We start from the raw sequence: 115343 nt of genomic DNA, 5'->3' as shown, positions 1-115343 counted from the left end.
CCGAGTACCGAGCAGCCCGCGCGCCGATGGACGCTAAGAAGTGGGCAGCGCTGGCTGTGCTGCTGAAGCCCGACCGACGCAAACCCAAAGCCTAAAGCATTAATCAAAAATTTCGGCGGAGTTTTGCCCTCGCCGGCTTTGAAGCCTGGTTAGCTCCGCCTGGATCTCCTCGGCACTCATTTCGTAGGGTTCCTTAGGACGGTCGTCGCCCGCATCGATGAAGAGCCCGCCAGCCCGAAAAATGTCGCTGATAAGCTTTGCACGCGCGGACGGCGGTACGCGACTGTCTTTAACAAGGTCGAGCGCAATACGGTAGACCATCGGTAATTCCTGCTGCAGGAGATCCTTGACCTGCCGCTTCGTATCAATACCTCGTCGGTTCGCCATATCACTGTCTCCTATTCGAAAATATCGCATTCGCTGCGCGCCGTAGCCAAGGCCTCCAGACGGTTGATTTCCGCTTGGATACGTTCGACTTCAGGATTGTCTGCTGTGGGAGTTGCTAGTACCGCGGCGATTTCCTTCGCGGCGATACGTTGCTGGCGCGCCGCTGCTCGCGCCCTTTTAGAGCCGGGCTGGTGAGAGCGCTGCCACGCCTCGTGCCGGGCGCGCTCATTAGCGCTCATCACGCTCAGTTGCTGTTCCCGTTTCTGCTGTGCCTTTCGTGACGCTCTCAGCTTGCTCTGCAGCTTTTCCTCGGCCTTCGGGTCGTTTGGTTCGGGCCATTGGATCTTATGCCAGCCGGCGCCCTTTGGTGTCCTACCACCGTGGTAACAGCATCTGCCGTTCGACATAGCGACTTGTCGGCATGCCTCGCCGGTCGTCTTCGCCTTGGCTCCGCATCGCGGCAGCAAAGCCGATGTGGCGTTGTAGTTGCGGAGCGCGCGCGTCCCGGCCGCGATGGTGATAGCCGACGGGCGGCGACCCTTCTTGCCGGGAGCGTCTGTTTTCTTCTTCATCAGCTAGTTCTCCTCGGCAAAACAAGCGATGCGCGCTTGAGGTATGAATGCTGGCCTTTGGTTCTTGATTGAATGAGACAGTTTGTCTTGATGTCGAAAGACTGTGTTTTCTTCTTTCTGTGTAGCTCCTTGTCGGGTGCACCGACGGGAGGCGTCCGCTTGCGGGTGGAAAAGCCTGCCCGTAGGGCCGCAAGCACCCGCAAGCCGCAAGCATTGATTTCATTGATCTTTTTTTCTCGTTGCGGCTTGCGGCTGACCCGCAAGACCCGCAAGGCACCAGAAACAACAGCCACAGTATTGTTTTCGTTGATAAAAACTGTTGCGGGCCGCAAGAAACCCGCAAGACCCGCAAGCGTCATTTTGAACCCTCCGAAACGACCATTTTTCGCAGGATCATCCACGGGGCTTTGGGCCCGGACGACATCTTCCGCATCATCACACAGACAGATCGTCCCGCTTGCTCAACCGTCACACCTCCGCCCCCAAGTGCCGAGACAATCTTGCCGTCGATGTCCTGCCTGCTTGTTGCCCGTGTCAGGCCTTCGGCCCTCAGCCTCTCGCCGACTGCGGCTGCAACATCACGCAACGATATCTGATCCTGGTCGCCCATGATGTCGGTCACGATTTGCGCGATACGCTGAGCTTCGCCGCTATCTGCCTGCTTCGTCTTTTCTCTGTCTGCGAATTGCCGAAGATCGACCAGCAGAAGCACCGGCGCGCGGTCGCCTTGCTGCTGGAGAGCCGCGAAAGGGTCCGCTTCAAACAGGATCGCGGGCTTCGCACTGCCAATGCCCGTGCCATTGCCCACCGGGACACTTTCCCGTCTGAAGATCTGCGGGACGGCCGGCTTTCGATCGTGGCTGATCTTGGAGTAATCAAGCCGTATAAGCTCGTCTTCGCGGGTTACGCCCCAGGACCGCTCGTCTTCGGCGCCACCTGTAACGTGGACGATCGTATAGGCGCTGCGAACCTTCCCAACAGCCGCGAAGCCGCCGCGACCTGCCCCCATATCCCCCGCGGCTTGTCGGCTTTGCTTAGACGTGTGGTGCACCACCGCGATCGCGCAATGAAGGTTGGATGCCATGCGGGCCAGCTCCTGCAAAAGCGCGTCGGCATCGTCGTTTGAATTTTCAACGCTACCCGCCGTAAGGGAGATTTGCGGGTCGAGGACGACGAGCGCTGCCTGGAATTGCCTTATCGTGGCCATGAGCAGGTCGGCGCCCGGCGCGCGCTTTAAGGGGCTGCGATTGTCTGGTCGATGCATGATCTTAAGTGAGGCCTGATCGACGCCCGACCATAAGACGATCGGGTGCTTCATGTCAGCTGCAGCGACACCGTAGTGCCGTTGAGCCGCGGCCAATCGACGGCGCATTTCTTCCAATCGGTCTTCGGCATTGTAGACGATCACCGCACCGGCAGAATGTAATCGCTCTTGTCCGATTGGCGCGCCGGTTTGATCGCGGCCACGCAGAATATCCTCTCGGCCCGTGGCTACGATGAGGGCGTCACGAAGCGCGAAGGTCGATTTGGAAATGCCTGGTTCGCCGACACATTGCGCCACGTCGCCGATCGGCAGGCGCGGGGCAATAAGCCATTTCCGGACGGGAAGCGCGGCAGGATCAACCAGACCCCTGACGATATCCAAGCCGTGAAAGCTCTCCGGCGTCACCGTCTCCGTTGTGGCATGAGCCTCGTGCTCGGGCTCGTCTGGCAGCTCGTCAAAATATTGCTCTGCCAGACTGAGCGTGTAATCGATGCCTCCGTGCGCGAAGCTTTGAATGGCGAACGGCTTGTGACGACCGAGCACCATGGCGAGCGCACGCCCGCCATTATAGTCGGGTTCGAATGGGTCAGCGCAGGTCTTTCTGTCGAAGCTAGACGGATTTTCCAGGATTTCGGCGACGGTCGCCGTGCTGTTGTCGTCGAAGTGGATGTCCCAGTCCCGTGGAAGGTCATGTCTATCGAGAGCGCCGATCACCGAGCGACGAGCGCTTTCAGGATCCCGGCCCCTCGAAATCAGCTCGGCAACTCGTTTGTCTTCGTAGGCTCTGCGAACAGCGTCAGCCTCGGCGGACAAGCTGCGCTTTAGGTCAGCGATCCTAGCTGCTAGCTCCCGCTTCTCGTCCTCCGTCAGAGGAGGCAACAGGCTGGTGTCGAGCATACCGCCTTGTATGATTTTCGGAGGCCTCGCGACCGGAGCGAGGCGCCTGTCGCTGATGATTGGGTCAGCTTCAAAGAAGAGCCGGCCGCTGTCGGATGAGGCGTTGAGATCGAACAGCGTGCGTTCGAGAACCGTGCCGGTTTTCGTGATCTTGCCCCACAGAAACCCCGCCAGCATCAGCCGATCGGCCAGCCGACTGGCAAAGTCTGCGATGTCCGCACCATTGGCGACGATGAAATAGCGATGCTGGCCAGTTTGGTTTGGCTTCCGACCTTGAAAGGCAACGCCTGCGGAAACGGAATTCCGAATGAGCGCCGCGGCGTTCTTAAGTTCGCTGAAGACAGATGCGAGGGCCGCGGAGATTGACCCAACCTCACAGATTTTTGCGAGCAGGGCACCGGGAAATTCACCAGTATCGAAATCCATCGCGAACAGCGCAGGGCCGCTGACAGGAGGAAAATTGTCTTGTGTCCGGGCTATGCTTCCATTGCTCGGCGACTGGCTGTCGGATCGGGCGATGTCCCATTCATCGCGACCCGCTGGCGGTGGCGCACATATAAGAGCCTGGCGCGGCGTCAACTGCTCCAGCACCCTGCCAAGCTGACGGAGCGCTTCCGGGGCATCGCCAGCCAACGTTACCCTTTCGAAGGTCCCGGCATAGAGCGGCCGCGACATCTTCTTTACGAGTTGACCCGCCGCATCGACGCTGCAGTCCTTGGTAAGAGGTTCAACGCTTGTGACCAGCGTGCATGCAACGGAAACGTCCGCTTTTTCGCGCTCATCCGATGCAACTGGTGCAGCCCGATGGTGCACGAAGCGACCGAACTTTGCGGGTGTTGGAGTCCGCGCAACTTGCGGAGCCGGCGCCATTTCGCTATGATCTGCGTGCATAAAGACACCTTCCAGCCGGTCGCACATGGCAATGTGCGCCGGCTTTCTATTTTAGGTTATTTACGACTATGCGGAGCCTTGGACCTGGGTGCGACCGCAGCGCCCATGCCAGCAGACTTGCCGTTGTAACCGCCTGCCTGCCGTTGATCTGCGCAGGCTCAAGAGAGCCAAGCTCTCTTTGTTGCCGTACCCAAGTGGGCGAGCGGCCGATGACGCCGGCAGCCTCCGCAATTGTCAGGGCCTCCGGCTCAAGGGGCCGATGATCTGCAATGGGCATTTCAGTCTCCTGCATCTAGCCAGTGGAGATTGCTCAACTGCGCGTGGCGAAAACAGTGCCTTTGGATGCTAGATTTTCGCGGAGCGCTGCACTCCTATGTCGCTCGCGCAACTCGCGGATTACGACCTCGATCAAGCCTTTTGGAAGGTTGGGCAAAGTCGGCTCGAACGGAGGGTCGGCTTCCAACTCGCGTTGCCAGTCGAATAGACTGCCATCAACAGCCAGCTTATCCGCAGTCTCGGCATCTGGTGACCTCGGAGAGATCTGCCCTGGCCTTATCGTCGAGCTGAGCCGAGATTTCGCTTTTGCCCACAATGCGTCTAAGAACCGCACTTCATTAGCGAAACATGCGCACTGAATTTCCAATGGTGAAAGGGCCAATTGGCCTCTGGACACCGTCTGTGGTCGCCGCGCGGATTGCGCAGCGAACGTGCGCAATGCACGCCTCACATGGTCATCGGTGAACTTGTTTTTGGCCTGATCATTCGGCACTCCTCGACTGAGGAAACGCGCTGTATTTATGTATGGTCGCGGGGATTGAGCCGAAATTATATATGAGCCAACGACGATTTCGAGCAGCGAGCTCCTCGCTGGCCGCCAGTCGGCAATTTTCGGGACAGCACAGAAATCGATCGGCGTTCGATGCCCGTAGACGATCATTCCGGCTGCGTAACTGATCGCCTGTTCTATACCCTCCTGTGAGGCTATACGCCTTATGACCTCTTGCTCAAGTGAGAACGCTGCTTGCAATCGCTGTCTGGCGAGGTCCACGTTGGGCAGCTGGAGCCACTCCTTGGCACGACAGGCAAACGCCAGGAAGCTCTTAGGATTAGGATTGGTCAGGCGCGTCTGGAGCATCAGCCAAAGATCCCCGCAACTTCTGCGCCCTCAGAGGCACTATGGGACTTGCGCGGATCTGAGACGGCGCCCTCAAGGAATGCATCGGCATCGACGCGACGGATTAGCGTTCGGCCGCCGACTTTAGCGGGGACAAGCGCACCAGTCTTGATAAGACGGTAAAGGCTTGCTCGCGAAATGCCGAGATACCGTGAAGCGGCAGGGACTGACAGTGCGGCGGGTATGGCATCCATCTTCGACCTCCTGTGAAAAGCTCAGGAGTGATAACATGGCACGAGGAGGTAGAAAATGAAATTTATTCAGAAATATCAATTACTTAGTAGCATACTCATGGCATACAAATGACATACAAAATGTCTTAGTCATTGAAAAACCTCAGTAACCGGCAGTTGATTAGCCACCGCAGACTCTCTTCACCTCTTCGTGATTGCATCAGGCCGTCTCAAGAGCAGCGAGTGCCGAGTCGAGTTAGGGCGCAGATTAGGGCAAAGGCGAAGAAAGACGAAATTTACCAGCAAAAACAATAGGAAGTGGCGGAGAGGGGGGGATTCGAACCCCCGATGGGCTTGCACCCATGCCGCATTTCGAGTGCGGTGCATTCAACCACTCTGCCACCTCTCCGCGGGGCTGGTCGGCGCTGTGAGCGCGGGCGGTTCATAGCGGCAGTTGGCGTGTGTGACAAGAGTGTTTCGAAAGAAGTTTTCAGCAGTAGGGCGCGGCAAGGTCGCCAAGAGGCGGGCAGGGTGGCTTCGGCCAAGCGCTTGTCCACGACTTCGGCCGCTCGATGGCTTGACATATTCGCGCGGCATCACCTTGACAGAATTGCGACCATCCCGTAAACCGCGCGGGTCAGAGCTGCGTCCGTTAGGACTTGCGGATCTTTCCAGGCTTTTTGAGCCTGTTCACCGGTGGATGATTGCCTCGTCCGCCTCCCTCCGACTGGAAAAAGACGGCCGCGCCTTTGCCTGGGGCTTGCCCGGGTCTGTCGCGTAGAGCCGGTCCGAACATAAGGAAAGAACGATGTTCGCAGTCATCAAGACCGGCGGTAAGCAGTACCGCGTGGCCGCCAACGACGTCATCACCATCGAGAAGCTCGACGGTGTCGAAGGCGACAAGATCGAATTCACGGAAATCCTGATGGTCGGCGTCGGCGCCGATGCCAAGATCGGCGCCCCCTTCGTGGAAGGTGCCCTGGTCAGCGCCGAAGTCGTCTCGCAGAGCCGCGCCAAGAAGGTTCTCTCCTTCAAGAAGCGTCGCCGCCAGAATTCCAAGCGCATCCGTGGCCATCGCCAGCACCAGACGACCGTCCGTATCCTGGACATCGCCGGCGCCGGCTCCAAGGCCGCGCAGTAAGCGCTCGGGTTCAGTCAATCAGGATCTAAAGGAGAACACCCATGGCACATAAAAAAGCAGGCGGCTCCTCGCGCAACGGTCGCGATTCCGAGTCCAAGCGTCTTGGCGTGAAGAAGTTCGGTGGCGAAACCGTCATTCCGGGCAACATCATTTTGCGCCAGCGCGGCACCAAGTGGCATCCGGGCGCCAATGTCGGCCTCGGCAAGGACCACACGATTTTTGCGCTGACGGCAGGCAATGTGAATTTCCGTACGAAGGCCAATGGCCGCGTGTACGTGTCTGTCATGCCGAAAGCCGAAGCAGCGGAATAAGCCGGTAGCGCTCTAAAACAGCCGGCGTCTCATCGACCCGGCTGGTGCTCTCAAGGTTCAGAGTCCAGGCATCCAAAAGGGAAGATGGGGCAAGACCCACCTTCCCTTTTTTCTTGCCTCGAAGGAGAACCGAGATGCAGACCGAATTATTGCGGGACGATCCGATAAGGTCGCCCGAGGAGAGGCCCAGGCCCTCCACCAGGCCCGGGCGCGATTGCCCCGTCTTATTGTCTTCCCGGCTGGTGCTACGCGCCCCGCATGAAGATGACATCGACGCCCTTGCCCATCTTGCCAATAATCCCAACATTGCCACGATGGTGTCGCGCATGCCGCATCCCTACACCGTGGCCGACGCCGCCGATTTCGTGCGACGTTCGCAGGCGGGCACGATGGGCAAGTGCGTCTATGCCATTACGAAAGCGGACAACGGCGCCTTCGTCGGCTGCTGCGGGATCGAGCCGCATAGCGATTCGCAGACGGTCGAGCTCGGTTATTGGCTGGGCGAGCCCTATTGGAACAGGGGTTACGGAACGGAAGCCGCGCAGACGCTGATCGACATGGCCTTCCGCACGCGCGATATCGACCGGATCGATGCGCGCTGCCGGGTCATGAACATCGCCTCGCGCCGGGTTATCCAGAAGTGCGGCTTCCAGTTCCAGGGCTCGGGGCTTGCCCAGTCTCTGGCGCTCGGCACCATGGTGCCGGTGGAATGGTATCGACTGGACCGCAAGATCTGGATGTCGCTGAAGAGCTGGGGGACCGGACGATGAGCGCTGCCCCTGCTCTCACCCGGCCGCTCGCGCGCGATCCCGGCATGGCGCCGCTGGTCGCGGGCGAACGTGTGATCCTGCGGCCTTTGCGCCTCGCCGATGCCGATGCCATCGGCCTGTCGCTCGCCGATGCACAGGTTGCGCGCATGCTGGCGCATGTGCCTGTCCCCTATTTTCGCCAGGATGCGCTGGACTGGCTGGTCTGCGCCACGTCGGGCATGCTGCCCGGCTGGCTGTTCGCCGTCACCATGGCCGATGATGTGCTGATCGGCGTGGTCTCGATCGTGCCGCGAGACGGCGCCTGGACCATCGAATACTGGGTGAACCGCTTTTATTGGCGGAAAGGATTTGGCCGGATGGCGGTGTCCGCCGCGCTCGACCGGTTCTTCCAGCGCATGCCCGATGCCCGGGTTCTGAGCAGGGTGCCGGCCGACGATGCCCCGGCGCTCAAACTCCAGGCAGGGCTCGGCTTCACCGTTTCCGGCTGCGACGAGCGCTTTCTCGAAGCCCGCGGCCGCATGGTGATGATGATCGAAAGCCGGATTGACGCCGCCAGCCTGCGGCGGGCCTAGCGATCCAGGGGAATGGCCGTAAAGAGCGGCCAGGCGGCCCCATGACGAAATCCGGCGCGCGGTCTCGACCGGCCGCGCGCCCTCTGACGGCGCCTTTGCGCGCCGATTGTCTTTGACCTGCCGGCTGCGCGACGATATCGAAAGGCGGCACTTTGAAAGGCCGGCATATCTGCCGGGTGACGCTGATGAAGTTTCTCGATGAAGCCAAGGTCTATATTCGTTCGGGCGATGGCGGCGCAGGCGCCGTCTCGTTTCGGCGGGAAAAATATATCGAGTTCGGCGGTCCCGACGGTGGCGATGGCGGTCGTGGCGGCGATGTCTGGGTCGAGGCCGTCAATGGCCTGAACACACTGATCGACTTCCGCTTCCAGCAGCATTTCAAGGGCGGCACCGGCATTCACGGCATGGGCCGCAACCGCACGGGCGCGGGCGGTGCCGATGTGACGCTGAAGGTGCCGGTGGGCACCCAGATCTTCGAGGAGGATGGCGAGACCCTGATCATCGACATGATGGTGGAGGGCCAGCGCTTTCGTCTGGCGGCCGGCGGCAATGGCGGTTTCGGCAATGCGCATTTCAAATCCGCGACCAATCAGGCGCCGACCTGGGCCAATCCGGGCCTGGAAGGCGAGGAAAAGACGCTCTGGCTGCGGCTGAAGCTGATCGCCGATGCCGGATTGGTCGGCTTGCCGAATGCCGGCAAATCGACATTTCTCGCCACCTGCACCCGCGCCCGGCCGAAGATTGCCAACTATCCTTTCACCACGCTCCATCCCAATCTCGGGGTCGCGACGATCGACGGGCGCGAATTCATCCTGGCCGACATCCCCGGTCTGATCGAAGGCGCGCATGAAGGCACGGGGCTGGGCGACCGTTTCCTTGGTCACGTCGAGCGGACGCGCGTACTCTTGCATCTGGTCTCCGCCCAGGAAGAGGATGTGGCCAAGGCGTACAAGACGGTGAAATACGAACTCGAAGCCTATGGCGGCGAACTCACCGACAAGCCGGAGATCGTAGCGCTCTCGCAGGTCGATACACTCGATCCCGACACGTTGAAGAAGAAGCAGAAGGCGCTGGCCAAGGCCTGTGGCGCGACACCCCTGCTCCTGTCGGCTGTTGTCGGCACCGGCATGACAGAGACGCTGCGCGCACTGCGCGACATCATCGTCGCCGCTAAGGCCGAGGATGGCGAGCGCGGTGAGGCGGACCAGGACGATGACGTCGATATCGACGACGATCGAGACGGGGACGAGGCCTGAGCATGACGACCCGCCGCAAACCGCTCGATCGGCATCGCCGGATCGTCATCAAGATCGGTTCGGCGCTGCTGGTCGATCGGGCGTCGGGGCTGAAAGCCGCCTGGCTGCGGTCGATCTGCGCTGATATCGCGGCGCTTCGCAAGGCGGGCGTCGAGGTTCTGGTCGTCTCCTCCGGCGCGATCGCGCTCGGCCGCTCGGTCTTGAACCTCGCGGCCGGCACCTTGAAGCTGGAGGAAAGCCAGGCGGCGGCGGCGGTCGGGCAGATCGCGCTCGCCCGCGCCTGGTCGGAAAGCCTCTCGGCCGACGCCATCGTCGCCGGCCAGATCCTGCTGACGCTGGGCGATACGGAAGAGCGGCGGCGCTATCTCAATGCCCGCGCGACGCTGAACCAGCTGTTGAAGCTCGGCGCCGTGCCGATCATCAACGAGAACGACACGGTCGCCACCTCCGAGATCCGCTATGGCGACAATGACCGGCTGGCCGCCCGCGTCGCCACCATGGCCGGCGCCGATCTCCTGGTGCTTCTTTCCGATATTGACGGGCTTTACACCGCCCCGCCGCATCTGGATCCGAACGCGCAATTCCTGCCGCTGATCGAGGCGATCACGCCCGAGATCGAGGCCATGGCCGGCGGCGCGGCCTCGGAGCTGTCGCGTGGCGGCATGCGCACCAAGATCGATGCCGGCAAGATCGCGACGACGGCCGGCTGCGCCATGATCATCGCCTCGGGCAAGGTCGATCATCCCCTGCGCGTGCTGGGCGAAGGCGCCCGCTCCTCCTATTTCGCGCCGTCGCGCGCACCCGTCACCGCCCGCAAGACCTGGATCGCCGGCCAGCTCCAGCCTGCCGGGCACATTCAGGTCGATGCCGGGGCGGAAGCCGCCCTGCACGCCGGCAAAAGCTTGCTTCCAGCTGGTCTGCGCGAGATTTCCGGCAGCTTCAGCCGGGGCGACACCATCGCCATCCATGCGCTGGACGGGCGCGAGCTTGCGCGCGGGCTGGCGGGCTATGATGCCGACGAGATGCGCCAGATCGCCGGCCGCCGCTCCAGCGAGATCGCAGAGATCCTCGGCCATGCCGGACGCTCCGCCGTCGTGCATCGCGACGACATGGTGATGACGGCGTTAACGAGTTTGTCCCACATTGCCACGGAAAGGAGCCCTGCCGATGCTTGACCGGATCGAAACATCCCCGCGCGCGACGAACACGCGCGACGAGTCCGGGCTGCCGCCGCAGGGCACGGCTGAACCCACCTCCGTCGAAGCGTTGATGGCCGAGATCGGCGCCCGCGCCCGCGCTGCCCGCTATCCGCTGGCCACCGCGACGGGCGCACGGAAGAATGCCGCACTGAACGCGATGGCCGATGCGATCCTGGCCCGGCAGGCAGAGATTCTCGCCGCCAATGCCAGCGATGTCGCGGCGGCCGAGGCGGCCGGTATCGCCGGTTCCTTTCTCGACCGTCTGATTCTCAACCCCAAGCGCCTCGCCGACATGGCTGGCGCGCTGCGCGACATTGCCGCCTTGCCCGATCCCGTGGGAACGGTGATCGCCGCTTGGGAGCGGCCGAACGGGCTGCAGATCGAGCGCGTGCGCACGCCGCTCGGCGTTATCGGCGTGATCTATGAAAGCCGGCCGAACGTGACGGCGGATGCCGGCGCGCTGTGCCTCAAGGCCGGCAATGCCGTGATCCTGCGCGGCGGCTCGGACAGTGTTCATTCCTCACGCGCCATCCATGCCTGCTTGGTCGAAGGGCTGAAGACGGCCGGTCTTCCAGAGCATGCGATCCAACTCGTGCCTGTCACGGACCGGGCAGCCGTCGGTGCCATGCTCTCGGGCCTGTCGGGCGCGATCGACGTTATCGTGCCGCGCGGCGGCAAGAGTCTGGTTGCCCGCGTTCAGGCCGAAGCCCGCGTGCCGGTCTTCGCCCATCTCGAAGGTCTCTGCCACGTCTATGTCGACCGCTCGGCCGAGCTCGACATGGCGCTCAAGATCGTCGTCAACGCCAAGATGCGGCGCACCGGCATTTGCGGCGCAGCTGAAACCCTGCTGATCGACTCTAGCGAAGCCGAGCGCCTGGCCCGTCCGCTGGTCGAGGCGCTGCTGGCGGCCGGCTGCGAGGTGCGTGCCGATGCCGCACTGTGCCGCATCATGCCGGCACTAAAGCCTGCGACGGATGCGGATTGGGCAACGGAATATCTCGATGCGGTGATTTCGGTCGCGCTGGTCGACGGCATCGACGGCGCGATTGCCCATATCGCCCGCTGGTCTTCATCGCATACGGAGGCAGTGATCGCCGAGGACGCGCGCGTGGTCGAGCGCTTCTTCGCGGAGGTCGATTCCGCCATCCTGCTGCACAACGCCTCCACGCAGTTTGCCGATGGCGGCGAGTTCGGCATGGGCGGCGAGATCGGCATTGCCACCGGCAAGATGCATGCGCGCGGGCCCGTGGGGGTGGAGCAGCTCACCTCCTTCAAATACAGGGTGCATGGCACCGGTCAGATCAGGCCGTAGAGTGGAAGAAGAACCCGTCGCGCGCCGCTATCTGGTCATGCCGCATGCCGAGCAGGGCATGATCGTCGGCCTGTTCGGCGGCTCGTTCAATCCGCCCCATGCCGGCCACCAGCTCGTGGCCGATATCGCGCTGCGCCGGCTGCGGCTGCAGCAATTGTGGTGGATGGTGACGCCAGGCAATCCGCTGAAGAGCCGCAGCAATCTCGCGCCGTTGAGCGAACGGATCGCCGCCAGCGAGGCGATGGTGCATGATCCACGCATCAAGGTCACGGCCTTCGAGGCGTCCCTTCCGGCAAGCTTCACGGCGCAGACGATCGAACGCATCCGCGCGCGCAATCCGGCCGTGCGCTTCATCTGGATCATGGGCGCCGACAACCTCATGAGCTTCGACCGCTGGCAGCGCTGGCGCGAAATCGTCGGCAAGGTGCCGATCGCGGTGATCGACCGGCCAGGCGCAACCCTTTCCTATCTCTCCTCCAAAATGGCCCGCACCTTCGACTATGCCCGTGTCGACGAAGAGGATGCGGCAACGTTGGCCTTCCGCAGGGCACCGGCCTGGACCTTCATCCACGGCCCCCGCTCGCCCCTGAGCTCCACGGCGTTGCGCGCCGCGCGTGCCGGCTAAACAAGGCTGTGTCAGAAACAAGACTTTCCACCCTGCCTGTCTTGAAACATTAAGGGATCAGTGCCTACATTTACAGCACGGGCGAAGCGGAAGACGACCGAATCGCCCGTCACTGCCTGTTCTGTTCTTCGGAAAGGAAAGACCCTGACAACAGTACACGCGAAGGGAAATGTTACGCGCATTTTCCCGCCACGCACGGATAGCAGCAAGACTGCAGCAGACCGCGCGCTCACCGTCGCTCTTGGTAGTCTCGAAGACTCCAAGGCCGAAGATATCGTCACGATCGACATTGCCGGCAAATCGGCGCTTGCGGACTACATGATCGTGGTCTCCGGGCGATCGAGCCGCCATGTCGCCGCCATCGCCGATCATCTCCTGACCGATATGAAAGAGGCCGGCCTCGGCAATGCCCGGGTCGAAGGTCTTGAAACGGCCGATTGGGTGCTGATCGACAGTGGCGACGTGATCATCCATATCTTCCGCCCGGAAATCCGCGAGTTCTACAATATCGAACGGATGTGGTCGGAGCCGGAGATCGAGGACGGCACCGTTCACTGATCTCTCGCGGTTGATTGACTGAAGCGCGCCAGTCCGGTGATCAAGCCTCCGGTTATTGCGACCGGAAAGGACCGGATCTGTGCGGCTTGCTTGCGCGATATGATCCTGACGCCGGCTGCGATCGCCGCGCGGCAAGAAGAAGTTTGGCGCCGCGACGCGGCTGTCATACCTGTTCCTTTTTGAAGGACAGTTTCATGTCCTGCGAGCCCGGAGGCTCGCCGTTGGCGACGATCAGCCACCGTCACCTCTTCCCACCCGAATGTGTAGCGACGATTTTGGCTCTTGTTTCAACGCATGCCCTTGACGCAAGACAGGGTCTTTGTTTTTGCGACCTGCCATAGGAGAGCCGCGATGCGTGTCGGATTGTTTGCTGTCGGCCGGCTGAAATCCGGTCCGGAGCGCGATCTCGCAGCGCGCTATCTCGACCGCTTCGCCAAGGCCGGGCCGGCTATCGGGCTGGAATTCTCCCGCATGGTCGAAGTGGGCGAAAGCCGGGCTGGCAGTGCGCCGGCGCGGATGAAGGAGGAAGGGATCCTTCTGGAAAAGGCGCTGCCGGACAATTCCGTGCTGCTTCTTCTCGATGAACGCGGCAAGGCCTTAGGCTCCGAGGAGTTCGCGCAGATGATTGCCACCTATCGCGATAGCGGCAAGCGGGAAATGATGATTGCGATCGGCGGCGCGGATGGGCTCGATCCACCCTTGCGGGAGCGGGCCGATGCCGTGCTCTGCCTGGGACGCATGACATGGCCGCACCAGCTGGTGCGCATCCTGATCGCCGAGCAGCTTTACCGCGCGGTCACCATTCTTTCCGGCCATCCTTATCACCGGGCCTGAGCGGCTTTCGCCCTTGAGCAGACCGCCCTATTCTCGCCAGGATGGTGCGCCACGGCCAGGGATGTACGGCCAAGGGGCTGGCGGAGATTTAGACGGCACAGGCGGTCAATTCCTTATCAGGACAAGCCACACAAAAGGTCGCGAGGCTAGCCTGCACCGCTTCGAGGCCTGTCGCGGGTATGCGCAGAAACAAAGAGAGAGCAGATGAAGCGCGATCGCTTCATTCATGGTGATCCGATTTTCACCTGATATGCTCTGGGGAATGGGTGGCGAGCGGCATGAACGCTCAGCACGGCAGCGGCGAAACCGGGTTCAGCGTGGCGGAACGCCTGCGCAGGCGTCTGTGCGCCTGCACCTGCGCTCTCGGCATGACCGTGAGCAGCCTGGCCCTGACAGCCATCCCTGCCATCAGCTTTGCCCAGGATCGTCCCGCAGCGGCCGGCGAGAGTATGCCTCCCGCGCCGGATGCGGTGGTCTCAACGCAGGCGATCCCGCCCGCGCGGTCTGCAGAGAGCGAAGACCCCGCCGCCGAACTGTCCAGGCGCCGCGAATCCACGCAGACCGAACTCACTGCGCTCGAACAGACCATTCGCCTGTCGCAGGACAAGGCAAGCGAGCTGCAGCAGACGATTGCCGAACTGGAAAAGAGCAATGGCGCCCTGCGCCAGGCCCTGGTTGATTCGGCGGCCAAGCGCCGCACGCTTGAGGAGCAGATCGCCAAGGGGGAAAGCAAACTCGCCGACCTGCGCGATCGCGAAGCCGCCGTTCACGATTCGTTGAAAGTGCGGCGTGGTCTCCTGGCCGAGGTTCTGGCTGCATTGCAGCGCATGGGCCGCAATCCGCCGCCAGCGCTTCTGGTCACGCCGGAGGATGCACTCGGCTCCGTGCGCAGCGCGATTTTGCTCGGCGCGGTTGTGCCTGGCATTCGCAGCGAGACCGAAAAGCTCGCGGCGGATCTTGCGGCCCTGAACGGCCTGATGCGCGATATCGACGCTGAACGCGATCATTTGACGGCGGATATGACCGCACGCCTGGAAGAAGAGCACCGGACGAGCCTGATCCTGGTCGAAAAGGAAAAGCTCAATGGCGAGACGGCAGGCGCGCTGGAGGCGGAGCGCCGCCGCTCTGCCCAGCTTGCGGCGCAGGCGCAGAATCTCGGCGGGCTGATCGGCTCGCTGGAGGGGCAGATCGCCTCCGTGCGCCAGGCGGCGGAGGCAGCACGCGCCGAAGAGGCCGCGCGGGCTGCCTTGTCCGATGCCGAACGCGAAGCCGCGCGGGCCCGGGCAGAGGCCGGCGTGCCCGACAAAAACCGTATTGCGCCCGCATATGCTTTTCCCGATTTGCGGGGCAAGCTGGCGCTACCGGCAACGGGCACCATTCTCAAGCGATTTGGCGAGGATGACGGCACGGGCCATGCCCTGCAGGGGATGATGCTGGGGACAAGTGCCGGCACGCTGGTCACAGCCCCTTCGGATGGCTGGATCGTCTATGCCGGCCCCTTCCGCAGCTACGGCCAGATGATCATTCTCAACCCTGGCGACGGTTTTCACGTGGTGCTCTCGGGCATGGAGGCGGTCAATGTGCGCCAGGGACAGTTTGTCGTCGCCGGCGAGCCCATTGGCCTGATGGGAGCCACGCGCGTGGCGAGCGCCGCTGCATTGGCGCTGGAAACGCAGGGGCCAACCCTTTACATTGAATTTCGAAAAGACGGCAAACCGGTTGATTCACAACCCTGGTGGGCCGAATCAGACACCAGAAAGGCACGCAATGATACGTAGGGCTTCACTCGTTCTGATCGGGGCGTTGATGGGCGCTTCCGCGATGGGCGTCGTCTACTCGGCCTCCGTTCCCGCGGTGGCGGCGAGCGCGTCGACCTATCGCGAACTGTCGATCTTCGGCGATGTTTTCGAGCGCGTGCGCGCCCAGTACGTCACCCCGCCACAGGACGACAAGCTGATCGAGGCCGCCATCAACGGCATGCTCACCTCGCTCGATCCGCATTCGAGCTATATGAATGCGACCGACGCGGAAGACATGCGCACCCAGACGAAGGGTGAATTCGGTGGTCTCGGCATCGAGGTGACGATGGAGAACGACCTCGTCAAGGTGACGAGCCCGATCGACGATACGCCCGCAGCGCGCGCCGGCGTTTTGGCCGGCGACTTCATTTCGAAGATCGATGGCCAGGATGTTCGCGGCCTGAAGCTGGAGGAAGCCGTCGACAAGATGCGTGGCCCGGTCGGCAAGGCGATCAAGCTGACCATCCTGCGCAAGGGCGCGGAAAAGCCGATCGAACTGTCGATCGTGCGTGACGTCATCGCCGTGCGCGCCGTCAAGTTCCGCACGGAAGGCGATGTCGGCTATCTGCGCGTGATCTCCTTTACCGAGAAGACCTTCGACGACCTGAAGACCGGGATCGAGAAGATCAAGTCGGAAGTGCCGGCCGATAAGCTCAAGGGCTATGTCCTCGACCTGCGCCTGAACCCCGGCGGCCTGCTCGACCAAGCGATCAACGTGTCCGACGCCTTCCTCGACCGCGGCGAGATCGTTTCGACCCGTGGCCGCAATCCGGACGAGACCCGCCGCTTCAACGCCACGCCTGGCGACCTGACAGATGGCAAGCCGGTGATCGTGCTCGTCAATGGCGGCTCGGCCTCGGCGTCGGAAATCGTCGCCGGTGCCCTGCAGGATCTCAAGCGCGCCACCGTGCTCGGCACGCGCTCCTTCGGCAAGGGTTCGGTGCAGACGATCATCCCGCTCGGCGATGCCGGCGCGCTGCGTCTGACCACCGCGCTCTATTACACGCCGTCTGGCAAGTCGATCCAGGGCACGGGCATCACGCCTGACATCAAGGTCGATCAGCCGCTGCCGCCGGAACTGCTGGGCAAGGTGGAAGCCACGAGCGAGTCGAGCCTGCGCGGCCATATCCAGGGCCAGAACGAGACGCAAGAAGGCTCTGGCTCGATTGCCTATGTTCCGCCGGAAACCAAGGACGACATCCAGCTGAACTACGCGCTGGACCTGTTGCGCGGCCAGAAGACCGACCCGGCCTTCCCTGCCAACCCGCAGAAGGCCGAGCTGAAGAAGTAAGCCTCTCAGCGTCACCAGGATAAAAAGCCGCCGCCGGGTCTCCCGCGGCGGTTTTTTTCATGGCTGTTGCACTGCGCGATGTAAGGCGCAGCTTTCGCGCAAGGCATGGCGTGCGAGATGAGGAATATCGCCACCCTGCCTGCAGCCGCTTGGCCCTGTACGGTGTGCGTCCCCTCCCTTTGCGCCGGCCAGAGGTTTCCTTGGCAACCGATCTCCACGCACCTCTCGGCCAGAACCGCCCCCCTCAGCGTCAGCGTCGAAAAATACTGACGCTCAACCGCCTGGGCGGCGCACTCGCCGTGCTGATTCTTGTCGGCGGTTCAGCCTATGTTGCGCTGGAGCGTCAAGCGGGGCTGATGGACAAGGCGGCGATGCCTGTCGAGCAGGCGGAAAAGCCCGCGCCGCCAGTACTGCCGCAGGCGGCTCCACCGGCCAAGCGTGCCGATGGCATCGCGCAGACCACCAATCCAGATGGTTCGGTGGTCACCAAGTTCACACCGCGTCAGACCAGTGCTGGCGGACCAGCGCTCATTTCCGTCGGCCCCAGCGGCACCCAGGATCCGCGCATGGCCGCCACGCCTAATCCCGAACTTTATGAGGATACGCCGGATGGGCGCCTGCCCATCATCGCCGCGAATGGCACGCGGCCCATGGCCTTCTACGCCCGGCCCTGGTCCGGCGCGCGCGGGACGCGCATCGCCCTCGTCGTCGGCGGGCTCGGTCTGAGCCAGACCGGAACGGACCGCGCCATCCGCCTGCTCGACCCCGCAGTGACCTTGGCGCTGGCGGCGAGCGGCAATAGCCTGATGCGCTGGGCCCAGGATGCCCGCCGCTCCGGCCATGAAATCCTGCTGCAGCTGCCGATGGAGCCCTTCGATTATCCAGCCAACGACCCCGGCCCACGCACGCTGAAGACCCGCGCCAGCGCCGAGGCCAATCTTGCAAGCTTGCACCGCGCCATGGGCAGCATCACCAATTACACCGGCGTGATGAACTTCCTCGGCGGCCGCTTTCTCTCGAATGCCGATGCGCTGGAGCCGGTCCTGCGCGAAACAGGCCAACGCGGCCTGCTCTTCCTGGATGATGGCACCTCCGCCCAGTCTCTGACCGGCACCCTGGCCGACGCTCTATCCGTTCCCCATGCTTTTGGCGATCTGGTCATCGACGGCGATATCAACCGGCAGGCTATTTTGAAGAAGCTCGACGAGCTGGAACGGATTGCGCGTCGCAACGGCACGGCCATTGGCACCGCTTCGGCCTTCGACGAGAGCATCGACGCCATTGCCCAATGGATGCGCGAGGCGGAGGCGCGGGGCATCGAATTCGTCGGCGTTTCCGCGCTCGCGAAGGATCCGGCCAAACCCTGAGGCCTTGGCATCGGCCGTTCTAGTGTTTGACATGAAAGCGCGCTAAGCAGCCGGAAGACCGGCATGCTTTGCGGCATGCGTGGCGATGATCGACATCATGCGAGGACCGGACGATGAGCAAGAAGCACGAGGCTGCCAAGGTGAAGGCTGAAGACCTGCCCTATCGTCCTTGCGTCGGCATCATGGTGCTCAATCGCGAGGGCCTGGTCTGGACCGGCCGGCGCCTCGCCGAAGGCAATTCGGAATTCGACGGCTCGGCGGAGCGCTGGCAAATGCCCCAAGGCGGCATTGACGAGGGCGAAGACCCGCTGGAGGCCGCGCGCCGCGAGCTTTACGAAGAGACGGGCATGACCAGCGTCAGCCTGCTGGCCGAAGCGCCACACTGGATCAATTATGATCTTCCGGAGCATCTGATCGGCATCGGCCTCAGGGGCAAATATCGCGGCCAGACGCAGCGCTGGTTCGCCTTCCGCTTCGAAGGCGACGATAGCGAGATCGCCATCGATCCACCGCCGGGCGGACATGCGCAGGAATTCGATGCCTGGGCATGGCGGCCGATGGACGAGGTGCCGAAGCTGATCGTCGCCTTCAAGCGCAAGGTCTATGACGAAGTGGTCGCCGCCTTCCGCCACCTCGCACCCTGAGCGCGTAGGTCTGCATCAATGCCCGGGCGCACCGGCGCCCTGATGGCCGAGATCGACTCGCCGCAGGATCAGCGCCAGCGGAATGACGGCGAGCGAGATCATCGCCAGCGTATAGAAGACGTCGATATAGGCAAGATAACTCGCCTGCTCGGCCACCTGCTGGCCGATCGCTGCGATCGCCTGACGCTGCGCATCGCCTTCGCCCACACCCCTTTGCAGGAAATACTGCGTCCACGTCTGCAGCGTCTGATCATAGCTGGGATTGGAGGGGATGACATGCTCCACCAGCCGGCTCTGGTGCCATTGCTCGCGATGGGCCAGCACGTTGGAGGCGATGGAAACGCCGATCGATCCGCCCGTGTTGCGCGCGGCATTGATCAGGGCTGAGGCCTGGTCCGTCTGGTCGGGGCGCAGCCCATCGTAGGAGGCGGAGGTGATGGGGATGAAGATCAGCGGCAGACCAAGACCGAGGATCATGCGCGACCAGGCGAAGAAGCCGAAATTGAGATCGGCATAGAGCCGCGTCATGTCCCACATGGCGACGGCGATGATCGCGCATCCAATGGCGATCAGATATTTCGGCTGAACGATGCCGGTGATGCGACCGGCGACGAACATCATCGCCATGGTCACCAGCCCGCCGGGCGAAAGCGCCAGCCCCGCCCAGGTGGCCGTATAGCCGAAATTCTCCTGCAGAACCTGTGGGATGAACTGGGTGGTGGCGATCAGGATCGCGCCTGTTGCCAGCATCACGACAAAGCATGCGCCGAACTGCCGGCTGGCGAGAAGCCGCACATCGACAACCGGATTGTCGGCGCTGAGCAGCCAGGGAATGGCGATGAAAAGCGCCAGCACACAAATCGTGGTGGCAATGATGATGAAGTTCGAGCCGAACCAGTCCTCCGTCTGCCCACGGTCGAGGACCAGTTCGAGCGCACCGAGAAAAGTGGCCACCAGCAGGAAGCCGATGATGTCGAAACGCACGCCGTGCTGCTTCATGGCGGCGCGCTCCTTCTTCAGGGACTCCGGCTCCTTGACCAGGAGATAGACCAGCACAAAGGCGAGAACGCCGACCGGCCCGTTGATCAGGAAGCACCAGTGCCAGGAGAAATTGTCGGACAGCCAGCCGCCGAGCGTCGGCCCAACGACCGGCGCCACGACGACAGCGACTCCGAACAGCGCGAAGGCCTGTCCGCGCTTGGCCGGCGGAAAGCTGTCGGCCAGGATCGATTGCGAGATCGGCACCATGCCGCCGCCGGCAAAGCCCTGAATCATTCGGAAAACCAGGAGCGATTCAAGGTTCCAGGCAAGTCCACAGAGGATCGAGGCGGTGGTGAAGGTGGCAAGGCAGACGAGATAGAACAGCCGCCGGCCATAGCGCTTGGCAATGAAGCTGGAGGCGACCAGCACGATGGCATTGGAGACGAGATAGGTCGTCACGACCCAGGACGCCTCGTCGGAACTGACCGCAAGCCCGCCGGAAATATAGCGCAGCGCCACATTGGCGATGGTCGTGTCCAGCACCTCCATGAAAGTGGCGATGGAGACGACGAGCGCAATCAGCCAGGGGTTCGTTCCTCCGGTCGATCCGCTTTTCGCCGTTCCGCCGGCGGCCGTTGCGGCAGCCATCTCACGACCTCGGACGCACGGTGACGGTCGGCACCACCGACATGCCCGGACCGACGGGCAGATCCTGCGGCCAGCGGTCGACGACGATCTTAACAGGCACGCGCTGCGTTACCTTCACATAGTTGCCGGTAGCGTTTTCGGCCGGCAGCAGGGAAAAGGCCACGCCGGAACCCGGCTGGATGGAATCCACCCGTCCCTGAAGCGGATGGTCAGGATAAGCATCGATCGTTAGCGAGACGGGCTGGCCGGGACGCATGTCGGTCAACTGCGTTTCCTTGAAATTGGCCACCACCCAGACTTCATCGGGCACGAACATGGCGACGCTCTGCCCCTGTGCCACGAACTGGCCCTTGGCACCGGACAACTGGACGACGCGGCCAGCCTGCTGGGCGGTGATCACCGTGTCCTTCAGCTTCTGCTCGGCAGCGGCCGCGGCCGCTTCGGCTTGGTGCAGCGAGGCAATGGCATTGGCGCGCTGGGCTTCCGCCACGGCCTTGTTCTTCATGGCCGAGACGACGCTCGCCTGCGTCTGGGCGGCATTGGCCTGTGCCTGGCGCAAGGACGAGGTCGCCTGCTGCGCGGTCTGCACCGTGCCGGCGCCGCTCTTGGCAAGCTCCTGCTGGCGGTTGGCCTCCTCCTGCGCGAATTGCAGGGCGGCAGCGGCAGAAGTCTGCTGCGCCCGCGCCTCATCGATGGCCGCGGCCGAAGCGGCGATCTGCGCTTCAGCACTGGCAATCGCCGCTTGCGCCGATTCCACCTGCCCCTTGGCCTGATCAAGCGCGATTCGATAATCGGTCGGGTCAATCGTCACCAGCGTCGCGCCGGCTGCGACATGCTGGTTGTCATTGACCGAGACGGTTTCGACATAGCCGGCCACCTTGGTCGAGACGGCGAAGCTGCGTGCTTCGACAAAAGCATCGTCGGTCGATTCATAGGGGTGGAAATAGATCAGCCAGATCATATAGCCGGCGATACACAGTACCACGAAGGCCACGAGGCCGAACAGGATCCAGAGCGGATGGCGGCGAAAGATCGACGGCTTCTTCTCATTCTTCTCTGCCGCCTCGCCCGCCTCCTGCTCTTGCGGCGCATCGGCGGTGTTATCCGGCGTGTCGTCACCGGTTTGGCGGGCAGAGCGGATCGGATGCTGATCGTCAGGCATGAAGGGGCGCTCCTGTCTTGAGCAGGCTCGATGGAAGGGTCGAGACAAAGCTAGAGCGCACAAACGCAACGGCTACTGCGAGATCGGCTCAATCAGACAGATCTTGCGCAGGCTAAAGTCAGCCTTGAGCCGGCAGCAGCCGATCCAGCGCCTGGAAAAGCTGCCGGTCGGTGAAGGGCTTGGACAGGAGCGGCAGATGGCGGAAGCCGGAGGGAAGGCTTTCTTGGGTATAGCCGGTGACGAAAATGAAGGGGATGGACCGGTCGCTCAGAACCTGGGCCACGGCGTCCACCGGTTCGCCACGCAAATTGCCATCGAGCAGAACGGCATCGGCGGCGCTGTCGCGCGCAAACACCATGGCCTCGCTCATGTCGCTGGCGCTCCCGGCAATGTCGAAACCCGCCTCTTCCAGGCGCTCGGCGAGATCGAGTGCCACCAGCGGCTCATCCTCGATGATGAGGATGCGTTTTTTCGCCTTTGGTTCCGGCTCGGCTGCCTTTTCCGGCAGAGCCTGCGGCGGGATAGCCTGTGGCTGCTGCGCCTGGCGAAATCCGCTGCCGGCCTTTGCCGGTGCGCTCAAGGCTGGAAGATCGGACGAACCGGCGCCGAGCGTGCTCGGCGCCTGTCCGATCACCAGCTTCAGACGCCAGGTCAGGCCTTCCGGCGCCACCTGCATCTGTGCATCCCCGCCTTCGGCGCGGGCGCTCTGCTGGATCAGCCGTGAACCGAAGCCCTTGCGCGTGATGGCGCCGACCGAAGGCCCGCCCCGCTCCTGCCAGACTAGGTCGAGCGCGCCATCAGCGAGTGTCCAGTCGAGCGTGATCCGGCCTGTGGGCACGGAATGCGCCCCATATTTTCCGGCATTGGTGGCAAGCTCATGCAGGATCATCGCCAGATGCAGGGCCTGTTGCGGCTTCAGCTGGATTGCCGGGCCGCTGGCAACGAAACGTGCGGGATCGAGCGAACCGAGGCTCAGCTGCTCGCGCAGGATCTCCTCCAGCGTTGCGCCGCTCCAGCTAGTGGCGCTGAGCAGCGCATGCGCCTTGGAAAGCGACTGGATCCGGCCCGAAAACGTGCCGGCGAAATCGCCGGGATCGGCCACATGGCGCAGCGTATGGCTAGCGATCGCCTGCACGGTGGCCAGCGTGTTCTTCACACGATGGTTGAGCTCGCCCATCAACAGACGCTGCGTTTCTTCGGCGCGGCGGCGCTCGGTGATGTCGAGGATCTGGACGCTGAGCGACAGCCGCGTCGGCCTGACACCGCCGCCTCCGCCCAGCGCCGAAATATACCATTCGGCGACCCGGACCGATCCATCGCGGTGAACAAGGCGAAACTCTTCCACTGCACGACCATCGCCGGGTTCTTCCAGGAGACGGGCAGCCTCGGCGGCGAAGCGCTCCGCCTCGTCCGCCTCCAGCCAGCCAATCTGGCGGAAGGGGCGGCCAACCACGTCGCGCGCCGAAAAGCCGAGCAGCCGCTCGGCCCCTTGCGACCAGGCCGTCACCGTCAGCGCCTGGTCGAAATCGACGAAGGCCAGGGGTGAATTATTGGCATGGGCGCGCAGTTGGGCCAGCGCCTGAGTGAGTTGCGCGCTGTTATGCGCCAGTTCCTGACGCTGGCGCGCCAGCTCGAAAAACACGCCGGTCTTGCTCTTGAGAATGCCGGCATCGATGGGCTTTTGCAGATAATCCACCGCACCGGTCTCATAGCCGCGAAACCGCCTGGTCTCATCGCTCGGCAGCGCGGTGACGAAGATGATCGGGATCGCACGCGTCCGCTCGAAGCCGCGCATCAGCTCCGCCAACTCGAAGCCGTTCATCTCCGGCATCTGCACGTCGAGCAGCGCCAGCGCCACGTCCTGCACGAGCAGAAGCTCCAGGGCCTCGGCGCCGGAGCGCGCCTTCAGGATGGTCAACCCGTCACGACGCAGCAGCGCCTCCAGCGCCGTCAGGTTTTCCTCGAGGTCATCGACGATCAGAAACGTGATGGGCTCAAGCGACATGGCGAAGTCCTTCGTCGTCGCGCGGGATCAATTGCTTGCGATAGATCTTTTCCCGGCTGGAAAATTCCGTGAAATTCTGGTGGTGACGCGAAAAGGCGAGCGTTTCCTGCAGGCCGAGACCGAGAAAGCCGCCACGTACCAGAGACTGGTCGAACAGGCCAATGGCGCGATCCTGCAGATCGCGATCGAAATAGATCAGCACATTGCGGCAGGAAACCAGATGCATCTCGGCAAAGACTTGGTCGGACACGAGACTGTGCTCGGAAAAGACCGCTTGCGCACGGAGCGACCTGTCAAAGACGGCGGCGCCATAAGCGGCGGTATAGTAATCCGACAGGGAGGTCCGCCCACCGGAGGCACGATGATTGTCGGTAAACAGCGCGATCCGGTCGAGCGCGTAGATACCGGCTTCCGCCTTGCGCAGCGCCTCGGGATTGATATCGGTTGCATAGAAGATCGTGCGGCTGGCGAGACCCTCCTCGCGAAAAAGGATCGCCATCGAATAGAGCTCCTCGCCATCGCTGCAGCCGGCAATCCAGACCTTCAGCGAGGGATAGGTTCTCAGATGCGGAAGGACCTCCTCGCGCAGCCGTTTGTAATAGCTGGGATCGCGGAAGAATTCGCTGACTTGGACCGTCAGGAAATTCAAAAGCTCGCGCATCACATCCGGCTGGTGCAGAACGAGATGCTGCAGCATGGAGAGGCTGGCACAGCCGAAATGTAGGCGCGCCTGCTCCATCCGCCGGGCGATGGAGGCCTGCGAATAGCCCCTGAAGTCATAGTGACAGACACGGTAGATCGCTTCGAGAAGCAGCGTCAGCTCGATATCGTGGGACTGGTCCATCATCCGCTCACCGGCTGATCCAGACGCGGACCAGCGACAGAAGCTTGTCGACGTCGAGCGGCTTGGTCACGTAGTCATTGGCGCCCGCGGCCAGGCATTGCACCTGATCCTGCGGCATGGCCTTTGCGGTGAGCATGATGATGGGCAGATGGTTGAGCTTGAAGCGGCTGCGGATCTCCCGCGTGGCCGTCAGCCCGTCCATCTCGGGCATCATCACATCCATCAGCACAAGATCGAAGGGCACGGTGCCGCCCTCGGCAAGCCCCTTCTCGATGACACTGAGCGCCTCCAACCCATTTCGGGCGATGGTGACCATGGCGCCATGCGCCTCGAAAATGCTGGTGAGCGCATAGACATTGCGCACATCGTCCTCGACCACCAGGATGCGCCGGCCTTCCACAGTCTCATCGCGGTTGAGCGATTTCGCCAGCATTTCCTGCTGCCGGTTGGGCAGGGCCGAAACCACCTGGTGAAGGAAAAGCGTGACCTCGTCGAGCAGCCGCTCCGGCGACTTGGCGCCCTTGATGATGATCGACTTCGCGTAGCGGCGCAGGCGCAATTCGTCGTCGGCCGAAAGCTCGCGGCCCGTATAGACGATCACAGGCGGGAAGGAGAGCGTGCTGTTTTCTCTCAGATGATCGAGCACATCGAGGCCCGAAGCATCGGGGAGCGTGAGATCGAGCACCATGCAGTCGAAAGCGTCGTTCGACAGTCTCTCGATACATTCGGCCGCCGTCTTCACCCCGACCGTGGTCACATTGCGCGAGCCGAGCAGCAGCTCCACGCTTTCAAGCTGGGTGGCATCGTCCTCGACCACCAGCACGCGGCGCACCGGCTCCTGCAGATTGTTCTCCAGCCCTTCCAGCGCATGGGCCAGTTCCTCGCGCTTCACCGGCTTCAGCGTATAGCCGGCCGCGCCGAGCGCGCGCGCCTTAAGCGCATAATCGGCGCCAGAGACGACATGAACGGGAATATGGCGCGTGCGCAAATCATGCTTCAGCCGATCGAGCACGAAGAGACCGGTATGATCGGGCAGGCCGATATCGAGAATGATCGCATGCGGCAGATATTGCCGCGCCAACACCACGCCATCATCGGCCGTGCCGGCGACGATGCACTGAAAGCCGAGATCATGGGCGAGGTCGTATAGGATTTCGGCAAAGGCGGGATCGTCCTCCACGGCAAGCAGCATGCGCTCGCCGGCTCTCAGCGTTGCCCGGTCGTCGCGGATCGGCATGGCAGGCGCCTGCATGTCGGCAAACGGCGCGGCGTCTCGCGCCTTCTCCGCCTGAACGCTGCTTGCAAGAACGGCATCCATGTTCATGCGGCGCGTAGGCTCATGGGTATTCTCGGCCAGGCCGAGGTCGCGGTCGATGGGCAGGATCAGCGTGAACGTCGACCCCTTGCCTTCCTCACTCGACACTGTGATGCGCCCGCCCAAAAGCGCGCCCAGCTCGCGCGAGATCGACAGGCCGAGGCCGGTGCCGCCATATTTGCGGCTGATCGTGCCATCGGCCTGGCGGAAGGGCTCGAAGATCGTGGCGAGATGATCCGCCGAAATGCCGATTCCGCTGTCACGTACACTGAAGGCAAGCCCATCGCCCTGACGGGCGACGGTCAGCGCAACTTCGCCACGATGGGTGAATTTCAGCGCATTGGACAGAAAATTCTTCAGCACCTGCTCCAGCCGCTGCGGATCGGTGACGAGCGTTGTCGGGACGGCTGGATTGATCGCGAGCTGAAGATCGAGCCCCTTCTGCACTGCGGTCGGATCGAAGGTGCCCTTCAGCTTGGCCAGCAGATCGGCAATCGCCACGGGCTGCATCTGCAGCTCCACCTGCCCGGCCTCGATCTTGGAAATATCGAGGATATCGTTGATCAGCACCAGGAGATCATTGCCGGCCGAGCCGATCGTTCGGGCGAATTTCACCTGCTCTTCGGTCAGGTTACCGGCTTTGTTCTCCGCCAGAAGCTGTGCCAGGATCAGCAGAGAATTGAGTGGCGTGCGCAGCTCATGCGACATGTTGGAGAGGAATTCCGACTTATAGCGGCTTCCCTGTTCGAGATCGCGCGCCTGCCGCTCCAGCTCCGTGCGGGCGCGGGTCAGCTCGTCCCGCTGCGCCGTCAGTTCGTTAGTCTGTGCTTCGAGTTCGGCATTGTTCTGCTCCAGCTCGGCCTGCTGGTGTTCCAGCCGTGCCTGGCTGTCCTGCAGAATGCGGCTCTGGGCTTCCAGCTCGTCATTGGCTGCCCTCAGCTCATCGCTTTGTGCGCGCAGCTCGTCGGCCTGCTGGCGCGTCTCTTCCAAGAGCCGGCGCAGCATGCCGCGATATTCGGCCGAACGGATGGCGATGGCAATCTTGTCGGACAGCTGGCGGAGAAGCTCTTCGACCGGATGGTCAACAGGCTTGAGAAAGCCGAGCTCGATCACCGCATGGATCGTGCCATCGGTGCCGGCAGGCGCGATGAGAAGGCGGCGCGGCAGACCGCGACCCAACGCAGAGCCGACATAAAGATAGTTTTCAGGAACCTCGTGAAGATCGATGAGCCGCCCATCCTTGGCCACCTGACCGATCAGCCCATCGCCAGGGGCAATTTCGCTTGGCACCGGCGCATCCGCCGGCAGGCCATAGGCGCCCATGCGCTGGAACCGGCCTTCGCGGTTGACGAAGAGGGCCGCACCTTGCGCGCCGACATAATCGACCAGGTAGGTCAGCACATTGTCGGCCAGCTGTTCGACGGACTGCTCGCCGGACACCCGCGCGGCCATGCCGACCTGGCCTTGGCGCAACCATTGGCTCCGCCGCATCTCCACCTTGTTGCGGATAAAGGCATAGCCACTCAGCGCCATGATCCAGCCGATAATCACGCAGAGCGAGCGGTTGACCCGGGCGATCTCCGGATTGACCCCTGCGGGCGCCAGCATGAAGCCGACCACGATCAGAACGGTGGCCGCTGCGGCGATGACCAGAGGAATGGCGGGACGTGAGGTGAGCGAAGACAGCGCGATGGCAAGAATGTAGACAAGCCAGATCGCCGTGCCCAAAGGCATCATGATATCGACGATGAAGGGCGCGACCGTCAGGCCGATCAAGATCGCATGAAGCCAGGGATCGAACCGGCCTTCGGAAATGGCTTTCATCAAATACGGCACCCCGGCGGAGCACCTTGTTGACACCTGCTCCGTTCACACCGGCGGCTGAGATAGGTCACCAGGCTTTGGGGGTCCAGACCATAGATCGCAGCTGGACCAAAAATTCATGTCCCGGGATATGGTGGTAGCGTCTGTCCTATGTCGATGTTCGAGCGAACGCGGCCGTAGATTAAACGCACAAAAACGCATGGCCGACCACATGGCGGCCATGCGTTGTTATCGGTGCGATCAGCCCTGTGGCGTCAGAGTCACCGAGGTGCCGGTGGCAGCCAGGTTGAGGCCCAGCTGGCCGCCGACGCTGACCGTCTGCAGCTGAATGGAGCCGGAGGTTCCGCCGACGAGCACATTGGCGCCGACGCCGGCAAAGACGGTGACTTCAGCCGTTGCACCCTGATAAAGACCGCCGAGCGACCCATGATGATAGCCGGCAGTCGGCGCAAACACGGCCCAGACCACGCGGCCGCGTGTCGTGAAGCCCAGATCCACGCCCATCTTGCGGATCACGCCGGAATAATAATCCTTGGTGCCGCGCGTGGAGGTGAACACGCAATCGACCGACTTTGCCGAACCGATGACATAGCCGACGCCGCCGCCGACATCGCAGCTGAGCATGCCGATCTTCACGCCGTCACGCTGATCCGCCTCCTGATAGGTCGGTGCCGTGATCATGTCCGCAGCGGAAACAGTGGTTGCGCCGGCAAGCGAGGCGGCCAGGGCCAAAACGGTGGTGAGATGTTTACGCATGATATCCTCTTCGAAACGGGTCACGGCAGAAATGACGAAAGGCGCCATTTCGTTCCCGCTTTTCATGTGCTTCGGCTAAAACTGCGGCGAATGAAGGATAGAATTGCGGCAGCGACGGCGCCAGGACAACGCATTTTGGATGACGGTTGGTCCGAAAAATCGACCGGAAGAGGCCGACAGAGCTGCGGAACCTGTCGGTCAGCGGCGCCATCCTGATGACGTATCGGCGATAAAGATCCTCGCACGCACAGGATCTCAGCCGTTGGCAAGCCAATGCGTCAACGCGGCGACGACCACAAGCCGAAGGGCCGCACCGCGCGCCAGGGCATTTTCAAGCGCCGGATCCTCAGGCGAGAAGCCGATATGTGCCATCACATCGCCGGCCGTCCATCCACGGCGCATCATCCGTGCCCGAATCTCGTCTATAGCGTCGGGTGTGAGATAGCGCCCATGGGCAATGCCGGGCGAAAGCGCCGCCGCCTCCTGACTGTTCTCCTGCAGCCAGCCGAGAAACAGCATGCGCTCCGGCTCGCTCGCTTTCATCCAGGCCTTTTTCAAACGCAGCAAGCCTTCCAGCGCATCGTCCGCCGGACGCACCGCAGCCCTCATCTTTCGCCTGCCGGCCTTCTCAGGCTTTTTCTTTGCTCTGGCCATGCCCCATGTCCGTCCGCTGGGCTGTCGCTGAGACGCGCAGCGCAGGATCGCACGGCCGTCATGCAATAGGGTCCGCGTCAAAACAATGACTTGGAGCACACATGCCGATTGAAAAGATCATGGCAGACGCTCGGCCCTGATATAGGCTGGCGCGATTGCCGCCGCCAATCGGAACCGTCTCGCCATCTTGACGCATCAAGGCGAAGCAGTCAGTTCTGCGCCCCCGGCCTTACGCCTTTGGTTGGCTCGGGGGTGCCGCGCAAGGTCAAGACAAGCTTGTGCGGCTTATGCTGGCTGACCGTCGAATGATTCGACCGAAGGAGACGACAGGATGTCGAACGACAACAGGATCTCGAGCGAGCCCAGCGAAGAAGCAATCGCGCTGTTTCTGGCCAATGACAACGGCGATGCGCTGACCGATCTCCTCGTCGCCGCCCTGGACGAAGCTTTTGAGGTGCTGAGCGAAGCGGCAGGCACGGTTCACTAACACCTTACTGAAGAGGGAAATCGGCAGACGCAACCTTCCAATCAGGGTTTGAACAGAGGGCCGTCTGTCTCCTATTCCAGATGAAGAACCCTGTCAGGATTCCATGACAGCGAGCGTCGTCGATACAACATCGATACTCATATTTTTATCTGCATGAATATTAACGGCCCAAGCTTTTTCGTATTCAATCGACAATATCGTTCTATCCAAATCGTCCATCTGATCAGCATTGAAAAATATGTCGAGCTGAAAATCCTCGATCGCCAGCATCATGCAATGCTTTGACAGCGAAATGCCCGTTATCAATTTCCCTATGAGTTCCGGTGAGACCTCATCGAGAGAGGCATTTCGGTCTGAATCTCTCTCAATTCCATGAGAGTTGTCATGAAGTGTCCATTCGCATTTAAAAACATGAATGGCCCATTCTCTTCTGGAGAGAGTTATTTCTATGCAAGAAGCTCCCTATTTGCACAAGGAAGCTTGCGCCAATAGACGTGCCAACGTCCAATATGGGCTTATTGATAAGTGACGAAACGACAAGAAGCCGTATGATATTTTCGTTACTATCATGAATATTGCCTTTCACAGACATTTATCGCTCCTTAACGACCATCTCGACGCCCATCATTGCTTGCTCAAAATTTCGCTTGCCCTGCCGTTAGCGCATGGCTGCACTGTGTGCGTGTGCATTGTTTCGAGGAGGCGGGAAGCGCATATGAAGGCGGTAACCGACGGATAGGAGAATGACGATGACCACCCCGAACAATGCACGCAAGGCAGGTTTCCTCGGCCGCGCTATCGCGGTGTTCGGCGCTGCATCGGCCGCCGCCGCCGCTGTCGAGGGCGGTCGCCGCCCGCGCGCGACGGATCTTGGCACGCTCGGCATCGATGCCGCCACCTTTGGCAAAGTCGGCCGCCGTTAAGCTGCGGAGTCACCATTGTCCCCGGTCAGGCGATCGCGTCTGGCTAAGGTAATGACGATGGATGACTGTCAAAGCTTGAGAGCGAATGCCTCAGGCATGAATCATATTCACGAATGTGAAAACGGAACGAAGCGCGGCGAAAGCTGCGCTTTTTTGTTATGGGCTGTTGTGAATCCGCATGGAATCGATGACGGTGCTGCCTGAACGCCTTGTGGTGATCGACACGCCGGTCGCGCAGAGCGCGCTTTGGCTGCACGCCGTCTTGCCGATGGCGCGGGCTGATGGGCTGATCAAACCGATCTTACAGACCCACTTTCCGGGATACTGAGCACGGCCGGCAGGCGCCTTCCATGCCTCAAGCAGCGATGGCGGCGGGCGGCTTGGAGAGGGCGCCCAGCCAGTCGAGATAGCGCGCATAGGCAAAATGCAGGCCGATGCCGGCCATGACGAACACCGTGCCCCAGACGGGATCATGTCCGGTCACGAAGAGCAGCACCTGGCCGAGCATGGCGAGAATGGTGCCGAGGATGAAGATCGGCAGGGAGTGACGCCCGATCCTGACCAGCGGATGCCCGACCGGCAGGCTCGACCAGCGGCTGACAGCTGGCAATACGGCGCAGAGATAGCCAAGCGCCAGCACGTGCAGGAGACGCGGTGTGGAGAGGAAGGTCTTGTCGAAGCCTGTCAGGACCGCCGGCAGGCCGAAGGACAAGTCAATGTTCCACCATGAGCCGGTAACCCAGAGCAGGCTGCAGATGACGTAGGCGCCGGCAAGGCCGATCAGCACGGGATGGCGCGGCAGCGACCGGCCTTCGTGTGCCCGCATCATGCAGACGATGCCGATGGCGAAGAGGAACTGCCATGAGAAAGGATTGAGGAACCAGTAGCCCTCATCCAGGAAATTGATCGGCACGATCTGGAAGATCCCGGCCCCAAGCCAGATGGCGCCGGAGACGAGCAGCAGCAGCTTAGACGAGACATTGCGCAGGAAAAGCATGCCCGGCAAGGCCAGCAGCACGATGGCATACATCGACAGGATGTTGTTGTAGCCGAGCTGGTGGCCGAGCAGCACCATGGCGACGATCCCCTGCTCCGTCCGGTCCACCAGCGGGCGGATATTGATCTCGCCCACCAGGTCCTGCCGTCCGAAATAGAGCGCGCCGCCGGCGAAGATCGCCAGGGTGATGATGCTCGTCATGATGTGGGCGACATAGAGGGTAAAAGCACGCCGCCAGATCTTGATCGCTGTCGCCGTGCGCTTCCCGGGCACGAATTTGCGGCCATAGGCGAGGCCTGCCGAGAGGCCGGAGATCAGCACGAAGGCTTCGGCTGAATCGGAAAAGCCGAAATTCTTCGAGGTCAGGTGTTCGAGATATTGACCGGGGACATGATTGACGAAAATCATCAGGAGGCAGATCGCGCGGAAGACATCCAGCCGGGTGTCGCGTGCCTGAGGAACCTCCGCCTTCGACGGGCCGAGGGCGGAGCTGGCGGCATAGGGCCTTGAATGGCGTTCGAGAGGCGGCGTGATCTGCAGCATGCTGGCTTTCCCTTGACCAGGCGCGGCGGCCCGGTCTCGAGATCATGAGAAGGCCGTCCGACGCGATGCGACTGCGCGTCGAGACGAACATAGGCAGCCGGCCGGCTTTGACAGCCTTCTCCTGGCCGGGAGGCAAGGAAAAGATCATCCTCATCACGCACGTCTTCGTGAAGACGGGCGCAAAATGCGGCCCTTGGCTCTGTCGGTCCAGACACTCAGTCGAGCGAGAGAAGGACCGGCGCCCGCAGGCAGCCGGCCCTCTTCTCGAATCGGATCAGAGCAGAAGACCTTCCTGCGCGTTTTTTATGGCGGTCTGGTCGAGGCTCACCTCATAGGCCGTGTCACCGTTGCGACGGACATCAATGCGGCGCGCCTTTCCGTCGATCGTGAAGGTGATCGAGAAGCCATCCCAATGCGCCGGGATAACGGGATCGACGATCACCCGCTCGCCCTGACGCGTCACGCCGAGAATGCCCTCAACGGCCGCGCGGTAGAGCCAGGCGGCAGACCCCGTATACCAGGTCCACCCACCCCGGCCGGTCAGGGCGCCATCGCCGTAGATATCCGCGGCGACGACATAGGGTTCGACCCGGTAGAGATCGGCTGCCGGTCGATCAAGCGCATGGTTGACCGGGTTCAGCATGGAGAAGGCCTTCCAGGCATCCTCCGATCGCTTCAGCCGCGCCAGAGCCAGCACCACCCAGGTGGCGGCATGGGTATATTGGCCGCCGTTTTCGCGGACGCCGGGCGGATAGGCCTTGATATAGCCGGGATCCTGCTCGGTTCCCGACAGAGGGGGCGTGAACAGGCGGATGATCTGGTGCCGCTCGTCCGCCAGATTGGCGAGAACCGCATCCATGGCCTGGGCCGCGCGGGCCGGATCGCCTTCGCCCGACAGGACGCTCCAGGACTGGGCGATCGAGTCGATGCGGCATTCGTCGCTGTCGGCAGTGCCGAGCGGCGTGCCGTCATCATAGGTGCCGCGGCGGTAATACGCGCCATCCCAGCCGGCCTGTTCCAGCGAGGCCTTGAGGGCCTCGAGATGGGCCGACCAGTGGCTGGCCCGTGTCTCGTCGCCACGCGACCGCGCGATCTCGATGAAGGGCCGCAGCGTGGCGGCCAGGAACCAGCCGAGCCAGACGCTGGTGCCGCGCCCGTCGATGCCCACGCGGTTCATGCCGTCGTTCCAGTCGCCGCCGAGGATCAGCGGCAGACCGTTTTCGCCGGTGCGCTTTATCGCGAGATCGAGCGCCAGGGCGCAATGCTCGTAAAGGCTCGCCACCGTCTCGGAAACCTTGGGCTGGAAGAAGCGGTCATGCTGACCGGGCTCCAGCGGATCGCCCTCGATGAAGGGGATCTCGGCATCGAGAATATCGACCGTGCCGGTCGCCTTGCAGAAGCTGTTGACGGCATAGCCGAGCCAGACGACGTCGTCCGAAATCAGCGTGCGCACGCCGGCGCCGGTGCCGGGCAGCCACCAATGCAGCACGTCGCCTTCCTTGAACTGCCGTGCGGCGGCATTGAGGATCTGCGCGCGCGCCAGCTCCGGCCGATGGCTGATGAAGGCCAGCGTGTCCTGCAGCTGGTCGCGGAAGCCATAGGCGCCGCTCGCCTGATAGAAGGCCGAACGGGCGAGGATGCGGCAACCCAGGCTCTGATAGGGCAGCCAGCGATTGACCAGATTGTTGAAGGCCGCGTCAGGCGTTTCCACCTGCACATGGCCGGTGAAGTCGCGCCAGAACGCCTTGGCGGCATCAAGGATCGCCTCGAAGCTTTCGCCACGGACGGCGTTGAGATGGTCCACCGCCTCGGCGCGGTCATCGCCGTCGCCGAGATAGATCACTAGCTCGTGGCGCGCGCCGGGGGCGAGCGTCAGATCGCTGGCAAGGGCTGCGCAGGGGTCGCCGTCGATGGCCGTCGCACCGGAGAGCTTGGCCCCGTCGAGCACGGCCTGCGGCGCCTGGATCGCGCCGAAGCCGCCCAGGAACTCGCGCCGGCTCGCCGTATGGCTCGACGGCGTGTCGCTCAGCGCCAGGAAGGCCGTGCGGCTTCCATAGTCGATACTGTAGGGATTGGCTGCCATGACGGCACCCGAGGCATCGTCATAATGAGGGACGATGAAGGGCGCGGTCTTGGCGCGGTTATTGCCAAGCACCCATTCGGCATAGGCATAGGCGCGCAGCTGGCGCGGCTCGGCGCTGTCATTGACGATGACGAGCCTGAGAGCCTTGACCGGGCGGCTGGCGTGAACGGTCTGCGTCACCTCGATCGACAGCCCGTCCTGCTGGCTTGCGAACACCGAATAGCCGAGGCCATGGCGGGTTTCGAAGACGACATCCTGCCGGCGCGACAGCGAGGCATAGGGCGAAAGGACCGCGCCGCGATCGAGGTCGCGCAGGAAGATCGCCTCGCCGGGGCGGTTGGTGACGACGTCGTTGCTCCAGGGCGTCAGCTGGTAGTCGCGCGAATTGCGGCTCCAGCTGAAGGCGGCGCCATCGGCGGAGACATGGAAGCCGAAACGCTCGTTGGAGATGACGTTGATCCACGGATGCGGCGTCGTCTCGCCACCGGTGAGACGGGTGACATATTCGCCGCCGTCCTTGGTGAAGCCGCCATAGCCGTTCCAGTAATCGAGATCCTCGCCCGAGACCGTAGCCGGCGTGCGGGTGAGATCGGCCGGCGGGATAGGGCTCAGCGGCGGCTGACCTTCCTTGGCCGAGACCGGCTTGGCATAGAGCGCTTCAGCGCGGGTGATCTGGTCGGAGATCTTGCCGTTGCGGGCATGGAAGACCGCGCGTGCCGCTGCCAGCAGCGCCGAATAGGTGGCCGGCTCCATCGTGTCGCGGCGCACCGCGAAGATATGCTGGCGGCCACCGTCGCCGATGGCGCGCATCTTCATCGCTTCGCACATGGCATCCAGCGCATGCTGGGTGTCCTGCACATAGGAGGAGGCGCGCTCGTTGAGGATCACGACATCGACAATCACGCCGCGCGTGCGCAGGAACTCTTGGCCACGCAAGGCCTCACGGGCGATGTTGAGGTCGATATCGTCATTGATGCGCACCAGCACGATCGGGAAATCGCCCGAAATCGACAGCGGCCAGAGCGCCGACTGTGAGCCGAGGCCGCTTTCGACGAAGGCCGCATCGGCGCGCAGGTGCATGTCGGGATAGACCAGATAGCGGGCCAGCATCTGGAAGCTCGCGGCTTCCTGCGAGGTGATGCCGACATGGCGCATCTGCACCTGGGCGCGAGTCCAGGCCTGGATCAGCTCCTGTTCGAAGCTGGCGGCATGGCGGTAGCGCTCGACGGCGGAGTCGAGATCCTGACGCGTCGGCGCGGCAATCGTCCAGACGATGACCTGCACCTTCTTGCCGGCGGGGACACGCACGGTGCGGCGCAGCGCCATGACCGGATCGAGCGTGAAGCCGTCCGTACCGGAGAGCTTGACGTCGCCGTCGAAAGCGCGGGCTTCGGCCAGCGTGCGGCCCGGGCCGATGAAGCGGCGGCGGTCGGTCTCGGCTTCCGTCTGGCGCGAGGCGCCGGCGCTGTCGGTGATCAGATGCGCCACCAGCATGTCAGGCTCGTTGGCCGCGCGCTTGTTGCGCACGACGCGGATGACGTCGCCCTTCGGATCGATCTCCGTCTTGAGGAACATTTTCGAGAACAGCGGATGGGCGCTGTCTGTGTCATCCGTGGTCAGAACCGGCTCGGCATAGGAGGTGACCTCGATGAAACGATCCTCGGTGCCGGTGTTGACCAGCGTCAGGCGGCGGCCTTCGGCATCGTGCTCGGTGGCGACGATGCATTCGACTTCGCTCGTGAGATCGCCGACGACCTTGATGAATTCGGCCTTGTCGTCACCGAACTTGGTCGAGGCCTTCTCGCCGTCGATGCGACGCGGCTCGGCGGTCGCCGACCACCACTGGCCGCTTGCCGTGTCGCGCAGGAACAGGAAGGTGCCGGTGCGATCCTCGACCGGATCGGGCTTCCAGCGCACGACCGTCTGGCCGTTCCAGCGCGAATAGCCCGCGCCTGTCGCGGTGAGCATCAACGAATAGTGACCGTTGGAGAGGAAGACCGTCTCGCGATCCTTGAGCAGCGGATTGACGATGCTGCGGACTTCGGGACGCAGAAGGTCCGCCTGACCCTTGCCGAGCGATTCATGCTCGCGCTTGGCGTTCATGATCGGGATATCACGTGGCGCCTTTTCCTGCAGCAGAAGCTCGGCGGCTTCGATCACCGGATCGGCGTGGAACCACTCGCGCAGGCGGCCATTGAAGACCACGTTCGCTACGGCGGCAATCGACATGCCATGGTGGTGGGCATAGTAGTTGCGCACCACCGCGCAGGTCTTGCCCTCCGGCACGCGGGTCGGCGTGTAGTCCACCGCGTCGTAATAGCCATAGGGACCAAGGGCACCGACGGCGCGCAGCCGCTTCAGGTTCGACAGCGCCGACTTCGGATCATACATCGAGGCGAGGATCGAGGCGTAAGGCGCGATCACGGCATTCTGGCCGAGGCCACGCTTGAGGCCGAGCGTCGGCACCCCGAAATTCGTGTATTGATAGGTCAGCTCGTGGTCGCGGGCGTTGAAGGCCGCTTCCGAAATGCCCCAGGGCGTGCCCAGGCGCCGGCCATGGTTCATCTGTTCGCGCACCACCAGATTGTTGGTCTGGTTGAGGATGCCGCCGTAGCGCTCCTGCATGACCAGCGGCGGCATCAGATATTCGAACATCGAGCCGGACCAGGAGACCAGCGCGCCGCGCGAGCCGATCGGCACGACCGGACGGCCGAGCTTGTACCAGTGCTCGGTCGGCAGGTCGCCCTTGGCGATGGCGAAGAGCGAGGTCAGGCGTGCTTCGGAGGCGAGCAGATCGTAGCAGGCCTCATCGAGCTCACCCGTGGCGACGCGATAGCCGATCGACAGCAGCCGACGCTCGGGACGGAAGAGGAAGCTGAAATCCATGGAGAAGGCGAGATCGCGGGCGCGGTCACGCAGGACGATCAGCCGCTCGCGCAGCGTCTCGATGGCCGAGAGATCGAATACGCCGTCGGAAATATGCGCTTCGCAGGTCTTGACCAGGAGATTGGCCCAGCGGTTGATCTCGCCGCTCTTTTCGCTCTTGATCTCGTGGTTGAGATTCAGCGCCAGCTTTTCGATATCGCGGGCGAGAACGGCCAGATTGATGACGCGGATCGAGGCGAATTCACGCTCCCGTTTCACGGCCTCCAACGCATTGTGGAAGCCGGAGATGCGCTCTTCCAGATGGCGGCGCAGCGGGCGAACCGTGCGGCGATCATCCGGCAGGTCGGCCAGTGTTTCCGCCAGGATGCCGGCGACATCGCCGATGCCGTCGAGATTGCCCTGAACATGCGCCGAAGGTGCTTCTGCCCAGTCGCGGCACATGGAGGAGACGGCGATCAGATGGCCGGCCAGATTGCCGCTGTCGACGGCGGAGATATAGCGCGGCTCCATCGGCGCCAGAGGATTGGTCGTGTACCAGTTGAACAGATGGCCGCGGAACTTCGGCATGGCGTCGAGCGTGCCGATCGTCTCTTCCAGCCGGCGGACCGTCTCTTCAAAGCCGATCCAGCCGAAATCACGGGCAGACATGACCGAGAGCAGGTAGACGCCGATATTGGTGGGCGAGGTGCGCTCGGCCAGAATCGGATGCGGTATCTCCTGGAAATTGTCCGGCGGCAGGAAAGACTGCTTCTCGTTGACGAAATCCTCGTAATAGCGCCAGGTGCGCCGCGCGATCATGCGCAGCTCCGCCTTGTTCGGTTCCGAGACGACCAGCTGATCCTCGGTTTCGGCAGACTGGCTGACGAGCCAGGCAATGGCCGGAGACAATGCCCAGATCGCCGCAAAAGGCAGGCCGATGAAGGGCAAGCCCGAATCCGAGACGGCGGCGATCAGCAGCGACACGGCGGCAATCGTCGGGGCCGTCCACATGCTGCGGTAATAATCGGCGACCGAACCGTTGGACGTGCTCTGCACCTGAGCGGCCGTGCGCCATTCCAGCATCAGCTTGCGGCTGACGAAGGTGCGGTAGATCGCGCGCACGATGGCATCCGCCATCATCGCCGCGCCATGGGCGATGAAGACGATCCGCAGGGCGACCTGCGCATTGGCCGAACGAACTTCCGAGAGGACGGCATGCAGATGGGCGCGCGCGACGATATCGTTGCGCCGGGGCAGGATGCTGTTGAAGAGCGAGAGCGTGGGCGCCACGAAGAGCGAGAAGATCAGCACGATCTGCCAGATCAGCGCATCCGTCGGCTCCATGTAATACCAGCCCATGACCGAGGCGATGACCCAGGCAATCGGGATCAGCGAGCGGCGCAGGTTGTCATACATCTTCCAGCGGCCGAGCATGGACAGGCCGTTGGACGGATCAATGATATAGGGAAGCAGCTGCCAATCGCCGCGCGTCCAGCGATGCTGGCGCGACATTTCGACTTCGTAGCGGATCGGGAAATCCTCGACCAGCTCGACATCGCTGACCAGTGCGCAGCGCGCCAGCGAGCCTTCGAGCAGGTCGTGACTGAGAACCGCGTTCTCATCGATCTTGCCGCGGATTGCCGATTCGAAGGCGTCGACGTGATAGAGGCCCTTGCCGGTGAAGGTGCCTTCGCCGGCAATGTCCTGATAGACGTCGGAGACGGTGAAGACATAGGGGTCTATGCCGCGATTGGCCGAGAAGATCCGCTGGAAGGCCGAAGCCTCGCTGCCCGTCGTCAAAGAGGGGGTGACGCGCGGCTGCAGGATCGAATAGCCCGAGGTAACGACACCGGTCTTGACGTCGATGACCGGGCGGTTGATCGGGTGATAGAGCTTGCCGACGAGCTTGGTCACCGCATCGCGCATCAGGCGCGTGTCGGCGTCCAGGGTCATGACATATTGAACATCGGCGGGCACTTCGTCGGCGCCGGCGAGGAAGGTCGTGTCGCGGTCGCCGCGCAGAAGCAGGTTCAGCTCATGCAGCTTGCCGCGCTTGCGCTCCCAGCCCATCCACACGCCTTCGCCTTCATTGTAGAGGCGGCGGCGGTGCAGAAGGAAGAAGCGCTTGCGCCCGTCATGCGAATAGCGGGCCGAAAGCGCCTCGATCTCCTGCTTGGCATGATCGAGAATGTCGAGATCGTGCGCGGTCTGCTCGACCGGGCTATCGGCCCAGTCGCTCAACAGCGCGAAGGAAATCTCGCCCTTCGGGTTGGCGAGATAATGAACCTCGAGATTGCGGACCAGCTCGTCGACATGGTCACGCTTGGAAATCAGGCAGGGCACGACGACGAGCGTGCGCGCCTCCGGCGGAATGCCCTCCAGGAACTCGTAGCCTGACAGACGCGTCGGCGTGACGAACAGCGTCACCACCGTGTTGAACAGGCCCATCGCCCCTTCGGAGGCCGGCAGGGCAAAGAGAAGCAGCAGGATCAGCTTGGCGCCGTCGGGCATGTCCATCGGGCTGATGAAGCCATAGACGATGATCATGGCCAGCACGGTCAAAAGCAGGTTCGGCCCAGCGATCGCCAGCCAGTTCAGGCTGCGGGCAAAACGAATGGCTTTCTGCAGCGGCGAGGGATCGTAGCCGATCGCCTGTTCGAGCGCGCCCTTGCGATTGCCGACGAGAAGTTCTCCGACATTGGGCTCGTGCTTGAGTGTGCCAGCCTCATAGGCCGCCTTCTCCTCACGCACGATCCTGAGCGCCGTCTGGGTGACCTCGAGCTCGGAGACCTTGGAACGCTTGGCGAGCTTCTCGATCGTCGTGCGGTATTTGTTGCGCGAACCGAAATCGAGCGCTGTGTAGTCCGCACCGTCGCGCAGGGCCTCGTCCACCTTGCTGACGCTTTCGAACCAGACGGCCCAGTCGGTGTCGTCGATCTTGCGCAGCGAGCGGATGATGTTGCTCATCGTCGCATTGCCGGACGCGAGCCGGTTCTGTTCGGCGGCTAGGGCATCCTCGACATGGCTGTTGCGCTTGTCGAGCAGGTCTTCCAGCCAGGCCATGACCACGCCTTCGCTGGCCGAGCCGTCGCGCAGGCGATAGAGCAGCTGGGCGACGAAGGTATTGTCGGCCGCCAGCGCCTCGAAACCGGCGAGCAGCACCTTGACCTTATCGGGGTCGCCGGCGCGCTCGATCTGGTCGGCCACGTCATTGGCCTTGTTGCGCATGGTGCGCGAACGATCGACCCGCATGGCGATACGGCGCAGGTTCTCGATCAGGATGAAGCGGACGATCGACGGCAGGGCCCAGAGCTCGCCGATCTGGAAGGCGCTGTGCTTCTGGAAGCCCTCGACGATGGCCGTCAGCGTGTCTTGCGTGACAGTGGAATGGGTGTGGGCGACATAGAGCCAGCCCAGCGCCATGATCCGCGGAATCTCGGTGCCGGCAACCGGCACGGTCGGCAGCTGGCGATAGAAGCGGCGGGGGAAATCGCGACGGACCTCCTGGATCGCTTCCTCGACGATATAGTGATTGTCGAGCAGCCATTCGGCCGCCGGCGTGATCGAGGCGCCAGCTTCGACATCGGCCGCGGTGATTTTATAGACCCGGAAGATCTCATTCTCGTTCTCGCGGTGGCGAGCCCGGAATTCGAAGGGAAAGAAGGCGGCGAGCGGCGGTGCGCCATTGCGCGCGAGCGTCTCGCCCACATTGCGCAGCTCGTCCGTCGACAGATAGGTCGAGCGGATGGAATCGTTGTAATCGACCTGAAGATTTTGCGGGTCTGGCGAGGCGGTCTGCGGGGTATTGAGGGCCATGGGTGCGGGTTCTAGCGTCCAAACGAAAGGTTGGCGGTACCGGCAAAGCCGGGAAAACGTCATGCCCTGCCTGCGGCGGAGTCCGGCTTGGGCCTTAGGCCTTCAGTCGGTCCGACGCGACGAGAGGCCGAGGCAGGCCACCAGCTGCTTCATGCAGGCTGGCCTCCATCCGCGAAACCATCATGGCTTCGCAGGCTTCGGATCCCGTCTACACTGTCAACACGATGGCAGACATGCGGCGCAGATAGGGGGCAGGATTTCGTAATCAAGCGAAGGTCGATGTTGTTCTACTTCATAATGTCGAAAACCGGAAGGGTCTCTCCCATAAAATTAGTGAGCGATTTCAATGCTATAAAGCATTGAAGCATCGGATATCCGCTTGAATGTGGCAATCCTTATGGTGATGGAGCACGACAGCTCTCCAGAAAGCGGGTTGGATCGTCTCGCGCTCGATGACAGGCGGTCACGGCGCCTTTATGGCAGGCTTTGCATTTGCAGGCGAAAAGAGCGGCGTGGCAGGTGTTTGGCCCGATTTTTTCACGCACCGCCTGCGGCACTGATCTGGGTGGCGATCCAGCTGCAGAAGGCCGTGGTCGGCCCGTTTTCGACCTTGCCCTCGGGCACGACGAGGTAATAATTATTCTCCGTGCGCATCGGCCGCTCGAAAACCACTTCCAGCGCGCCGCTCTTCAACTCCTGTTCGATCAGATAGCGCGGCACCAGCGCGAAGCCGAGACCCGCCACGGCCGCCTCGATGACCATGGAGAACTGGTCGAAGCGATTGCCACGATAGGCGCCGTCGGCGGCAGCGCCGTTCTCCTCCAGCCATTCGGCCCAGATCTTCGGCCGGGTGGTCAGCTGCAAAAGCGGGCCTTGCGCCAGATCCGCCGGTGCTGCCGGGCGGCTCTGGGCAAGCCGGGTGGGCGAGGCCACCGGCAGGATGATCTCGCTGCAGAGATAGGTGCAATTGGCATGGGCCCAGACCGGCTGGCCATAATGAATGGCCAGATCGAAGCTTTCTTCGGCAAAATCGAAGGGCTGAGAGCGCGAGGCGATGCTGAGCGTCACGCCGGGATGATGCGCCAGGAAATCCGGCAGGCGCGGGGTCAGCCAGCGGCTGCCGAAGGTCGGCAGGGTGGCGAGCGACAGCGCCCCATCCGCCTGGGCCGAGCCCATGGCGCGCAGCATCAGCGCTTCCGACTGGTTGAGCAGCCGACGCACCTCGGGCAGGAACTTGGCGCCGGCCTCCGACAGCACGACGCGCTGGCGCACACGCTGGAACAGGAGCATGCCAATCTGATTTTCCAGATCCTTGATCTGGCGGCTGACGGCGCTCTGTGTCAGGCTGAGCTCGGCGGCGGCCTGGGTGAAGCTGCCATGGCGCGCCGCGCATTCGAAAGCCTGTAAATTAGCGATATCAGGCACCAGACGGCGGCTCAACTTCATTCCATCCTCGCATGACGATAGTCGAATCCATTGCAAGCGGTGCGATTTCTGCTGGCATATGATACGCTTTCAGAATGACCGGCACCGAAACTGTTCTTAACGCGGAATGCGCCCGGCCGAAATCGTGCCCGACGATAAAGGCTGCGCAAATCGTCTTCGCGGGACGGCTTTGGCAAAAGCATCGGTCTTGATCCAGGACCGGCCGCAGCGCGGCAGTCCGGAAGACAAGGAGATAGCCATGACGCATGCTGCCTCGACCATGAAGGATTTCGTAACCAGCGACTGGATCCGCAGCGCCTTCTCGCGCGCCATGTCGACCATGTACAAGACAGAAGTTCCGGCCTATGGCACGCTGATGACGCTGGTGGCAGACGTCAATGCCGAGACCCTGGCCGCCCAGCCGGACCTCGCCGCCCAACTGACGGAGACAGACACGCTGGAGCGCATCTCCGAGGAGCGTCACGGCGCCATCCGCCTGGGCACGCCTGAAGAACTCGCCACCATGCGCCGGCTCTTCGCCGTCATGGGCATGATGCCGGTCGGCTATTACGACCTGTCGACGGCCGGCGTGCCAGTTCATTCCACTGCTTTCCGGCCCGTGGGCGAAGCGGCGCTGAAGCGCAATCCCTTCCGGGTCTTCACCTCGCTTCTGCGCCTCGACCTGATTGCCGATCCCGCCTTGCGTGCGGAGGCCGAGGCCGTTCTTTCCCGCCGGAACATCTTCACGTCAGGCGCACTGGCGCTGATCGACAAGGCCGAGCGCGAGGGCGGGCTGACGCAAGAAGAGGCCGAACGCTTCGTCGCGCAAGCGCTCGAAACCTTCCGCTGGCACGACAAGGCGATCGTCAGCGCATCGCTCTATAAGCGCCTGCATGACGCCCATCGCCTGATTGCCGATGTCGTCTCCTTCAAGGGTCCGCATATCAACCATCTGACGCCGCGCACGCTTGATATCGACCGCGTCCAGGCCTTGATGCCCGAGCGCGGCATCGCGCCCAAGGCCGTGGTCGAGGGACCGCCGACCCGCGCCTGCCCGATCCTTCTGCGCCAGACCTCGTTCAAGGCGCTCGACGAGCCAGTCTCCTTCAAAGCCGAGGACGGCAGCTGGGTTCCTGGCTCCCATACGGCTCGCTTCGGCGAGATCGAGCAGCGTGGCCTAGCGCTGACGCCCAAAGGCCGGGCGCTCTATGACCAGTTGCTCGACCGCTCGCGCGCCATCGTTCGCCCTGCCGCCGATGGCTCCAATGCCAGCGAATACGAGGCGGCGCTCCGACAGGCATTCCAGGATTTCCCCGATGACTGGGAAGCGATCCGCAAGGCAGGCCTTGGCTATTTCACCTATCGGCTGACGGCCAAGGGCCGGGCAAGCGGACAGGCTGCGGGCGATCTGGAAAGCCTGATCGCAAGTGGCCATATCGTTGCCGATCCGATCGTCTACGAAGACTTCCTGCCGGTCAGTGCGGCAGGCATCTTCCAGTCCAATCTCGGCGACGATGCCGCCCAGGATTTCGTGGCAAGCCCGAACCAAGTGATGTTCGAGCGCGATCTCGGCGCCTCCGTGCTCAACGAGTTCGACCATTATGCCGCGATCGAACAGGCTTCGATTGAAGCTTGCATAGCCTCGCTCACAGGCGTCCGCGCTGCGGAGTAAGGTAGGAAACTGGCTCGGCCCCCTCCATGCCTGCCGGCATCCGACCGGGGACGAGCCACGGGTCTCGTCCCGTCCTTCGGACCCCCGCTGGGGAGAAGAGACAGCGTCGCCACCGCTCGACACCAACTGCAGCCGGCGCTTGTGGCACCAGCCTCCTCTCCCCTCGGGGAGAGGGCAGGGTGAGGGGGGAACTCGCGAGATGTCCTTACGCTCTACGAAGACTGCCGCCACGTTTCCGATGAACTCTCCGCCGGCCGATTGATCCCGGCGGATCCATGATCTTCAGGCCGATGCCACTTTCGGGCCGGCCCTACTCTCTTCAAGGAGACCTCGATGAACATCGCGACAAAGCCGCTCGACCTTAAGAGCGAAACAGCCGCCCTCCTCGCCGCCCTCGGCGTCGACAGCGCCGCCTTTACCGGCGGAGACATGGCCTCGCGCACGCCTGTCACAGGCGAGGTGATCGCCCATCTGCCCACCGACAGCGCTGATGATGCCAAGGCTAAGATCGACGCGGCCGATGCCGCCTTCCGCGCCTGGCGCCAGGTGCCGGCCCCGCGCCGGGGCGAGCTCGTTCGCCTGCTGGGCGAGGAGCTGCGCGCGCACAAGGCCGATCTCGGCCGGCTGGTCTCGATCGAGGCCGGCAAGATCCCGTCCGAGGGCCTCGGCGAAGTGCAGGAGATGATCGACATCTGCGATTTCGCCGTCGGCCTGTCCCGCCAGCTCTACGGCCTGACGATCGCCACCGAACGCCCCGGCCACCGGATGATGGAAAGCTGGCATCCCCTCGGCGTGGTCGGCATCATCTCCGCCTTCAACTTTCCCGTCGCCGTCTGGTCGTGGAATGCGGCGCTGGCGCTGGTCGCCGGCGACAGCGTCGTCTGGAAGCCTTCGGAAAAGACCCCGCTGACGGCGCTGGCCTGCCAGGCGATCCTGAAGCGCGCGCTCGCCCGCTTCGGCTCGGATGCGCCTGATGGCCTGTCGCAGGTGCTGATCGGCGGCCGGGACATCGGCGAGGTGCTGGTCGATCACCCGAAGGTGCCGCTGGTTTCGGCCACCGGCTCCACCCGCATGGGCCGCGAGGTCGGGCCCCGGCTCGCCAAGCGCTTCGCCCGCGCGGTTCTCGAACTCGGCGGCAACAATGGCGGCATCGTCTGCCCCTCGGCCGATCTCGACATGGCGCTGCGCGCCATCGCCTTCGGCGCCATGGGCACGGCCGGCCAACGCTGCACCACGCTGCGCCGCCTCTTTGTCCATGAAAGCGTCTACGATCAGCTCGTGCCGCGCCTGAAGAAGGCTTACGAGAGCGTGTCGGTCGGCAATCCGCTCACGTCCTCCTCGCTGGTCGGCCCACTGATCGACAAGCCGGCTTATGATGCCATGCAGAAGGCGCTGGAAGAGGCAAAGGCTGCCGGTGGCAGCGTCACCGGCGGCGCCCGTGTCGAAACGGGTGCGACCGATGCCTATTACGTCAAGCCGGCGCTGGTCGAAATGCCGGCCCAGACCGGGCCGGTGCTCGAAGAAACCTTCGCGCCGATCCTCTATGTGATGAAATATAGCGATTTTGACGCCGCGATTGCCGATCACAATGCGGTGGCTGCCGGCCTCTCCTCCTCGATCTTCACGCTGAACATGCAGGAAGCCGAGCGCTTCCTGGCCGCCGATGGCTCCGATTGCGGCATCGCCAATGTCAATATCGGCACGTCGGGCGCCGAGATCGGTGGCGCCTTCGGCGGCGAGAAGGAAACCGGCGGCGGCCGCGAATCCGGCTCGGATGCCTGGAAGGCCTATATGCGCCGGGCCACCAACACCATCAACTATTCGAAGGCCCTGCCGCTCGCCCAAGGCGTTTCCTTCGATATCGAATAAGGTAAGTCTGATCGCGTAGCTCTGATGCCGGCGGGCCCCATTGGCCTTGCCGGCATTTGCTGTTATCCGGGCAGGATGATGACGCCCGAACGGGCAGGACGGCGCGAGGAGAGGCTATGCTGGCCGGGCTGAAGCCATCGACGGACATCGTGGAGCGGCGCGACGGCCAGCGCTTCGAACCGGCGCATTCGGACTATTATCGTGGCCGTGGTGGGCGGCCTCTGAAGCTCATCCTCCAGGCGCGCCATGACCTCCTGTCGATCTGGCGCGAGGGTGATTACCGCGACAAGGTCTCCTCGATGACGCTTTTCGGCCGCCAGCTGGTGGTCGTCAATTCACCAGAGGCGATCCGCTATGTGGTGGCCAAGCGGCACGAGAATTTCGAGCGCAAGACGCCGCAGATGCGCCGGGCGCTGGAATTCCTGCTGGGCGATGGCCTGTTCATTTCCGATGGCGAGACCTGGAAGCAGCGCCGCCCGCTGGTCAACGACATCGTCCATAAGAACCGCCTGCCCTTCTTCGGCAAGATCATGGAGCAGACGGCAGGCGAAATGGTGCGCCGCTGGGAAAGCTTGGCCGAGGGCGCCACCGTCAATGCATTGTTCGAAATGGCGGGACTGACGGCCGAGATCATCGCCCGCAGCGTCTTCGGCCGCGATCTCGGCGAGGATGCGGCCAACGCCGTCAGCGAAGGCTTCGAGAGCTACCAGGCGCTGATCGACAGCATCAATATCGGCTATTTCCTCGGCTTCGATGAAGGCTTGCCGGTGTTGCGCACGCCGAAGCTGCGCCGCTCGGTCAAGCGCATCCACACGATCATCGACAAGGTGGTCGAGGACCATCTGGCCGGGCGCGGCGATCATGATTCCATGGTCGAGCTTCTCGTGCGCCGTCAGCAGCGCTCGCCCGAACTGAAGCTCGACGTGGTGGCGCTGCGCAACGAGGCCGCCACCATCTTCATGGCCGGCCACGAAACCACGGCGGCAACGCTGACCTGGGCCTGGTATCTGTTGTCACGCGCACCCTGGGTGGAAGAGCGCCTGCATGAAGAGATCGATCGCGTCTGCGGCGGGCGGGCACCGGCTTTCGACGATCTGGACGATCTCGTCTGGTGCAAGGCGGTGATCGAAGAGACGCTTCGGCTTTACCCGCCCGTGCCCTTCCTCGCTCGCCAGGCACGTGAAGCAGACCGGATTGGCGAGGTCGACGTCAAGCCCGCATCGCTGATCCTGATCGTGCCCTGGCTGCTGCACCGCACCGAGGCTTTCTTTCCCGATGCGCATCTCTTCAAGCCGGAGCGTTTTCTGCCCGGGCAGAAGCCGATCCCATATTCCTATATTCCCTTTGCCAGCGGCCCGCGCGTCTGCCCCGGCCTGCAATTCGGCCTGAACGAGGCCGTGCTGTGCCTGGCCATTCTCGCCCAGCGCTTTCGCCTGCGGTTGGCGGAAGAGCACAAGGTGGAGCCACAATGCCGCCTGACGCTGCGCCCGCGCGGCGGCATTCCCGTCACGCTGCACCGGCGCTGAGGCGGAGATGGCGCGAGACGTTCAAAAGCGCGCCTGGATCTGGCGGCCAGCGGCGGCCGTGCCGATCCGCGATCTCGTCTCACGTGATGCCGTCAAACGGCGCGCGGCCAGACGCTTCTGGATCGAAGACAGTCTTCAAGACGGTTTCGACCTCGCCATGTTCTATGCCATGCGCGCCCTTCCCGTCTCCGCTTGCTCCGGCTTCGGCGCCTGGCTCGGCCGTTTCTCCCTGCCGCGTTTTCACAAGACGGCGGTGGCACGTCTCACGCGCAATCTCGAAAAGCTGCTGCCTTCGGCCAGCCCGTTCGAGCGCGAAACGCGGATGCACCGCAACTGGGAGAACCAGGGCCGGCTGATGACGGAATTTTCAGTCGTCCACCGCGTGGCCCACGATCCCCGCCGCCTGACCGTTGATGGCGGCGAGCATGCGCAGATCGCAGCGGCTCAGGGACCGCTGATCCTGATGGGCTTGCATCTGGGTAACTGGGAGCTGATCTGGCCGTCCCTCGTCCGGCTCGGTCTACACCCGGCCTTGAACTATGCCCCGCCCCGCGCACGGGCCCGCCACTGGATCGCGCGGAAGACGCGCCAACGTGCGGGCATCGACCTTCTGCCACCGGGGCTGAACGCCGTTCGCCCGGCCCTGAAGCGGCTGCAGTCCGGTGGCCAGGTCATCATCTTCTGCGACGAGGGGCTTCATGGAAAGATCCGGGGCCCCTTCCTCGGCCGCCCGCCGCATCTTAATGGCAATCTCGCTCTGGTGGCGCGGCTGGCGCGGCTGACCGGCGCGCGCATCTGCCCCGTCTGGACCGTGCGCGACGATATCGATCCCACACGGTTCACCCTGACAATCCGGCCGGCGATCTCGCTTGGCACCGGCAAGGCCGACGCGGCGCAGCTGCTGGTCGATGTCACCGCGCTGAACGCAGAGATCGAGCCGGTCATCCGGGCCCATCTCGATCAATGGTATTTTCTCGACAGCGCCTTGTAAGACAAAGGCGGATCAGCGCAGGCCTGTGAGCGGCAGAAGCGCACGCGCCCGGAAAGGCGCGCCACGCGCCGGTTCCTCGAAGAGGCCAACGGTCGTCACTGTCAACGGCCTACCGATGAATACGGCAAAGCATTCTTCCGCCGCCTTCTGCAAGGCTGGCTGCTCGTGCTCCGGAACCCGGCCGGACAGTGTCATGTGGAAGCGGAAATCCTCGAAGACATAGGGATAGCCCCAGTCCATCAGGTTGAGGCGCTGGCGCTCGCTCAAGCTGTCCGGCTTGCGTCTGGCGATATCGGCCTCGCTCAAGGGTGCGCGAAACGGCTCGAAGGCGCGCACGGCGGCAGCGCCGAAATCCTGCAAGGGAGCACAGGGCTCACCGGAGACCAGCGCGAAAAAGCTGCCGATGCGCGCAAGCGTCAATTCGGGAATATCGAAGGGAGCCTGTGCCTTGGCAAAGTCCGTGAAGGCTCGCACCAGCGCCTCTTCGCTCGTGCCGTCCTTCAAGGCGAAGGGCGCCTTCAGCGTCGCATGGAACCCATAGCGGCGCGGCTCCTCCGTCAGCTCCCGAAACCGCTCCGGCGACAGGCCGGGCACATCCGGCTGCTCCAGGCCCGCGCCGGAAAAGGCGTCGCGCCCAAGCCAGCAGGCAGCCGCCAGCGTCAGCGGATCATCGGCAGGTGGGGTAAAATAAAGGGCGTAGCGCATGGACATCTCGGGACGGGGCCAAAAACCCGCGCCGGCTCGAAGGGCTGCGCGCGGTGATCGGCAAGCCATGGCATGGCCGCTTGCCTTTGCGCAAGGGCATGACGGCAGCGCGACATGACGCCTCGGCGTTATCTGCTACAAGAAAAGAATCCGGCGAATGATCGCCGGATCCAGGTTCGATGAGCATGGAATGCCTCAGGGCCTTCTGCGCACCTTATGACGAAGCCGAACGGCGATCTCAGGCGGCCGCATAGGCCTTGGCCATGTCGGCCAGGCGCTTGACGCGGATCTTGGACGCCTGCCCGGCCGTGCCGAAGGCTTCGAAACGCTCCTTGCAGACCTCGACCATGCGTGCGGTCGCGGGCTTCAGATAGTTGCGCGGGTCGAAATTATCGGGCTTTTCCGCGAAGTTCTTGCGGATCGTGCCGGTCATGGCCAGCCGCAGGTCGGTGTCGATATTCACCTTGCGCACGCCGAGCGGAATGGCCTTCTGGATTTCAGCCACCGGCACGCCCCAGGTTTGCTTCATCTCGCCGCCATAGGTGGTGAAGAGGTCCTGCAGATCCTGCGGCACCGACGACGAGCCATGCATGACCAGATGCGTATTGGGCAGGCGGGCATGGATCTTGGCGATGGTGTCGATGGAGAGAATCTCACCATCGGGCGCGCGGGAGAACTTGTAGGCGCCATGGCTGGTGCCGATGGCCACCGCCAGGGCGTCGACGCCGGTCTTCTCGACGAAATCGAAGGCCTGTTCCGGGTCGGTCAGAAGCTCCTCGCGCGAGAGCTTGCCCTCGAAGCCATGGCCGTCTTCCTTCTCGCCCGCACCCGTTTCGAGATTGCCGAGACATCCGAGCTCGCCTTCCACCGAAACGCCGGCGGCATGGGCGATCTTCACCACCTCGGCGGTCACCGAGACATTGTAGTCGTAGGTCGAGATCGTCTTGCCGTCGGCCAGCAGCGAACCGTCCATCATGACCGAAGTGAAGCCGTTGGTGATCGCCGAAATGCAGGTGGAGGGCTGATCGCCATGGTCGAGATGCAGGCAGACGGGGATATGCGGATATTCCTCGGCAGCACCCAGGATCAGGTGCCGCAGGAAGCCATCGCCGGCATAGGCGCGGGCGCCGCGGCTGGCCTGAAGGATCACGGGCGAATCGGTTGCATCAGCGGCACGCATCACGGCCTGGACATATTCAAGGTTGTTTACATTGAAGGCAGGAAGCGCATAATTTTCCTCCGCCGCATGATCCAGCAATTGCCGCAGGGTGATCAAAGCCATAGGAATCTGTCCTCCAATTGATGATGATTGTCGCCGCAATGCGGCTGCGTCGACCTCTTCGGACGCCTAGGGCGCCACTATTAAGGCATGATGACTGCTTGGCAATCGCGCCTCGAAGAGGCATGTTTTGCAACTCGAATGAAGGAAAAAGTGTTTCGGACCCATAGTTTGCCAATTCAAACGATCTAAAACGGGAGTTCTCTCGATGACAGCACGGATCACCGCTTTTAAAGCCGTTCTGGCGGCCACAATTTTTTTTGCAGCAGCCCCATCTTGGGCTGAAAATGTGCTCTATCGCGGCAATGCCGGCGAGCCGACGACGCTCGATCAGCATCATACGTCGATCAATATCGAAGAATTCATCCTCAAGGACCTCTATGAGGGCCTGACGATCTATGACGCCAAGGGTGTCATCGTTCCCGGTGCGGCGGAAAGCTGGACAGAGTCCGATGATGGGCTGACCTATACCTTTAAGATCCGCGACAATGCCAAATGGTCAGATGGCAGCCCTGTAACCGCTGATGACTTCGTCTTTTCCTTCCGCCGTGCGGAAGATCCGAAAACGGCGGCCGCCTATGCCAATATCCTCTATCCGATCAAGAATGCCGAGAAGATCAACAAGGGCGAGCTTCCCGTCGATCAGCTTGGCGCACGCGCTGTCGATGCCAAGACGCTGGAGCTGACGGTCGCGCAGCCGACGCCGTATTTCCTGGAGCTTCTGGCACATCAGACAGCCCTGCCGCTGTCGAAAGCGAATGTCGAGAAGAACGGTGCCGACTTCGTCAAGCCGGGCGTGCTTGTTTCCAATGGTGCCTTCAAGCTGGCCGAGCATGTGGCCAACGACCATCTGACCCTGGTCAAGAATCCCGAGCATTGGGATGCGGCCAACACAAAGCTCGACAAGGTGGTCTTCTATCCGCTGGAAGACCAGGCCGCCGCCGTACGCCGCTACGAGGCCGGAGAATTGCATGTCGATTATAATTTTTCCGCCGACCAGTTGCCGCGCCTGCGACAGCAATTCGGTAACGAGGTTCATGTCTCCCCAGCGCTTGCCACCTATTATTATGTCTTCGATACGCGCAATGCGCCGATGAACGATGTGCGCGTGCGCCAGGCGCTGGCCATGGGGGTGGACCGCGACTTTCTGGCCAACGAGATCTATAAGGGTGCGCAACAGCCGCTCTACAGCTGGATTCCGCCGGGGCTCGGCAATTATGGTGAGCCGGAAAAGGCCGATTTCGCCAACAAGAGTCAGCTCGACCGCGAAGACGAGGCGCTGAAGCTTCTCAAAGAAGCCGGCTATGGCGAGGGCGGCAAGCCCCTCACGATCGAGATTCGCTATAACACCAATCCGAACCATGAGCGGGTGGCGACAGCCATTGCCGACATGTGGAAGACCGCCTTTGGGGCACAGGTCAGCCTCGTCAACCTCGATGTCTCCTCGCACTACGCCTATCTGCAGGAAGGCGGCAAATTTTCCGTCGCCCGCGCTGGCTGGACCGCTGATTACGGCGATGCCGAAAACTTCCTGGCGTTGAACACCACGGCCAACAAGACCTTCAACTACCCGCATTGGTCCAATGCCGATTATGATGCATTGATGGCCAAGTCCTATACGGAGAAGGACCCAGCAGCGCGCCAGAAGCTCATGCATCAGGCCGAGGCGATCCTGGTGAAGGAGCAGCCGGTGACAGCCCTCTTGGTCAACAACGACCTTTGGCTGGTCTCCAAGAAGGTACAGGGCTGGTATGACAATGCCAACAACCAGCATCTCAGCCGCTTCCTGAGCGTTCAGAACTGAGAGAAGCAGAGCGTCTTGCGCAATGGGCTGCGTCCTGTCCGGTTCCTCCCTTGAGAGGGCTAAGCCGGGCAGGGCGTGGCCCTTGTTCGAGGTCCAGGAGCGGGACATGATTTCCTTCATCCTTCGCCGGCTGGCGAGCGCGGTTCCGACCTTGTTCATCGTCGTCACCATCTCCTTCTTCATGATGCGGTTCGCCCCTGGCGGCCCGTTCAATCTGGAGCGGCCGCTGCCGCCTCAGACCATGGAGAATCTCAACCGCGCCTATGGGCTCGATCTGCCGCTGTGGCAGCAATATCTGCGTTATCTCGGCAATGTCGTGCAGGGCGATTTCGGCCCCAGCTATGTCTATCGCGACAATACGGTGGACCAGCTGATCGCCATGGGTCTGCCCTATTCGATCAGGCTCGGCATGATGGCGCTGCTCGTCGCGCTGATCGGCGGCGTGGCGGCTGGCACCTATGCGGCCTTGCGCCAGAACAGTTTGACCGATCTCCTGGTCATGTCGGTCTCGACGGTGGGCGTCACCGTGCCGAATTTCGTCGTCGGTCCGGTGCTGACGCTGATCTTCGCCGTCCTCCTCGCCTGGCTGCCGGCGGGTGGCTGGGGTGATGGATCGCTTCGATTCCTGATCCTGCCGACCATCGCGCTGGCCCTGCCCCAGCTGGCCGTCTTCGCCCGGTTGATGCGCGGCGCGATGATCGAGGCGCTGCATGCGGACCATATCCGCACTGTCCGTGCCTATGGCCTGCCGCCCCGTACCGTGATCGTCACTCATGCGATGCGCGCGGCGCTGCTGCCGATCGTCTCCTATCTCGCCCCCTGCGCGGCGGCATTGCTCACCGGCTCGGCCGTGATCGAATCGATCTTCACCATTCCCGGCGTTGGGCGCTATTTCGTCATCGGCGCGATCAATCGCGATTACACGCTGGTTATGGGCACGGTGGTGCTGATCGCCATCTTCGTCATCGTCTTCAACCTGGTGGTCGATCTTCTTTACGGCCTGCTCGATCCGAGGGTGCGCCATGAGTGATCTCGCCCAGATGCCGAGCCTTGCTCCGCACGCGCCGGAAACACGCGGCCGCAGCCTGTTTTCGCTCGCCATGCGCCGCTTCCGGCGCAACCGCGCGGCGATTGCCGGCAGCATCGTTCTGGTGCTGGTGGCGCTGTTTTCCTTCGTCGGTCCGCTTTTCTCGGACCATGCCTATGATCAGGTCTTCCCTTCTTACGTCTCCGTACCGCCGAGCCTCTCGCCAAGGCCGGGCGCCGAGACCCTGCAAGGCGCGATGGAAAGCGCGGTGCAGCGGGCGCGCGTGAGGCTGGAAAGCTTCACGGTCGAAGGCCACAGCTTTACCGCGACGCTTGGCGCCGACCAGCCGATCGATCCGCGCACCACGCGCTATATCGACCGCGCCAATGAATTCGACGACACCACCGTCAAGGAGACGCAGGAGGACGGCCGCAAGCTGATCGTCGAAGGCCGGGTGACGCGCGAATACTTCCCGTTCGGGACCGATTCCAACGGCCGGGACCTCCTCGTGCGCGTCATGCTCGGCGGGCAGATCTCGATCGCCGTCGGCGTGCTCGCCAGCCTGGTTTCGCTGGGGATCGGCGTCGTCTATGGCGCCACGGCCGGCTATCTCGGCGGGCGGATCGACAATGTGATGATGCGCTTCGTCGAAATCCTCTATTCCCTACCCTTCGTCTTCCTCGTCGTGCTGCTCGTCGTCTTCTTCGGCCGCTCATTCATCCTGATCTTCCTGGTGATCGGCGCCGTGGAATGGCTCGACATGGCCCGCATCGTGCGCGGGCAGACGCTGGCGCTGAAGCGGCGCGAATTCGTCGGCGCGGCTGAATCGCTCGGCTTGTCCGACTGGCAGATCATTCGCCGGCACATCATTCCCAACACTATTGGCCCCGTCGTCGTCTTCGTCACCGTGATCGTGCCGAAGGTCATCCTGCTCGAAAGCTTCCTGTCCTTCCTCGGCCTCGGGGTGCAGGCGCCGCTGACGAGCTGGGGCGCGCTGATTGCCGAAGGAGCCAACAATATCCAGTCGGCGCCCTGGCTTTTGATCTTCCCCTCGATCTTCTTCGTGGTGACGCTGTTTGCGCTGAATTTCGTCGGCGATGGCCTGCGCGATGCGCTCGATCCCAGAGACCGGTAAAGGGGCGCTGAGATGGCAGGACATGCAGACATGATGACATCCGACAGCAACACCGCGGTCGAAGCCGAAACGGTGCTGACGGTGCGCGGCCTCAAAGTGAGATTCGACACGCCTGACGGGCCGATCGAGGCGGTCAAGGGCGTCGATCTCGACGTGAAAGCGGGCGAGACGCTGGCCGTGGTCGGCGAATCCGGCTCCGGCAAGAGCCAGACGATGATGGCGATCATGGGCCTGCTCGCCGCCAATGGCCGCGCCACGGGTTCGGCGCTCTATCGCGGCCGCGAGATGATCGGCCTGCCGATGAAGGCGCTGAACACCATCCGCGGCGAGAAGATCACCATGATCTTCCAGGAGCCGATGACCTCGCTCGATCCGCTCTACCCCATCGGCCGGCAGATCGCCGAGCCGATCCGCCATCATCGCGGAGGAACGGCAGCCGCCGCCCGCGCCCGCGTGCTGGAACTTCTCGAACTCGTTGGCATTCCCGAGCCGACAAGACGGATCGACAGCTATCCGCACGAGCTTTCCGGCGGCCAGCGCCAGCGGGCCATGATCGCCATGGCGCTTGCCAACGAGCCCGACATCCTGATCGCCGACGAGCCGACCACGGCGCTCGACGTAACGATCCAGGCGCAGATCCTGACGTTGCTGCAATCCCTGCAGAAGCGTTTCGGCATGGCCGTGGTGCTGATTACCCATGATCTCGGCGTGGTACGCCATGTGGCCGACCGGGTGGTGGTGATGCGCCGGGGCGAGGTGGTGGAGCGGGGCCGGACGGCCGATGTCTTCGCCCGGCCGAAGGCGGACTATACCCGCATGCTGATCGAGGCCGAACCGAGCGGCGAAAAGGCGCCGCCTGCCCCGGATGAGCCCGTTCTCCTCGAAGGCCGCAAGCTGCGCGTCGATTACAGCACCGGCGGCGGCTTTTTGAAGAAGGCCGGTCTCTTTACCGCCGTCCATGGGGCCGATATCCGTCTGCGTCAGGGACAGACGATCGGTCTGGTCGGAGAATCCGGCTCAGGAAAGTCGACGCTTGGGCGCGCCCTCTTGAAGCTGACGCCGTCCTCCGGCACCGTTCTTTTCAACGGGCGAGACATTTCAGATTTCGACCGCAAGGCGATGCGCCCCTTGAGGCGCGACATGCAGCTCGTTTTCCAAGATCCGTTCGGATCGCTCTCGCCGCGCCAGACCGTCGGCGAGATCATCACGGAAGGGCTCTATGTTCATGAGCCGCAGCTCTCGAAAGCCGAACGCGACGCCCGAGCCGTGGCGGCGCTTCACGAGGTCGGTCTCGATCCCTCCGCGCGCAACCGCTATCCGCACGAGTTTTCCGGCGGCCAGCGCCAGCGTATCGCTATTGCCCGCGCCATCATCCTCAAGCCGCGGCTGGTGGTCCTGGACGAGCCGACATCGGCACTTGACCGCTCGGTTCAGGGGCAGGTGATCGAGCTTCTGCGCGGCCTGCAGAAAAGTCATGGTCTCTCCTATCTCTTCATCAGCCATGACCTCTCGGTCATCAGGGCCATGGCGGACTATGTGATCGTCATGCAGGCCGGGCGGATCGTCGAGGAGGGCGAGACGGCTGGGCTGTTCGATCATCCATGCGAGGCCTATACCAAGGCCCTGCTCAGCGCGGCCTATTCGCGCTGACCGGAGATGGGCTGCACGGTCTGGAGAGGGCCACAAAATCGAAACGATACGGAGCAGACCCCATATCCCGGGGATGGAGCGAGAGAGCCAGGGGTGTGCGATCGAGGTCTTGCGACTTAATGATGGAGGGAAGCGATCATGACCGAGACGCCACTTTACACTCAGCACGACTCTCGCTTTGCCGCGTTGATCCAGCATCATGCCGCACCCGATCTGCTGTATGAAGGCTGCCGCTGGGCGGAAGGACCGGTTTGGTTTGCCGATCAGAATGTTCTCCTGTGGAGCGACATTCCCAATGCCAGGATGCTGCGTTTCGCGCCGGAGGCCGATGGGCTCGGCACCGTCTCGGTCTTTCGGGCCGCCTCGAACTATTCGAATGGCCACACGCGTGATCGCCAGGGCCGTCTGGTCTCCTGCGAACACGGTACGCGGCGGGTCACACGCACGGAGATCGACGGAACGATTACCGTTCTCGCCGACCGCTACGACGGAAAAGCCTTGAATTCCCCCAATGACGTCGTCGTATCCAGCGATGGCGCCGTCTGGTTTACCGATCCGACCTATGGCATCGCCAGCGATTATGAAGGTTATCGTTCGGAGGTCGAGCAGGCGAAAAACCGGCTCTACCGGATCGATCCGGCAAGTGGCGCGGTGGAGGCGATGGCGGAGGATTTCGAACAGCCCAACGGGCTCGCTTTCTCGCCGGACGAAGGCCGTCTCTATGTGGTCGACAGCGGCGCACCGCGCCATATACGGGTCTTCGACGTGCAGGGCGGGCGCCGTCTATCCGGCGGCGACGTGTTCTTTGCGCTCGATGCGGAGCATGGGCCTGACGGGCTGCGGCTCGACACGCAAGGCAATGTCTGGGCGGCGGCGGGAAAGGGCGTCCAGGTTTTTTCGCCCGAGGGCACGTCGCTTGGCCGCATCGCCTTTCCGCAAAGGGTCTCGAACCTGACCTTTGGCGGGCCGAAGCGTAACCGTCTGTTCGTGACGGCGACCAGATCGCTGCATGCGCTCTATGTGAGCGCCAATGGCGCGCAATGGCCGTGATGCGGCGAACAAGCGGCGCTTTGCCTTGGACAGAGATTCACGTGGAACTCCAGCCCATGCAGCTGTGAGGCAGAGGGAGCGGCGCAACCGTCACCTTGTCGGATGACCGGCGCAGGGATGCGCCGATCAGATGATGCGGCGATCTGATCGACATCAGATCGAGCCCCATTCGCAGCATCAGACTGAAATCGTCATCGGCCTGATGCTCTTTTGTTTCTGGTTCGGATCAATGTCCGGCATCTTCCGAGCCGACTTCAGCCTTGTCGGCGGAAGCGGCGTTGAGTTGGCCGTAGCGTTCCGTGCCGATCGAGTTGAGCAGCTGAAGCTGGGTTTCGAGGAAGTCGATATGGCCTTCCTCATCGATGAGCAGCTCTTCGAACAGCTTCATCGTCACGTAATCGCCGGCATCGTGACAGATATCGCGCGACTTCTTGTAGGATTTGCGGGCGTCATATTCGCCGGCGAGATCGGCTTCCAGAACTTCCTTGACGTTCTGGCCGATGCGCAGCGGCGCCACCGTCTGCAGGTTCGGATGGCCGTCGAGGAAAATAATGCGCGCGATCAGCTTGTCGGCGTGCTGCATTTCCTCGATCGATTCGGCCCGCTCCTTCTTGGCCAGGAGCGTGTAGCCCCAATCTTCAAGAAGGCGGAAATGCAACCAGTACTGGTTTACCGCACCAAGCTCGAGATGAAGCGCCTCATTAAGCCGCTCGATGACCTTTGTGTCGCCTTTCAAGATCTGCCCTCCTGCTGTCTTCCTGGAATTGTTTTAGGCGGGCCAAAAATACCGATTTTTCCTCGTCCGTCGAGTGGCGTTCGGCATGAAACCGCTCGCTCGTGCGCACGATGATATCGACGACATTGGGGAAGCAGCCACAGCAGCGGCCACGTTTGCTCATGGCATGGTAGACTTTAGCCGGAACGATGAGCTGCCAACAGTCTTCATTCAGAAGGTCGATGATCGTCTGTTCGATATCGCGTTCGGTGATGAAATTGCAGCTGCAAACCAACATGGCGTCGCCCTAGAAGCAAGTGGCCGATTACGGACAAGGTTCTTTTCGTGTATCTCAAAAGCGGAGCAACACTGTCAAGAAAAAAGCATGGTCCGTTGCCAAACGCATCGTGACGGCCCTGATCGGCGGTCTCGAAGGCGCAAGACGGCCTCTCCTTCCAGTTGCAATCAGATATGTAAGCCGAAACAACCATTTAGCGAAGGACTACTTGAGTCCGGTCAATGAAAATTGCGGCCCTTGGGCATGACGGCGGCTATGGGCTCGGCCTGCGATGCGGCAAGCCGGCGCTTCATCGCTTCGCGTTCGGCCTCGATCGCAGCCTTTTTCGCGCGCGGATCCCCTGAGCCCGACAGGGTCTCGTCCGCACGCGGGCTGACGCCGAAGCGGCGTGTCTCGGCCTGGAGAAGTCCGAGCAGCGGGGTGAGATCCTCCAGATGCCGGGCGACGATATGGATCACCTCGTTCTGGCGCTGCAGCCGGCCGGAGACCTTCACCAGCCGCGCGCCCAGCACCTCCCGGCGAAAGCGGCCATAGACATCGGTCCAGACGATCACATTGGCGCTTGCGGTCTCATCCTCCACCGTCATGAAGATCACACCCTTGGCCGAGCCCGGCCGCTGGCGAACCAGCACCAGCCCGCTGACCGTGACGTCTGATCCATGGGCAAGCTCGGCCAGGCGCATGGCCGGCACTGCGCCCTTTTCGCGCAGTCTGCTGCGCAGGAATGCGACGGGATGAGCCTTGAGCGACAATTGCAGCGCGCGGTAATCTTCGATCACCTCCTCGCCCGGCGCCATGGCCGGCAGGCTGACGGAGGGTTCCGCCACGAGATCGCCGGGCATCTTTGCCGCATGATCGAAGAGCGGCAAGGCGTCCACCGGACCTTCCCGCTCCAGCCCGCGCACCGCCCAGACGGCCTCGCGTCGCGACAGGCCCATGGAAGCAAAGGCATCGGCATCGGCCAGATGTTCGAGTTCGGAGGGTGCCAGCCGCGTGCGCAGCCAGAGATCGCGCACCGTGCGATAAGGCGTGACGCGCTGCGCCAGGAGAAGGGCGATGCGATCCTCGGAAAGGCCTTTGACCTGATGAAAGCCGAGACGGACGGCATGGCCCGTGCAGATGACGCCGTCCATCGAACGGTGGCGTGAATGCAGCAGATCCCGCCGCCACCTCCCCTCTTCCAGGACTGTCTCCCATTTCGAGAAGTTGACATCGACGGGCCGCACCTCGACCCCGTGCTCGCACGCATCGCGGACAAGCTGCGCCGGCGCATAAAAGCCCATGGGCTGCGAATTTAAGAGCGCCGTCAGGAAGACATCGGGATAATAGGTCTTCACCCAGCACGAGGCATAGACCAACAGCGCGAAGGAAGCGGCATGGCTTTCGGGAAAGCCATATTCGCCGAAGCCCTCGATCTGGCTGAAGCAGCGGGCGGCGAAATCCGCGTCATAGCCGTTCTTGACCATGCCTTCGATCATCTCGTCGCGGAAGCCGGCGACTTCGCCGGAACGCTTGAAGGTGGCCATGGAGCGGCGCAGGCGGTCGGCCTTTTCCGGCGTGAAGCCCGCGGCATCGATGGCGATCTGCATCGCCTGCTCCTGAAACAGGGGAATGCCCAGCGTGCGCTCCAGCGCATTCTTCAGCTTGGAATCTTCATAGACGATCGTTTCGCCCCGGTTCAGCATCTCCCGGCGTTTGAGATAGGGATGCACCATGTTGCCCTGGATCGGCCCGGGACGGACGATCGCCACCTCGATCACGAGATCATAAAACTTCTGTGGCCTGAGGCGCGGCAGCATGCTCATCTGCGCCCGGCTCTCGATCTGGAAGACGCCGATCGTATCGGCGCGACAAATCATGTCGTAGACGGCCTGTTCACGCGTCATGCAGAGCTTGGCGAGCGACTGGCGCTCGGCATAGCGGTCCTCCAGCAGCCGGAAGGCCTTGGCCATGCAGGTGAGCATGCCCAGCGCGAGAATGTCGATCTTGAACAGGCTCACCTGGTCCAGATCGTCCTTGTCCCATTCGATCATGAAGCGGTCGGGCATGGCCGTGTTCATGATCGGCACGATCTCGTCCAGCCGGTCGCGGGTGATGACGAAGCCGCCGACATGCTGGGTCAGATGACGCGGAAAGCCCGCAAGACATGCCGCATGGTAAAGAACAGAGCGGATGGCCGGGTCTTCGGTGTTGAGGCCGGCAAGCCGCGCATCGCCGGTCTTCACGGCCTCCGTCCACCAACCGCCGACGGCATTGGAAAGCGCCGCCTGGATATCGGCCGGCAGGCCGAAGGCCTTGGCCACCTCGCGCCCGGCCGAGCGCGCGCGATAGCTGGTCACCGCCGCCGTCAGCCCGGCATGTTCGCGGCCATAGCGCTGGTAGATCGACTGGATCACCTCTTCGCGCCGGGCATGCTCGAAATCGACATCGATATCGGGCGGCTCGTCCCGCGCGGTGGAAATGAAGCGTTCGAACAGAAGTGAACGCTCCTCGGGATTGACCTCGGTGATTTCGAGGCAATAGCAGACGGTCGAATTGGCGGCCGAACCGCGCCCCTGGCAGAGGATCTTCAGCTTATGCCGGGCATGCTGGACGATGCCATGGACCGTCAAGAAATAGCCCTCATAGTGGAGCTTCTGAATCAGATCGAGCTCATGCTCGATCTGCCGTTTCGTGCGCTCGGACATGCCCTGGGGATAGCGTCTGTCCGCCCCCTCATAGGTCAAGCGCTTCAAGGTCTCGAACAGGGTTTCGCCGGGCTGGCTTTCATCGGGATAATTATGGGAGATCTCGTCCAGCGAGAAAGTGAGCCGGCTAAAGAATTTGCTGGCATTGTCGACAGCCTGCGGAAAGGCACGCAGGAGCCTCGCCATTTCCCGCCCGTCCTTGAGGAAACGCTCGGCATGAGCGGCAAGGCGAAAGCCGGCCTCCATCACCGGAATGCCCTCGCGGATAGCGGTGACGACATCGGCCAGCGAGCGACGCTCGGGATGGTGATAGAGCGGCTGGTTGGTGGCAATCAGCGGCACGCCGGCCTTTTCGGCAATGGCCGCCAGAAAAGCGGAGCGGAAGGCATCTTCCCCGTCATAGGCAGGCGAAAGGGCCAGATGAACCTGGCCGGGAAAGCGTCGTGAGAGCCGGACGAGAAGCGCCAGCAGCCGGTCCTGCGGCTCCTCGGTCACGGTTCCCTGCTCTGCCCCTTCCGCCACCATGCCATCGCCCGCAGCAGCGGAGCCTGTTTCCGGCGGGGCGGCGGCCGGTCCATGGTGAAAGCCGGCATCGGGCAGCACGGCCAGAAGAATGCCCTCGCCCCATTCCAGAAGATCGGCCTCGTCCAGCAGGCAGCTTCCCTTCTCGGCGCGCAGATTGCCCTGGCTCAAAAGCCGGCAGAGCCGGCCCCAGGCGTCGCGGTTTATGGGAAAGGCCAGAATCTCGGGCGTGCCGTCGCGAAATACCAGCCGCGTGCCAGGACGGAAGATGAAGCGCTCCGGCAGAACCACATCGCGCCGGGCCTTGGCGATGCGGTCTGCCTCACGCTTGATCTCCGCCTCGGTTTTCTCAGGCGCGGCCGGCTCTGACGCAGCACCCGCCTGCCCGGCCATCGGCTCGTCGGGGATCGTCTGAACCGCCGATGCCGTGCCGTCATCCTCCGCTCGCCTCTCCGCCCTGCCTGGCTCGGGCGCTGCGCCGGGCCGCAGGATCGACGCCTGCTCTTCCAGCACGGCAAAGGCATCCTCCCGCCGACGTTCAAAGCCTTTGACATGGGCATGGGCGCGCACCACCCCGGCCACCGTATTGCGATCGGCCAGCCCCAGGCCGGACAAGCCCATGCGCGCAGCCTGCTCCACCATCTCTTCCGGGGACGAGGCGCCTTCCAGAAAGGAGAAATTGCTGCGGGCGCCGATGTCCACGAAGGACAGGCTGGACGGCGGGACCACCGGCCTGTCCCTATGCACCGCAATCTTTCGCCGCGCCTCGAAACGGGCGATCTTGGCGTCCGGCGACACCTTGCCATCGTCAAGCGGGCTCATGCGAAGAGGCCGTGCATATACCAGCGCGGCAGCTGCGCCGCATCGTAAAAGCCATCGCGGAAGATCCAGAAGCGGTAGCCCTCCTCATCCTCGACGCGGAAATAGTCGCGGGTGGCCGCCCCCTGCCCGTCCCGCCACCATTCCGGGGCGATGCGTTCCGGCCCCTCGGCATGGCGCACCTGATGGCGCAGCCGACGCCAGCGAAAGGCGGCCGGAGGTCCATCGGGCACCTCCGCCGCAAAGGCCTCCACCAGTTCGGGCGGATCGAGCAGCCGGATCGGGCGGCGGTTCGGGCGGGTGAAAACCGGCGGAATGCGCGCCGGCGGAGCCGAAAACAGGGCATGGGCAGCCGGCACGGACTCGACCGCCCGCTCCGGCACATGGCTTTGCCGGTAGGTGCTCGTCATCAAAAAATGGTCGCCGAAGCGGGCGGCGATGGAGTCGAGAAAGGCCGATAGCGACATGTCCTCTCCTTCAGCCTGCCCAAGCGCGCCCTGCATTGCCTGAAAGGGACCGTCATGCAGCACGTTGAGCCGGACGATCTCGAAGCCGAAGCCGGCATCGAGCACCGTCTGGTGATTGGTGAGCCGCGCCGAAAACAGCGCGAGGATGCGCGCGGGCGCCCGCAAGGGTGTCGAACTGCCGGCGCTGACCCGCAAAACCGTTCCATCGACCCGGAACAAGGCGAGCTCGAACAACCGCCCACCGGTGCCCCGCGCTTCGAGTTGGGACAGAAAGGTCTCGGCCAGCGGCCCGACCAGAGAGAGGATCGCCTCGACCGTATCGATCGGCGTGAGCAGCCGCTTCTCGGCCCAGACGGGCGCGATCGTCCGGCGCGGCGAAATCGGCTCGCCTTGCAGGCCCAGCGCCTGGTCCAGCCGCAGCATGAAGCCCTGTCCGAAGCGGCGCACCAGTGGTGCGCGCGGTGCGTCCAGAAGATCGCCGATCTGGCGAAAGCCCAGCTTGGTCAGCGCCTTGACCACTGGCGCCTCCAGCCGGAGTGCGGCGACCGGCAAGGGCGCCAGCGCCCGCCTGCCCTCGCCCGGCAGGATCACGCCACCGGAACCGAAACGAACCATGGCCGAAGACAAGGCGGCGCTGTCGGCAATGGCGCCTTTTACGGTAAAGCCGAACCTGCCGACGTCATCAAGCACGCGCGAAAGCAAAGCCTCTTCTCCGCCGAACAGATGGGCGCAGCCGGTGATATCGAGCAGCAGCGCATCCGGCCGGTCGCAGGCCACCAGCGGCGTGTAGCGGTCGCACCAATCGGCCAGCCGGTTCAGAAGCGCCGTATCGGCTGCGGCATCCTCCTCCATCACCTCCAGGCCCGGAAACAGAGCACGCGCTTCGGCCAGCGCCTGGCCGAGCCTCAAGCCCTGAGCGGCGGCCTCTGGCGAGAGACCTGTCAGCGCCATGGCATTGCCACGTCGGCCAGCGCAGACGAGCAGGCCATCCCTTGCCCTGACCTGCCTTCCGTCCTCATGCTCAACCCTGGCCGAACCGTCGCCAGGATGCCGCGCCCGGCGCAGCCGCTCGGTCGCCAGATATGGCAGGAACAGTGCGAGAATGCGCTGGGCGTTGGGCTGAGCCATCGGCAGCGGCGGGCAGGAACTGGCAATCATCGGGGTTCCACTCCAGGAAGAAGGACAGAGGGGCGGGAAGACGACTCTTTTCGAGCGTCAGGCGAAAAACGGGATTGCCGAGACTGCCGGAGAGCGGCGCACCATCCGGCAGGCGCCGCGCGCGCGCCGGGGCGGTCTCCACCTTCAGCCTGAGCGCGGTACTGCCGGCCTCCTCCGCCCCATCCATCCGAAGCAGGATGAGCGGCCGGCCGGCCGCCTTGGCGCGCAGGCTGAGGCGGCGGCTTTCGGTCAGACCGAAACCCTTGGGATTGCCGGCAATCTCCAGGATGGTGGCGCAAAAGAGGCCGCTTCGCAGCGCCGCCTCGGCGGCAAACAGCGCCTCGTCCAATCGGCGCGGCCGCGCTTCGATCAGTGTGCTGCCGGACAGGCCGAAGCCTTCGAGCCCGACCGGATAGGGCCGCCCGTCCTCCCGCGCGCAAAAACGATCCGAGATCCAGAAGACGAGGGGTCGGGACGAGAAGGACGGGGAAGTGCTGCGCCGTATCGCGCCCGGCATCATCGCGCCGCCCGATGCGCCCACAGCCGCACGCGCGCGAAAACCGGCGAGCAGACAAGCGGAAAGCGCCAGGGTAAAGCCACTGGCGGCACCGGCATCGCGGTGGCTTCCGGCCCTGATTTCGCAAAGCGCCCGCAAGGGAAACCCGCCTTCCAGCGCCCGATCCAGCTCTTCGATCCCTAGGGGGAGGCGCGCATCGACAGGAGTAAAATCCTGTCTCGCGGACGTATCGGCATCCAGCTGTGCCGCCAGCGCATCCTGGCGAGCTTGTGCTGCCAAGGCCGGCGCAGGTCGGCCTTCCAGTCTGGCGATCTGTTCGCGCAGCGCAAAAAGCCGCTCGCGCGCCATGGTCCTTGGCACCATGACGGTCACTCCCGCTGGATCTAGTTCCTGTTATGTTCTGATTGATTCCAGAGGTCGCAGCGAGAGTCAACGCGCAAAATTGTGACTTTATTCCTGATATTGCCCCATCCACAAGCAGAATCCCGCAAGCCGGGAGAATCTTGGCAAAGGACGATCAATGGCTGCAGAAAAAACCGCGAATTAGGACAGGATGGGCTCAGAGTTCGAATGGAGCAATCGCGGCAGAATGCCTTTCCGCCTTCATGGTCGGAAAGCATAAGGAAAAGGGTAGCCATCAGAAAGACCGCGCTTCTCAGCCGCATGCGTTCGACAAAGCGCATAGAAGCATCTGCAAGGTTTGGATCCGCTGCGGAATTTGCGTCCCATCGATCCCCGTTCGAAAGCATGCACCAGCGAAGCCATGCGGCGGGCATGGCATGCCAGCACTTTGGCCCACTTTTCCAAGGGGGTGGGGAAGCTGGCGGCACGTCGCTCCTCAGCTCTCGTCAAGCGCGTGAAAACCGCTATATAGGGGCGACAAGGAGTGTTTCATGGCCCGCATCGACCAGACCGACGATTGGCGCGACCGTCATGCGCCTGCGATCAGCGCGTTTGAATCGCTGACCATGGAGGCCTATGGCCATCTGCCCCAGGAATTCCGCGATCTGGCGCAGGACCTGATCATCGAGATCGAGGATTTTCCGAGCGATGACGTGTTCGAGGACATGGCGCTCGAAACGCCCTTCGACTTGCTGGGTCTGTTCGAAGGACGTGGGCTTGGCGAGCGCTTCACCATGGAAACGGGGCAGCTGCCCAACCGCATCATCCTCTACCGCCGCCCCATTCTCGACTATTGGGCCGAAAACGACGAAACGCTGGGCGATATCATCACCCATGTGCTGATCCACGAGATCGGCCACCATTTCGGCCTGTCGGATGACGATATGGAGCGGATAGAGGAAAGCGTGGAGCATGTGGGCGGCTGACGCCGGCCCGACATGTCTTCCCGCTGGCAGCCTATTGCTCGGAAAGCTTCATGTCCGGGTCATAATCCTTGCCTTCAACCTCTTTCACCACGGCCTGACCACATTGCATATGCTGCGTATCGGCATTGAAGGCATAGGTGGGCGAACTATGCAGCTCCCAGCCCTTGTTCAGCGCCGCCGTGACCTTGTGGCAGAAGCTGGCATCATCGGGACCGGTCAGGAAGCGATAGAGCTTCATGGCATTTTCCTCTCGTAAACTGAATTGCCATGACGTCCTACACGGAGACGGAACGCAAGGGGCGATCTCCGTGATCACTTTAAAATCAACGGCTGCGCATTCTCTCCCTGATCGAAAAGATCAGGAATGGGGCGGATCAGGCTGAAGGCGGTGACGCTCTGCCAGCAGGCGGGCGCGCGCCACAAGCCGCTCTGCTTCCGCCAGATGCAGAAGCTCGACCATTTCGCCATCGAGACGGATGACGCCCTTTCCGGCATGCGCATCGCTGGCGAAAGCGGCAATGATCGCCTCGGCCCGCGCCAGTGCGGCAGGCTCGATGCCGAAGGCCGCATTGGCGGCAGCGATCTGCGCGGGATGAATCAGCATCTTGCCGTCGAAGCCCATGGCACGCGCCTGCTGGCATTCGGCCGCAAAGCCGGCGCCATCGGCAATCACATTGAAGACGGCGTCGATCACGTCGAGCCCGAAGGCACGCGCAGCCAGAAGCACCTGCATCAGCCAGGGCACGAGATAGGGCCGGCCGGGCTGCGGCATAACGCCGGTCGCCTTGGCAAGATCGTTCAGCCCGGGGATCAGGCAATCGAGCCGGCCGCCGCTGGTGCGCCCCGTCTCGGCAATGGCCGCGACATTCAAAAGACCGCGCGGCGTTTCGATCATCGCCCAGAGCCTGACAGAGTCAGGCGCATCGGCTTCACTGAGGACATCCGCCACACGCTGCACCTCATGCGGCGTCTCTACTTTGGGAAGCAGAATGGCATCAGGCACCTGAGGCAGAATGACGCGCAGATCCGCCATCCCCTCAGCCGCTTCGAGATCGTCGAATCCGCCCTGCGCTGATGAAAGGGCATTGATGCGCACGATCCGCTCGACCGGATCCTCCCCTGCCCCACGGCGTGTCGCCAGGCTGGCGAGATGCGCCGAGAGCGCGGCGCGCGCGCCATCCTTGTGCGCCGGCGCCACGGCATCCTCCAGATCGTAGATCACGGCATCGCAATCCAGGCTGGCGATCTTGGCAAGCGCACGGGGATTATCGGCCGGAACGGTCAGCACCGAACGGCGCAGGCGCGCCGGATGACGATTTGTTGAAGAGCCCATCAGGCGTTGATGCCCGGCTTTCGCCACTTTCGCAAGCGACATCCAGGCTTATCGGCCGGGGTTGTTTGCTTGCGTCGCATCGGTCGCGTTCCCACATGAGGGAACGAAGAGGATCCCTCTTGACCGGGATCTTGCTCTACTCAAGGAACCTTTGATGCAAAGCTTACGCTCGCTCGCCCTCTCGGCCATTGGCCTTCTTCTGGTGCTGGCTGCTTTCGTGTTCACCGCCTCGCTCGGCCTGATCCTGGCCGGCCTCGTCTCGCTCGTCATGATCGGCTCGGCTGTCTCGGCCCGCTTCTCGGCAAAGCCCGCACCAGTGCGCTGCCAGGCCCGCACGCGCCGCGAGACTGACGCTCATACTTCCGGTCGCGTGCCGCGCATCTGGAACGACGGTCGCGGCACGATCATCGATCTCTGAAACGGAGCATCGATCTTCAAGTCCGAAGATCGATGTGACCTTTCAGGACGCCCTTCTCCTTCGGAGCAGGGCCATCCCGGCGACGACGGAAAATCTCCTTCATTTTTCCGTCATTTTCGTCTAAGGCAGCCTTGAAAGGGTGCTTCACACCATTCGGATCGATCGCGCATTGCGTCGCGGCCGAAGGCCTTAAGGTCGGACCGGACGGCTGGCGCCCGCCGCCTTTATTGTCTGGAACGAGAGCCGCACCCCATGGACAAGTTCGTCAAGCTCACCGGCGTCGCTGCGCCTCTGCCTGTCGTCAATGTCGATACCGACATGATCATCCCCAAGGACTATCTGAAGACGATCAAGCGCACGGGCCTCGGCACCGGCCTGTTCGCCGAAGCGCGCTACAAGGAAGACGGCAGCGAGAATCCGGATTTCGTCCTGAACAAGCCCGCCTATCGCAATGCCCAGATCCTGGTGGCCGGCGATAATTTCGGCTGCGGCTCCTCGCGCGAACATGCCCCTTGGGCGCTGCTCGATTACGGCATCCGCTGCGTCATCTCGACCTCCTTTGCCGACATCTTCTACAACAACTGCTTCAAGAACGGCATTCTGCCTGTCGTCGTCAGCGCCGAAGACCTCGACAAGCTGATGGATGACGCCTCGCGCGGATCCAACGCCATTCTCTCGGTCGATCTCGAAGCCCAGGAAATCAGCGGGCCGGATGGCGGTAAGATCAAGTTTGAAATCGACGCCTTCAAGCGCCACTGCCTGCTGAACGGCCTGGACGACATTGGCCTGACGCTGGAAAAGCGCGACGATATCGACAGCTTCGAAAAGGCCAATGCCGCAGCCCGCCCCTGGGCCGCCTGAGCTAGCAAAGCCTGTCAGATCAGATCATGACAAAGCCGGGCCCCTGCCCGGCTTTTCTTTTACCTGGGCAAGCTCCTGTGTCTCCTTGCTTGAAACCCTCGGCCCTCGCGTCTAAGAAGCCGCAGCTTGTTTTTCCGCGGAGGGTTTCATGACAACGCGCAATCTCTTCCTCTTGCCCGGCGACGGCATCGGTCCGGAGGCCATGGCCGAAGTGCGCAAGATCATCGCCTATATGAACGAGGAGATGGCGGCCGGCTTCACCACGGATGAAGGTCTGGTCGGCGGCGCGGCTTACGATGCCCATGGCGCCGCGATTTCCGAAGCCGACATGGTCAAGGCGCTCTCAGCCGATGCCGTGCTGTTCGGCGCCGTCGGCGGGCCGAAATGGGATGATGTGGCCTATGAGGTCCGCCCCGAAGCCGGCCTTCTGCGCCTGCGCAAGGATCTGGAGCTTTTCGCCAATCTGCGCCCGGCGATCTGCTATCCGGCGCTCGCCAATGCCTCCTCGCTCAAGCCGGAGCTGGTCGAAGGCCTCGATATCCTGATCGTGCGCGAGCTGACCGGTGGCGTCTATTTCGGCGAGCCGAAGACCATCACCGATCTCGGCAATGGCCAGAAGCGCGCCATCGACACCCAAGTCTACGACACCTACGAGATCGAGCGCATCTCCTCCGTCGCCTTCGAACTGGCCCGCACCCGCCAGAACCGCGTCTGCTCGATGGAAAAGCGCAATGTCATGAAGTCGGGCGTGCTCTGGAACCAGGTCGTCACCGAGACGCACAAGGCCAAGTTCGCCGACGTCAAGCTGGAGCATATGCTGGCGGATGCCGGCGGCATGCAGCTGGTGCGCGCGCCCAAGCAGTTCGACGTGATCGTCACCGACAATCTCTTTGGCGACATGCTCTCGGATGTTGCCGCCATGCTCACCGGCTCGCTCGGCATGCTGCCGTCAGCCTCGCTCGGCGCGCCGGATGCCAAGACCGGCAAGCGCAAGGCGCTTTATGAGCCCGTTCACGGCTCCGCGCCCGATATTGCCGGCCAGGGCATCGCCAATCCGATCGCCATGATCGCCTCCTTCGCCATGTGCCTGCGCTATTCCTTCAACATGATAGCGGAAGCAGACCGGCTGGAAAAGGCGATCGCCAATGTGCTCGACAAGGGCATTCGCACTGGCGATATTATGGCCGATGGCTGCCGCAAGGTCGGCACCACGGAAATGGGCGAAGCGATCCTGACCGAGTTCAAGACGCTCTCGGCCTGATCTGCCAAACCGCTATCGATGGACAGCGGCGTCGCGCGGAAGATCCGCCGGCGCCGTTTCTTTGCGTCACGTCCAGACGTGAGCCTCCTTAGCCTGGTTTGAACTCTGCCGGTTCGCCCCTATCTCCAGCTGCGGCTTAAAGGAGAGCAGGCGACGTGACAGGCGACGACATGGCGGCACGGGGAAATGGCAAGGCGGAGGGAAGCATGCGCGAGCAATCGCGCCGCACCAGCCTCTGGACCAAGCTCGGCCGTCGCTACGAGGCCCGGCGCACCATCCACAGGCGCGTTCCCTGGCGCGGTTTCGCGCTGTCGGCGCTCAACCTTGTTGCCATCGCCTTTTTCGTGCTGGATACGCCGCTCGGCCAGGCAGCAAAAAACCTGCCGCCACCCTTGATCAGCTTTGCCGGCAACGTCACGGATATCGGCAAGCTCGCTTATATTCTTGCAGCGATGCTGACGGTGATGGTCACCGTCTTCCTCATCAGCCGCCGGCTATCCGGCGTGCGGCGTCGCTTTCGTCAGGCCTATCTCGGGCAGATGGCGCTTTACACCGCTCTGTCCGTGCTGGTTGCCAGCATTGTCGTCCACATTCTCAAATATGCCATCGGACGTTCGCGGCCGCTGCTTTTCGACAGTGATGGGGTCTTGAGCTTTCATCCCTTCAGCTTCGATTTTCTGCATGCAAGCTTCCCCTCCGGCCACTCCGCCCACATAGGCGCGCTGTTCATGGCGCTTGCTCTGCTTTTTCCACGTGTCCGGCTTGTTTTCATTGGCCTCGGCCTCTGGCTCGGCGCCACACGCATCATCATCGGCGTGCATTTTCCCAGCGACGTGGTAGCTGGCCTTGCGCTGGGCGCCTGGATCGCCTTTGCCATGTCGATTCTCTTCGCCCGCTTCGGCCTCGTCTTTACCGTGGGCAAGAATGGCTGGCCTGTCCCGCGTCTCGGCCGCATTATCTGATGCAGTTGGGCAACGGTTCTGCGAATAAAATCAATATCACGAAGATTTCATATAAGTGTAGACGGCGTGACGTCGGCCGTTCATAAAACTGCGGCAAGGGCACTGAAACCGCCCGATGAACACATTCTGCCGGACTTCTCATGCATGCTTTTTGCACGTCGCTTGCCAAACGCTGGTGCCGCAGGCCGTCGCCGGCTCCGTGCCTGCACTGGAAGCCGTGCCTGTTCATCACGCTGAACATCGTGCTCCTCGCGGCCGTCCTGTTCGACCGGCCGCTTGGTGCCGGGACCTTGCCTGAAGGCACCAGGCGGCTCGGCAATTTCTTTTCCGGCTTTGGCGATTCCAGCTGGTCGATCATCGGCGCGCTGGTCGTTGTCATGCAGGGCAGGGCGGCCTATTGCCTGCTCGCCCGATCGAGGGCGCGGGCGGCCGCGCTGCGGGTCAGCTGGCTTGGCGTCTATCTGCTGGCCAGCGTCACCATCTCGGGCCTCATTGCCAATTTCCTGAAGCGGGCGATCGGCCGGGCCCGTCCCTCCCTGTTCGACACCCATGGCGCCGCCTTTTTCGAGCCTTTTGCCGGCCGCGCCGCTTTCGAGAGCTTTCCGTCGGGCCATGCCACCACCATTGGCGCACTCTGCATGGCCGGTGCCTTGATCTTCCCGCGCGCCCGGCTGTTCTTTGCCGCCGCCGCCGTCTGGCTTGGGATGACCCGCGTCATGGTCGGCGCGCATTATCCGAGTGACGTTTCGGCCGGGCTCATCCTTGGCGGATGGTGTGCGCTCGCCATTGCATTGGGCTTCGCCCGCTGCGGCCTCGTGTTCAAACTCTCAGCCGCTGGCCAGCCCCTGTTTCAGCAGCCTGTCGCGCCACAATGTCCCCTTCAGTCTGAAACGCGTGAGCCCGGCATCGTGACGACGCCGGGCCCGGGAGCGACAGCCGGATGGATGACGGGCATCCATCCGCTCGACGATCGCCCGGCCGCACAGGCCGCCGGACGTCTGGCGCTTATTCGATCGCGTTGATGTTGCGATCCTTCGTTTCCGGCAGGAACAGCATGCCGATCACCAGCGTGATGCCGGCAAAGACGATCGGGTACCAGAGGCCGTAATAAATGTCCCCCTTGGCCGCGCTCATGGCAAACGCGGTGGCCGGCAAGAGCCCGCCGAACCAGCCATTGCCGATGTGATAGGGCAGGGACATACCGGTATAGCGGATCCGGGTGGGGAACAGCTCGACCAGCAAGGCGGCAATCGGGCCGTAGACCATCGTCACATAGATGACGAGCACGGTCAGCACGGCGATGATCACCACCCAATTGACCCGCTGGGGATCGGCCACCATGGCGAAGCTGCCGGCACCCGCCACCGTATAGACCGGCATGGAGGTGACCCCGGCCGCCTCTTCGGCCGTCAGCAACTTGGCATCCGTCAGCTGCTGCGCCGTCATCGTGGCGCTCTCGCCGCCGCGCACGGCTGCGGCATTGAGGCCCAGTTCCGGATTGGCGGCGATGAAGCCGTCCAGCTTGGCATCCGGCACTTTCGCCGCACCCCGCTGCAGCGGATAGCCGGCATCGTGAAGCGCGATGTTGATCTGCTTCTCGAAGGCGGCCGTGCGGGCCTTGGCATCTGCCCCGGCGGCGGTCACGTCGAAGCTCGGGATCGTGGCGCTGCCGATCGCAACCGTTGCCGGCTGGCCAGCCGGACCGTTGACGACATCGTAAGGCACCGAGTTCTTGGTCAGGAAGGCCGTCGCCACATCGCAGGAGGTGGTGAACTTGGCCGTGCCGGTCGGGTTGAACTGGAATTTGCAGTCGGCGGGATCCGCCGTCACCGTTGCCCGGCTCGAGGCCTGCGCCTCGGCCAGCGCCGGATTGCCGGCCCAGGTCAGCGTCTTGAACAGCGGGAAATAGGTCAGCATGGCCAAGAGCAATCCGGCCATGATGATCGGCTTGCGGCCGATCTTGTCCGACAGCCAGCCGAACAGCACGAAGAAGCCGGTGCCGAGCAGCAGCGCCGCCGCCACCATCATATTGGCCGACTGGCCATCGACCTTCAGGATGCTCTGCAGGAAGAACAGCGCGTAGAACTGCCCCGTGTACCAAACCACCGCTTGCCCGACGACAGCGCCGAACAGCGCCAGCAGCGCGATCTTGGCATTGCGCCACTGGCCGAAGGCTTCCGTCAACGGCGCCTTCGAGGTCTTGCCCTCGGACTTCATCTTCTGGAACGCCGGCGATTCGTTCATCTTCATGCGGATCCAGACGGACACGCCGAGGAGAGCCACCGAGACCAGGAAGGGAATGCGCCATCCCCAGGCAGCAAAGGCCTCCTTGCCGACGATCAGCTGTACCCCGAGAATGACCACCAGCGACAGGAACAGGCCGAGCGTTGCCGTCGTCTGGATCCAGGCGGTGAAATAGCCACGCCGGCCATGCGGCGCATGTTCGGCAACATAGGTCGCCGCCCCGCCATATTCCCCGCCCAGCGCCAGGCCCTGCAGCATGCGCAGCACCAGAAGCAGGATCGGCGCAGCAATGCCGATCGAGGCCGCGCCCGGCAGAATGCCGACGAGAAAGGTCGAAATGCCCATGATCAGAATGGTGACGAGGAACGTATATTTCCGCCCGACCAGATCGCCGAGACGGCCGAAGACCAGCGCCCCGAAGGGCCGCACCAGAAAGCCGGCGGCAAAGGCCAAGAGCGCGAAGATGTTGCGCGTGGTCTCGGGATAGGCGCTGAAGAAGGTCGCGCCGATATAAACGGCCAGTGACCCATAGAGATAGAAATCATACCATTCGAAAACGGTGCCGAGCGAAGAGGCGAAGATCACCTTCTTCTCCTCGCCCGTCATCGGAGCAGCTTTCGCGCCGCGCACCGACGTGACATTGGCCATTTCCTTGTCCTCCACAAAAAACGGCAGGGGCAACGCATCACAATCCTTGCGACAAGCCCTCCTTGCCTGCCGCCTGAACCGTATGCACCGGTTCGAACTGTGCCAGAATACAGCACCAGCACCAGCAATGCTTTGGGTGTATGACTTTCGTCTAAGGCCCGGCAGGTTTCGGCATGCGGAAGGGAACGGCGGAGCCAGGAAAAGCCTTGACATCGGAGGCATTTGCAATCACACGAGGACGCGAAGAAGGAAGGACACATGCGTCATCGCCGCCAAGCATCGATCGCTGCAGCCCGCGCGTCACGCGCGGGAGCGATGATGGCGCGCCCTTCGCTTTTTACGATCACGGCCAAAACGACGACGAAAACCGTCTGACGTCTCCTGGCCACCCGCTCTCTCCCCGGCACGGCCCGGGGACAAAACCCTCGTGACACGGTCAGGCGGGTTCCCTCGAAAAGCCCTAGGGAGAGACGAGAAAGAGAGCAGGATTATGGGTTACAAGATCGCCGTGGCAGGCGCGACCGGCAATGTCGGACGCGAAATGCTCAACATCCTTTCCGAACGTGGTTTTCCGGCAGATGAGGTCGTGGCGCTGGCCTCTTCCCGTTCGCTGAACACCGAGGTGTCCTTCGGCGACAAGACGCTGAAGGTCAAGAACCTCGAAAACTACGATTTCTCCGACACGGATATCTGCCTGATGTCGGCCGGCGGCGCCGTCTCGCTCAAGTGGTCGCCGAAGATCGGCGCACAGGGCTGCGTCGTCATCGACAACTCCTCCGCCTGGCGCTACGACGCCGACGTGCCGCTGATCGTGCCGGAGGTCAATCCGGATGCCATCACCGGCTTTTCCAAGCGCAACATCATCGCCAATCCGAATTGCTCGACCGCGCAGCTGGTCGTGGCGCTGAAGCCGCTGCATGACGTCGCCCGGATCAAGCGCATCGTCGTGTCCACCTACCAGTCGGTTTCCGGCGCCGGCAAGGACGGCATGGACGAGCTCTTCAACCAGACCCGCGCCGTCTTCGTCGCCGATCCGATCGAGAGCAAGAAGTTCACCAAGCGCATCGCCTTCAACGTCATTCCGCACATCGACGTCTTCATGGAAGACGGCTACACCAAGGAAGAGTGGAAGGTTCTGGCCGAAACCAAGAAGATGCTGGATCCGAAGATCAAGGTGACCTGCACGGCCGTGCGGGTTCCGGTCTTCATCGGCCATTCGGAATCGGTCAATATCGAATTCGAAAGCGAGATGACCGCCGAGCAGGCCCGCGAGATCCTGCGCGAAGCGCCGGGCTGCCTCGTCATCGACAAGCATGAAAATGGCGGCTACGTCACGCCCTATGAAAGTGCCGGCGAAGACGCGACCTATATCTCGCGCATTCGTGAAGACGCAACGGTCGAACACGGGCTGAATATCTGGGTCGTTTCTGACAATCTGCGCAAGGGTGCCGCGCTGAATGCGATCCAGATTGCCGAGCTCTTGGTTGCGCGCGGTCTGATCAAGGCGAAGAAGCAGGCAGCCTGAGACGACGTTGATCAGCGCCGTGTCCACCACCTGCGGCACGGCGCGTGATTTCATCCTTTCTTGAAAAGCCCGGGAACGCGAGGGCAACCCCTCGCGTTGTCATGCCGGTCGAGCGTCGGCAAGATATTGCTGACGGATATGGACTTTAGGCGTAGCTGGCGATCCCAGCGGGCACGACATCATTCGCGAGGAACACAGGCTTGACGCAGAAGATTACGGGCTGGGCACTGAAGCTGGCGGCGGTGGCCGCCGTGGCATTCCTGCCATCGGTTGCAGCGGCGCAGCAATGTGGCAACACGGCAGCAGGCTTCGATGCCTGGGTGCAGGGCTTCAAGGCGCAGGCCAGCGGCCGCTTCAGCCCATCGCTTCTCGATCAGGCCTTCGCCAACGTCACCTATAACAAGGCGACGATCCGCGCCGACCGCGGCCAGAAGAGCTTCAAGCTCTCGCTGAGCGAATTCATGGACAAGCGCGGCGGCCCCGCCATCATCACCCGCGGCAAACGGATGAAGGCTCAGAATGCCGGGCTCTTTTCCTCGATCGAGCAGCGCTATGGCGTGCCGGCAGGGCCGATCATTGCGATCTGGGGCATGGAAACCGGCTTTGGCGGCTTCATGGGCAACGAGCACACGCTGTCTGCCGTCTCGACGCTGGCCTATGATTGCCGCCGTTCGGACTATTTCATGGAACAGCTGAATGCGGCTCTGACCCTGGTGCAGCGCGGCGATCTCAGCCCCAATGCACGTGGCGCTGCCCATGGTGAAATCGGCCAGACGCAGTTCCTGCCGCTCAACGTCATCCGCTATGGCGTCGATGGCGATGGCGATGGCCATATCGATATGGTGCGTTCGCGCGCCGATGCGCTTGCCTCCACCGCGAACTTCCTGCGCGGCCATGGCTGGCGGGCAGGTGCCGGCTATCAGCCGGGCGAACCGAACTTCGCGGCCATTCAGGGCTGGAATGCTGCCTCCGTCTATCAGCAGGCCATTGCCAAGATCGGCGCGGAGATCGACGGCCGTTAAGCCGTTTTTTGCTCCGGATCATCGTCACAAAAAAGGCCAGGTCCTCAAGGGAGCCTGGCCTTTTTGCAATGGATCAGTCCCCCTCACATGCCGGGGCGGGAAAAATCGCCGGTGTCACCGTTCATGATCCAAAGCTCGCCGGTCGAAATATCGAACCAGGCGCCGTGAAGCGTCAACGTGCCGGCTTGCTCGCGCTCGCGAATATTCGGGAAGGTCCTGAGATTGGCGATAGAATTGCGGATCGACACACGCTCCAGGGCGCGCTGGCGTTCTGCCTGGGTGAGGATGGAGTTGCTGGCAATCTGCTCGGCGGCCGGCTTCAGGAGGTTCATCCAGCGGCCGATGAAATCGCCAGGAGATAACGGTTCGGCTTCGGGATCGAGCGCTGCCTTGATGCCGCCGCAGCGGCCATGGCCCATCACCACGATGTTCTTTACCTGAAGCGCCTGAACCGCGAATTCCAGCGCGGCCGAGGTCGAGTGATACTGGCCATCCGGCTCATAGGGCGGGACCATGTTGGCGACGTTGCGCACCACGAACAGCTCTCCCGGACCACAGTCGAAGATCGTCTCCGGTGCGGCACGGGAGTCGCAACAGGCGACGATCAATGTCTGCGGCGACTGCCCCGTCTCGGCCAGCACCTTGTATCGCTGCTCCTGCTCGGAATAGCGCCCGTTCATGAAGTTGCGATAGCCGTCGAGAAGATTGGCGGGAAAGTGGTGCATGGGCGCTCGTTCTCCTGATTTTTGCGCAGGACGGAGACCGATCATCCGTTCTGCTGGGACAGGTGATCCGGCTGCCGCGTATTCTCATTCACGCACCGTCAGGCATGTGAACGTGGCTGGCGGCCAGGATCATTTCGTTTAAGCGGGTATCGCCTCGCGACGCAAGAGTAAGCGGCAGCTTGATGATGCGCTGCACCATATTGCGCCGGCTTTTCCCGCGGCCGTGCCGTGCGAAACCCTATCGACGCCGTTCGCGTGAGGGATGGAAGAGGTGGCGCATCTGCACCATGGCCATGGGGCTCGCAAGGCTCGCGGCGTCCTGGGTCAGCGTCATCTCGTCGGAACCGCGCCGCGCAGACCGCGCGACGATCTCGAAGACGCTGGCCGTCGCAAGATGCAGCGCACGCTCCTCCTCCACACCTTCCAGAAGCCGCGCGAGAAAGAGGGCGGCCAGCAGATCGCCGGTGCCTTTCGGCGCGTTTTCCACCAGCCGGTGCTCTGCCAAAAGCGCGTGGCGGCCGGAGAGATAGAGATTGCCGGTGCTGCCGGATATCATCGGGAAAGCGGATGTCACCAGAACCCGCTTTGGCCCGAGTGACAGGGCCGCGTCGAGCAGCTGGTTGTTGTCCTCAAGAGCAGCGCCAGTCAGCCAGGACAGCTCGAAACGATTGGGCGTCGTCAGTCCGGCCAGCGGAAGAAGCCGGTCGCGGATCGCCACCGCCGTGGCATCGGGCACGTAGATGCCCCGTTCATCGCCGATCACGGGGTCGCAGGCATAGATCAGATCGGGATTGCGCGCTGACAGGCTGGTGACCAGCTCGGCAACGGCCTGTGCGTGATCCGGCAGTCCGAGATAGCCTGACAGCACCGCCTTCACCTCGCCGATCCAAGGCGCGGCCATCAGGTCCTCGACCATGCGTGAGAAGACGTCGGCCGGCAGCGGCATGCGCGTGGCGGGACCATGGCCAGGATGCCAGGGCAGAATGACCGTCGGCAGGGCCCAGACGGCATGGCCGAGTTGCTCCAGGCCAAAGACAGCGGCGCGATTGCCGACCGTGCCGCGCACCACATGGCTGGAGATGACGATGACGGCGCCATTTTGCGCTTCCGACATGCTGGCCTGCCCCTTGAATTGCCTATGCCCGCGAAAACCTGCCGCATGCATGGCGCGCCGGTCACGCTCCTGTCAACCGAAGGCTTCAAAAAGCTTCGCAGCCCGCGACTCATTCTGCTCAGGCCTGCGGCAGGGCAGGAGTTCGAATGCGGCAAGGTCGAGGCGAAAGTGTTAGCAAAGGCGAACAGGTACTTGATCGAACAAGTTTTTTCAAAATTGCGAAGAATTTTCGATTTCTAAGGATTCTGCAGTAGGGTCACAGAACAGGGTGGGTTTAGACGCCCGCATCGGGAGGACGATCTTGAGCACGAGGCAGGACATGATGGAGCAGACCGCATCCGGGCAGGACCAATTGGTGGAGGGGATCGACGCGAGCCTTCTCTTCGCGCATGCCAGTCAGGACGATCTCGAAGCCTATGACGTGTCGATGCGCCGGCAGACGGCTGCAATCGCCGCCAGAGAGATCGCTGCCCATCAGGCCGACGACAGCGGCAGCCCCCGCATTTCCGTTCTCGACTCCGACGCGATTGCGCCTGGCGGCCAGCCTGTATCCATTCTCGCGATCACCGACCGCAACATGCCCTTCCTTTATGACTCCGTGATGGGGGAGGTGACCGGCACTTATCGCGACATGCTGCTGGCCATTCATCCGATCGTCGAGATCGGCGCGGATGGCCAGGTGCAGGCCTTCGATGCCGAGGCCCATGGCGACCCCTCACGCCGCATCAGCCACATCCAGCTGCACCTGCCACGGCTGAGCCCCGCGGAGGCCGACGCCCTGAAGATCCGTATCGCCAGCGTCCTCGCACAGGTGCATGTCGCGGTCGGCGACTGGCAGGCGATGATCGACCGCCTGGACGATGCCATGAGCGCGTTGAAAGCCAATGCGCCCTCCAAGCGCAAGGGTGACCGCAAGGAGACGCTGGCCTTTCTGAAATGGCTGCGCGACGACAATTTCACCTTCCTCGGCATGCGTGAATATGGCTATTCGGGCGAGGGGGAAACAGCCGTTCTGGAGCGCGGCAGCGGCCATGGGCTCGGCATCCTGTCCGATCCGGATGTGCGCGTGCTGCGGCTTGGCCGCGATGCCGTGGTGACGACGCCGGAGATCCTTGCCTTTCTTCAAGGCCCCGATTTTCTGATCGTCACCAAGGCGAACGTCAAATCCGTCGTCCACCGCCGGACCTATATGGACTATGTCGGCATCAAGCGCTTCGATGCCGAGGGCCGCGTGATCGGCGAACTGCGGATCGTCGGTCTTTTCGCCTCCTCCGCCTATGCGCTGCCGGTCTCCGAGATTCCCTTGATCCGGCAGAAGGTGGAGCGCGTGGTCGAGCATTTCGGCTTCGATCCGGAAAGCCATTCCGGCAAGATGCTGCTCAACACGCTGGAATCCTATCCGCGCGACGATCTCTTCCAGATCGACACCGAGCTTCTGCAAGCCTTTTGCGGCCAGATCAACGAGCTGTCCGACCGGCCGCGCGTGCGCGTACTGGTGCGTGCGGATCGCTTCGATCGCTTCGTGTCGGTGCTCGTCTACGTCCCGCGCGAACAATATGATTCGCACGTGCGTGAGCGCATCGGCCTTTATCTGAAGACGGTCTATGACGGTCGTGTCTCTGCCTTCTACCCGGCTTTCCCGGCTGGCGGCCTGGCGCGGGTGCATTTCATCATCGGCCGTACCAGCGGCAAGACACCTGACGTGCCGCAGCGCCAGCTGGAAGCGGCCGTGCGCGACATCGTCACCAGTTGGTCCGACCGGCTGGAACGTCTGGTCCGCCATGATCATGTGACGCTTGCCGCCGGCGATGCCTACCAAGCTGCCTTTGCGCCCGAAGAGGCCTATGGCGATCTGCCGGCGATCCGTGCCGTGACGCCCGAGGATCCGATCCGCATTTCCTTCTATCAGCGCTCCAACAAGGAAAGTCACTTCCTGGAGCTGAAGATCTTCCATGCCGAACGTCCCGTGCCACTGTCCAAGCGCGTGCCGCTTCTGGAAAATCTCGGCTTTTCCGTGATCAGCGAGCAGACCCATGAGCTGACGGTGACTGACGGGCAGGGCGCTCGCCTGGTCATCGTCCACGACATGGAGCTGACGCACCGAGATGGCATGGCGCTCGATCTCGCGAAGGCCGGGGCGCGGCTGGAAAATGCGTTTCTCGCCGCATGGACCGGCCTTGTGGAAGACGACGCCTATAACCGTCTGGTTCTCCTGGCCGGGCTGACGGCGCGCGAAGTCACCATCCTGCGCGGCTATGCCCGCTATCTGCGCCAGGCCGGCATCACCTATTCGCAGGACTACATCGCGGAAACGCTGAACAAATATGCGCCGCTTGCCGCCGAACTCGTCAGGCTATTCCTGGCACGCATGGATCCGACCGCCGCGCCGGAAGCGCGCGAGGAGGAGGTAAACCGCCGGCTCGCCGCACTGGAGGAGGGGCTCAACGCCGTGCCCAGCCTCGATGAGGACCAGATCCTTCGCCGGCATCTGAACGCCGTCCTCGCCACGCTGCGCACCAACTACTTCCAACAGGATGCCGCTGGCGCGTCGCCAGCCATGCTGGCGATGAAGCTCGATCCGAAGCTGCTCGACGGCCTGCCTGAGCCTCGGCCCTTCCGGGAGATTTTCGTCTACGGCACTGAGGTCGAGGGCGTTCACCTGCGCTTCGGCAAGGTCGCGCGCGGCGGTCTGCGTTGGTCGGACCGCGCCCAGGATTACCGCACCGAAGTGCTCGGTCTCGTCAAGGCGCAGCAGGTGAAGAACGCCGTTATCGTGCCTGTCGGCGCCAAGGGCGGCTTCTATCCCAAGCAGCTGCCGGCTGGCGGCAGCCGCGATGCGGTCTTTGCCGCCGGCACAGAGGCCTACAAGACCTATATCCGCACGCTGCTCTCGATCACCGACAATATCGTCGATCAATCCGTGATCCCGCCTGAGAATACGCTCCGGCTCGACGAAGACGACCCCTATTTCGTCGTCGCGGCCGACAAGGGCACGGCCACTTTCTCGGATACGGCCAATGGTCTGGCGCAGGAAGCCGGCTTCTGGCTGGACGATGCCTTCGCCTCCGGCGGTTCTGCCGGCTACGATCACAAGAAGATGGGCATCACCGCGCGCGGCGCCTGGGAGACGGTCAAGCGCCATTTCCGGGAAATGGATGTCGACATCCAGCGCATGCCCTTCACCGTCGCCGGCGTCGGCGACATGTCGGGCGATGTCTTCGGCAACGGCATGCTGCTGTCGCGCCAGATCCACCTGATCGCCGCCTTCGACCATCGCGACATCTTCATCGACCCGACCCCGAACAACGAGACCTCCTTTGCCGAGCGGGAGCGGCTCTTCGCCTTGCCGCGCTCCTCCTGGCAGGATTACGACCGCAGCCTGCTGTCCGAAGGTGGCATGATCATCTCACGCACGGAAAAATCCGTCCGCCTGACGACACAGGCCGCGGAGCGGCTGGGACTGGCCCAGACCACCGCCACGCCGGCAGAGATCATGACGGCGATCCTGAAAGCACCTGTCGATCTCCTCTGGTTCGGCGGCATCGGCACCTATGTCCGCGCCCCGGGAGAAAGCGATGCCGAAGCGGGCGACAAGGCCAATGACGCGATCCGCATCTCAGCCGACGAGGTCGGCGCAAAGGTCATCGGAGAGGGCGCCAATCTCGGCGTCACCCAGCGCGGCCGCATTGCTTATGCCCTGAAAGGCGGGCGGTGCAATTCCGATGCGATCGACAATTCGGCCGGCGTCAATTCGTCCGACGTCGAGGTCAACATCAAGATCGCGCTCGCCTTCGCGCTGAAAGATGGAAGGCTGACCCGCGAGGCCCGCAATGTCCTGTTGGCCTCGATGACAGACGAAGTCGCACATCTCGTTCTGCGCAACAACTATCTCCAGTCGCTCGCTATCTCACTCACCGAGCGGCAGGGTGCGGCCAATCGGACGCCCCTGGCGCGGCTGATGAGCCGGCTGGAGGCAATCGGCCGGCTGAACCGCAAGGTGGAATTCCTGCCATCCGAGGCGGCCTTGAGCGAGCGCTATCAGTCGGGCAAGGCCCTGACCCGGCCGGAGATCGGCGTGCTGCTCTCCTATGCCAAGATCGTGCTCTTCGACGATGTCCTCGACAGCGATCTGCCCGATGACGCCTATTTCCGCGACACCTTGCTCGGCTATTTTCCGGCGACCATGCATGCGGGCCATGAGGGCGATATTCTCGCCCATCCGCTGAAGCGCGAGATCATCGCCACCGTTCTGGCCAATGAAACGATCAATCGCGGTGGGCCGGCCTTCGTTACCTCGCTGGTCGACCGCACGGGCGTGCTGCCCTCCGACGTGGTCAAGGCCGGCGTCCTTGCGCGGGACGGCTTCGATCTGGGCGCGCTCTATGCTCGCATCGATGCGCTGGACACGCAGGTCGGCGGTGCCCTGCACAACAGCCTCTATGAGGATGTCGGCCGGATCTTTGCCGTTGTGACGGAGCGCGCCTTGCGCACCCGCATCGTTGCCGGCCCCTTGGGTGCGGCCGTCAACCGGCTTCGGGCTGCCCTGATCGAACTCAAGGCCGCGCTTGAAGACAGCATTTCCGAGGAAGCCCTCAACTTCGCGCGCAGCCGTGCCGAGGCGCTGATGGCCGAGGGTGCACCGGCAGACATTGCCGAGACGATCGCCACGCTCCTCCCTCTGACGCTCGTGCCGGAAATCCTGCAGATCTCGGATGACACGGGCGTTTCGCTGACCCGCACGGCGCAAAGCTATTTCGCCGTGACGGAGCGGCTGAAGGTCGGCCAGCTCCTGGTTTCGGCCGAACGGGTGACCTTCACCGACCCTTACGAGGCCATGGCGCTGTCCCGCTCGATTGGCGATCTTGCCCAGGCGCGACGCGCCATCACCGTTGCCGCGCTGACCGCGCACAAGGACGAGGAAGATCCGGTTGCCGCCTGGCAGGATGCCTCGCGCGACCGTGTCCAGCGCGTCGCGGCCGACCTGACGACGCTGACGGGGAAAGGCGAGGCCACGCTTGCCAAGCTCAGCGTGGCCGCTGGCCTGCTCGGTGATCTCGCACGCCCGCCGGCCTGATCGACGCTGGCCTGATCAATGAGAGGTGCCGGTCGCGCGGCCGGCACCTCTGACAATTCGTCAAAGTATCAAGGCCGCGACCGATGTCACGTGTCCGTTAACCTTTATACCCAGCAGTCCCCGCCATGCTCGGGCTCCGCTCGCGCAGCCTCGCGAAAAGGGCCTGCATCCTCCGCGGCATTTTGGGCAAGAGGGCGTCACCGGATTGGTCAGTACGGCGGTCCAGGCGAGAACCATTGCCAGCTTCCCTGCTTCGTGTCCTATTCTCCCTCGCGCTGGAGACGCCGCTTGGAGAAAAGGCTGGAGCATGACGGATCTCGATATCGAACAGGGCGCGGCAGACAAGGCAGAACGGCCCGCCGGGCGCGCCGCGGTCTGGGGCTGGATGCTGTTCGACTGCGCGGCCCAACCCTTCTTCACCGTCGTCACCACCTTCATCTTCGGCCCCTATTTCGTCTCCCGGCTTGCCGCCGACCCTGAAGCGGGGCAGGCCTGGTGGAGCCTGATGCTGACAATCACGGGCATTGCCATCGCCATCCTCTCTCCCATCCTCGGCGCGCTTGCCGACCAGACGGGCGGACGCAAGCGTTGGATCGGCCTCTTGGCGGCGATCAAGATCGTCAGCCTGTTTGGTCTCTGGTTCGCCGCGCCCGGCAGCGGCCTGATGACAGCCTTCGTCTGCATGATCTTCGCCACGCTGGCCGCAGAATTTTCCATCGTCTTCAACGATGCCATGATGCCGCGCCTTGTGGCGCCCTTCGATGTCGGCCGGGTCTCCAACATCGCCTGGGGCATCGGTTATCTTGGCGGCATGGTGGTGCTGATCGCCGTGGTGCTCTTGCTTGCCGGCAGCCCATCGACCGGCAAGACGCTCCTTGGTATCGATCCGCTCTTCGGGCTCAATGCCATGCGCGGAGAAGATGCGCGCATCACCGGGCCGATTGCCGCTCTCTGGTACGCGCTCTTCATTCTGCCGATGTTTCTCTTCACACCCGATCCACGCCGCCATGACATTCGCGCCGGCGCGGCGATCCGCAAGGGGCTGACGGAACTGAAAGACACGCTCCTCAGCCTGCGCCATCGGCCGGGCCTGGCACGCTTTCTCGGTGCGCGCATGCTGTTCCAGGACGGGGTCAATGGACTGATTGCGCTCGGGGGCGCCTTTGCGGCGGGCATGTTCGGTTGGGGCACGACCGAACTCGGCCTGTTCGGGATCATCCTCAACGTCGTGGCCATTGGCGGTTGCCTGGCTGCAGGTCGTCTGGACCGTCTGGTCGGTGCAAAGAGGCTGGTGATGGCGAGCCTGATCTGCCTGGTGGTGGCGACCCTTGGCATCGTCGGCACCGGGCAGGGCTTCACGCTTTATGGCCTTCTACCACTGCCGCTGGAAGGATCGGGTGGCCTCTTCCCGACCGCTGCTGAAAAGGCCTATATCGTCTACGGGCTGCTGATCGGCCTCGCCTTCGGTCCCGTTCAGGCCTCGGCGCGTGCCTATCTCGCCCGTTCGATCACGGCGGAAGAGGCTGGGCGGATCTTCGGCCTCTATGCCTTTACCGGCCGTGCCACCTCATTCCTGGCGCCCGCTGCCGTCGGCCTCGTCACCGTGGCGACAGGCTCGGCGCGCTGGGGCATGGCCACGCTGATCCTCTTCCTCGCTGCCGGCCTGTTGATTCTCGCCTTCACACCCTATCCGGCCGAGACGATCAAGCGGGATGCAAGCTCGGAACTCTGAATCCGGCTTCCGATCGTTGTTGTCTATCCCGTTGGAATGTTTCACGGGAAACATTGTCGAGGACCGAGACCATCTCTTCTCCAAACGAAAATGCCCGGGACGATACCCGGGCATTGGCGCTTTTGAAGGAAGCGATATCAGTGGCGGAAGTGTCGCATACCGGTGAAGACCATGGCCACGCCGGCTTCATCCGCCGCCGCGATGACCTCCGCATCGCGCATGGACCCACCCGGCTGGATGACAGACGTAGCGCCAGCGGCAATGGCCGAAAGCAGGCCATCGGCGAAGGGCAGGAAGGCCTCCGATGCGACGGCCGAGCCGATCGTCATCGGCTTTTCCAGGCCCAGCGCCTTGGCCGCATCCTCTGCCTTGATCGCGGCGATGCGTGCTGAATCGACGCGGCTCATCTGTCCAGCGCCGATGCCCACCGTCTGGCCGTCCTTGGCATAGACCACGGCATTAGACTTGACGTGCTTGGCCACCTTGAAGGCGAATTTCATGTCGGCCAGTTCCTGCTCGCTCGGCGCGCGCTTGGTCACGACCTTCAGGTCGAGATCCTCCACCATGCCATTGTCGCGCGTTTGCACCAGCAGGCCGCCGGCCACGGTCTTCGCGGTGAGCCCCGGTGTACGCGGATCCGGCAGAGCGCCTGTTACCAGCAGGCGGAGATTGGGCTTGCGGGCGATGACGGCTTTGGCCGCCTCGCTGACGGCAGGCGCGATGATCACTTCGGTGAAGAGCTTCACCGCCTCTTCCGCCGTGGCTTCATCCAGCTCGCTGTTAAAAGCGAGAATGCCGCCAAAGGCAGAGGTGGAATCACAGGCCAGTGCCCGGCGATAGGCTTCGACCAGGCTTTCGGCCGTGGCGACGCCGCAGGGATTGGCATGCTTGATGATGGCGCAGGCCGGCAGGCCGATCTGAAATTCGGCCACCAGCTCGAAGGCGGCATCCGTATCGTTGATGTTGTTGTATGAGAGCTGCTTGCCCTGCAGCAGCTTGGCGGTGGCGACACCGGGGCGCTGCTCGCCAGTCAGGTAGAAGCCCGCCTTCTGGTGCGGGTTCTCGCCATAGCGCAGCTCCTCGCTGAGCGTTCCGCCGATGGTCCGGTTCTTCGGCATTGGCATATCCAGCACCTCGGCGAACCAGCCTGAAATCGCCGTGTCATAGGCAGCGGTGCGGGCATAGGCCTTGGCAGCCATAGCGCGGCGAAAGGCAAAGCTGGTTTCGCCTGTGGCCGATAGCTCGTCGGTCAGGGCCGCATAATCGGCAGGGTCGGTAATGACGGTAACATAGGCATGGTTCTTCGCCGCCGCACGGATCATCGCCGGGCCGCCAATATCGATATTCTCCACCGTCGTCGGATAGTCCTCGCCTTTGGCGCGCACCTCCTCAAAGGGATAGAGATTGATCACCGCGAGATCGATGCCGGAAATGCCATGGGCCTCCATCGCTGCCTGATGCTCGGCATCGTCGCGGATCGACAAAAGGCCACCATGGACTTTCGGATGCAGCGTCTTGACGCGACCATCCATGATTTCCGGAAAGCCCGTGATCTCGGAAACATCGGTAACATCGAGGCCAGCCTCGCTCAGCGTCTTGTGCGTGCCGCCCGTCGACAGCAAGCGAACGGATTTCTGCGCGAGCGCGCGGGCAAGCTCGACAATGCCGCTCTTGTCGGAGACGGACAGGAGTGCGGTCTTGACCGCGACACGGTCGGGAGCGGGGATCTTCTTGGATGCGACGGCCATGGAGGCTCCTTGGCGAACGGGCCGGAGCATGGCGGGCCTGATCCGGCGGACAATCAGGACGCCCGGACATCTTCAAGCCTGCGGGAGGCATGGCAAAAGCGTCAAACCAGGCGGCCCGCGATGCGGGTGACGCGGGCGCTCTAGCACAGCGGCAAGGCTGTGGAAACCGCGCTCGCCTTGTTGGATCAGGCAAGCCGGGCTGAAATCGACATGTTTTTAAAAGGCGCATCTTTCCAGACGCCGTGCCGGCTCCGAAAGCGGAGGTTCAAGGCCAGCTATGGGCTGACGCTCAGATTTCCCGCTCCAGGGTCCACTGCACCTCCGAGGTTTCGGCTAGCGCGAAGGTCAGCGTCAATTGCTTGGAGGGCCGAATACCCGAGGGATCCGCAAAGAAGACATCGTCCTCGATCTCCACAGGCACGTCGATGCAGGAAAACACCCAGCAATCTCCGTCCGGCGCCACCAGCGCCACTTCGTTTTCGCCCTGCCGCTCCAGCGTGATCGCCGGATGGACGTGGAAGCGGGCGGTGGCGACATGCGGGCAGTCCGAGCCGGGGTCTTCGCCCCGGCGGCGGATGAAGCGATCGCGCCCACGCAGCAGCGCGCCGCCGGAATGCAAGGCAAGATCGCGCTCATGCTTCAGGCCGAAGAGCTTGAGATATCCATCATGCGCGGCGACCACGCTGTCGGCGCCGCCTGAGGTCTGCTCGCGCCGGCTTTCAACATGAGCAAGACCACCCGTGACGATCGGTCCGAGGAAGGCCGATTGCGAGAGCCTGGCGGAGGAGTGATCGTTCAGCGTCACGGTGGAATGCGCGGCGGTCGAGCGGGCGAGCTGGCGATAACGCTCGCCGGCAAAGGCAGGCGCTCCGGAATTGATGATGAACCGGTGCTGGCCCGAGGACATTTCAAAGGAGAGGCAGCCGGCATGAGCGGTGCGCGACAAGGCGGCCGATAGCGGCGCGCCCACATCCATGATGACCACCACATCCTCGAAAGCGAGCCGCTCATAACGGCCGTTGGGCAAGGCCTTGAACGGTGCACCTGCCGTTTCGTCATAGCGCAGCACGGACATCAGCTCGCTGGCCAGCGTCGTCTTGGCACCGTTGAACAAGGCAAGCTCGCCGCCGCGATGGCGGAAGAACCGCAGCGCCGGATACATGCGGTCGATGCAGGGGATCAGACGCACTGGCACGTCATGACCGAGATTGACATAGGTCTGGCGCAACGGCAGCAGATCGAAGAGGAGATCCATGGCGCTGCGTGGATTGCGCGAACAATGGCTGCCATCCGGCAGGATCTGCCGGTCGAGTTCGTGATCGAGCTGGCGCGCTGCTTTACGAATGGCAGCGAGCGAAGCAGGCATGGCGATCGAGGCCATGGCCAGTGCAATGCGCACCCGCAAGCGGGCCTGCCCCTCGGGCGCCGTATCGGCGATATGGCGGAGATAGCGCAGCTGAAAAGAGAGGCTCTTCAGAAACCGCCTATAAAAATTGCGCTCGGCATTCTTTAAAATGACGGGAGAATGCGACAGCCAGGCAATGACCCGCCGTGCGAGGGTTTCCGGCTCCCAGGAAGGGCTGCCGGCAAAACGGCGGCCATGGGTGCGAAACCAGTCATTGAAGATGGTGCGCAGCCTGGCGAAATCCTCATCCTGCGTGAGCGTGCGCATATGGCGTACCCAGCTGAACGAATGCAGCGAGACGGCAAAGGCCTGGGATGGCAGGTCCATTTCAAAAGGCGAGCGCCCTTGTGTTTCCAGCTCCCGCCCTGCCAGGGGAAACCGCCCGTCGAGGATTTCCTCGGCGACATAGGGATCGACGGCACGAAGATCCGTCGGCGCAACGATCAGCCGATCCGGGGCCGGACCGGAAAAACGCAGCACCGTGCGCCGCCCCAGCATGAGGCGATGCGAGACGCGCCGCCAAGCCTCGTGAGAGTACAGATAAAGCAGGCGCCGCCGATCGGTCGAGGACGGAGAGGAAATTTGCACATCTCCCGCACAAGGCCTGCGCCGACCGCTCGAGGCGCTTCAGAAGCGGAGGCTGACACAAGCTGCGAATCACATGAAGGGTTCACGGAAGGTTTACCCGATGCGCCCTTAAAGCCCTACTGCTGATTCAGCGCTGTACGTGGAGAAGCGGGGGATAACGTCCGATCTGTCCGCCTCAAGACCATCCGATCGTTCCGCCAAGGAGGGCCGGAATGGCGACACGAAGACAGTCAGCGTCGGAAGAAAAATCCACTCAAGCCAAGGGATGCAACGGCCGGCGAAGCCGGACTGCGTAGAAACCGTCCAAGCCGCCGGCGAAACCGTCTTCAGCTGCGATCATGGCCGGAGTCGTGCGCATGTCGCCCAGCGGCGTGATCGCCATCTCCAATCCGGGCCAATCGGCTGGTGACAGAGCCCAACGTTCGGCCACCCCTTCTTCGATCAAGCGCGCCACCATGGTTTCGCCTTCACGCGGGTCCAGCGAGCAATTGGAGAAGACAACCACCCCACCGGGCCGCACCACCGTCAGGGCATGGCGCAGCAGGCGTTCCTGCACCTGGGCAAGCTTGTCGATTTCCTCGGTGCTCTTGGTCCAGAGCACATCGGGATGACGGCGGATCGTGCCTGTGGAGGAGCAGGGCGCATCGAGCAGAGCTGCGTCGAACAGGCGGTCCGGCGCGAAATCGGCCATGTTGATCAGCTGTGTCTTCGCTTCCAGATTGAGCCGCTTTAGATTGGCCTCCAGACGCTTAAGCCGGTTGGCGGATTGATCGAGAGCCGTCACCTCGGCGCCGGCCAGAATCAGCTGGGCGGTTTTCCCGCCGGGCGCTGCGCAAAGATCGACGATACGCTGCCCTGCAAGATCAGCGCCAAACAAGCGAGCGGGCAGGGAGGCCGCAGCATCCTGTACCCACCAGACGCCCTCCTCGTAACCAGGCAGATCGGTGATCGTGCCGGAAAAGTTTCGCAGCCGAATCGATCCTGTAGGAAGAAGCCGTCCGTCCAGCTTCTCCGCCCAGGCCTGTGCATCCGCCTTCACCGTCAAGTCGATTGCAGCGGGAGCGAGCACACTGGCTCGAATATGACGGGCCGCCTCGTCACCATAGGCTTCCGCGAGCCGCGCATCGAACCAGGCAGGAAAAGTGGAACGCTCCTCAACCGTAGCGAGCATCTCGTCTTTTTCACGCGAGAGACGGCGCAGCACGGCATTAACAAGCGCGGCAAAGCGCCGGTTTCGTGGATCGGCCTGTGCCTGTTCGACCGCGAGATCGACTGCCGCATGGTCGGGAACATCAAGATAAAGGATCTGCGCGGCGGCGGTGACCAGGAGATGCTGAAGCGCGCGCGCGCCATCCGGCAGCGGCGTCTTCATCAGACTTCCCAAGAGATACTCGATACGCGGAAGGAAACGAAGCGATGTGGTCAGAATCGCCCGGACAAGCCCACGGTCCTCCTCCGGCAAATCACGATAGACCGGGCTGCCGTTGGCGGGGTCCAAAAGACCATCAAGGGATGTCTTCTTGTCGATGACAGCGCCCAGAAGCCGGGCTGCTGCCTGACGAGCCGCCAGACCGGGCTTTGCCGCCACTTTGGCCACACCCGCGCGGTTGGTTCGTTTCGCAGACGAATCGGTACGGTGGCGGTCATTCATCGGTTCCAGGGGCCTTTCGGAGGACGGCTTGCGCTTGTGCCTGAACCGGTTAAGGGAACCGAACGGCCGGGGCGATAGCGGCCACTAGCAGCCTGTGGCCGATCCGTCGAGGCAAAAGCGCCAAAGCCGGGTTCCGCAGCCATGTGTTGAAGGGCAGCAATCCGGTTTTCCGTGTTCGGATGGGTGGAAAACAGATTGTCCATCCGCTCGCCGGAAAGCGGATTGATAATGAACATATGAGCCGTGGCAGGATTACGCTCGGCCTGCCAGTTCGGCACCTGATGCGCGTAGCTGGAGATCTTGGCCAAGGCCGAGGCAAGCGCCAGGGGCTGACCACAGATTTCGGCGCCGCGTCGATCGGCGGAATATTCCCGTGTTCGGCTGATCGCCATCTGCACCAGCATCGCGGCAAGCGGGGCGACGATGATGGCCAGCAAGGTTCCGACGACGCCCAGCTGATTGTTGTTCTCCCTGTTGCCACCGAAGAAGAAGGCGAAATTGCCGAGCATGGAGATCGCGCCCGCTAGGGTGGCTGTCAGCGTCATCGTCAGTGTGTCACGGTTCTGGACATGGGCGAGTTCGTGCGCCATGACACCCGCCACTTCCTCATAAGTCAGCGCATGAAGCAGGCCAGTCGAGGCGGCAACGGCGGCATTCTCCGGATTTCGACCTGTGGCAAAGGCATTTGGCTGTGGACTGTCGATAATATAGACACGCGGCATCGGCAGCCCGGCACGCTCGGCCAGTTGCGCCACGATGCCGTAATATTCGGGCGCCGTCCGTGCATCCACCTCTTGCGCGTTATACATACGGAGAACCATGCGATCCGAGTTCCAGTAGGAAAACAGATTCATGGCGGCCGCCAGAAGCAAGGCGATCATCATGCCGCCGCGACCACCGATCAGGAAGCCAACCGCCATGAACAGCGCCGTCATGAAGGCCAGGAGCATCGCGGTGCGCATGAGGTTCATTGCAGATCAACTCCAATGTTTCACGTGAATCATGGATGGGCTGGCGGACGAACGCAGCCTTCTCTCCTTGCGATCCTGCCTCTATATGTGGGGTAAGACGATGCGGCTTCAACGCTTGATGACGAGAGTTGCACAGACAGGAGCATCTGCCGGCATTTGGACGCCGCTTGATGTTACAGGATTTTGCTTTTGCGTCGGACTGAACCGCAATACGGTCCCCGCTTTTCGGTCCGTTGCTCTTATTGATGAAAGGAGCGCTCCCATGGAGGATGCGAAGAAGGATCTCTCACCCGCAGCGCAGCGAGCCTTGCAGGAAGCCGAAGCACGCCGCCGGGCGGCCCGGCCTGAGGAACAGCCGAAGGAAATCGGTGGCCGTGGCGGCGAAGACCCTGCCCGCTTCGGCGACTGGGAGATCAACGGCCGCGCAATCGACTTCTGATCCTGTCGCTCATCCCGGGCTTGATCAGCTCAAGCCCGGGCGCATGTCTGTTCAGCCAAATGTCGTGGCGGAATGCGCTCCGAGAGTCTCAGGACGCTGCCTTCATTTGCCGATTCTGCCGGTTGGCGATGAGATCCTCCACGACGGCAGGATCGGCGAGCGTCGATGTATCGCCCAAGGCACTGAAATCGTCCTCAGCGATCTTGCGCAGAATGCGCCGCATGATCTTGCCAGAGCGCGTCTTAGGCAAGCCTGGCGCGAACTGGATCTTGTCGGGTGAGGCGATCGGGCCGATCTCCTTGCGCACATGGGCGACCAGCTCCTTGCGCAACTCCTCCGAACCGCTCTGCCCGGCCATCAGCGTGACATAGCAATAAATGCCCTGACCCTTGATATCATGGGGATAGCCGACCACCGCGGCTTCCGACACAGCATCATGGCTGACGAGCGCCGATTCGATTTCGGCCGTACCCATACGGTGGCCGGACACGTTGAGCACGTCATCGACGCGGCCGGTGATCCAGTAGTAGCCGTCCTCGTCGCGCCGGCAGCCGTCGCCGGTGAAGTATTTGCCCTTATAAGTCGAGAAGTAGGTCTGGACGAAGCGCTCATGGTCGCCATAGACCGTGCGCATCTGCCCGGGCCAGCTGTCGGCGATCACCAGATTGCCATCCGCAGGGCCGTCGAGAACCTGGCCCTCGGCATCGACCAGCTGCGGCTTGATGCCGAAGAAGGGCAGGGTGGCCGAGCCGGGCTTCAAGGCGGTGGCGCCGGGCAATGGCGTGATCATGTGGCCACCGGTTTCTGTCTGCCACCAGGTGTCGATGACAGGGCAACGGCCATCGCCAACGACGTTGTAATACCACTCCCAGGCTTCCGGATTGATGGGCTCACCGACCGTTCCGAGAATGCGCAGGCTGGCGCGCGACGACCTTTTGACGAACTCATCGCCCGCCCCCATCAGCGAGCGGATCGCCGTTGGCGCCGTATAGAAGATATTGACCTTGTGCTTGTCGACCACCTCCCAGAAACGGCCCTGGTCCGGGAAATTGGGCACGCCTTCGAACATTAGCGTCGTCGCGCCATTGGCCAGCGGACCATAGACGATATAGGAGTGGCCGGTGACCCAGCCGACATCGGCCGTGCACCAATAGATATCACCAGGACGATAATCGAAGACGTATTGATGCGTCATCGACGTATAGACCATGTAGCCGCCAGTCGTATGAAGCACACCCTTGGGCTTGCCTGTAGATCCGGACGTATAAAGAATGAAAAGCGGATCCTCCGCCTTCATCTTCACTGGCGGGCATTCGGTCTTCACGCTGGCCAGTTCCTGATGATACCAATGATCGCGGCCCGGCGCCCAGCCGACCTTGCCGCCGGTGCGGCGAACGACCAGGACATTCTTCACCTGCACATGCTGGCGGGCAGCAATGTGAATGGCCGTATCGACATTGTCCTTGAGCGGGATCGGCTTGCCGCCACGCACACCTTCATCGCAGGTGATGACGAAGGATGATTGGCAGTCGACGATGCGGCCGGCCACAGCTTCTGGCGAGAAGCCGCCGAAAACCACCGAGTGGACTGCGCCTATGCGCGAACAGGCGAGCATGGCATAGGCCGCCTCGGGGATCATCGGCATGTAGATAGTCACCCGGTCGCCCTTCTTGACGCCATGCTTCTTCATGACGTTGGCGAGGCGGCAGACCTGCTCATAAAGTTCGTTATAGGTGATCTTTTTGTCGATATAGGGGTTGTCGCCTTCGAAGATGATCGCGACCTGATTGCCGCGTGTCTTCAGATGCCGGTCGATGCAGTTGTAGGAGGCATTGGTCAGCCCATCTTCGAACCATTTGATCGGCACCTTGCCGTTGAAAGAGGTGTTCTTCACCTTCGTATAAGGCTTGAACCAATCGATCCGCATGCCGTGCTTGTCCCAGAAGCGATCCGGGTTCTCGATGCTTTCCCGATACCACTTGTGATAGGTCTCAGCATCGATCTGCGCGTTCGCGCGTGTTGATTTGGCAACCGGATAGGTTTTTGCCGACATGATCTGCCTCCCAGGAGTCTGGCCAGAATTCTGGCTTGGCGCCCTCCAGCGCCGGGTTCGCATCATAGATAACATTGATGATCACGTCGGCAATTAGACAAAAGATCAGCAGCCGCAGAAGAATTGCATTTCTGCGACAAGACGCGTATAGAGGCGTCCAATTCCCGGAAATTTAGAGTGGTAGACCCCACGGCCCGCGACACCGGCGCGGACGGACAGAAGGACTATATCCATGGCTCAACAGTTGCTGATGCCGAAGGCCACCGCCGTCTGGCTCGTTGACAACACCGCTTTGTCGTTCGACCAGATCGCCCAGTTCTGCAAGCTTCATCCGCTGGAAGTCAAAGCCATCGCCGATGGCGAATCCGCCCAAGGCATCAAGGGCCTCGATCCGATCGCCACCGGGCAGCTCTCGCGCGACGAGATCGTGCGCGCCGAAAACAATCCCGCCTACAAGCTGAAGCTTTCCGAGCCCAAGGTACGCGTGCCGGAATCCAAGCGTCGTGGCCCACGCTACACGCCTGTTTCCAAGCGCCAGGATCGGCCGAATGCCATTCTCTGGCTGGTGCGTAACCATCCCGAACTGAAGGACGCGCAGATCTCCCGCCTCGTCGGCACGACCAAGTCGACCATCGAGCAGATCCGCGACCGCAGCCACTGGAACTCCGCCAATCTGACGGCAATGGATCCGGTGACGCTGGGCCTCTGCTCGCAGATCGATCTCGACCTCGAAGTCGAACGCGCGGCCAAGAACCGGCCGCTGCCGACCGCTGCCGAACTGGGCGCGACGCTGGAAGCCGCGCAGGAAACCGAGAAGCTCGGCTTCAGCTATGATCGCGAGGAAGAGAAGGAAATGGACGCCGACGCCGTTTTCGCCAAGCTGAAGTCGCTGAAATCAAACGAACCCGAGGAAGAAGACGAGGATTATTGATCCTCATCCTGTCTCTCAAGGACTATTCGATTCACAAAGGCCGATCCTTCGCAGGGTCGGCCTTTCTCGTTTCAGTCTGACACTCGCTTCGCCTCAGCGACTGCCGAAGATCGCCGAGCCGACGCGGACGCTGGTGGCGCCGAAGGCGATGGCGGTTTCGAAATCGCCGGACATGCCCATGGAGAGTTTCGTCAGGCCACAGGCACGGGCCAATTTATCGAGAAGCGCGAAATGCGGCCCAGGATTTTCGTCCGCCGGCGGAATGCACATCAGGCCTTCGACCGGAAGGCCCGCCTCCTCGCGACAAAAGCGCACGAAGTCTTCCGTCTCCTCAGGCGCAATGCCCGCCTTTTGCGGTTCGAGGCCGGTATTGACCTGAACATAGAGCCGGACAGCCTTGCCCTGCCGCTTTGCTTCCTCCGCCACGGCCTTGGCAATCTTCGGCCTGTCGATCGTCTGGATCACATCGAACAACGCGACGGCATCCGCCGCCTTGTTGGACTGCAAGGGGCCAATCAGGTGCAGCTCGATCCCGTCGGTTTCGGTTTTGAGTTCCGGCCATTTGCCTTGCGCTTCCTGCACACGGTTCTCGCCGAAGAGACGCTGGCCGCAGGCGATCACGGGGCGAATGGCGTCGGCATCGAAGGTCTTGGATACGGCCACGAGCAGGGCCGAGCCGGGTGCGCGGTCTGCTGCCTGTTCCGCAGCCGCGATGCGCTCCCGCACCTCTCTCAGATTGTCTTCCACGCTCATGCGACACTCCATCTGCCGAAACCCGCCATGCCGCTGTCAGCACGGCCTTGCAGGGCCTGAAACGTGCTTAGAGGGAGCGGGCACGTCTGCCAAGAGGGCACCGGCCCTGCCTTACCCGGTTGCGGCCAATCGGGCCGCCAAGGCGCGAAACTTGACGCTTGCACCGTTTCATGATGAAGGTTCGGCCACGATTTTCGGCGCTTCGACGCCGTTTCACCCGTTCTCTTCAGCACATTTTCAAGAAAAACGCATGGCCACCGAACGCTACAATCACCGCGATGCCGAGCCGCGCTGGCAGGCTGCCTGGGACGACCAGTCGATCTTCAAGACGGACAATGCCGATCCGCGCGAAAAATACTACGTGCTCGAAATGTTCCCCTACCCCTCGGGCCGGGTGCATATGGGCCATGTGCGCAATTATACCATGGGCGATGTCGTTGCCCGCTACAAGCGCGCCCGCGGCTTCAACGTTCTGCATCCCATGGGTTGGGATGCCTTCGGCATGCCGGCGGAAAATGCGGCCATGGAACGCGGTGTGCATCCTGCGACCTGGACCTATCAGAACATCGCCTCCATGAAGGCGCAGCTGAAGCGCATGGGCCTCTCGCTGGACTGGTCGCGCGAATTCGCCACCTGTGACGTTGCCTATTACGCCCAGCAACAGGCGCTGTTCCTGGACTTCTTGGACAAGGGCCTGGTCTACCGCAAGCAATCCAAGGTGAACTGGGATCCGGTCGACAATACGGTTCTGGCCAACGAACAGGTGGTCGACGGGCGCGGCTGGCGTTCTGGCGCTCTGGTCGAGCAGCGCGAGCTGACGCAATGGTTCTTTCGCATCACCGATTTTGCCGATGACCTCCTGTCCTCGCTCGACACGCTGGACCAGTGGCCCGAAAAAGTCCGGCTGATGCAGAAGAACTGGATCGGCCGGTCGGAAGGCCTGTCGATCCGCTGGCAGATCGTGCCCAATGCGCGGGCGGGCGACGCGACCGAAGTGGAAGTCTACACCACCCGGCCCGATACGCTGTTCGGTGCCTCCTTCCTCGCTATCGCCGCCGACCATCCGCTGGCCCGTGCCCTCTCGGAAACAAATGCCGAGATCGACGCCTTCTGCGCGGAAACCCGCCATGCCGGAACCTCGCTTGCCGCGCAGGAAACGGCGGAGAAGAAGGGCATCGACACAGGGCTGAAGGTCCGCCATCCGCTGGATCCCAGCTGGGAGCTGCCGGTCTGGATCGCCAATTTCGTGCTGATGGACTATGGCACCGGTGCGATCTTCGCCTGCCCCTCCGGAGATCAGCGCGATCTGGACTTTGCCCGCAAATACGGCTTACCGGTCGTTCCCGTGGTCATGCCGCGGGACGGCGATGCCGCCAGCTTCACGGTGGGCGATGAGGCCTATACGGGCGATGGCGTCATGATCAATTCGCGCTTCCTCGACGGCCTGTCGACCGAGGACGCCTTCCTTCGCGTTGCCGAGACGCTGGAAGCCACAGAGCTCGACGGTCGCCCACAGGCGACACGCAAGGTGAATTTCCGCCTGCGCGACTGGGGCATTTCGCGCCAGCGCTATTGGGGCTGCCCGATCCCCGTGATCCACTGCCAAGCCTGTGGCGTGGTGCCGGTGCCAAAGGCGGACCTGCCGGTGAAGCTGCCGGAAGACGTGACCTTCGACCGCCCGGGCAATCCGCTCGACAATCATCCCACCTGGCGTCATGTCGCCTGCCCGCAATGCGGCGCAGATGCCCGGCGCGAGACGGACACGATGGATACGTTCGTCGATTCCTCCTGGTATTTCATCCGCTTTACCGCGCCTTGGGAGACGCAGCCGACGGAGCGCGCCGCCTGCGATCGCTGGATGCCGGTCGACCAATATATCGGCGGCATCGAGCATGCGATCCTGCATCTGCTCTACTCCCGCTTCTTCACCCGCGCGATGAAGGAAACCGGCCATGCCGGGCTGTCGGAGCCTTTCAAGGGCCTCTTCACGCAAGGCATGGTCGTGCATGAGACCTATAGCCGTGGTGAAGGCATTCACCGGGAATGGCTGACGCCCTCATCCGTCAAGATCGAGGAGCTCGACGGCAAGCGCGTCGGAAGCCTGATCGAAACGGGCGAGACGATCCATATCGGCTCGATCGAGAAGATGTCGAAGTCGAAGAAGAATGTCGTCGATCCCGATGACATCATCGATTCCTACGGCGCCGATACCGCCCGCTTCTTCGTCCTCTCGGATTCGCCGCCGGACCGCGACGTGATCTGGTCGGAAGCAGGTGTGGAGGGTGCGCATCGCTTCGTCCAGCGTGTCTGGCGCCTGATTTCGGAGGCCGACTGGCTGGCACAGGTGGAAGGCCGGCCCGCAGTGGAAGGCGAAGGGCTGGCGATCTCCCAGATCGCCCATAAGACGCTGAAGGCCATCCAGAACGACCTCGACAACCTCGCCTTCAACAAGGCGGTGGCGCGGCTTTATGAGTTCGTTAACGCCCTGGCCGGTCCGCTGACACAGGCAACCGCAGGCACCGACGAAAGCCTGCGCGCAGCGCTGAAAGATGCAGTGTCCATCCTCGTTCGCCTGATTGCGCCGATGACCCCCCATCTGGCCGAAGAATGCTGGAGCGTGATCGGCGGTGAGGGCTTGGCGGCGACCGCGGCCTGGCCTGCTTTTGACGATCGCCTTGTCGTGGAAAACGAGGTGACCCTGCCTGTTCAGATCAACGGCAAGAAGCGCGGTGATTTGACAATCGCCCGTGATGCAGACCAGAGTGCCGTCGAACAAGCCGTGCTGGCCATGGAGGTGGTCCAGGCCGCGCTCGAAGGCCGCACACCGAAGAAGATCATCGTTGTGCCGCAGAGGATCGTGAATGTCGTCGTTTGATTTCACCGGCCGCGCCCTGCGCCTCGCTGTCACGGCGCTGAGCCTCGCCAGTCTGGCTCTGGTCTCCAGTTGCCAGGTTCGCCCGCTTTATGCGGATGGCCCTTCCGGCGTTTCAAGTGTTGCACTCGCGTCGATCGGCATTGCGCCGGCGCCAGACCGGGTGACGCAGCAGGTACGCAATCGCCTGATCTTCCTCCTGGCAGGCGGCATGGGCGAAGCGGCCAATCCGCAATACAAGCTGGCCATGAGCGTGGGGAACAAGACGGAAGGCGTTCTGTACGACCAGCGCGACAGCCGTGACACCAATTCTGACATGGCGACAGCCGGCCGCGTCGTCGTGACAGCCGACTTCAACCTGACCCGGGTTTCCGACGGCAAGACGATTGCCTCGGGCAAGCGCTCGGCCGTCGCGCTCGTCGATTTTTCCGTACAGGAGTTCTCGAAGCTTCGGGCGATTCGCGATGGGCAGGATCGGGCCGCGCGCGAAGTGGCAGAAACAATTCGCGCAGACCTCGCCGCCGCCTTGGCGCGCGAGCCAGCGCCTGTGGCTGTGGTGACCAAGGGCTGAACAGCAGAGGCATCCGAAACGGTGCGTTGCGGATGCCTCAACATGCTTTTCACGTCTTCGCTTTTCCCTGCTGCGGACTTCGGAGCGCCTTCGAGGCTGGCCGGTCCTGGTCGCCGATCCTTTGCGGCCCCTTGCGCCGTGTACAAAGAGAGCAGCAGGCTTTAGAAAGATCCCATCCGTGGCCGAGCTCAAATCGCACGAAGTCGACGCTGCGTTACGCCGCGGCCTGCCCAGCCAGAAGCTCTATCTGATCTATGGGCCGGACCGTGGCCTTGTCTCCGAACGCGCGCGCCGGATTGCGGAGCTCAGTGGCGTTCCCTTGGATGACCCTTTTTCCGTTGTTCGCCTGGATGGTTCCGATCTCCAGGCCAATCCCGGCCGCCTGATGGAGGAGGTCTCGTCCTTCGGTCTCTTCGGTGGTGAGAAGCTCGTGTGGGTTCGAGGAAGCGGAACGGAAAAAGCGCTGATCGATGAGCTTGGCGCGCTGACGAAGATGCCAGCCTCGCCGACCATCGTCGTCGTTGAAGCCGGTGACCTCAAAAAGGGCACCGGCCTGCGGAAGATTGCGGAAACAAGCGGCGCGGTTCTGGCGATGCCTTGCTACGCCGATGATGCGCGCGCGGTCCAAGCCCTGATCGACGGCGAAATCAGCCATGCAGGACTAAAAATCACGGCCGAAGCGCGTGAGCGGCTGGCCGAGAGCCTGGGCGGCGACAGGATCGCTTCACGCAATGAGCTGCGCAAGCTTGCGCTTTACGCCCAAGGCCAGGACATGATCGACGAGGAGGACGTCACAGCCATCATTGGTGACGCTAGTGCCGTCTCCGTCGATGATGCCGTGGATGCGGTTCTCAAGGGCGATGTCGACGGGCTGGACGCTGCTCTGAGAAAGATCGCCGCGTCGAAGACGCCGCTTTTCCTCGTCCTTCAGGGCTGCCTGCGACAGTTCCAGCAGATGGACGTCATGCTCGCCGAGATGGACGACAAGCGCCTTCCGCCAGGCCAGGTCATTGCAACACTCGGCAGAGGACTACACTTCCGCCGCAAGCCACTGGTGGAAGCCGCCCTTAAGCACTGGAGCGGTCCTCTTTTGCGGCGTGAATCGGACAGGCTACAAAACGCGATCCTGCAGACGCGCGGACGCGCGGTCCTGGAAGAACAGATCGCCATGCACGCGTTGCTGGCCGTCACAGTCGCCGGCCGGCGGCGGTGAAAGCATGGTTTCAAGGCCAAAATACGTTTCAGTCCAGAGACTTAAGACGCAAAAGCGGTCATGCGATGGCGCGATACAACGCGAATGATGCGTCCCTTATACGCATTCCGGAAGCTCGCTTTCGGACAGTGCTTCAACATTGGGGATCGAAGAGCCCGTCCGCAAATTTTCAGCGCCGCTCAAGCAGGCGGCAGAGTTCTTCAAGCTGATCCAGAGTCTTGTAGGCGATCTTCAACTGGCCGCCGCTGGCCTTATGGCTGACAGAGACATCGAGCCCCAGGCGATCCGACAGGCTGCGCTCAAGCGCGACAGTATCGGCGTCTTTGGCTGGCTTGGGCTGTGGGCGGCCGGCATGCGGATCGTTCTGCGCCTTGATGTCGTTCTGCGCCAGCTTTTCTGTATCGCGCACCGAGAGGCCTTTGGTCACCACGGCCTGCGCAAGCTTGATCGGATCGGATGTCGGGATCAACGCCCGAGCATGGCCAGCTGAGAGCGTGCCAGACGAGAGCATGTCGCGCACAGGCTCAGGCAATTTCAACAGCCGCAGGCTGTTGGCAACATGGCTTCGGCTCTTGCCGACGATCTCGCCAAGATCGTTTTGCGTATAGCCGTGCTCAGCCATCAGCTGCTCGTAGCCCAGTGCCTCTTCGACCGGATTGAGGTCGGAGCGCTGAACGTTCTCGACGATGGCGATTTCGAGCGCGGTGCGATCATCCACATCGCGGATGATGACAGGCACATCCGTCAGCCCGGCAAGCTGGGCGGCCCGCCAGCGCCGTTCGCCGGCAATGATCTCGTAGCGCTCGCCGTCCAAGGTCCGCACAACGACCGGCTGGACGATGCCATGCTGGCGCACCGAGCTGGCAAGATCCTGCAGCTCCTGCTCATCGAAAGTCCGACGAGGATTGCGTGGATTGCGCGAGACGAATTCGATCGGCACCTTCCGATCGGCCGAAATAACAGGCTTCCCAGTTGCCACAGGAAGAGGCTGGTCCATCTCGCCGATCAAAGCAGCCAAACCGCGGCCCAGACGACGACGCGACAGATCCTCACTCATTCCCTTTTCCTTTCATTACGCAATCGAATCGATCAGGCTGCGGCCTTGCGTTGCCGCTCACGCTGGATAACCTCGGACGCCAGCTGCAGATAGGCTTGGCTCCCGGCGCATTTCAGATCGTACAGAATTGCCGGCTTGCCGTAGGACGGCGCCTCCGACACGCGAACATTCCGTGGGATCAGGGTCTGATAGACCTTTTCGCCAAGATGGGTCCGCACATCGCTGACCACCTGCTGCGCCAGATTGTTACGGGCGTCGAACATGGTCAGTACGATTCCCTGGATATCCAACAGAGGATTCACCGTCCGCCTGATCTGGTCGACTGTTTCGAGAAGCTGGCTCAGGCCCTCAAGAGCGAAGAACTCGCATTGCAGGGGTACCAGCACGGAATGCGCCGCTGCCATGGCATTCATCGTCAGAAGATTGAATGAGGGAGGGCAATCGACCAGCACGTAGGAATAGGTGCCGGCGCCTTCGCTCTGGAGCGCTTTACGCAAGCGGAACACGCGATCGGCCTGCTGGGCAATTTCCATCTCGACACCGAGCAGATCCATCGTGGACGGCACGATCGAAAGATTGGGAACAGCCGTCGCCTGCGCGGTTTCGCGGATCGAGTGGCTGCCGAGCATCAATTCGAAAGACGAGAGATTTCGATCGCGGCGTTGAATACCAAGGCCGGTCGACGCATTGCCCTGAGGATCAAGGTCGATGATCAGAACGGATTCGCCGATCGCTGCCAGAGCGGTCGCCAGATTGATGGCGGTGGTGGTCTTGCCGACGCCGCCTTTTTGATTGGCAATAGTGATAATGCGATTAAGTTTGGACATGCGCCTATCCTGTAGTCCGCGACAAGAGAGCGATGCGCGACACTTCGAGCACGACCGAATCCGGTTCGATCACACTTTGATGCTTTAACAGATCGAATTCGAAGCGACCACGGGCCTTGTCAATCTCCAGCTGATAATCCCGCCCTTTATGGAAATAAGCGCGCAGATTTTCATTCGCGGTGGCCCAAGGGAGACAGAAGTCGAGAAGCTGCGGCAGTTCCGCGAGCGCCCGCGCCGAAATCGCGTCGCAGATGGGGACAGCCTTTGAAGCCTCCTCAATCCGCACCGGATGGACGGAGCCGCGCGCACCGGTCTCAAGCAAAGCCACGCGGAGGAATGCGGCTTTCTTGTTGTTGCTTTCGATCAGGTGCACCCAGCCTGCACCGGACTCTGCCAGCGCGATCGCGGTGATGACGCCCGGAAAGCCGCCGCCTGAACCTAGATCGACCCAGTTTATCGGCTCAGGCCGAAGATGGAAGATCTGCAGGCTGTCGGCGACATGACGGTCCCATAGCTGTGGCAACGTCGAGGGCGCGATAAGATTGATGGATGCCTGCCAGCGTTTGAACAGATGAACAAAATGCTGGAGCCGCTCCTGCGTTTCACGTGAAACACGCAGGCCGTTTATGTACTGGCGAGGACTCGTCATTCGTGAATCGCTTTTTGTCTCGCTTCCGAATCGAAACGCTTGAGAACGGCCAGAAGCAGAGAGACTGCTGCGGGCGTCATCCCATCGACCTTCATGGCTTGCGCGATGTTTGCTGGTCTCGCGCGCGCCAATTTTTGTTTCAACTCAATGGAGAGACCCGGTAGCTCCTCATAGGCAAAGCCATCCGGAATGCGCCTTTGCTCTTCGCGCTGAACCGTATCAATGTCCATCCGCTGGCGATCCATATAGACAGCATATTGCGCATCGATCTCGAGGACATCCGTCAATTTCCGCTCCACGGCTCCCAAATCAGGCCAGAGCATCGAGATCGTCTGCCAATCATATTGAGCATAGGACAGGAGATCATAGGCCGATCGCCTTTGGCCATCCTGGTTCAAGTCGAGCCCGGCACGCTTTGCCTCTGTGGGTGTGACCGTTCGTTCCCTGAGCACATTGCGCAGTCGCTCGAACTCATCATGCCAGGCATTGAAAGCGTCACGTCTCTCAGCACCGACACAACCCAGGGCGATAGCTTCCGGCGTCAGGCGCAGATCAGCATTGTCGGCCCGCAACGACAGACGATATTCTGCGCGCGAGGTGAACATTCGGTAGGGCTCGCTGACGCCGCGGCTTGTGAGATCGTCGATCATGACGCCGATATAGGATGTGGTGCGGCTGAACTGATAAGGCGCTGCTCCCGAAGCGAAGCGTGCTGCATTCAGGCCAGCCGCGAGCCCTTGGGCCGCCGCCTCCTCATAGCCTGTCGTGCCATTGATCTGGCCTGCCAAAAACAGGCCGGGTATCTTCCGGACGGAGAGGGCAGGCGTGAGTTCTCGCGGATCGACATGGTCGTATTCGATGGCATAGCCGGGTTGAAGAATCGTCACCCGTTCCAGGCCAGGGATCGTTCGGATGAAAGCGTCCTGGACCTCTGCAGGCAGGCTGGTCGAAATACCATTCGGATAGACAGTCGGATCGTCCAGTCCTTCGGGCTCCAGGAAGATTTGGTGGCCGTCTCTTTCGCCAAAGCGAACGATTTTGTCCTCGATCGAGGGACAATAACGAGGGCCAACCCCTTCGATCTTGCCGGAATACATGGCGGATCGGCCAATGTTGTCCTCAATGATCTTGTGGGTCGCATCCGTTGTCCGCGTCACGCCGCACGTAATCTGCGGCGTCGTGATCCGCTTGGTCAGAAAAGAAAAGGGGACGGGATCCTCATCCGCGGACTGGCTGCCGATAGCGGTCCAGTCGATGGTGCGCCCATCCAGACGCGCCGGGGTGCCAGTCTTCAACCGACCCAGCTTCAATCCGGCATTCCGCAAAGTCTCGCTCAGTCCGAGCGATGGCGCTTCGCCCATGCGTCCGGCTGGTGTGGTTTGGTCGCCGATATGGATGACGCCGCGCAGGAAAGTTCCGCTGGTCAAGACGACGGCGCCGGCCTTCAGTTGACGCCCATCTGCAAGAATGACCCCGTCCACCCGCTCATGGTCGAAAGAGAGATCAAAGGCATCGCCTTCAAGAACGCTTAGCCCATCCGTCTCTTCGATCGCGGCCTGCATTGCCAAGCGATAGAGTTTGCGGTCTGCCTGCGTCCGAGGTCCGCGCACGGCAGGACCCTTGCGACGGTTCAGGAGTCGAAACTGGATGCCGGCGGCGTCGGCCACCCGACCCATCAGGCCGTCGAAAGCATCGACCTCCCGCACAAGATGGCCTTTTCCCAAACCGCCGATGGCCGGGTTACAAGACATCACGCCGATAGTATCGCGTTTATGGGTGAGGAGAGCAACGGAGGCGCCGAGGCGCGCCGCAGCGCTCGCCGCCTCGCAGCCTGCATGTCCGCCGCCAATCACGATGACATCGTAGCGCATGGAGAGGTCCATCCAGTTGAGAATCGTTTCACGTGAAACGTCGCAAACGACTCGGTTGAGTTGCATCATCCCGAAAGGACTTAGCGCAATTTATTTGCCAATGCAGAATTCCGAGAAGATCACATCGAGCAAGTGTTCAACATCCACGCGGCCGGTCAGTCTGCCAAGTATATCCTGGGCTAGACGCAGATATTCGGCTTGAAGGTCAAGAGCGCCGGACATATCGAGACTGCTGCGAATATGACCAGCGCATTGACGCAGCAGATCCTGATGCCGCCGACGTGCCGGAAGGGCAAGTGCACCGGGATGAACACGGGGCAAACGGCGCTGGATCATATCGATCAGCCTGTCGAGGCCCGTTCCATCCTCTACCGAAATCGTCAGGTCAGCAGCGCTGCTATCCCATATCGCGCTGTCGCGATCAAGCTTCGTGCCCAGTTTCAGGATCGGCGCTTGCGTGTCCAATGTTGCGTTAAAGCCGTTTGGATGATCGGCAAGCAGAAGAACGAGGTCCGCATCCGCGATCCGCGCCCGGGCTCGGCGAATGCCTTCGCGCTCCACCTGATCCTCGGTGTCTCGCAAACCGGCGGTGTCGATGAGTTTCACCATGAATCCGGCTAATGAAAGATCGACTTCCAGGACGTCTCGTGTCGTGCCCGCGACGTCCGTGACGATCGCGATATCGCGCTTGGCCAATGCGTTAAGCAGGCTCGATTTTCCGGCGTTTGGCTCGCCCGCGATGACGATCCGATAGCCGTCACGAATAATGGTGGCTGTGGCCGAACCCGTCAGGTGCCGCTGGATCTCGTCGTAGAGCAAAGCCATGTCCGGCCAGATACGCTCGGCGACCGAACCCGGCACATCGTCCTCATCGGCAAAATCCAACTCGGCTTCGATCATGGCGCGCGCATGGGTCAGACGCTTTGCCCACCCGCTATAAAGTGATGAGAGACCACCGGCTGCCTGTTCGCCCGCCAGCCGGCGTTGCATTTCTGTTTCAGCCGCCAGCAGATCTGCGAGACCCTCGACCTCGATAAGATCAAGCTTTCCATGGGCAAAGGCGCGGCGCGAAAACTCGCCGGCATCGGCCAGGCGCAATCCATCAAAGCCTGCAAGACAATCGAGCGTTGCCTGTACGACGGCGCGCCCGCCATGCAGATGCAGCTCTCCGCAGTCCTCGCCCGTGAAAGAGAAGGGCGCAGGGAAGAACAAGACGAGGCCCTGATCGAGCCGCTCGCCATCGCCATCGCGGATCGTGCGCAGCGCCGCGCGACGCGGCGCGGGCAAACCGCCTGTCATATGGGTAATGACATCGGCCGTCCTTGGTCCGCTAAGGCGGATCACTGCCACACCGGAGGGCAAGCCGCCGCTCGATAAGGCAAAGATCGTCTCGGCTTGGGGCGCCGTCATGGCGTCCTCCTTGTTTTCATGCTCATTGAAACCGGATCCTGTCTACCCGCCGAACCGACCGCCAGGAGAGGCCCGTCTATACGTAAAACGTCCGGCGCGCGAAAACGCGGCCGGACGTGAAACATGGTCATGGTCAAACCCGCTTGAGCAAGCCCGCATGGCCGGCTTGCACTTGGGCCATTGATGATCAGGTGTTCATCGAGTCGAAGAAGTCGCCATTGGTCTTGGTCTGCTTCAACTTGTCGATCAGGAATTCGATGGCATCGGTCGTGCCCATCGGCGCGAGAATGCGGCGGAGCACGAAGATCTTCTGCAGGTCCTGGCGCGGAACCAGGAGATCTTCCTTACGCGTACCCGACTTGAGAATATCCATCGAGGGGAAGATGCGCTTGTCGGCAACCTTGCGGTCCAGCACGATTTCAGAGTTACCGGTGCCCTTGAACTCTTCGAAGATCACTTCGTCCATGCGGCTTCCGGTGTCGATCAGCGCCGTGGCGATAATCGTCAGCGAACCGCCTTCTTCGATGTTGCGCGCGGCACCGAAGAAACGCTTCGGCCGCTGCAGGGCGTTGGCATCCACACCGCCGGTCAGAACCTTGCCGGAAGAGGGCACGACCGTGTTGTAGGCGCGGCCCAGGCGGGTGATCGAGTCCAGGAGGATGACGACATCGCGCCCATGCTCGACCAGACGCTTGGCCTTCTCGATCACCATTTCGGCAACCTGCACGTGGCGCGTGGCCGGCTCGTCGAAGGTCGAAGACACCACCTCGCCCTTGACCGAACGCTGCATGTCGGTGACTTCTTCCGGCCGCTCGTCGATCAGGAGAACGATCAGATAGCATTCCGGGTGGTTGGCGGTGATCGAATGGGCGATGTTCTGCAGGAGCACCGTCTTACCGGTGCGCGGCGGCGCCACGATGAGGCCGCGCTGGCCCTTGCCGAGCGGAGCGATCAGATCGATGACGCGCGCCGAGAGATCCTTGGATGTCGGGACCTCCAGCTCCATCTTGAAGCGCTCATTGGGATAAAGCGGCGTCAGATTATCGAAGTGGACCTTGTGGCGGATCTTTTCGGGATCCTCGAAATTGATCGTGTTGACCTTCAACAGCGCGAAATAGCGTTCGCCTTCCTTCGGGCCGCGAATGGGGCCTTCGACGGTATCACCTGTCTTTAGCGAGAAGCGGCGGATCTGCGAAGGTGAAATATAGATATCGTCAGGGCCCGGAAGATAGTTCGCATTGGCCGAACGCAGGAAACCGAAGCCATCCTGCAGCAATTCAACCACACCTTCACCGATGATTTCCACGTCCTGGGCTGCGAGCATTTTCAGGATGGCGAACATCAGCTCTTGCTTGCGCATGACGCTGGCATTTTCCACCGAGACCGACTCCGCAAAAGCCAGGAGATCGGTCGCCGTCTTGTTCTTTAGGTCTTGCAGCTTCATTTCAGCCATGAAGGGAATCACACTCGAAGGGAAGGGGGGATTGGGAAAACGTGGCAGTTGAATGCAATGCGGCGTTCAGACGAGTCCGCTCGAACTTCACCACGTACAATCGGGAGGGGATAAAGGCAAAATAGCGGTTTCCCGGCTCAGCCGCAAGAGGGCGGCCGGGAAATAGTCGGAAATCAAAATGGCTTCACAACCGCCAGAATGACGATGACGATCATCAAGACGGTCGGCACCTCATTCATCAGGCGCCAGTAGCGTGGGCTCTTGCGTGGTCCATCCTTGGCAAAACGCCTGACGGCATTGGCGAAATGCACATGTGCGAGGGTCAGGAGGATGACGGCGAGGATCTTGGCATGCAGCCAGCCGCCGGAAAAACCATAGATGCGCCACGCCAGATACAGGCCCAGCACCCAGGTGATCATCATGGCCGGATTCATGATCACCTTCAACAGCCGCTGTTCCATCACCTTGAAGGTTTCGGATTGGGGGGAGCCTGGCACGGCATCGCTGTGATAGATGAACAGCCGGGGCATGTAGAGCAGCCCTGCCATCCAGGAGATCACTGCAATGAGATGCAGCGCCTTGACCCAGGGATAGGCCACCTCGACGGGTGAGGCAAAAAGCCCAGCGATCAGGCCGACAAAGATGGCAAGGGCCAGCCCGGCGCGCAGGCTTGCTCGCCGCCCCGCCGGTTGGCCGACCTGTCGCTCCCGATCATCATCGCCCGGTCCAACCGGCGCGGCGGTCATGCAGCCCTCCCGCGCACGCGTTCCACCAGCTCGGCCACCACTGCAGGATCGGCCTGAGGGGTGATGCCGTGCCCGAGATTGAAGATCAGCGGTCCCTGTCCCAGCGCATCGAGAATCGCGTCCACACCCTCTCTCAGCGAAACACCCCCCGCCACCACGCGCATAGGGTCGAGATTGCCCTGGATTGGCCCATCCTTCTGCAGCTCGCGAGCAAAGCCAAGCGGCACCGTCCAGTCGAGCCCGATTGCATCGGCGCCGGTCTTCTGGCGATAGGTCTTCAGCATCAGCCCCGCGCCTTTGGCAAAGGCGATGATGCGGGCCTGCGGCCGCCGGGCGCGGATGCTGGCCACCATACGCGCGACGGGCCGGATGGCGAAGCGTTCGAACTCGTCTTCGCCAAGCACCCCCGCCCAGCTGTCGAAGATCTGCACCGCATCGGCGCCGGCATCGATCTGCGCGACGAGATAATCGGCGGAGAGATCGGCGAGAAGGTCGAGCAGACGTATAAAGCTCTGCGGATAACGATAGGCAAAAAGCCGGGCAGGGGCCTGATCCGGTGTCCCATGTCCGGCGATCATATAGGTCGCCACCGTCCAGGGCGCCCCGCAGAAGCCGAGCAGCGTCGTTTCAGGGGGCAGGGCCTCCCGCAGGCGGCGGACCGTCTCCAAGACCGGGCCAAGGTGATCCAGCACGGGCGCCGGGTCGAGTTTGGCAATCCCGTCTTCGTCAATGGGGTCGAGCGCCGGCCCATGTCCTTCGAGAAAACGGACATTGCGCTTCAGCCCATCGGGAATGACCAGAATGTCCGAAAACAAGATCGCCGCATCAAAGCCATAGCGGCGGATCGGCTGCAGCGTCACCTCGGCCGCCAGCGCCGGATTGTAACAGAGGTCGAGAAAGCTTCCTGCCTCTGCACGTGTCGCCCGATATTCCGGCAGATAGCGTCCTGCCTGACGCATCAGCCAGATCGGCGGCGGCGAATGCGTTTCTCCCTCCAAGACCCTGATCAATCTCCGTTCCGGATGGGTCACGGGGCGCTCCTTCAAACAAACCAAAATAGGATTCTAAAGGGTTTCTATTTCTATGAGTCGGTGATGATCAAGGATCAAAGCCTGTCCCCACGTCCGTCGCCTCGTGCAGCCTCGCTCCGACGCAAGGGAAGATGTTTCTTCCCCTGTCAACGGCAAGATGGGCTTTTTGCAAAATCCGCGAGGAATCCGAAGGGCTTGCATGGCGTGCAGCCCTGTGCGCAGGCTGTGGATGAACTGAAGCCGGCCGCGACGCCCTGTCGCGGTCATGAGTCTTATCAACAGGGGCCTCAAATCCCTCCTCGCATCCTTGTCGATTGTGCATAACTTTCACTTTGTCCTCGTGCCATGACCCTTGCGCCGGTTCTGGCCCGATCCTGTCCCGCTTTATCAACAGGCGCCGGAGATTAGCGTGGAGAACCGAAAGACCTACTTCCATCTCCACCTGATTTCGGACTCGACAGGGGAGACTCTCATTGCCGCAGGCCGTGCGGCCGCCGCGCAGTTCCAGGCCTTTCATGCGGTCGAGCATGTCTATCCGCTGATCAGGAACCGCAAGCAGCTGATGCAGGTGATCGAGTCGATCGACAAGGCGCCGGGCATCGTGCTCTTCACCATCGTCGATCGCGAACTGGCGCAGATGGTCTCGACCGAATGCCAGCGCCTCGGCGTGCCCTCGGTCGCCGTGCTCGATCCGATCATCGATCTCTTCCAGTCCTATCTCGGTACCGCCTCGCGCCGTCGCTCAGGCGCGCAGCACGTCATGGACGCGGATTATTTCGCCCGGATCGACGCCCTGACCTTTACCATGGACCATGACGACGGCCAGCTGCCGGTGGATTTCAACGAAGCGGATGTGGTGCTGGTCGGCATCAGCCGCACCTCCAAGACGCCGACCAGCATCTATCTGGCCAATCGCGGCATTCGCACCGCCAATCTGCCGATCGTTCCGGGCGTGCCGCTGCCGGAAAGCCTTGTCAGCGCAACGCGCCCGCTGATCGTCGGCCTCGTGGCGACCACCGAGCGGATCGCTCAGGTTCGCCAGAACCGCGTGCTCGGCGCGACGCAGGATTATCACGGTGCCGACTATGTCGATCGGGCCGCGATCAATGAGGAGCTGCGTTATGCCCGCCAGCTCTGTAACCGCCATAACTGGCCGGTGATCGACGTCACGCGCCGCTCGATCGAAGAGACGGCAGCCGCCATCGTTGCCCTGCGACCCCGGCTGCGCTAAGCCGCCCATCAAGAACAAGCAGGCCTGTTCATTCCGCCGCCAGCATGGTTTTCATCCTGGCTGGTCCTCTTCGTCGGGAGTAAAGCATCCATGGCCGAACCTCTTCTTCTCGCCTCGGCAAGCCCGTTCCGCCGGAAGCTTTTGGAAAATGCAGGCCTGACCATCAGCTGGATGGCGGCTGATATCGACGAGCGCGCGCTGGAAGCACCACTCTCCGCAGCCGGCATCGAACCGGATAAGCTGGCGCAGGCGCTTGCCGATGCCAAGGCAGTGGCCGTTTCCGCACGCCATCCTGATGCCCTGGTCATTGGCGGCGACCAGACGCTGTCGCTCGGTGAGCGTGTGTTTCACAAGGCGCGCAGCCGCGAGGAGGCACGCCGTCACCTCCAGACCTTCGCCGGCAAGACCCACAGGCTGAACAGCGCCCTGACGCTTGCCAAAAAGGGGGAGGTCGTCTGGCGCCACATATCGGTGGCCGAGATGACCATGCGTCCCCTCTCCGATGCCTTTATAGAACGCTATCTCGACCGGGTGGGGGAGGCCGTCTATCTCAGCGTCGGTGCCTATCAGCTGGAAGGGGAAGGGGTGCAGCTCTTCGATCAAATCGAAGGAGACTATTTCACCGTTCTTGGCCTGCCGCTCCTGCCCCTTCTGTCTGCTCTGCGTGCGCGAGGCTCCATCGATGGCTGATTCACGTGAAACAATTGTTAACCATGCTTTCGTCACGGGTTATCCGATCAAGCACTCCCGCTCGCCTTTGATCCATGGCCATTGGCTGAAAAGCTTGGGCCTTGCGGGATCCTATAAAGCGATCGAGGTAGCCCCTGAGGCTTTTCCTGCTTTTCTCCAAAGTGTGCGCGACGGAAGCGGGGGGATGGTCGGCGGCAATGTCACCATTCCGCACAAGGAACTGGCCTTTAAGCTTGCCGACAGGCCGGATGCATTGGCCGAGGAGTTAGGCGCTGCCAACACGCTATGGCGGCAGGAGGGTGTGCTTCACGCTACCAATACGGATGGTTACGGCTTTACCCGCAATCTCGACCAGCGCGCACCAGGCTGGGCGGCTTGTGACCAGGCCGTGGTGCTCGGCGCCGGCGGTGCGAGCCGTGCCATTCTCCAGGCGTTGCGTGATCGCGGCATCAAGACCATCCATGTTCTCAACCGCACTGTGGCACGGGCACAGGACCTGGCGGACCGCTTCGGGCCGGCTCTTCATGCCCATCCCCTCGAAGCCTATGACGAGGTCGCGAAAGGCGCTGGCCTGGTCGTCAACACCACCTCGCTCGGCATGGACGGCACGCCGGTGCCGGACTTCGATTTCACCCGACTTGCGCCGGGTGCGATCGTAACCGATATCGTCTATGTGCCGCTAAAGACGCCTCTGCTCGCCCAGGCCGAGAAGCAGGGTGTGAAAACCGTCGACGGGCTGGGCATGCTCCTGCATCAGGCAGCGCCCGGCTTCGCGCGCTGGTTCGGCACGTTGCCCGACGTGGATGAGACGTTACGGGCCTTGATCGTGGCCGACATGGCTGGGCATTGATATGGAGACGACACATCCCGATCCGGGGAGAAAAGCCAGCGGCCCGTCCCGGCCGCTGATCCTCGGTCTTACTGGCTCCATCGGCATGGGCAAGTCGACCACGGCGGGCTTCTTCTCGGGCCTAGGCGTGCCGGTCAATGATGCGGATGCTGTGGTTCACGATCTCTATCGCGGGGAGGCAGTCGATCCGGTGGGCGCGGCTTTTCCCGGAACGATCCGGGATGGCGCCGTCGATCGTGCCGCGCTCGCTCAGGCGCTTGCGCGCGATCCCTCGGGCTTCAAGCGGCTCGAAGCCATCGTCCATCCGCTGGTGCGCCGCCGGGAAGCAGAATTTCTAGCGCATCATCGCGCGGCGGCAACGCCGCTCGTCATGCTCGACATCCCGCTTCTTTTCGAGACCGGTGGTCAAGGGCGCGTCGACAAGATCGTTGTCGTGACCTGCGCGCCGGACATCCAGAAGGAGCGGGTCTTGAAAAGGCCGGGGATGACGGAAGAGAAATTTGCCATGCTTCTCGCCCGGCAGGTACCCGACGCGGTAAAACGGGAAGGCGCCAATTATCTTATCGACACGGGGCTGGGGCTTGAAGCAGCCCAAGCCGCCGCCGCGGCCATCGTCAAGGAGTTGCGCTGATGCGTGAGATCATCTTCGATACGGAAACGACCGGCCTCGACAACAAGCTCGACCGGGTGATCGAAATCGGTGGCATCGAACTCGACAATCATTTTCCCACCGGGCGGACGTTCCATGTCTATATCAATCCGGGTGACAGGGCCGTTCATCCAGAGGCGCTGGCCGTTCACGGTATCACGGATGAGTTCCTGAAGGACAAGCCGCGCTTCGAGGAGGTCGTCGAGCAGGTGGTGGACTTCTTCGGGGAAGCGCGTTGGGTTGCCCATAACGCCACCTTCGACATGGGCTTCATCAACGCCGAGTTCGCCAGGCTCGGCCGGCCGCCGGTACCGGCCGATAAGGTGCTGGACACGCTGGCTCTGGCCCGGCGCAAGCACCCGATGGGTCCGAATTCGCTGGATGCGCTCTGCCGGCGCTATGGCATCGACAATTCGCATCGCACCAAGCATGGCGCCTTGCTCGACTCCGAATTGCTGGCTGAAGTCTATATCGAGATGATCGGTGGCCGCCAGGCGGCCTTGGGACTTGCGACTGCTGAACGTGGCCAGACGAATGATGCGACGACGGACGATGCCCGTCTGCTGGTCATCGGCCAGCGACCGCGCCCGCTGCCGCCAAGGCTGACCGAGGCGGAGCGGAAGGCGCATGCGGAGCTCGTCGGCAAGTTGGGTGAAAAAGCAATCTGGGCTCGCTACGAGCCGCCCGCAGCATAGGGGCTGGCTGGCCGTGTGGACATCAGAAGATGTCCACCTGATCAAGCTGAACGCAATATCTATCTTGATTTAGATGAATATTGAATAGTCTTTCAACTCCGAAACAGGGGTTGCACGCGTAAAAATATATTAAGTTTCGAACTCAATCCTAGGGATATCGCTCGAGGTCGTCCTCTGCGTTATTCTGATAGGGTTCGACTACAATGTCTTTTCTTTCCCGCTTTACGCTGACGAAAACGATCACGGCACTGACCGTCGGCATTCTTGCCCTGGCCCTGGCCGCCGTTTCCCTTGTGATCGCCGAGCGTGTGTCCAGCCGGATCAAGGATCAGGCCGTCGCCGATCAGGATTCGAGCCTGCGCGCGGCTGCCACCTTGGTCGAGCGCGATCTTCCCGGCCTGACGGTGAGCTGGAGCAAGAATGGCAATGTCGAGCGGATCACAGCTGAGGCCATTCCGGAAAGCTTCACCGAGCATCGCATGATCGATGCGATCGGCCGCATGACGGGACAGACGGCCACGATTTTTGGATGGGATGCAGCCTCGAAGGATTTCTGGCGCCGCACCACCAATATCATTAAGCCGGATGGCAGCCGGGCCGTTGGAACGGCGCTCGGCAAGACGGGTGCAGTCTATGCCGCCATCACCAAAGGTCAGGTGTATCGCGGCAAGGCCACTATTCTCGACACGCCCTATTACACGATCTACCAGCCGGTTTTCTCCAAGGATGGATCCGTGATCGGCATCCTCTATGCCGGCGTGCGGGCAGCCGAGATCGATAGCATGGCCACGGATCTAAGCTATGCAATCGCTTTGACGGCTGCGGTCGCGCTGCTGCTCGCGGCCATTCTGATCGCTTTGTGCGTCCGTCGCACGCTTGGCCTGCTCCCCCGCCTGACGGCGGTTGCCGATCGGCTGGCCGGCGGTGACCTCGATGCTGAGGTGCCGGGGCGGGCTTTGAAAAACGAGATCGGCGCACTATCCCGCGCACTCGACGTTTTTCGCGAAAGCGCGGTGGAGAAGATCGCGATGGAGCGGCGCGCGCATGAAGGGGTGGCGCTTCGCGAGCGGGAGAGCCAAGAGCGCGACGCCACAAAGATGGAAGAGACGCGACAGCTGGAAGATGCGATGGATCGCTTGGCCGACGGACTGCACAGGCTCAGCGATGGTGACCTGACCGTGCGCATCGACACCGGCTTTGCCGGGCAGCTCGACCGGCTTCGTCTGGACTTCAACCAGGCGGCCGAGAAGCTCAGAACTACCCTTGTCCGGCTTGGCGGCGAGACCGCTGGCATCGAGGCAAGCTCCATCGAAATGCGCTCGGCCACCGACGATCTGTCCAAGCGCACGGAACAGCAGGCAGCGTCGCTGGAGCAGACCTCGGCCTCGCTGGAGGAGATCACCTCGACAGTCCGCAGCTCATCCGCCAAGGCGGACGAAGCGGCCGAGATCGCCGGCAAGGCCCGTGTCAGCACCGAAAGGTCCAGTGCCGTTGTCTCCAGGGCCATCTATGCCATGAGCCGGATTCAGGACGCCTCGTCCGAGATTTCCACCATCCTCAATGTGATTGACGAGATCGCCTTCCAGACCAACCTTCTGGCGCTCAACGCAGGCGTCGAGGCAGCGCGGGCTGGCGAGGCGGGCAAGGGGTTCGCCGTGGTGGCGCAGGAAGTACGCGAGCTTGCCCAGCGCTCCGCCAGTGCCGCCAAGGACATCAAGGCGCTGATCCGCAAGTCTGGCGAAGCCGTCGAGAACGGCGTTTCCCTGGTCAGCGAAACCGGGGCTGCACTGGGCGATATCTCGTCTCAGGTGGCGCTGATCAACGAGCATATTTCCGCCATGGCCATAGCGACGCGCGAGCAGTCTTCCGCTTTGTCCGAAATCAATGGCGCCATCTCGTGTATGGACCAGTTCACGCAGAAGAATGCGGCAATGGTCGAGGAGACCAATGCCGTGACCCATCGTCTTGCAGAAAGTGCCGAGAACCTCAGCGCCCTGATCGCTCAGTTCCGCATGTCGGATGCGCCGGCCCAGGCCCTCAGCGTCAAGCTTGGCCGGTCTGCGCCCGTAACGATTGCCCGACCTGCGAGCCCGCAAAGCCGGCCCGTGGCCTCTCCGGCGCGACGACTGATCGGCGGGCTCAACCAGGCCTTTGCCAGTGCGGCGCCGGCTCCTTCAACCGCTTCCGACCAGTGGGAGAAATTCTAAATCGATGTGCTGAACCGGGATCGGCTCGATGCCGCTGGGATCACGGTCGCCATGCGATCCGGTCCAACGAAAAACGCCCGGGCTGTGACAGCGCCGGGCGTTTTTCGTTTTCCTGATCGGGAACGCTTAGTTCGTGTTGGCCGAAACCTGCGAACGAACCTTTTCCTCGGCCATGCGCTGGGTGAACATCTGGGCAAAGTCGATCGGGTCGATCATCAGTGGCGGGAAGCCGCCATTGCGGGTCGCGTCTGCAACGATCTGGCGGGCGAAGGGGAAGAG

93 protein-coding genes and 1 tRNA gene (2 of these 94 cut by a window edge) are annotated in these 115343 nt (G+C 62.4%); 49 read left to right on the top strand and 45 right to left on the bottom strand.

From position 1 onward, the window contains the following. Nucleotides 1–95 carry the 3' end of a helix-turn-helix domain-containing protein gene (locus tag BMX61_RS00700; protein ID WP_075627357.1) on the top strand. It extends 178 nt beyond the left edge of the window, so only the last 95 of its 273 coding nucleotides appear in the window; its start codon lies beyond the left edge, outside the window; its stop codon occupies nt 93–95. Nucleotides 96–99: 4 nt separating this feature from the next. On the opposite strand, the gene BMX61_RS00695 is transcribed toward BMX61_RS00700, so the two are convergent. The 7 genes from BMX61_RS00695 to BMX61_RS00670 form a co-directional block, all read right to left on the bottom strand. Next, on the bottom strand, nt 100–387 hold the full coding sequence (locus BMX61_RS00695; protein ID WP_075627358.1) for a hypothetical protein: 288 nt from the start codon (nt 385–387) through the stop codon (nt 100–102). Between the two features lie 11 nt (nt 388–398). Continuing rightward, entirely contained in the window at nt 399–959 is a 561-nt protein-coding gene (locus tag BMX61_RS00690; protein ID WP_075627359.1) for a hypothetical protein, read from the bottom strand. Next, the gene (locus BMX61_RS24185) at nt 959–1318 is read right to left on the bottom strand and encodes a hypothetical protein (RefSeq protein ID WP_139198842.1); all 360 of its coding nucleotides are present in this window, start codon (nt 1316–1318) and stop codon (nt 959–961) included. Before BMX61_RS24185 ends, BMX61_RS00690 begins: the two co-directional genes overlap by 1 nt. Next, complete coding sequence (locus BMX61_RS00685; protein ID WP_083639402.1) at nt 1315–4038, bottom strand: AAA family ATPase; 2724 nt, start codon at nt 4036–4038, stop codon at nt 1315–1317. Before BMX61_RS00685 ends, BMX61_RS24185 begins: the two co-directional genes overlap by 4 nt. A gap of 283 nt (nt 4039–4321) precedes the next feature. Further along, on the bottom strand, nt 4322–5146 hold the full coding sequence (locus tag BMX61_RS00680; protein ID WP_075627361.1) for a hypothetical protein: 825 nt from the start codon (nt 5144–5146) through the stop codon (nt 4322–4324). Next, complete coding sequence (locus BMX61_RS00675) at nt 5146–5379, bottom strand: helix-turn-helix domain-containing protein (RefSeq protein ID WP_075627362.1); 234 nt, start codon at nt 5377–5379, stop codon at nt 5146–5148. The genes BMX61_RS00680 and BMX61_RS00675 overlap by 1 nt, the downstream gene beginning before the upstream one ends. A 298-nt stretch (nt 5380–5677) precedes the next feature. Then, nucleotides 5678–5767, bottom strand: a tRNA-Ser gene (locus BMX61_RS00670). Between the two features lie 399 nt (nt 5768–6166). Here BMX61_RS00670 and rplU point away from each other — a divergent pair. The 14 genes from rplU (at nt 6167) to BMX61_RS00600 (ending at nt 19037) form a co-directional block, all read left to right on the top strand. Beyond that, nucleotides 6167–6499 (top strand): 50S ribosomal protein L21, encoded by a 333-nt coding sequence (rplU, locus tag BMX61_RS00665; protein ID WP_075627363.1) that lies wholly within the window; start codon nt 6167–6169, stop codon nt 6497–6499. Between the two features lie 41 nt (nt 6500–6540). Beyond that, nucleotides 6541–6810, top strand: a complete 270-nt coding sequence (rpmA, locus tag BMX61_RS00660; protein ID WP_075627364.1) for a 50S ribosomal protein L27 — start codon at nt 6541–6543, stop codon at nt 6808–6810. Between the two features lie 134 nt (nt 6811–6944). After that, nucleotides 6945–7580 carry a GNAT family N-acetyltransferase gene (locus tag BMX61_RS00655; protein ID WP_075627365.1) on the top strand — a complete coding sequence of 212 codons (636 nt, stop codon included), beginning with the start codon at nt 6945–6947 and terminating at the stop codon, nt 7578–7580. Then, nucleotides 7577–8152: a GNAT family N-acetyltransferase gene (locus tag BMX61_RS00650; RefSeq protein ID WP_075627366.1), complete on the top strand. Its 576-nt coding sequence runs from the start codon at nt 7577–7579 to the stop codon at nt 8150–8152. Before BMX61_RS00655 ends, BMX61_RS00650 begins: the two co-directional genes overlap by 4 nt. A 185-nt stretch (nt 8153–8337) precedes the next feature. Then, nucleotides 8338–9408: a GTPase ObgE gene (gene obgE, locus BMX61_RS00645; protein WP_075627495.1), complete on the top strand. Its 1071-nt coding sequence runs from the start codon at nt 8338–8340 to the stop codon at nt 9406–9408. 2 nt (nt 9409–9410) lie between these two features. Further along, nucleotides 9411–10583, top strand: coding sequence for a glutamate 5-kinase (proB, locus tag BMX61_RS00640; RefSeq protein WP_075627367.1), 1173 nt, complete (start codon nt 9411–9413; stop codon nt 10581–10583). 94 nt (nt 10584–10677) lie between these two features. Continuing rightward, a complete protein-coding gene (locus BMX61_RS00635; RefSeq protein ID WP_075627496.1) occupies nt 10678–11919 on the top strand; it encodes a glutamate-5-semialdehyde dehydrogenase in 1242 nt (413 codons plus the stop codon). Beyond that, entirely contained in the window at nt 11894–12544 is a 651-nt protein-coding gene (locus BMX61_RS00630; RefSeq protein WP_075627368.1) for a nicotinate-nucleotide adenylyltransferase, read from the top strand. The genes BMX61_RS00635 and BMX61_RS00630 overlap by 26 nt, the downstream gene beginning before the upstream one ends. A gap of 60 nt (nt 12545–12604) precedes the next feature. Next, nucleotides 12605–13102, top strand: a complete 498-nt coding sequence (gene rsfS, locus BMX61_RS00625) for a ribosome silencing factor (RefSeq protein ID WP_083639404.1) — start codon at nt 12605–12607, stop codon at nt 13100–13102. Nucleotides 13103–13453: 351 nt separating this feature from the next. Continuing rightward, nucleotides 13454–13936: a 23S rRNA (pseudouridine(1915)-N(3))-methyltransferase RlmH gene (gene rlmH / locus BMX61_RS00620; protein ID WP_075627369.1), complete on the top strand. Its 483-nt coding sequence runs from the start codon at nt 13454–13456 to the stop codon at nt 13934–13936. A gap of 368 nt (nt 13937–14304) precedes the next feature. Beyond that, nucleotides 14305–15714, top strand: a complete 1410-nt coding sequence (locus tag BMX61_RS00615) for a murein hydrolase activator EnvC family protein (RefSeq protein ID WP_075627498.1) — start codon at nt 14305–14307, stop codon at nt 15712–15714. Then, nucleotides 15704–17026 (top strand): S41 family peptidase, encoded by a 1323-nt coding sequence (locus BMX61_RS00610; protein WP_075627370.1) that lies wholly within the window; start codon nt 15704–15706, stop codon nt 17024–17026. The genes BMX61_RS00615 and BMX61_RS00610 overlap by 11 nt, the downstream gene beginning before the upstream one ends. 200 nt (nt 17027–17226) lie before the next feature. After that, entirely contained in the window at nt 17227–18393 is a 1167-nt protein-coding gene (locus BMX61_RS00605; protein WP_075627371.1) for a divergent polysaccharide deacetylase family protein, read from the top strand. Nucleotides 18394–18506: 113 nt separating this feature from the next. Then, nucleotides 18507–19037, top strand: a complete 531-nt coding sequence (locus BMX61_RS00600) for an RNA pyrophosphohydrolase (protein WP_075627372.1) — start codon at nt 18507–18509, stop codon at nt 19035–19037. A gap of 15 nt (nt 19038–19052) precedes the next feature. Here BMX61_RS00600 and BMX61_RS00595 read toward each other — a convergent pair whose 3' ends face one another. The 7 genes from BMX61_RS00595 to BMX61_RS00565 all read right to left on the bottom strand — a co-directional run bounded on the left by BMX61_RS00595 (nt 19053) and on the right by BMX61_RS00565 (nt 29226). Beyond that, nucleotides 19053–20666 carry a DHA2 family efflux MFS transporter permease subunit gene (locus BMX61_RS00595; protein ID WP_075627373.1) on the bottom strand — a complete coding sequence of 538 codons (1614 nt, stop codon included), beginning with the start codon at nt 20664–20666 and terminating at the stop codon, nt 19053–19055. 1 nt (nt 20667) lies between these two features. Next, nucleotides 20668–21828, bottom strand: coding sequence for an HlyD family secretion protein (locus BMX61_RS00590; RefSeq protein ID WP_075627374.1), 1161 nt, complete (start codon nt 21826–21828; stop codon nt 20668–20670). Between the two features lie 118 nt (nt 21829–21946). Further along, a complete protein-coding gene (locus BMX61_RS00585) occupies nt 21947–23833 on the bottom strand; it encodes a response regulator (RefSeq protein WP_075627375.1) in 1887 nt (628 codons plus the stop codon). Next, complete coding sequence (locus BMX61_RS00580; protein WP_075627376.1) at nt 23823–24680, bottom strand: CheR family methyltransferase; 858 nt, start codon at nt 24678–24680, stop codon at nt 23823–23825. Before BMX61_RS00580 ends, BMX61_RS00585 begins: the two co-directional genes overlap by 11 nt. 4 nt (nt 24681–24684) lie before the next feature. Next, complete coding sequence (locus BMX61_RS00575; protein WP_075627377.1) at nt 24685–27816, bottom strand: hybrid sensor histidine kinase/response regulator; 3132 nt, start codon at nt 27814–27816, stop codon at nt 24685–24687. A 240-nt stretch (nt 27817–28056) separates the two neighbouring features. Next, nucleotides 28057–28572 (bottom strand): DUF992 domain-containing protein, encoded by a 516-nt coding sequence (locus BMX61_RS00570; RefSeq protein WP_075627499.1) that lies wholly within the window; start codon nt 28570–28572, stop codon nt 28057–28059. Between the two features lie 255 nt (nt 28573–28827). Next, nucleotides 28828–29226 (bottom strand): hypothetical protein, encoded by a 399-nt coding sequence (locus BMX61_RS00565; RefSeq protein WP_075627378.1) that lies wholly within the window; start codon nt 29224–29226, stop codon nt 28828–28830. A gap of 331 nt (nt 29227–29557) precedes the next feature. Here BMX61_RS00565 and BMX61_RS24550 point away from each other — a divergent pair, with 331 nt between their 5' ends. Then, complete coding sequence (locus BMX61_RS24550; protein ID WP_170854880.1) at nt 29558–29713, top strand: hypothetical protein; 156 nt, start codon at nt 29558–29560, stop codon at nt 29711–29713. 93 nt (nt 29714–29806) lie between these two features. On the opposite strand, the gene BMX61_RS00560 is transcribed toward BMX61_RS24550, so the two are convergent. Further along, nucleotides 29807–29986, bottom strand: a complete 180-nt coding sequence (locus BMX61_RS00560) for a hypothetical protein (protein ID WP_075627379.1) — start codon at nt 29984–29986, stop codon at nt 29807–29809. A 470-nt stretch (nt 29987–30456) separates the two neighbouring features. On the opposite strand from BMX61_RS00560, the gene BMX61_RS00555 reads away from it, so the two are divergent. Together BMX61_RS00555 and BMX61_RS24545 are read left to right on the top strand one after the other, a co-directional pair. Beyond that, nucleotides 30457–30636, top strand: coding sequence for a hypothetical protein (locus BMX61_RS00555; protein ID WP_075627380.1), 180 nt, complete (start codon nt 30457–30459; stop codon nt 30634–30636). Between the two features lie 187 nt (nt 30637–30823). Next, nucleotides 30824–30964 carry a hypothetical protein gene (locus BMX61_RS24545; RefSeq protein WP_175577645.1) on the top strand — a complete coding sequence of 47 codons (141 nt, stop codon included), beginning with the start codon at nt 30824–30826 and terminating at the stop codon, nt 30962–30964. A gap of 27 nt (nt 30965–30991) precedes the next feature. Here the strand turns inward: BMX61_RS24545 and BMX61_RS00550 are convergent, their stop codons facing one another. The 3 genes from BMX61_RS00550 to BMX61_RS00540 all read right to left on the bottom strand — a co-directional run bounded on the left by BMX61_RS00550 (nt 30992) and on the right by BMX61_RS00540 (nt 42386). Next, complete coding sequence (locus BMX61_RS00550) at nt 30992–32176, bottom strand: OpgC family protein (protein WP_083639405.1); 1185 nt, start codon at nt 32174–32176, stop codon at nt 30992–30994. A 274-nt stretch (nt 32177–32450) separates the two neighbouring features. Beyond that, entirely contained in the window at nt 32451–40940 is an 8490-nt protein-coding gene (locus BMX61_RS00545) for a glycoside hydrolase family 94 protein (RefSeq protein WP_083639406.1), read from the bottom strand. 537 nt (nt 40941–41477) lie between these two features. Beyond that, nucleotides 41478–42386: a LysR family transcriptional regulator gene (locus tag BMX61_RS00540; protein WP_075627382.1), complete on the bottom strand. Its 909-nt coding sequence runs from the start codon at nt 42384–42386 to the stop codon at nt 41478–41480. A 238-nt stretch (nt 42387–42624) separates the two neighbouring features. Here BMX61_RS00540 and hglS point away from each other — a divergent pair, with 238 nt between their 5' ends. The 4 genes from hglS to BMX61_RS00520 all read left to right on the top strand — a co-directional run bounded on the left by hglS (nt 42625) and on the right by BMX61_RS00520 (nt 48423). Next, on the top strand, nt 42625–44037 hold the full coding sequence (hglS, locus tag BMX61_RS00535; protein ID WP_407703724.1) for a 2-oxoadipate dioxygenase/decarboxylase HglS: 1413 nt from the start codon (nt 42625–42627) through the stop codon (nt 44035–44037). A gap of 333 nt (nt 44038–44370) precedes the next feature. Continuing rightward, on the top strand, nt 44371–45906 hold the full coding sequence (amaB, locus tag BMX61_RS00530) for an L-piperidine-6-carboxylate dehydrogenase (protein ID WP_075627383.1): 1536 nt from the start codon (nt 44371–44373) through the stop codon (nt 45904–45906). Nucleotides 45907–46022: 116 nt separating this feature from the next. Further along, nucleotides 46023–47432, top strand: coding sequence for a cytochrome P450 (locus BMX61_RS00525; protein ID WP_075627384.1), 1410 nt, complete (start codon nt 46023–46025; stop codon nt 47430–47432). A gap of 7 nt (nt 47433–47439) precedes the next feature. Beyond that, a complete protein-coding gene (locus BMX61_RS00520) occupies nt 47440–48423 on the top strand; it encodes a lysophospholipid acyltransferase family protein (protein ID WP_083639407.1) in 984 nt (327 codons plus the stop codon). A gap of 12 nt (nt 48424–48435) precedes the next feature. On the opposite strand, the gene BMX61_RS00515 is transcribed toward BMX61_RS00520, so the two are convergent. Together BMX61_RS00515 and fba are read right to left on the bottom strand one after the other, a co-directional pair. Beyond that, nucleotides 48436–49128 carry a DUF1045 domain-containing protein gene (locus BMX61_RS00515; RefSeq protein WP_075627385.1) on the bottom strand — a complete coding sequence of 231 codons (693 nt, stop codon included), beginning with the start codon at nt 49126–49128 and terminating at the stop codon, nt 48436–48438. A gap of 238 nt (nt 49129–49366) precedes the next feature. Beyond that, on the bottom strand, nt 49367–50410 hold the full coding sequence (gene fba, locus BMX61_RS00510) for a class II fructose-bisphosphate aldolase (protein WP_075627386.1): 1044 nt from the start codon (nt 50408–50410) through the stop codon (nt 49367–49369). A 205-nt stretch (nt 50411–50615) separates the two neighbouring features. Here fba and BMX61_RS00505 point away from each other — a divergent pair, with 205 nt between their 5' ends. From BMX61_RS00505 to BMX61_RS00485, 5 genes are all read left to right on the top strand, one after another. After that, the gene (locus tag BMX61_RS00505) at nt 50616–52211 is read left to right on the top strand and encodes a peptide ABC transporter substrate-binding protein (protein ID WP_075627387.1); all 1596 of its coding nucleotides are present in this window, start codon (nt 50616–50618) and stop codon (nt 52209–52211) included. A gap of 106 nt (nt 52212–52317) precedes the next feature. After that, entirely contained in the window at nt 52318–53241 is a 924-nt protein-coding gene (gene oppB, locus BMX61_RS00500) for an oligopeptide ABC transporter permease OppB (RefSeq protein ID WP_075627388.1), read from the top strand. Continuing rightward, nucleotides 53234–54373 (top strand): ABC transporter permease, encoded by a 1140-nt coding sequence (locus tag BMX61_RS00495; protein ID WP_075627389.1) that lies wholly within the window; start codon nt 53234–53236, stop codon nt 54371–54373. The genes oppB and BMX61_RS00495 overlap by 8 nt, the downstream gene beginning before the upstream one ends. Nucleotides 54374–54406: 33 nt before the next feature. After that, nucleotides 54407–56023: an ABC transporter ATP-binding protein gene (locus BMX61_RS00490; RefSeq protein ID WP_075627503.1), complete on the top strand. Its 1617-nt coding sequence runs from the start codon at nt 54407–54409 to the stop codon at nt 56021–56023. A gap of 138 nt (nt 56024–56161) precedes the next feature. Continuing rightward, a complete protein-coding gene (locus tag BMX61_RS00485; protein WP_075627390.1) occupies nt 56162–57073 on the top strand; it encodes an SMP-30/gluconolactonase/LRE family protein in 912 nt (303 codons plus the stop codon). Nucleotides 57074–57299: 226 nt separating this feature from the next. Here the strand turns inward: BMX61_RS00485 and bfr are convergent, their stop codons facing one another. The 5 genes from bfr to BMX61_RS00460 form a co-directional block, all read right to left on the bottom strand. Further along, on the bottom strand, nt 57300–57809 hold the full coding sequence (gene bfr, locus BMX61_RS00480) for a bacterioferritin (protein WP_075627391.1): 510 nt from the start codon (nt 57807–57809) through the stop codon (nt 57300–57302). After that, the gene (locus BMX61_RS00475) at nt 57775–58086 is read right to left on the bottom strand and encodes a (2Fe-2S)-binding protein (protein ID WP_075627392.1); all 312 of its coding nucleotides are present in this window, start codon (nt 58084–58086) and stop codon (nt 57775–57777) included. The genes bfr and BMX61_RS00475 overlap by 35 nt, the downstream gene beginning before the upstream one ends. A gap of 218 nt (nt 58087–58304) precedes the next feature. Beyond that, nucleotides 58305–62117, bottom strand: coding sequence for an error-prone DNA polymerase (locus BMX61_RS00470; RefSeq protein ID WP_075627393.1), 3813 nt, complete (start codon nt 62115–62117; stop codon nt 58305–58307). Beyond that, nucleotides 62114–63709, bottom strand: coding sequence for a Y-family DNA polymerase (locus BMX61_RS00465; RefSeq protein ID WP_083639408.1), 1596 nt, complete (start codon nt 63707–63709; stop codon nt 62114–62116). The genes BMX61_RS00470 and BMX61_RS00465 overlap by 4 nt, the downstream gene beginning before the upstream one ends. Continuing rightward, the gene (locus tag BMX61_RS00460; RefSeq protein ID WP_075627395.1) at nt 63603–64619 is read right to left on the bottom strand and encodes a hypothetical protein; all 1017 of its coding nucleotides are present in this window, start codon (nt 64617–64619) and stop codon (nt 63603–63605) included. The genes BMX61_RS00465 and BMX61_RS00460 overlap by 107 nt, the downstream gene beginning before the upstream one ends. Nucleotides 64620–65149: 530 nt before the next feature. Here BMX61_RS00460 and BMX61_RS00455 point away from each other — a divergent pair. Next, nucleotides 65150–65584, top strand: coding sequence for a metallopeptidase family protein (locus BMX61_RS00455; protein ID WP_075627396.1), 435 nt, complete (start codon nt 65150–65152; stop codon nt 65582–65584). A 31-nt stretch (nt 65585–65615) separates the two neighbouring features. Here BMX61_RS00455 and BMX61_RS00450 read toward each other — a convergent pair whose 3' ends face one another. Further along, nucleotides 65616–65822 (bottom strand): DUF1737 domain-containing protein, encoded by a 207-nt coding sequence (locus BMX61_RS00450; protein WP_075627397.1) that lies wholly within the window; start codon nt 65820–65822, stop codon nt 65616–65618. Nucleotides 65823–65942: 120 nt separating this feature from the next. Then, nucleotides 65943–66917 (bottom strand): HpcH/HpaI aldolase/citrate lyase family protein, encoded by a 975-nt coding sequence (locus BMX61_RS00445; protein ID WP_075627504.1) that lies wholly within the window; start codon nt 66915–66917, stop codon nt 65943–65945. 154 nt (nt 66918–67071) lie between these two features. Here BMX61_RS00445 and BMX61_RS00440 point away from each other — a divergent pair, with 154 nt between their 5' ends. The 5 genes from BMX61_RS00440 to lpxE all read left to right on the top strand — a co-directional run bounded on the left by BMX61_RS00440 (nt 67072) and on the right by lpxE (nt 71441). After that, nucleotides 67072–67335 carry a hypothetical protein gene (locus BMX61_RS00440; protein WP_075627398.1) on the top strand — a complete coding sequence of 88 codons (264 nt, stop codon included), beginning with the start codon at nt 67072–67074 and terminating at the stop codon, nt 67333–67335. Nucleotides 67336–67587: 252 nt separating this feature from the next. Continuing rightward, the gene (gene leuD / locus BMX61_RS00435) at nt 67588–68196 is read left to right on the top strand and encodes a 3-isopropylmalate dehydratase small subunit (RefSeq protein WP_075627399.1); all 609 of its coding nucleotides are present in this window, start codon (nt 67588–67590) and stop codon (nt 68194–68196) included. Between the two features lie 148 nt (nt 68197–68344). Next, complete coding sequence (gene leuB / locus BMX61_RS00430; protein ID WP_075627400.1) at nt 68345–69457, top strand: 3-isopropylmalate dehydrogenase; 1113 nt, start codon at nt 68345–68347, stop codon at nt 69455–69457. A gap of 155 nt (nt 69458–69612) precedes the next feature. After that, complete coding sequence (locus BMX61_RS00425) at nt 69613–70419, top strand: phosphatase PAP2 family protein (RefSeq protein ID WP_234794562.1); 807 nt, start codon at nt 69613–69615, stop codon at nt 70417–70419. A gap of 140 nt (nt 70420–70559) precedes the next feature. Next, the gene (gene lpxE, locus BMX61_RS00420) at nt 70560–71441 is read left to right on the top strand and encodes a lipid A 1-phosphatase LpxE (RefSeq protein ID WP_075627401.1); all 882 of its coding nucleotides are present in this window, start codon (nt 70560–70562) and stop codon (nt 71439–71441) included. Here the strand turns inward: lpxE and BMX61_RS00415 are convergent. Further along, entirely contained in the window at nt 71425–73311 is a 1887-nt protein-coding gene (locus BMX61_RS00415) for an MFS transporter (protein ID WP_075627506.1), read from the bottom strand. The two genes, lpxE and BMX61_RS00415, sit on opposite strands and share 17 nt — an antisense overlap. A 490-nt stretch (nt 73312–73801) precedes the next feature. On the opposite strand from BMX61_RS00415, the gene BMX61_RS00410 reads away from it, so the two are divergent. Both BMX61_RS00410 and BMX61_RS00405 read left to right on the top strand, forming a co-directional pair. Then, on the top strand, nt 73802–74836 hold the full coding sequence (locus BMX61_RS00410; protein ID WP_075627402.1) for an aspartate-semialdehyde dehydrogenase: 1035 nt from the start codon (nt 73802–73804) through the stop codon (nt 74834–74836). A 227-nt stretch (nt 74837–75063) separates the two neighbouring features. After that, a complete protein-coding gene (locus BMX61_RS00405; protein ID WP_407703726.1) occupies nt 75064–75858 on the top strand; it encodes a lytic murein transglycosylase in 795 nt (264 codons plus the stop codon). A gap of 83 nt (nt 75859–75941) precedes the next feature. Here the strand turns inward: BMX61_RS00405 and BMX61_RS00400 are convergent, their stop codons facing one another. Both BMX61_RS00400 and pdxY read right to left on the bottom strand, forming a co-directional pair. Next, the gene (locus BMX61_RS00400) at nt 75942–76583 is read right to left on the bottom strand and encodes a carbonic anhydrase (RefSeq protein ID WP_083639409.1); all 642 of its coding nucleotides are present in this window, start codon (nt 76581–76583) and stop codon (nt 75942–75944) included. 238 nt (nt 76584–76821) lie between these two features. Then, entirely contained in the window at nt 76822–77697 is an 876-nt protein-coding gene (gene pdxY, locus BMX61_RS00395; protein WP_075627507.1) for a pyridoxal kinase PdxY, read from the bottom strand. Nucleotides 77698–77721: 24 nt separating this feature from the next. Between pdxY and BMX61_RS00390 the strand changes: the two genes are divergently transcribed. From BMX61_RS00390 to BMX61_RS00380, 3 genes are all read left to right on the top strand, one after another. Then, entirely contained in the window at nt 77722–77937 is a 216-nt protein-coding gene (locus tag BMX61_RS00390) for a molybdopterin-guanine dinucleotide biosynthesis protein MobB (RefSeq protein ID WP_139198841.1), read from the top strand. Between the two features lie 79 nt (nt 77938–78016). Next, nucleotides 78017–82771: an NAD-glutamate dehydrogenase gene (locus BMX61_RS00385; RefSeq protein ID WP_075627406.1), complete on the top strand. Its 4755-nt coding sequence runs from the start codon at nt 78017–78019 to the stop codon at nt 82769–82771. A gap of 307 nt (nt 82772–83078) precedes the next feature. Next, nucleotides 83079–84503: an MFS transporter gene (locus tag BMX61_RS00380; protein ID WP_075627407.1), complete on the top strand. Its 1425-nt coding sequence runs from the start codon at nt 83079–83081 to the stop codon at nt 84501–84503. Between the two features lie 137 nt (nt 84504–84640). Here BMX61_RS00380 and purH read toward each other — a convergent pair whose 3' ends face one another. From purH to htpX, 4 genes are all read right to left on the bottom strand, one after another. Then, entirely contained in the window at nt 84641–86251 is a 1611-nt protein-coding gene (purH, locus tag BMX61_RS00375) for a bifunctional phosphoribosylaminoimidazolecarboxamide formyltransferase/IMP cyclohydrolase (RefSeq protein ID WP_075627408.1), read from the bottom strand. A 289-nt stretch (nt 86252–86540) separates the two neighbouring features. After that, nucleotides 86541–88154 carry a heparinase II/III family protein gene (locus tag BMX61_RS00370; protein ID WP_083639410.1) on the bottom strand — a complete coding sequence of 538 codons (1614 nt, stop codon included), beginning with the start codon at nt 88152–88154 and terminating at the stop codon, nt 86541–86543. Between the two features lie 343 nt (nt 88155–88497). Continuing rightward, nucleotides 88498–89895: an RsmB/NOP family class I SAM-dependent RNA methyltransferase gene (locus BMX61_RS00365; RefSeq protein WP_075627410.1), complete on the bottom strand. Its 1398-nt coding sequence runs from the start codon at nt 89893–89895 to the stop codon at nt 88498–88500. Next, nucleotides 89892–90866: a zinc metalloprotease HtpX gene (htpX, locus tag BMX61_RS00360; protein ID WP_075627411.1), complete on the bottom strand. Its 975-nt coding sequence runs from the start codon at nt 90864–90866 to the stop codon at nt 89892–89894. Before htpX ends, BMX61_RS00365 begins: the two co-directional genes overlap by 4 nt. A 262-nt stretch (nt 90867–91128) precedes the next feature. Between htpX and BMX61_RS00355 the strand changes: the two genes are divergently transcribed. Further along, nucleotides 91129–91305: a DUF1674 domain-containing protein gene (locus BMX61_RS00355; RefSeq protein ID WP_075627412.1), complete on the top strand. Its 177-nt coding sequence runs from the start codon at nt 91129–91131 to the stop codon at nt 91303–91305. 88 nt (nt 91306–91393) lie between these two features. Here the strand turns inward: BMX61_RS00355 and acs are convergent, their stop codons facing one another. Then, nucleotides 91394–93358 (bottom strand): acetate--CoA ligase, encoded by a 1965-nt coding sequence (acs, locus tag BMX61_RS00350; RefSeq protein ID WP_075627413.1) that lies wholly within the window; start codon nt 93356–93358, stop codon nt 91394–91396. Between the two features lie 232 nt (nt 93359–93590). Here acs and BMX61_RS00345 point away from each other — a divergent pair, with 232 nt between their 5' ends. Then, nucleotides 93591–94289, top strand: coding sequence for a DUF1013 domain-containing protein (locus BMX61_RS00345; protein WP_075627414.1), 699 nt, complete (start codon nt 93591–93593; stop codon nt 94287–94289). A 93-nt stretch (nt 94290–94382) separates the two neighbouring features. Here BMX61_RS00345 and BMX61_RS00340 read toward each other — a convergent pair whose 3' ends face one another. After that, a complete protein-coding gene (locus BMX61_RS00340; protein ID WP_075627415.1) occupies nt 94383–95042 on the bottom strand; it encodes a YggS family pyridoxal phosphate-dependent enzyme in 660 nt (219 codons plus the stop codon). Nucleotides 95043–95292: 250 nt separating this feature from the next. On the opposite strand from BMX61_RS00340, the gene leuS reads away from it, so the two are divergent. The 3 genes from leuS (at nt 95293) to holA (ending at nt 99698) form a co-directional block, all read left to right on the top strand. Further along, complete coding sequence (gene leuS, locus BMX61_RS00335) at nt 95293–97917, top strand: leucine--tRNA ligase (protein WP_075627416.1); 2625 nt, start codon at nt 95293–95295, stop codon at nt 97915–97917. Next, nucleotides 97904–98485, top strand: coding sequence for a hypothetical protein (locus tag BMX61_RS00330; RefSeq protein ID WP_075627417.1), 582 nt, complete (start codon nt 97904–97906; stop codon nt 98483–98485). The genes leuS and BMX61_RS00330 overlap by 14 nt, the downstream gene beginning before the upstream one ends. Before the next feature lie 178 nt (nt 98486–98663). Further along, nucleotides 98664–99698 carry a DNA polymerase III subunit delta gene (holA, locus tag BMX61_RS00325; protein WP_075627418.1) on the top strand — a complete coding sequence of 345 codons (1035 nt, stop codon included), beginning with the start codon at nt 98664–98666 and terminating at the stop codon, nt 99696–99698. 169 nt (nt 99699–99867) lie between these two features. On the opposite strand, the gene BMX61_RS00320 is transcribed toward holA, so the two are convergent. From BMX61_RS00320 to hemE, 8 genes are all read right to left on the bottom strand, one after another. Continuing rightward, the gene (locus BMX61_RS00320) at nt 99868–100755 is read right to left on the bottom strand and encodes a ParB/RepB/Spo0J family partition protein (RefSeq protein WP_075627419.1); all 888 of its coding nucleotides are present in this window, start codon (nt 100753–100755) and stop codon (nt 99868–99870) included. Nucleotides 100756–100787: 32 nt separating this feature from the next. Beyond that, entirely contained in the window at nt 100788–101582 is a 795-nt protein-coding gene (locus BMX61_RS00315) for a ParA family protein (protein WP_075627420.1), read from the bottom strand. A gap of 4 nt (nt 101583–101586) precedes the next feature. Beyond that, nucleotides 101587–102231, bottom strand: a complete 645-nt coding sequence (rsmG, locus tag BMX61_RS00310; RefSeq protein ID WP_075627421.1) for a 16S rRNA (guanine(527)-N(7))-methyltransferase RsmG — start codon at nt 102229–102231, stop codon at nt 101587–101589. Further along, nucleotides 102228–104102 carry a tRNA uridine-5-carboxymethylaminomethyl(34) synthesis enzyme MnmG gene (mnmG, locus tag BMX61_RS00305; RefSeq protein ID WP_075627422.1) on the bottom strand — a complete coding sequence of 625 codons (1875 nt, stop codon included), beginning with the start codon at nt 104100–104102 and terminating at the stop codon, nt 102228–102230. The genes rsmG and mnmG overlap by 4 nt, the downstream gene beginning before the upstream one ends. A gap of 90 nt (nt 104103–104192) precedes the next feature. Further along, nucleotides 104193–105512, bottom strand: a complete 1320-nt coding sequence (gene mnmE, locus BMX61_RS00300) for a tRNA uridine-5-carboxymethylaminomethyl(34) synthesis GTPase MnmE (protein ID WP_075627423.1) — start codon at nt 105510–105512, stop codon at nt 104193–104195. A gap of 187 nt (nt 105513–105699) precedes the next feature. After that, complete coding sequence (gene rho / locus BMX61_RS00295; protein WP_092742209.1) at nt 105700–106965, bottom strand: transcription termination factor Rho; 1266 nt, start codon at nt 106963–106965, stop codon at nt 105700–105702. Between the two features lie 173 nt (nt 106966–107138). After that, nucleotides 107139–107711, bottom strand: coding sequence for a protoporphyrinogen oxidase HemJ (gene hemJ, locus BMX61_RS00290; RefSeq protein WP_075627425.1), 573 nt, complete (start codon nt 107709–107711; stop codon nt 107139–107141). Next, nucleotides 107708–108742 (bottom strand): uroporphyrinogen decarboxylase, encoded by a 1035-nt coding sequence (hemE, locus tag BMX61_RS00285; RefSeq protein ID WP_075627426.1) that lies wholly within the window; start codon nt 108740–108742, stop codon nt 107708–107710. Before hemE ends, hemJ begins: the two co-directional genes overlap by 4 nt. 409 nt (nt 108743–109151) lie before the next feature. Here hemE and BMX61_RS00280 point away from each other — a divergent pair, with 409 nt between their 5' ends. The 6 genes from BMX61_RS00280 to BMX61_RS00255 all read left to right on the top strand — a co-directional run bounded on the left by BMX61_RS00280 (nt 109152) and on the right by BMX61_RS00255 (nt 115064). Next, nucleotides 109152–109973 carry a pyruvate, water dikinase regulatory protein gene (locus BMX61_RS00280; RefSeq protein ID WP_075627508.1) on the top strand — a complete coding sequence of 274 codons (822 nt, stop codon included), beginning with the start codon at nt 109152–109154 and terminating at the stop codon, nt 109971–109973. A 90-nt stretch (nt 109974–110063) separates the two neighbouring features. Further along, nucleotides 110064–110663, top strand: a complete 600-nt coding sequence (locus tag BMX61_RS00275; RefSeq protein WP_075627427.1) for a Maf-like protein — start codon at nt 110064–110066, stop codon at nt 110661–110663. Continuing rightward, complete coding sequence (locus tag BMX61_RS00270; protein WP_075627428.1) at nt 110656–111513, top strand: shikimate dehydrogenase; 858 nt, start codon at nt 110656–110658, stop codon at nt 111511–111513. Before BMX61_RS00275 ends, BMX61_RS00270 begins: the two co-directional genes overlap by 8 nt. A 1-nt stretch (nt 111514) precedes the next feature. Next, nucleotides 111515–112144, top strand: coding sequence for a dephospho-CoA kinase (gene coaE / locus BMX61_RS00265; protein WP_075627429.1), 630 nt, complete (start codon nt 111515–111517; stop codon nt 112142–112144). Then, on the top strand, nt 112144–112857 hold the full coding sequence (dnaQ, locus tag BMX61_RS00260; RefSeq protein WP_075627430.1) for a DNA polymerase III subunit epsilon: 714 nt from the start codon (nt 112144–112146) through the stop codon (nt 112855–112857). The genes coaE and dnaQ overlap by 1 nt, the downstream gene beginning before the upstream one ends. 203 nt (nt 112858–113060) lie before the next feature. After that, nucleotides 113061–115064: a methyl-accepting chemotaxis protein gene (locus tag BMX61_RS00255; RefSeq protein ID WP_075627431.1), complete on the top strand. Its 2004-nt coding sequence runs from the start codon at nt 113061–113063 to the stop codon at nt 115062–115064. Nucleotides 115065–115190: 126 nt separating this feature from the next. On the opposite strand, the gene secB is transcribed toward BMX61_RS00255, so the two are convergent. Then, a protein-coding gene (secB, locus tag BMX61_RS00250) for a protein-export chaperone SecB (protein WP_075627432.1) crosses the window boundary here: on the bottom strand, nt 115191–115343 show its 3' portion. Its footprint extends 330 nt past the window's final position; the window shows 153 of its 483 coding nt (coding positions 331–483); its start codon lies beyond the right edge, outside the window; it ends in the stop codon at nt 115191–115193.

This window comes from Xaviernesmea oryzae (assembly GCF_900109605.1).
In the GTDB taxonomy this organism is placed as follows: domain Bacteria; phylum Pseudomonadota; class Alphaproteobacteria; order Rhizobiales; family Rhizobiaceae; genus Xaviernesmea; species Xaviernesmea oryzae.
This window is presented reverse-complemented; position numbering and strand designations above follow the sequence as displayed.

Bases quoted from the DNA above. Each gene is read 5' to 3' on its own strand.
- BMX61_RS00695 (WP_075627358.1), bottom strand. From the start codon at position 387: ATGGCGAACCGACGAGGTATTGATACGAAGCGGCAGGTCAAGGATCTC.
- BMX61_RS00690 (WP_075627359.1), bottom strand. From the start codon at position 959: ATGAAGAAGAAAACAGACGCTCCCGGCAAGAAGGGTCGCCGCCCGTCG.
- BMX61_RS24185 (WP_139198842.1), bottom strand. From the start codon at position 1,318: ATGACGCTTGCGGGTCTTGCGGGTTTCTTGCGGCCCGCAACAGTTTTT.
- BMX61_RS00685 (WP_083639402.1), bottom strand. From the start codon at position 4,038: ATGTGCGACCGGCTGGAAGGTGTCTTTATGCACGCAGATCATAGCGAA.
- BMX61_RS00680 (WP_075627361.1), bottom strand. From the start codon at position 5,146: ATGCTCCAGACGCGCCTGACCAATCCTAATCCTAAGAGCTTCCTGGCG.
- BMX61_RS00675 (WP_075627362.1), bottom strand. From the start codon at position 5,379: ATGGATGCCATACCCGCCGCACTGTCAGTCCCTGCCGCTTCACGGTAT.
- rplU (WP_075627363.1), top strand. From the start codon at position 6,167: ATGTTCGCAGTCATCAAGACCGGCGGTAAGCAGTACCGCGTGGCCGCC.
- rpmA (WP_075627364.1), top strand. From the start codon at position 6,541: ATGGCACATAAAAAAGCAGGCGGCTCCTCGCGCAACGGTCGCGATTCC.
- BMX61_RS00655 (WP_075627365.1), top strand. From the start codon at position 6,945: ATGCAGACCGAATTATTGCGGGACGATCCGATAAGGTCGCCCGAGGAG.
- BMX61_RS00650 (WP_075627366.1), top strand. From the start codon at position 7,577: ATGAGCGCTGCCCCTGCTCTCACCCGGCCGCTCGCGCGCGATCCCGGC.
- obgE (WP_075627495.1), top strand. From the start codon at position 8,338: ATGAAGTTTCTCGATGAAGCCAAGGTCTATATTCGTTCGGGCGATGGC.
- proB (WP_075627367.1), top strand. From the start codon at position 9,411: ATGACGACCCGCCGCAAACCGCTCGATCGGCATCGCCGGATCGTCATC.
- BMX61_RS00635 (WP_075627496.1), top strand. From the start codon at position 10,678: ATGGCCGAGATCGGCGCCCGCGCCCGCGCTGCCCGCTATCCGCTGGCC.
- BMX61_RS00630 (WP_075627368.1), top strand. From the start codon at position 11,894: ATGGCACCGGTCAGATCAGGCCGTAGAGTGGAAGAAGAACCCGTCGCG.
- rlmH (WP_075627369.1), top strand. From the start codon at position 13,454: ATGCGTGTCGGATTGTTTGCTGTCGGCCGGCTGAAATCCGGTCCGGAG.
- BMX61_RS00615 (WP_075627498.1), top strand. From the start codon at position 14,305: ATGACCGTGAGCAGCCTGGCCCTGACAGCCATCCCTGCCATCAGCTTT.
- BMX61_RS00610 (WP_075627370.1), top strand. From the start codon at position 15,704: ATGATACGTAGGGCTTCACTCGTTCTGATCGGGGCGTTGATGGGCGCT.
- BMX61_RS00600 (WP_075627372.1), top strand. From the start codon at position 18,507: ATGAGCAAGAAGCACGAGGCTGCCAAGGTGAAGGCTGAAGACCTGCCC.
- BMX61_RS00595 (WP_075627373.1), bottom strand. From the start codon at position 20,666: ATGGCTGCCGCAACGGCCGCCGGCGGAACGGCGAAAAGCGGATCGACC.
- BMX61_RS00590 (WP_075627374.1), bottom strand. From the start codon at position 21,828: ATGCCTGACGATCAGCATCCGATCCGCTCTGCCCGCCAAACCGGTGAC.
- BMX61_RS00585 (WP_075627375.1), bottom strand. From the start codon at position 23,833: ATGTCGCTTGAGCCCATCACGTTTCTGATCGTCGATGACCTCGAGGAA.
- BMX61_RS00580 (WP_075627376.1), bottom strand. From the start codon at position 24,680: ATGATGGACCAGTCCCACGATATCGAGCTGACGCTGCTTCTCGAAGCG.
- BMX61_RS00575 (WP_075627377.1), bottom strand. From the start codon at position 27,816: ATGAAAGCCATTTCCGAAGGCCGGTTCGATCCCTGGCTTCATGCGATC.
- BMX61_RS00570 (WP_075627499.1), bottom strand. From the start codon at position 28,572: ATGCGTAAACATCTCACCACCGTTTTGGCCCTGGCCGCCTCGCTTGCC.
- BMX61_RS00565 (WP_075627378.1), bottom strand. From the start codon at position 29,226: ATGGCCAGAGCAAAGAAAAAGCCTGAGAAGGCCGGCAGGCGAAAGATG.
- BMX61_RS24550 (WP_170854880.1), top strand. From the start codon at position 29,558: ATGTCGAACGACAACAGGATCTCGAGCGAGCCCAGCGAAGAAGCAATC.
- BMX61_RS00560 (WP_075627379.1), bottom strand. From the start codon at position 29,986: ATGATGCTGGCGATCGAGGATTTTCAGCTCGACATATTTTTCAATGCT.
- BMX61_RS00555 (WP_075627380.1), top strand. From the start codon at position 30,457: ATGACGATGACCACCCCGAACAATGCACGCAAGGCAGGTTTCCTCGGC.
- BMX61_RS24545 (WP_175577645.1), top strand. From the start codon at position 30,824: ATGACGGTGCTGCCTGAACGCCTTGTGGTGATCGACACGCCGGTCGCG.
- BMX61_RS00550 (WP_083639405.1), bottom strand. From the start codon at position 32,176: ATGCTGCAGATCACGCCGCCTCTCGAACGCCATTCAAGGCCCTATGCC.
- BMX61_RS00545 (WP_083639406.1), bottom strand. From the start codon at position 40,940: ATGGCCCTCAATACCCCGCAGACCGCCTCGCCAGACCCGCAAAATCTT.
- BMX61_RS00540 (WP_075627382.1), bottom strand. From the start codon at position 42,386: ATGAAGTTGAGCCGCCGTCTGGTGCCTGATATCGCTAATTTACAGGCT.
- hglS (WP_407703724.1), top strand. From the start codon at position 42,625: ATGACGCATGCTGCCTCGACCATGAAGGATTTCGTAACCAGCGACTGG.
- amaB (WP_075627383.1), top strand. From the start codon at position 44,371: ATGAACATCGCGACAAAGCCGCTCGACCTTAAGAGCGAAACAGCCGCC.
- BMX61_RS00525 (WP_075627384.1), top strand. From the start codon at position 46,023: ATGCTGGCCGGGCTGAAGCCATCGACGGACATCGTGGAGCGGCGCGAC.
- BMX61_RS00520 (WP_083639407.1), top strand. From the start codon at position 47,440: ATGGCGCGAGACGTTCAAAAGCGCGCCTGGATCTGGCGGCCAGCGGCG.
- BMX61_RS00515 (WP_075627385.1), bottom strand. From the start codon at position 49,128: ATGCGCTACGCCCTTTATTTTACCCCACCTGCCGATGATCCGCTGACG.
- fba (WP_075627386.1), bottom strand. From the start codon at position 50,410: ATGGCTTTGATCACCCTGCGGCAATTGCTGGATCATGCGGCGGAGGAA.
- BMX61_RS00505 (WP_075627387.1), top strand. From the start codon at position 50,616: ATGACAGCACGGATCACCGCTTTTAAAGCCGTTCTGGCGGCCACAATT.
- oppB (WP_075627388.1), top strand. From the start codon at position 52,318: ATGATTTCCTTCATCCTTCGCCGGCTGGCGAGCGCGGTTCCGACCTTG.
- BMX61_RS00495 (WP_075627389.1), top strand. From the start codon at position 53,234: ATGAGTGATCTCGCCCAGATGCCGAGCCTTGCTCCGCACGCGCCGGAA.
- BMX61_RS00490 (WP_075627503.1), top strand. From the start codon at position 54,407: ATGACATCCGACAGCAACACCGCGGTCGAAGCCGAAACGGTGCTGACG.
- BMX61_RS00485 (WP_075627390.1), top strand. From the start codon at position 56,162: ATGACCGAGACGCCACTTTACACTCAGCACGACTCTCGCTTTGCCGCG.
- BMX61_RS00475 (WP_075627392.1), bottom strand. From the start codon at position 58,086: ATGTTGGTTTGCAGCTGCAATTTCATCACCGAACGCGATATCGAACAG.
- BMX61_RS00470 (WP_075627393.1), bottom strand. From the start codon at position 62,117: ATGAGCCCGCTTGACGATGGCAAGGTGTCGCCGGACGCCAAGATCGCC.
- BMX61_RS00465 (WP_083639408.1), bottom strand. From the start codon at position 63,709: ATGGCTCAGCCCAACGCCCAGCGCATTCTCGCACTGTTCCTGCCATAT.
- BMX61_RS00460 (WP_075627395.1), bottom strand. From the start codon at position 64,619: ATGGTGCCAAGGACCATGGCGCGCGAGCGGCTTTTTGCGCTGCGCGAA.
- BMX61_RS00455 (WP_075627396.1), top strand. From the start codon at position 65,150: ATGGCCCGCATCGACCAGACCGACGATTGGCGCGACCGTCATGCGCCT.
- BMX61_RS00450 (WP_075627397.1), bottom strand. From the start codon at position 65,822: ATGAAGCTCTATCGCTTCCTGACCGGTCCCGATGATGCCAGCTTCTGC.
- BMX61_RS00445 (WP_075627504.1), bottom strand. From the start codon at position 66,917: ATGGGCTCTTCAACAAATCGTCATCCGGCGCGCCTGCGCCGTTCGGTG.
- BMX61_RS00440 (WP_075627398.1), top strand. From the start codon at position 67,072: ATGCAAAGCTTACGCTCGCTCGCCCTCTCGGCCATTGGCCTTCTTCTG.
- leuD (WP_075627399.1), top strand. From the start codon at position 67,588: ATGGACAAGTTCGTCAAGCTCACCGGCGTCGCTGCGCCTCTGCCTGTC.
- leuB (WP_075627400.1), top strand. From the start codon at position 68,345: ATGACAACGCGCAATCTCTTCCTCTTGCCCGGCGACGGCATCGGTCCG.
- lpxE (WP_075627401.1), top strand. From the start codon at position 70,560: ATGCATGCTTTTTGCACGTCGCTTGCCAAACGCTGGTGCCGCAGGCCG.
- BMX61_RS00415 (WP_075627506.1), bottom strand. From the start codon at position 73,311: ATGGCCAATGTCACGTCGGTGCGCGGCGCGAAAGCTGCTCCGATGACG.
- BMX61_RS00410 (WP_075627402.1), top strand. From the start codon at position 73,802: ATGGGTTACAAGATCGCCGTGGCAGGCGCGACCGGCAATGTCGGACGC.
- BMX61_RS00400 (WP_083639409.1), bottom strand. From the start codon at position 76,583: ATGCACCACTTTCCCGCCAATCTTCTCGACGGCTATCGCAACTTCATG.
- pdxY (WP_075627507.1), bottom strand. From the start codon at position 77,697: ATGTCGGAAGCGCAAAATGGCGCCGTCATCGTCATCTCCAGCCATGTG.
- BMX61_RS00390 (WP_139198841.1), top strand. From the start codon at position 77,722: ATGCCCGCGAAAACCTGCCGCATGCATGGCGCGCCGGTCACGCTCCTG.
- BMX61_RS00385 (WP_075627406.1), top strand. From the start codon at position 78,017: ATGATGGAGCAGACCGCATCCGGGCAGGACCAATTGGTGGAGGGGATC.
- BMX61_RS00380 (WP_075627407.1), top strand. From the start codon at position 83,079: ATGACGGATCTCGATATCGAACAGGGCGCGGCAGACAAGGCAGAACGG.
- purH (WP_075627408.1), bottom strand. From the start codon at position 86,251: ATGGCCGTCGCATCCAAGAAGATCCCCGCTCCCGACCGTGTCGCGGTC.
- BMX61_RS00370 (WP_083639410.1), bottom strand. From the start codon at position 88,154: ATGCTGGGGCGGCGCACGGTGCTGCGTTTTTCCGGTCCGGCCCCGGAT.
- BMX61_RS00365 (WP_075627410.1), bottom strand. From the start codon at position 89,895: ATGAATGACCGCCACCGTACCGATTCGTCTGCGAAACGAACCAACCGC.
- htpX (WP_075627411.1), bottom strand. From the start codon at position 90,866: ATGAACCTCATGCGCACCGCGATGCTCCTGGCCTTCATGACGGCGCTG.
- BMX61_RS00355 (WP_075627412.1), top strand. From the start codon at position 91,129: ATGGAGGATGCGAAGAAGGATCTCTCACCCGCAGCGCAGCGAGCCTTG.
- acs (WP_075627413.1), bottom strand. From the start codon at position 93,358: ATGTCGGCAAAAACCTATCCGGTTGCCAAATCAACACGCGCGAACGCG.
- BMX61_RS00345 (WP_075627414.1), top strand. From the start codon at position 93,591: ATGGCTCAACAGTTGCTGATGCCGAAGGCCACCGCCGTCTGGCTCGTT.
- BMX61_RS00340 (WP_075627415.1), bottom strand. From the start codon at position 95,042: ATGAGCGTGGAAGACAATCTGAGAGAGGTGCGGGAGCGCATCGCGGCT.
- leuS (WP_075627416.1), top strand. From the start codon at position 95,293: ATGGCCACCGAACGCTACAATCACCGCGATGCCGAGCCGCGCTGGCAG.
- BMX61_RS00330 (WP_075627417.1), top strand. From the start codon at position 97,904: ATGTCGTCGTTTGATTTCACCGGCCGCGCCCTGCGCCTCGCTGTCACG.
- BMX61_RS00320 (WP_075627419.1), bottom strand. From the start codon at position 100,755: ATGAGTGAGGATCTGTCGCGTCGTCGTCTGGGCCGCGGTTTGGCTGCT.
- BMX61_RS00315 (WP_075627420.1), bottom strand. From the start codon at position 101,582: ATGTCCAAACTTAATCGCATTATCACTATTGCCAATCAAAAAGGCGGC.
- rsmG (WP_075627421.1), bottom strand. From the start codon at position 102,231: ATGACGAGTCCTCGCCAGTACATAAACGGCCTGCGTGTTTCACGTGAA.
- mnmG (WP_075627422.1), bottom strand. From the start codon at position 104,102: ATGCGCTACGATGTCATCGTGATTGGCGGCGGACATGCAGGCTGCGAG.
- mnmE (WP_075627423.1), bottom strand. From the start codon at position 105,512: ATGACGGCGCCCCAAGCCGAGACGATCTTTGCCTTATCGAGCGGCGGC.
- rho (WP_092742209.1), bottom strand. From the start codon at position 106,965: ATGGCTGAAATGAAGCTGCAAGACCTAAAGAACAAGACGGCGACCGAT.
- hemJ (WP_075627425.1), bottom strand. From the start codon at position 107,711: ATGACCGCCGCGCCGGTTGGACCGGGCGATGATGATCGGGAGCGACAG.
- BMX61_RS00275 (WP_075627427.1), top strand. From the start codon at position 110,064: ATGGCCGAACCTCTTCTTCTCGCCTCGGCAAGCCCGTTCCGCCGGAAG.
- BMX61_RS00270 (WP_075627428.1), top strand. From the start codon at position 110,656: ATGGCTGATTCACGTGAAACAATTGTTAACCATGCTTTCGTCACGGGT.
- coaE (WP_075627429.1), top strand. From the start codon at position 111,515: ATGGAGACGACACATCCCGATCCGGGGAGAAAAGCCAGCGGCCCGTCC.
- dnaQ (WP_075627430.1), top strand. From the start codon at position 112,144: ATGCGTGAGATCATCTTCGATACGGAAACGACCGGCCTCGACAACAAG.
- BMX61_RS00255 (WP_075627431.1), top strand. From the start codon at position 113,061: ATGTCTTTTCTTTCCCGCTTTACGCTGACGAAAACGATCACGGCACTG.